This is a genomic window from Paenibacillus terrisolis (assembly GCF_056171975.1).
The window spans coordinates 57,672-154,620 of record NZ_JBKFGG010000002.1; the positions used below are offsets into that span (position 1 = coordinate 57,672).

Annotated in this window: 86 protein-coding genes and 2 pseudogenes (1 of these 88 running past the window's edge); 20 read left to right on the forward strand and 68 right to left on the reverse strand. The window is 50.4% G+C overall.

Annotation, left to right across the window (positions count from 1 at the left end):
* Together helD and ACI48K_RS02930 are read right to left on the reverse strand one after the other, a co-directional pair.
* Positions 1–537 carry the start of an RNA polymerase recycling motor HelD gene (helD, locus tag ACI48K_RS02925; protein ID WP_475026103.1) on the reverse strand. 1,812 nt of this gene lie to the left of the window's left edge, so the window shows 537 of its 2,349 coding nt (coding positions 1–537); it begins with the start codon at positions 535–537; the stop codon falls past the left edge of the window.
* Positions 538–618: 81 nt separating this feature from the next.
* Positions 619–1,641, reverse strand: a complete 1,023-nt coding sequence (locus ACI48K_RS02930; protein WP_475026104.1) for an FUSC family protein — start codon at positions 1,639–1,641, stop codon at positions 619–621.
* A gap of 161 nt (positions 1,642–1,802) precedes the next feature.
* Between ACI48K_RS02930 and ACI48K_RS02935 the strand changes: the two genes are divergently transcribed.
* Positions 1,803–2,327: a hypothetical protein gene (locus ACI48K_RS02935; RefSeq protein WP_475026105.1), complete on the forward strand. Its 525-nt coding sequence runs from the start codon at positions 1,803–1,805 to the stop codon at positions 2,325–2,327.
* A gap of 755 nt (positions 2,328–3,082) precedes the next feature.
* On the opposite strand, the gene ACI48K_RS02940 is transcribed toward ACI48K_RS02935, so the two are convergent.
* Entirely contained in the window at positions 3,083–4,159 is a 1,077-nt protein-coding gene (locus tag ACI48K_RS02940) for an AI-2E family transporter (RefSeq protein WP_475026106.1), read from the reverse strand.
* A 524-nt stretch (positions 4,160–4,683) separates the two neighbouring features.
* Between ACI48K_RS02940 and ACI48K_RS02945 the strand changes: the two genes are divergently transcribed.
* Positions 4,684–5,757, forward strand: a complete 1,074-nt coding sequence (locus tag ACI48K_RS02945) for a bifunctional 3-deoxy-7-phosphoheptulonate synthase/chorismate mutase (protein ID WP_475026107.1) — start codon at positions 4,684–4,686, stop codon at positions 5,755–5,757.
* Positions 5,758–5,831: 74 nt separating this feature from the next.
* Here ACI48K_RS02945 and ACI48K_RS02950 read toward each other — a convergent pair whose 3' ends face one another.
* On the reverse strand, positions 5,832–6,926 hold the full coding sequence (locus ACI48K_RS02950; RefSeq protein WP_475026108.1) for a lactonase family protein: 1,095 nt from the start codon (positions 6,924–6,926) through the stop codon (positions 5,832–5,834).
* 196 nt (positions 6,927–7,122) lie between these two features.
* Between ACI48K_RS02950 and ACI48K_RS02955 the strand changes: the two genes are divergently transcribed.
* Complete coding sequence (locus tag ACI48K_RS02955) at positions 7,123–7,482, forward strand: LytTR family transcriptional regulator DNA-binding domain-containing protein (RefSeq protein WP_475026109.1); 360 nt, start codon at positions 7,123–7,125, stop codon at positions 7,480–7,482.
* 95 nt (positions 7,483–7,577) lie between these two features.
* Here the strand turns inward: ACI48K_RS02955 and ACI48K_RS02960 are convergent, their stop codons facing one another.
* Positions 7,578–8,570 carry an aldose epimerase family protein gene (locus tag ACI48K_RS02960; protein WP_475026110.1) on the reverse strand — a complete coding sequence of 331 codons (993 nt, stop codon included), beginning with the start codon at positions 8,568–8,570 and terminating at the stop codon, positions 7,578–7,580.
* A gap of 241 nt (positions 8,571–8,811) precedes the next feature.
* The gene (locus ACI48K_RS02965) at positions 8,812–10,074 is read right to left on the reverse strand and encodes an MFS transporter (RefSeq protein ID WP_475026111.1); all 1,263 of its coding nucleotides are present in this window, start codon (positions 10,072–10,074) and stop codon (positions 8,812–8,814) included.
* A 200-nt stretch (positions 10,075–10,274) separates the two neighbouring features.
* Here ACI48K_RS02965 and ACI48K_RS02970 point away from each other — a divergent pair, with 200 nt between their 5' ends.
* The 4 genes from ACI48K_RS02970 to ACI48K_RS02985 all read left to right on the forward strand — a co-directional run bounded on the left by ACI48K_RS02970 (position 10,275) and on the right by ACI48K_RS02985 (position 15,970).
* Positions 10,275–11,186 carry a C40 family peptidase gene (locus tag ACI48K_RS02970; RefSeq protein ID WP_475026112.1) on the forward strand — a complete coding sequence of 304 codons (912 nt, stop codon included), beginning with the start codon at positions 10,275–10,277 and terminating at the stop codon, positions 11,184–11,186.
* Positions 11,187–11,357: 171 nt separating this feature from the next.
* Positions 11,358–12,269 carry a molecular chaperone DnaJ gene (locus ACI48K_RS02975; RefSeq protein ID WP_475026114.1) on the forward strand — a complete coding sequence of 304 codons (912 nt, stop codon included), beginning with the start codon at positions 11,358–11,360 and terminating at the stop codon, positions 12,267–12,269.
* Between the two features lie 115 nt (positions 12,270–12,384).
* On the forward strand, positions 12,385–13,434 hold the full coding sequence (locus tag ACI48K_RS02980; protein WP_475026115.1) for a LacI family DNA-binding transcriptional regulator: 1,050 nt from the start codon (positions 12,385–12,387) through the stop codon (positions 13,432–13,434).
* Positions 13,435–13,528: 94 nt separating this feature from the next.
* Positions 13,529–15,970: a glycoside hydrolase family 94 protein gene (locus tag ACI48K_RS02985; protein WP_475026116.1), complete on the forward strand. Its 2,442-nt coding sequence runs from the start codon at positions 13,529–13,531 to the stop codon at positions 15,968–15,970.
* Between the two features lie 103 nt (positions 15,971–16,073).
* Here ACI48K_RS02985 and ACI48K_RS02990 read toward each other — a convergent pair whose 3' ends face one another.
* Positions 16,074–16,526, reverse strand: a complete 453-nt coding sequence (locus ACI48K_RS02990; protein WP_475026117.1) for a MarR family winged helix-turn-helix transcriptional regulator — start codon at positions 16,524–16,526, stop codon at positions 16,074–16,076.
* A gap of 230 nt (positions 16,527–16,756) precedes the next feature.
* Here ACI48K_RS02990 and ACI48K_RS02995 point away from each other — a divergent pair, with 230 nt between their 5' ends.
* A complete protein-coding gene (locus ACI48K_RS02995; RefSeq protein WP_475026118.1) occupies positions 16,757–18,007 on the forward strand; it encodes a methyl-accepting chemotaxis protein in 1,251 nt (416 codons plus the stop codon).
* Positions 18,008–18,108: 101 nt separating this feature from the next.
* Here the strand turns inward: ACI48K_RS02995 and ACI48K_RS03000 are convergent, their stop codons facing one another.
* From ACI48K_RS03000 to fabF, 4 genes are all read right to left on the reverse strand, one after another.
* Positions 18,109–20,301: an alpha-galactosidase gene (locus tag ACI48K_RS03000; RefSeq protein ID WP_475026119.1), complete on the reverse strand. Its 2,193-nt coding sequence runs from the start codon at positions 20,299–20,301 to the stop codon at positions 18,109–18,111.
* A 101-nt stretch (positions 20,302–20,402) separates the two neighbouring features.
* Positions 20,403–21,545: a VanZ family protein gene (locus ACI48K_RS03005; RefSeq protein ID WP_475026120.1), complete on the reverse strand. Its 1,143-nt coding sequence runs from the start codon at positions 21,543–21,545 to the stop codon at positions 20,403–20,405.
* 217 nt (positions 21,546–21,762) lie between these two features.
* On the reverse strand, positions 21,763–22,908 hold the full coding sequence (locus ACI48K_RS03010; RefSeq protein ID WP_475026121.1) for a DUF4349 domain-containing protein: 1,146 nt from the start codon (positions 22,906–22,908) through the stop codon (positions 21,763–21,765).
* 420 nt (positions 22,909–23,328) lie between these two features.
* Positions 23,329–24,567, reverse strand: a complete 1,239-nt coding sequence (gene fabF, locus ACI48K_RS03015; protein ID WP_475026122.1) for a beta-ketoacyl-ACP synthase II — start codon at positions 24,565–24,567, stop codon at positions 23,329–23,331.
* A gap of 135 nt (positions 24,568–24,702) precedes the next feature.
* Between fabF and ACI48K_RS03020 the strand changes: the two genes are divergently transcribed.
* A complete protein-coding gene (locus tag ACI48K_RS03020; protein WP_475026123.1) occupies positions 24,703–25,539 on the forward strand; it encodes a helix-turn-helix transcriptional regulator in 837 nt (278 codons plus the stop codon).
* 68 nt (positions 25,540–25,607) lie between these two features.
* Here ACI48K_RS03020 and ACI48K_RS03025 read toward each other — a convergent pair whose 3' ends face one another.
* The 8 genes and pseudogenes from ACI48K_RS03025 to ACI48K_RS03060 all read right to left on the reverse strand — a co-directional run bounded on the left by ACI48K_RS03025 (position 25,608) and on the right by ACI48K_RS03060 (position 30,529).
* Positions 25,608–26,183 (reverse strand): hypothetical protein, encoded by a 576-nt coding sequence (locus ACI48K_RS03025; protein ID WP_475026124.1) that lies wholly within the window; start codon positions 26,181–26,183, stop codon positions 25,608–25,610.
* 23 nt (positions 26,184–26,206) lie between these two features.
* Positions 26,207–26,746: a GNAT family N-acetyltransferase gene (locus ACI48K_RS03030; RefSeq protein ID WP_475026125.1), complete on the reverse strand. Its 540-nt coding sequence runs from the start codon at positions 26,744–26,746 to the stop codon at positions 26,207–26,209.
* A 54-nt stretch (positions 26,747–26,800) separates the two neighbouring features.
* A complete protein-coding gene (locus tag ACI48K_RS03035) occupies positions 26,801–27,109 on the reverse strand; it encodes a hypothetical protein (protein WP_475026126.1) in 309 nt (102 codons plus the stop codon).
* 29 nt (positions 27,110–27,138) lie between these two features.
* Entirely contained in the window at positions 27,139–27,930 is a 792-nt protein-coding gene (locus ACI48K_RS03040; protein ID WP_475026189.1) for a lipid II flippase Amj family protein, read from the reverse strand.
* Positions 27,931–27,934: 4 nt separating this feature from the next.
* On the reverse strand, positions 27,935–28,744 hold the full coding sequence (locus tag ACI48K_RS03045) for a class I SAM-dependent methyltransferase (RefSeq protein WP_475026127.1): 810 nt from the start codon (positions 28,742–28,744) through the stop codon (positions 27,935–27,937).
* A gap of 53 nt (positions 28,745–28,797) precedes the next feature.
* Positions 28,798–29,175, reverse strand: a pseudogene (locus ACI48K_RS03050) (methyltransferase domain-containing protein); the annotation flags it as partial.
* 62 nt (positions 29,176–29,237) lie between these two features.
* The gene (locus tag ACI48K_RS03055; protein ID WP_475026128.1) at positions 29,238–29,753 is read right to left on the reverse strand and encodes an N-acetyltransferase family protein; all 516 of its coding nucleotides are present in this window, start codon (positions 29,751–29,753) and stop codon (positions 29,238–29,240) included.
* Between the two features lie 161 nt (positions 29,754–29,914).
* Entirely contained in the window at positions 29,915–30,529 is a 615-nt protein-coding gene (locus ACI48K_RS03060; protein ID WP_475026129.1) for a class I SAM-dependent methyltransferase, read from the reverse strand.
* Positions 30,530–30,655: 126 nt separating this feature from the next.
* Between ACI48K_RS03060 and ACI48K_RS03065 the strand changes: the two genes are divergently transcribed.
* Positions 30,656–31,369 carry a hypothetical protein gene (locus tag ACI48K_RS03065; protein WP_475026130.1) on the forward strand — a complete coding sequence of 238 codons (714 nt, stop codon included), beginning with the start codon at positions 30,656–30,658 and terminating at the stop codon, positions 31,367–31,369.
* A gap of 412 nt (positions 31,370–31,781) precedes the next feature.
* Here ACI48K_RS03065 and ACI48K_RS03070 read toward each other — a convergent pair whose 3' ends face one another.
* From ACI48K_RS03070 to ACI48K_RS03115, 10 genes and pseudogenes are all read right to left on the reverse strand, one after another.
* Positions 31,782–32,393, reverse strand: a complete 612-nt coding sequence (locus ACI48K_RS03070; protein WP_475026131.1) for a TetR/AcrR family transcriptional regulator — start codon at positions 32,391–32,393, stop codon at positions 31,782–31,784.
* Between the two features lie 765 nt (positions 32,394–33,158).
* Positions 33,159–33,758 carry an NADPH-dependent F420 reductase gene (locus ACI48K_RS03075; protein WP_475026132.1) on the reverse strand — a complete coding sequence of 200 codons (600 nt, stop codon included), beginning with the start codon at positions 33,756–33,758 and terminating at the stop codon, positions 33,159–33,161.
* 75 nt (positions 33,759–33,833) lie between these two features.
* Positions 33,834–34,568, reverse strand: coding sequence for an SDR family NAD(P)-dependent oxidoreductase (locus tag ACI48K_RS03080; RefSeq protein ID WP_475026133.1), 735 nt, complete (start codon positions 34,566–34,568; stop codon positions 33,834–33,836).
* Between the two features lie 434 nt (positions 34,569–35,002).
* Positions 35,003–35,182: pseudogene (locus tag ACI48K_RS03085) on the reverse strand (RHS repeat-associated core domain-containing protein); the annotation flags it as partial.
* A 668-nt stretch (positions 35,183–35,850) separates the two neighbouring features.
* Complete coding sequence (locus ACI48K_RS03090) at positions 35,851–36,186, reverse strand: hypothetical protein (RefSeq protein ID WP_475026134.1); 336 nt, start codon at positions 36,184–36,186, stop codon at positions 35,851–35,853.
* 734 nt (positions 36,187–36,920) lie between these two features.
* Positions 36,921–37,403 (reverse strand): hypothetical protein, encoded by a 483-nt coding sequence (locus ACI48K_RS03095; protein ID WP_475026135.1) that lies wholly within the window; start codon positions 37,401–37,403, stop codon positions 36,921–36,923.
* Between the two features lie 14 nt (positions 37,404–37,417).
* Positions 37,418–37,609 carry a colicin E5-related ribonuclease gene (locus ACI48K_RS03100; RefSeq protein ID WP_475026136.1) on the reverse strand — a complete coding sequence of 64 codons (192 nt, stop codon included), beginning with the start codon at positions 37,607–37,609 and terminating at the stop codon, positions 37,418–37,420.
* A gap of 730 nt (positions 37,610–38,339) precedes the next feature.
* Positions 38,340–38,666, reverse strand: a complete 327-nt coding sequence (locus ACI48K_RS03105; RefSeq protein WP_475026137.1) for a hypothetical protein — start codon at positions 38,664–38,666, stop codon at positions 38,340–38,342.
* 15 nt (positions 38,667–38,681) lie between these two features.
* Entirely contained in the window at positions 38,682–43,688 is a 5,007-nt protein-coding gene (locus tag ACI48K_RS03110; protein ID WP_475026138.1) for an RHS repeat-associated core domain-containing protein, read from the reverse strand.
* 42 nt (positions 43,689–43,730) lie between these two features.
* Positions 43,731–46,985 carry an RHS repeat domain-containing protein gene (locus ACI48K_RS03115; RefSeq protein WP_475026139.1) on the reverse strand — a complete coding sequence of 1,085 codons (3,255 nt, stop codon included), beginning with the start codon at positions 46,983–46,985 and terminating at the stop codon, positions 43,731–43,733.
* A 183-nt stretch (positions 46,986–47,168) separates the two neighbouring features.
* Between ACI48K_RS03115 and ACI48K_RS03120 the strand changes: the two genes are divergently transcribed.
* The 4 genes from ACI48K_RS03120 (at position 47,169) to ACI48K_RS03135 (ending at position 50,881) form a co-directional block, all read left to right on the forward strand.
* Positions 47,169–48,089 (forward strand): LacI family DNA-binding transcriptional regulator, encoded by a 921-nt coding sequence (locus ACI48K_RS03120; RefSeq protein WP_475026140.1) that lies wholly within the window; start codon positions 47,169–47,171, stop codon positions 48,087–48,089.
* A 51-nt stretch (positions 48,090–48,140) separates the two neighbouring features.
* The gene (locus tag ACI48K_RS03125; RefSeq protein WP_475026141.1) at positions 48,141–49,412 is read left to right on the forward strand and encodes an MFS transporter; all 1,272 of its coding nucleotides are present in this window, start codon (positions 48,141–48,143) and stop codon (positions 49,410–49,412) included.
* Positions 49,413–49,521: 109 nt separating this feature from the next.
* Positions 49,522–49,932: a MarR family winged helix-turn-helix transcriptional regulator gene (locus tag ACI48K_RS03130; RefSeq protein ID WP_475026142.1), complete on the forward strand. Its 411-nt coding sequence runs from the start codon at positions 49,522–49,524 to the stop codon at positions 49,930–49,932.
* A 103-nt stretch (positions 49,933–50,035) separates the two neighbouring features.
* Positions 50,036–50,881 (forward strand): SDR family oxidoreductase, encoded by an 846-nt coding sequence (locus ACI48K_RS03135; RefSeq protein WP_475026190.1) that lies wholly within the window; start codon positions 50,036–50,038, stop codon positions 50,879–50,881.
* A gap of 68 nt (positions 50,882–50,949) precedes the next feature.
* On the opposite strand, the gene ACI48K_RS03140 is transcribed toward ACI48K_RS03135, so the two are convergent.
* The 6 genes from ACI48K_RS03140 to ACI48K_RS03165 all read right to left on the reverse strand — a co-directional run bounded on the left by ACI48K_RS03140 (position 50,950) and on the right by ACI48K_RS03165 (position 57,956).
* Positions 50,950–51,372, reverse strand: coding sequence for a hypothetical protein (locus tag ACI48K_RS03140; RefSeq protein ID WP_475026143.1), 423 nt, complete (start codon positions 51,370–51,372; stop codon positions 50,950–50,952).
* Positions 51,373–51,464: 92 nt separating this feature from the next.
* On the reverse strand, positions 51,465–52,202 hold the full coding sequence (locus ACI48K_RS03145; protein WP_475026144.1) for a sulfite exporter TauE/SafE family protein: 738 nt from the start codon (positions 52,200–52,202) through the stop codon (positions 51,465–51,467).
* A gap of 163 nt (positions 52,203–52,365) precedes the next feature.
* Complete coding sequence (locus tag ACI48K_RS03150) at positions 52,366–53,286, reverse strand: 1-phosphofructokinase family hexose kinase (protein WP_475026145.1); 921 nt, start codon at positions 53,284–53,286, stop codon at positions 52,366–52,368.
* Between the two features lie 63 nt (positions 53,287–53,349).
* The gene (locus tag ACI48K_RS03155) at positions 53,350–55,341 is read right to left on the reverse strand and encodes an alpha/beta hydrolase family protein (protein ID WP_475026146.1); all 1,992 of its coding nucleotides are present in this window, start codon (positions 55,339–55,341) and stop codon (positions 53,350–53,352) included.
* An 87-nt stretch (positions 55,342–55,428) separates the two neighbouring features.
* The gene (locus ACI48K_RS03160; protein WP_475026147.1) at positions 55,429–56,556 is read right to left on the reverse strand and encodes a Ger(x)C family spore germination protein; all 1,128 of its coding nucleotides are present in this window, start codon (positions 56,554–56,556) and stop codon (positions 55,429–55,431) included.
* Complete coding sequence (locus ACI48K_RS03165) at positions 56,556–57,956, reverse strand: spore germination protein (RefSeq protein ID WP_475026148.1); 1,401 nt, start codon at positions 57,954–57,956, stop codon at positions 56,556–56,558. Before ACI48K_RS03165 ends, ACI48K_RS03160 begins: the two co-directional genes overlap by 1 nt.
* A 137-nt stretch (positions 57,957–58,093) precedes the next feature.
* On the opposite strand from ACI48K_RS03165, the gene ACI48K_RS03170 reads away from it, so the two are divergent.
* Complete coding sequence (locus ACI48K_RS03170) at positions 58,094–59,173, forward strand: GerAB/ArcD/ProY family transporter (protein ID WP_475026149.1); 1,080 nt, start codon at positions 58,094–58,096, stop codon at positions 59,171–59,173.
* Here ACI48K_RS03170 and ACI48K_RS03175 read toward each other — a convergent pair.
* From ACI48K_RS03175 to ACI48K_RS03210, 8 genes are all read right to left on the reverse strand, one after another.
* On the reverse strand, positions 59,170–60,351 hold the full coding sequence (locus ACI48K_RS03175) for a HupE/UreJ family protein (protein ID WP_475026150.1): 1,182 nt from the start codon (positions 60,349–60,351) through the stop codon (positions 59,170–59,172). The two genes, ACI48K_RS03170 and ACI48K_RS03175, sit on opposite strands and share 4 nt — an antisense overlap.
* A gap of 790 nt (positions 60,352–61,141) precedes the next feature.
* A complete protein-coding gene (locus ACI48K_RS03180) occupies positions 61,142–62,584 on the reverse strand; it encodes an aldehyde dehydrogenase family protein (protein WP_475026151.1) in 1,443 nt (480 codons plus the stop codon).
* 115 nt (positions 62,585–62,699) lie between these two features.
* Positions 62,700–63,293 (reverse strand): TetR/AcrR family transcriptional regulator, encoded by a 594-nt coding sequence (locus ACI48K_RS03185; RefSeq protein ID WP_475026152.1) that lies wholly within the window; start codon positions 63,291–63,293, stop codon positions 62,700–62,702.
* Between the two features lie 364 nt (positions 63,294–63,657).
* Complete coding sequence (locus tag ACI48K_RS03190; protein WP_475026153.1) at positions 63,658–65,247, reverse strand: amino acid permease; 1,590 nt, start codon at positions 65,245–65,247, stop codon at positions 63,658–63,660.
* Between the two features lie 85 nt (positions 65,248–65,332).
* A complete protein-coding gene (locus ACI48K_RS03195) occupies positions 65,333–65,866 on the reverse strand; it encodes a DUF2812 domain-containing protein (protein WP_475026191.1) in 534 nt (177 codons plus the stop codon).
* Positions 65,867–65,868: 2 nt separating this feature from the next.
* Positions 65,869–66,186, reverse strand: a complete 318-nt coding sequence (locus ACI48K_RS03200; RefSeq protein ID WP_475026154.1) for a PadR family transcriptional regulator — start codon at positions 66,184–66,186, stop codon at positions 65,869–65,871.
* A gap of 150 nt (positions 66,187–66,336) precedes the next feature.
* A complete protein-coding gene (locus ACI48K_RS03205) occupies positions 66,337–67,338 on the reverse strand; it encodes an aldo/keto reductase (protein ID WP_475026155.1) in 1,002 nt (333 codons plus the stop codon).
* Between the two features lie 35 nt (positions 67,339–67,373).
* Positions 67,374–68,285, reverse strand: a complete 912-nt coding sequence (locus ACI48K_RS03210) for a LysR family transcriptional regulator (RefSeq protein WP_475026156.1) — start codon at positions 68,283–68,285, stop codon at positions 67,374–67,376.
* Positions 68,286–68,400: 115 nt separating this feature from the next.
* Between ACI48K_RS03210 and ACI48K_RS03215 the strand changes: the two genes are divergently transcribed.
* On the forward strand, positions 68,401–69,717 hold the full coding sequence (locus tag ACI48K_RS03215; RefSeq protein WP_475026157.1) for an APC family permease: 1,317 nt from the start codon (positions 68,401–68,403) through the stop codon (positions 69,715–69,717).
* An 83-nt stretch (positions 69,718–69,800) separates the two neighbouring features.
* On the opposite strand, the gene ACI48K_RS03220 is transcribed toward ACI48K_RS03215, so the two are convergent.
* The 11 genes from ACI48K_RS03220 to ACI48K_RS03270 all read right to left on the reverse strand — a co-directional run bounded on the left by ACI48K_RS03220 (position 69,801) and on the right by ACI48K_RS03270 (position 76,892).
* Positions 69,801–70,352 carry a hypothetical protein gene (locus ACI48K_RS03220; protein ID WP_475026158.1) on the reverse strand — a complete coding sequence of 184 codons (552 nt, stop codon included), beginning with the start codon at positions 70,350–70,352 and terminating at the stop codon, positions 69,801–69,803.
* A gap of 4 nt (positions 70,353–70,356) precedes the next feature.
* The gene (locus ACI48K_RS03225) at positions 70,357–70,890 is read right to left on the reverse strand and encodes a hypothetical protein (protein ID WP_475026159.1); all 534 of its coding nucleotides are present in this window, start codon (positions 70,888–70,890) and stop codon (positions 70,357–70,359) included.
* A gap of 125 nt (positions 70,891–71,015) precedes the next feature.
* A complete protein-coding gene (locus ACI48K_RS03230) occupies positions 71,016–72,386 on the reverse strand; it encodes a sensor histidine kinase (protein ID WP_475026160.1) in 1,371 nt (456 codons plus the stop codon).
* 32 nt (positions 72,387–72,418) lie between these two features.
* Positions 72,419–73,105, reverse strand: coding sequence for a response regulator (locus tag ACI48K_RS03235; RefSeq protein ID WP_475026161.1), 687 nt, complete (start codon positions 73,103–73,105; stop codon positions 72,419–72,421).
* 147 nt (positions 73,106–73,252) lie between these two features.
* A complete protein-coding gene (locus ACI48K_RS03240; protein ID WP_475026162.1) occupies positions 73,253–74,287 on the reverse strand; it encodes an NAD-dependent epimerase/dehydratase family protein in 1,035 nt (344 codons plus the stop codon).
* 41 nt (positions 74,288–74,328) lie between these two features.
* Entirely contained in the window at positions 74,329–74,463 is a 135-nt protein-coding gene (locus ACI48K_RS03245) for a hypothetical protein (protein WP_475026163.1), read from the reverse strand.
* 25 nt (positions 74,464–74,488) lie between these two features.
* Positions 74,489–74,620: an NAD(P)H-binding protein gene (locus ACI48K_RS03250; protein WP_475026164.1), complete on the reverse strand. Its 132-nt coding sequence runs from the start codon at positions 74,618–74,620 to the stop codon at positions 74,489–74,491.
* Between the two features lie 136 nt (positions 74,621–74,756).
* Positions 74,757–75,335 carry a TetR/AcrR family transcriptional regulator gene (locus tag ACI48K_RS03255; RefSeq protein ID WP_475026165.1) on the reverse strand — a complete coding sequence of 193 codons (579 nt, stop codon included), beginning with the start codon at positions 75,333–75,335 and terminating at the stop codon, positions 74,757–74,759.
* 52 nt (positions 75,336–75,387) lie between these two features.
* Entirely contained in the window at positions 75,388–75,885 is a 498-nt protein-coding gene (locus tag ACI48K_RS03260) for an N-acetyltransferase family protein (protein ID WP_475026166.1), read from the reverse strand.
* 34 nt (positions 75,886–75,919) lie between these two features.
* On the reverse strand, positions 75,920–76,258 hold the full coding sequence (locus ACI48K_RS03265; protein WP_475026167.1) for a hypothetical protein: 339 nt from the start codon (positions 76,256–76,258) through the stop codon (positions 75,920–75,922).
* Between the two features lie 16 nt (positions 76,259–76,274).
* Positions 76,275–76,892 (reverse strand): HAD family hydrolase, encoded by a 618-nt coding sequence (locus ACI48K_RS03270; RefSeq protein WP_475026168.1) that lies wholly within the window; start codon positions 76,890–76,892, stop codon positions 76,275–76,277.
* 179 nt (positions 76,893–77,071) lie between these two features.
* Here ACI48K_RS03270 and ACI48K_RS03275 point away from each other — a divergent pair, with 179 nt between their 5' ends.
* The 4 genes from ACI48K_RS03275 (at position 77,072) to ACI48K_RS03290 (ending at position 82,842) form a co-directional block, all read left to right on the forward strand.
* The gene (locus tag ACI48K_RS03275) at positions 77,072–77,986 is read left to right on the forward strand and encodes a permease (RefSeq protein WP_475026169.1); all 915 of its coding nucleotides are present in this window, start codon (positions 77,072–77,074) and stop codon (positions 77,984–77,986) included.
* Complete coding sequence (locus ACI48K_RS03280) at positions 77,983–78,978, forward strand: TIGR03943 family putative permease subunit (protein ID WP_475026170.1); 996 nt, start codon at positions 77,983–77,985, stop codon at positions 78,976–78,978. Before ACI48K_RS03275 ends, ACI48K_RS03280 begins: the two co-directional genes overlap by 4 nt.
* Positions 78,979–79,135: 157 nt before the next feature.
* The gene (locus ACI48K_RS03285; protein WP_475026192.1) at positions 79,136–80,941 is read left to right on the forward strand and encodes an LTA synthase family protein; all 1,806 of its coding nucleotides are present in this window, start codon (positions 79,136–79,138) and stop codon (positions 80,939–80,941) included.
* 14 nt (positions 80,942–80,955) lie between these two features.
* Positions 80,956–82,842: an LTA synthase family protein gene (locus ACI48K_RS03290; RefSeq protein ID WP_475026171.1), complete on the forward strand. Its 1,887-nt coding sequence runs from the start codon at positions 80,956–80,958 to the stop codon at positions 82,840–82,842.
* A gap of 376 nt (positions 82,843–83,218) precedes the next feature.
* On the opposite strand, the gene ACI48K_RS03295 is transcribed toward ACI48K_RS03290, so the two are convergent.
* The 14 genes from ACI48K_RS03295 to ACI48K_RS03360 all read right to left on the reverse strand — a co-directional run.
* On the reverse strand, positions 83,219–83,437 hold the full coding sequence (locus ACI48K_RS03295; protein WP_475026172.1) for a hypothetical protein: 219 nt from the start codon (positions 83,435–83,437) through the stop codon (positions 83,219–83,221).
* A 378-nt stretch (positions 83,438–83,815) separates the two neighbouring features.
* Positions 83,816–84,451, reverse strand: a complete 636-nt coding sequence (locus tag ACI48K_RS03300; protein ID WP_475026173.1) for a class I SAM-dependent methyltransferase — start codon at positions 84,449–84,451, stop codon at positions 83,816–83,818.
* A gap of 11 nt (positions 84,452–84,462) precedes the next feature.
* Positions 84,463–85,077 (reverse strand): DUF4269 domain-containing protein, encoded by a 615-nt coding sequence (locus ACI48K_RS03305; RefSeq protein WP_475026174.1) that lies wholly within the window; start codon positions 85,075–85,077, stop codon positions 84,463–84,465.
* Between the two features lie 24 nt (positions 85,078–85,101).
* Positions 85,102–85,587: a GNAT family N-acetyltransferase gene (locus ACI48K_RS03310; protein ID WP_475026175.1), complete on the reverse strand. Its 486-nt coding sequence runs from the start codon at positions 85,585–85,587 to the stop codon at positions 85,102–85,104.
* A gap of 31 nt (positions 85,588–85,618) precedes the next feature.
* Entirely contained in the window at positions 85,619–86,140 is a 522-nt protein-coding gene (locus tag ACI48K_RS03315; RefSeq protein ID WP_475026176.1) for a DinB family protein, read from the reverse strand.
* Between the two features lie 118 nt (positions 86,141–86,258).
* Positions 86,259–88,115, reverse strand: coding sequence for an asparagine synthase (glutamine-hydrolyzing) (asnB, locus tag ACI48K_RS03320; RefSeq protein ID WP_475026177.1), 1,857 nt, complete (start codon positions 88,113–88,115; stop codon positions 86,259–86,261).
* 222 nt (positions 88,116–88,337) lie between these two features.
* Positions 88,338–90,191, reverse strand: coding sequence for a sensor histidine kinase (locus ACI48K_RS03325; protein ID WP_475026178.1), 1,854 nt, complete (start codon positions 90,189–90,191; stop codon positions 88,338–88,340).
* Entirely contained in the window at positions 90,182–90,880 is a 699-nt protein-coding gene (locus ACI48K_RS03330; RefSeq protein ID WP_475026179.1) for a response regulator transcription factor, read from the reverse strand. Before ACI48K_RS03330 ends, ACI48K_RS03325 begins: the two co-directional genes overlap by 10 nt.
* A gap of 190 nt (positions 90,881–91,070) precedes the next feature.
* Positions 91,071–91,427, reverse strand: coding sequence for a hypothetical protein (locus tag ACI48K_RS03335; RefSeq protein WP_475026180.1), 357 nt, complete (start codon positions 91,425–91,427; stop codon positions 91,071–91,073).
* A 9-nt stretch (positions 91,428–91,436) separates the two neighbouring features.
* Positions 91,437–91,628, reverse strand: a complete 192-nt coding sequence (locus ACI48K_RS03340; protein WP_475026182.1) for a hypothetical protein — start codon at positions 91,626–91,628, stop codon at positions 91,437–91,439.
* A 38-nt stretch (positions 91,629–91,666) separates the two neighbouring features.
* Positions 91,667–92,158, reverse strand: a complete 492-nt coding sequence (locus ACI48K_RS03345; RefSeq protein WP_475026184.1) for a GNAT family N-acetyltransferase — start codon at positions 92,156–92,158, stop codon at positions 91,667–91,669.
* Positions 92,159–92,337: 179 nt separating this feature from the next.
* Positions 92,338–93,504 carry a glycosyltransferase family 2 protein gene (locus ACI48K_RS03350; protein ID WP_475026185.1) on the reverse strand — a complete coding sequence of 389 codons (1,167 nt, stop codon included), beginning with the start codon at positions 93,502–93,504 and terminating at the stop codon, positions 92,338–92,340.
* A gap of 16 nt (positions 93,505–93,520) precedes the next feature.
* On the reverse strand, positions 93,521–94,630 hold the full coding sequence (locus ACI48K_RS03355) for a glycosyltransferase (RefSeq protein WP_475026186.1): 1,110 nt from the start codon (positions 94,628–94,630) through the stop codon (positions 93,521–93,523).
* Positions 94,631–94,798: 168 nt separating this feature from the next.
* Positions 94,799–96,949, reverse strand: a 2,151-nt coding sequence (locus ACI48K_RS03360) for an exosporium glycoprotein BclB-related protein (protein ID WP_475026187.1), incomplete at its 5' end; no start/stop codon positions are given.

Below are 96,949 nucleotides of genomic sequence, written 5' to 3' on the forward strand. Positions count from 1 at the left end.
TTTGATCTCCCGTCCCCGGATGACAAACTGGCGTTTCAACGTCATGGAACCCGATATGCTCCCCGAAGGGGTCTCGTAGGAAGCCGGACCCGGCACACTGTCATAATATAAGTTCGAAATCGGCGCCCGCCAGTCGTAAACGAGGAAAGATTCGTCACCTTCCTCCAAGAGCGAAGCAATACCCAAATAGATCGCCTCTTCGGGCCCGTCTTCTTCGGCGAAGTCGATTCTGCCGAAATACGGGGATTCCTTAAGCCGTTTCATTTTTCCGAGTGCGGCAAAAGCGTGCTGATGGCTTTTTTCCCGCTCCGAAAGCACCTGGGACTGCTGCCGAAGACTAGTCGATGTCTCGCCAACGTCGTCCGCTTCACTAAAGTTGACGGATACCTCATCCCAGAAATCCTTTCGCATTTCAACCACATCGCCCCGGACCGAACCTACCTCGCTCTCCAAACTGCGAATTCGGGAACCAACTTGATCTTCCACATATTCCACACGCCGCTGCTCTTCCTGCCAAGCCTGATCTGAAGTGTTCATCCTATCGCTCCCTTTGATTAACGATCTACGAAATCTATAGTTGTGAATGGAAAGTCCTGCCGAAGCGGCAGGACTAGTTGGCTATTCCGCAGGCAGCGACAGCGAATGATCCGTCAGCCTGTTCAGCCTTTCCAATTGATGGCCGTATTCATACATCTCCGCCGAAACGATCGACAGACGCAGTACGCCCGTACGTTCCGTCGCATACCAGTCAATCATCCGCCTTAAGAACTCGTCGTTTTCCTGTTCGAATTGCTCCGCCTCATCCACGTTTGGCTTCAGCTTGTCGTCAAACTTCAGCATGATGTGTTCATGAAATTTACTCAGCTTTTCCAAATGCCGGTCGAATTCCAAATTCAGCTCGGGAGGGCGGGTCGCCTGAAAAAAATGCTGCTCCACCGCATCCAGCACCTCATAACCTTTGCGCAGCGTTCTCAGCATCTGCTTGTAGACGACCAACTGTCGCTGGTCGCTAAGTTTGGCTGTCTTCAGCTTTTTGCTCTCTTCCTCCATCAGCTTGTATTTATCCGCGAGCGTATTGATCGTATCCTCCAGGCTCCGTTTCTCGCTGCGGAATACCGTTTCCTTCATCTCGTCCGAAATCGCCGTCCGAAGCAGCAGCGACAATTGATCGAAGGTGGTACGGATTTGCTTCTCGAATTGAATCTTGGGTTTGGGAGGAAAGACGGCGATATTGATCACGAATGCCGACAAAATACCGATGAGGCTGAGCGCAAACCGGTTGAGGGCGAAATCCCATTGCCCCGACGCCTCCATTACGGCGACTACGGTGACGAGCGTAATTCCGATCGAGTCGCTCATTTTCAGTTTCAAACAGATCATGATCACAAGAATACATACAAGTCCGACGGCAATCGGCTCGTTTGAGAGCAGCATCCCGCCCAGCATCGCCAAAACGGCGCCAAGCGTGTTTGTTTGAAGCTGTTCAATCAGATACCGCCACGAGCGGTAAATCGAAGGCTGCATGGCGAATATGGCGGCAACCGCCGCAATAACCGGAGAAGACAGGTTCAGCCAAACGCCGATGTACAGCGCCAGGGTGACGGCAAGCCCCGTTTTGAGCATTCTCGCGCCAAACGTCACGGTTTTTCCTCCTGCTCTTAAAATCCTATTTGAAGAATTTGCTTTATTTTAAGCGTAATTTTAAGAAATATTAAGCATTTTTTCAGATATCCTGCAAACTTTTGGTCAACACTGTTGAAGCAAGACCCAAATCATTCTAAACGAAGAGGTGAAAAAAGTCTATGTACGAGCTGAAATCCCTTGCTCTCAAAGGAACGCTGGCCTTTATGCTCGCCGGCGGCTCCTTGGCCGCTGCGGTGCCTGCCTTTGCCGAAACCGCAGCTCCCGAGCAAAAAACGCAGCAGGAAACTCCAGGCGGGATAAAGGATGAGTCGAAGACGCATCACCAACACCGCCATTTTCTGGGCGGACATATCGTCAAAGATACCGCGGATCTGCTTGGTGTCGAGCCAAAAACGCTGGTGGAGCAATTGAAGCAAGGCAAAACGCTGCTGCAAATCGCCCAGGCCAGCAAAGGCTGGAGCGAGGAAGAGTATTTGCAGAAACTGACGGCATCCGCCAACCGCAATATCGATCAAGCGGTGAAGGACGGCAAAATCGATCAGGAGAAAGCCGCCAAAATCAAATCCCGGCTGCCGGAAAAACTGAAGAAAGCCATTAACCGCTCCTGGAAGGACGAACGCCCGGGCCAACCTACGGTTGAATATCAAAACAATCAAGTAAACTGGAGCCATACACAGCATTAAACCAATGCGCTCAAACAAGAACCATTCAAGATTAAAGAGGCTGTCCCAAGCAAGCTGGCTCATTGGCCAAACCGCTTGCTTAACTGAAAAAGGAATCAAAAGTGAAAGAAACGGCGGTGCCCGGGAGCTATCCCTGCATCATCGTTTCTTTCTTTTGATTCAAATGCTACTTTCAAGTCTATGGTCGCTTCCTTAAGTCAATGACGGGCCGGCGCCGGGTAAGTGAAAGCGATCCGACTTTAAGGCTTGCTTTCGGCAAACCTCGAAGCGGAAAACACCGACCGGCAAACGGCTTTTTTGCAAATAGAGGCATCAAATGGCCTTATTTCGCTCCGAAACCGCGTTTTTCTGAAAATAGCGGCGCAAAATGGTCTTATTTTCGGTGAAACGGCTAAAACCGGGGAAAAAGAAGTCTTTCTGAAAAAATAAAGCCCAAAATGGCGCTATTTATGCAAAAAGGGGCCGTCCAGCGGAGATAGAGCCTTAAAGTACCGCTATTTTAGCGGCAAACTAGCGAGGGGAACGGGAACGGTTAAAAGCAGAGCGAGTTCCAAACGACCGTGGGCTGCCAGTGACCTGAAGTTGCCTGAAGCCCGGCTTTATCCCGTCTCCCCTAAGCTGAAGAACCGAAGGGGGCTGTCCCAAACGCGTACTCAAAGTTTTCGTATGGAATGAGGGTGTCCCCAAAATCATCCTAGATGACAGAGGAACACCCTCATCCTTATGGGCTTTAATTAAGAGAACCGATGAAAGGGTTAATCTCCCCCCGTATCCGGCGAACCTGCTCCCGAGCCTTGAGAACCTCGGCCATCGTGCCCAAAAGGTACTTCCAGAATATCCAGCAGGAACATGAAGACCGGCACCCCAACGATCAATCCCCAAACGCCCAAATAATGCTCGGAAATCAGCAAAATCAGAAACGTGTAAAAAATCGGCAGATGCGTTTTGTCGGACATGAATTTCGGATTCATAAAGTAGGTTTCCAGCGAGTGAACGACGGCTACCATGATCAGGATGTAAACGATTTTGATCAAACCGCCGATTTTGAAGGCGATGGCGCATAGCGGAATCAAAGAGATGATCACGCCCATAACCGGAATGAGACCAAGCAGAAAGATCATGATGCCCAGCGCGATCAAATTGGGAAACCCGAAAATCCACAAGAAAATCGTTGAAACAATGGCGTTAACGAAGGCGATCAGAAATTGAACTTCAATGACTTTACCGAAAGATTGAACGAATTTTTTGCCGAAATATTCGAGCTCTTTGAACAGCCCGCCAATCCGGCTCGCCCTAAATTTGACCGTAAAGTTTGTAACTTTTTCCTTCTCAAGCAGCAGGAACAAACTGAGCACAATGGCAATGAACAAGTTGAGGCTCCATTTGCCGATGTCGGTCAGCGTTTGCACCAGAAAATCGAATCCGTTGGCGAGATAGGAAGACAGATCAATATCTTTTAGCGATTCCATCAGAAAATTCAGAATGACATTATCCGGGAGGACCGGCGGATTCGAATAAAAGGATATTACCTGATTGACGAGATCGGTTACCTCCGTGATAAATACCGGTAAATAATAATAGATCGCCATAACCAGCAGCGTGATCATCACGACATAAATAAATAAAACCGTGACTCTTCGATTGATTTTGACAACCTTCCCCACATTCCGGCTGATAAAATTGTGCAGACGATTGATCAAGTAAGTGAGAATAAAGGTAATTAGCAGCATATTCAGCATGCTTCTGGAGAAATAAAGCACTAAAACGACAAACAGCAGAGCCATCACTCTGCGGAATCCTGCCATTTGAAAAAGTTCTCTAAAAAACGTCATTATCTCTAATCTGCTCCCTCATGTTTATACTCTCTTCTCTGCCAAAGCTATGCATTTATCTTACGCGAATCGGGCATATCAATGCAAATCAAAAACTCAAAAACTTATGCTTTATCACTGTGAAACGTTTTTGCTGTAATGTTGCTTCGCGGTCATGCATAGTATTGCCATTTTCATGCAACAGGCATATAATCTCGTATAAATTGCAATGACGATGACGGAGAAAAGTAAGAAGGATGCGGCCTGACAGGGACGGTGGTGCCGGAGATTGAGAGCACCCCGCGGGAAACGCGCCTTCCGAAGTTCGCTCCAGAGTTGATCCCTGAACTGCCGCTTTAGCGGACATGAGTAGGGAGGTCCGGCCGCACGCCGTTATCCGTGCCCGAAAGCTGAGAAACATTAGGTTGTCTAACGAGGGTGGTACCGCGGATTTTTTCCGTCCCTTGGGAGGCGCCTTTTTTGTTTTTTGAGCCATGTTCATATCCATTCAAACCCATTTTCCATCATGAAAAGGAGAGAGACAAATGAGTGATCAATTGACCCTGCTGCGGGAGCAGCTCGACGGAATCAATGAAGAGTTGCTGAAACTGCTGAATGAAAGAGCTACGGTCGTACGTGCCATCGGAGAAATCAAAGAAAAACAGGGCGTGCCAAAGTTCGATCCGGTCCGGGAAAGAGCGATGCTCGAGGATTTGACCCGCCGGAATCCGGGACCTTTCAAGAATGACGCGGTTAAACACATCTTCAAGGAGATTTTCAAGGCTTCCTTGAACCTGCAGGAAGAAGATCATAAGAGACAACTGCTCGTCAGCCGCAAAAATCAGCCTGAAGATACGCTCATCGATGTGCACGGCACGATCATTGGCGGACCATCCCAGGTTATGATCGCCGGCCCTTGCTCCGTGGAATCTTATGAGCAGCTTCGCACCGTTGCCGCGGCATTAAAGGACGCCGGAATCAAAGTCATGCGGGGCGGAGCGTTTAAACCGAGAACTTCCCCTTACGATTTCCAAGGGCTTGGCATCGAAGGTCTCAAAATGCTGAAGGAAGTGGCGTCGGAATTCGGACTCTCCACCATCAGCGAAATCGTCCATCCCGATCATATCGAATTGGCGGCCGATTACATCGATATCATTCAAATCGGCGCGAGAAACATGCAAAATTTCGAGCTTCTGAAAGCCGCCGGCGAAGCCTCGATCCCTGTGCTGCTGAAACGTGGCATCGCCGCCACGCTGGAGGAATTCGTGCATGCCGCCGAGTACATCGCCGTAAACGGAAATGCCCAAGTCATGCTGATCGAACGAGGTATCCGCACTTACGAGAAATGGACGCGAAACACACTGGACATTTCCGCCGTTCCTTTATTGAAACAGGAGACTCATCTACCGGTGCTTGTCGATGTCAGCCACTCCACCGGACGCAAGGACATCTTGCTTCCTTGCGCCAAAGCCGCGCTTGCGGCCGGCGCCGACGGCGTGATGGTCGAAGTGCATCCCGACCCGCAAACCGCATTGTCCGACGCTGCGCAGCAGCTTGATATTCCGCAGTTCCGGGAATTGTGGGACGGTATCCGCGGCTCTGGTTTGTTCAACGAATAATCATCGAAACGTCAATCGTCCCAAAACGGCCCTGCTCCACTGTATGGGCGGGCAGGGCCGTTTTGGAACTCATTTCAACATTTCAGATCGAACACGACCGGCTTTACACAAACCGGTTTTGATACATTGACCGTATGGCCGGTAAATTTCAGCCGTCCTGTGCCTGGATCTACACGGAAAAGAACGAGCGAATCCGAGTCCCGGTTCGCCGCGATCAAGTAGGCTCCATCCGGAGTGAGGGCAAAATGACGAGGATGTCCGCCTTCGGTTGAGACATGCTCAACATAAGTTAATGCCCCGCTATCCGGATCGACGGCAAATTGAACAAGACTGTCATGGCCTCGGTTCGAGCCGTATAGATAGCGGCCGTCCGCCGAAACGGCGATTTCCGCCGTTGTATTCTCCCCGTTATACTCGTCCGGTAATGTCGGTACCGTGTTCAAAAGTTCCAACCGTCCCGACTGCGTGTCATATGCATAGGCCGAGATTGACGAATTCACTTCATTGATCGAAAAAAGCAGCCGCCCGTTGGGATGAAAGGCCATATGGCGCGGCCCGGATCCCGGCGGAGCCTTTACATCGCCCGCATGAACAAGCTTGCCATTCGTTTTGTCCAGGCTGTACACGGAAATCCGGTCAAGTCCCAAGTCGGCGATCAGCACGAAACGGTTGTCCGGACTGAAGAGCGCCGAATGCGGATGAGGCCGATCCTGTCTTACCGGGTCTGCGCCATGGCCTTCATGCTGACGTTCATCCGTTAATCCGGCAAGTTCTCCGCCTTGACCCAGTTTGACAAGGCCTACGTTGCCGCCGTGATATCCTGAAACCGCGAGATAGCTGCTCTCCTCGTCTCTTTGAATATGCGAGGTGGACGGCTTTATGGTTGTCAATCGGCCCAGCTGGCGCAATTTGCCGCCTTCCGGATCAATCTCAAAGGAAACGACCTCGCCTACTCGTTCCCCATCGCTTGTTTTCGCTTCCGAAATCGCGTACAACCTCCGGCTCTTGCCATCGACATTCAGGAACGTCGGATTTTTCATGCCGGACGCGCCGTCAAGCCGAGTCATTTCCCCGCTTTGCGGGTCCAGCTCGTAAATATATATTCCGGAATCGGCCGGTTCGGCGTAAGAACCGATAAACAGCAATAATCGTTGCTTGGAATCTGCCAAAGCATATTCCTCCTTCCGCAATTTAACCTTGATCAGGAATGTTTCGTACCTCCTTATTTTTCCGTAATTTTAGACAAAAGTCCAGTCCCGGCATCTAAAGCTTCCTTAAAATTTAATACTATGCACCTACCCAAAACCTCCATAATATGATATACTGTAAGCGCTTCCGTAAGCATCATCTAAAGGGGGATTTGGAATGATGAATGTCGGATTTGAGGAAAAAGACGTCTATGCGGATCTCGATCCCCATGATACGTACTTTTTCAAGATTGGGAATCACGGACTGGTTTGCTTTCATGGCAGGAATTACGCTATTAAACAGAGATTATCCGCCGAACAGACCTCGAAACTGATCTCAGACTCTTCGTTCTACCGCGTCAGCACCAACTGCTACGTCAACCTGTTCAAAGTCTCCGACATTCGGGACAACGTCGTGTTGTTCCGGGACGAAAAACACGGAATCAAAACGATCAACGTCTCCAGAAGAAATCTGGGACAGATCAAACGTCTGATGCCGCAATCGGACAGCCGCAACGTTACGGCGGGAGTCAACTGACCTTCGCGCCATGAAGCTTTGCGGTGAAGAAAAAGCAGCCTTAAAGCGTCTCGGGACGCCGAACAGGCTGCTTTTTTCGTGCTAATTCTTCATTCTTATTTCATGTAAAACCGTCCGATCGCTTGCCAAATTTCGCCTGGGTTCAGGCTGAACAGGCCGATCTCCTCTGCAGGCAAATGGCTATTCGGCGCATTGACCAGGTTGATTTGCGGTTCCGGGCAGAAAAAGCCTTCCCGCCCTCCATTGTTCCAGATCATCCATTGCTTGTAGGAGGTTCCTACGTCATAGACCAGCGTAACGCCCAGCTTCGTATCGGTCAGTTCCATCCGGTTTCTGCCGTTTTGCGGCACCGCCGTATAATGGTTGTCCAGCGAAGTGAAAAACGGATTCACGCCTTCCCCTTTAAGCTGCTCCTCTTCCTTCGTTAAAGGCAGGAACGAACCGGTCGGAAGCATCCGTTCGCTCATTTCCCAGTGTTGTCCGATCGTCAGCTTCGCAAGGTAGTCCTTGGCCGCACTGCCCGGCGCAAACGGCGCGTTGATAGCCGTGTGGAACGCAAACAGGCAAGGCATCTCTTCCGTTCCCTCGTTGCGCACGAAGAATTCCTGAGCCAAACCGTTTTTGCTCAGAGTGTACTTCAGTTTAACGGTAAATTTAAAAGGCAGATAACGGTAGGCTTCATGGTTTTCATCAATGGTGACCTTAACCGTCACGAAGCTCTCAAACGGAGTCTGTCCGAAATCCTCCACGGTCCAGGGAGTCGTATGCAAGAACCCGTGCAGATGGTTGCCGGTTGCCGGTTCATTAATCGGAAGATGATATACTTTTCCTCTCCATGGGAACAGGCCGTCCTCATAACGGTTCGGCGGAAACAGCACCGGAATTCCATATACGCCCGGATTGCTCTTAAACGCTTCCATTTCTCCTTCGGCAGGACTGCGCAAAAAATCGTAACCGCTTACGACATCGCGAAAAGCAATCAGATTCCCGCCGATTTCCGGCAGCATAACCGCTTCGTAACGATCCGCTTTAAGCCAAACCGCCTTTTCCCCTTGATAGGATCCTTCATAAGCCGTATTTTGTGACATAATGACTTCTTCTCCCTTCACTGCTCAACTGACAATATAATTTGAACTAATACTTAGCGTATAAAGGCAGCCGTGGGAAATGTCCCTCCGCTCGCAAAGGCGACCACTGCCGTTTCTTCCGGCACATTTCCCACTCTTGCCAAAGCGCTTGTCATTGGTTCAACTTATATAACTCGATTGGATTATACAAAATGCATGCCAAAAAGTCATCCCGACTGCTCACATGTTTCATCGCAAGCGGTTAGTTGTCCCGCAGAATTCGCCGGCCCAACGTTGCCGCCATGACAATCATAACAACGCTGACAACGAGCTGCATGCCGTAAATCTGCATCCATTCCGGCGCCTGGTCGATCCACTCCAGTATTTTCCCACCCAAAAGCGGCCCGAAAAACGCGGAAACTCCCGTAATCGCCGAATACATCGCCATATACATCGGCCGTTCCGATTTCGGTGTGTCGCCGATGATAAAGTTAAACGCGAGCTGGTTGAAGCCGCCCACTCCTACGCCAAAAAACATATTGACGATAAACAGAATCGGCAATACCGGCAAAAATGCGATGCCGCCCCATGCCAACACCGACAGCGCGATAATCGGCAGCGTCCAAAGCAGCAGACGCCGGTTGCTGTACCGGGAATTAAGCGTGCCCCATGTATAAAAGCTCAGCATCATAAACACCGTCTGCGTTACACTAAGAAGCGAAATCGTCTGGTAGTTGATGTGCAGGAGCTGCAGCATAATGTACGAATACAGCGGCACGACCAGGTTTTGCAGAAAAAGAAAACTTCCCAAAAACAAAGTCGATTTGATAAAAGCCCCGTCAGCCAGCGGCTTTTTAACCATCGGCCAGAACTTGCTTTCCACGGACCGTTCAAATTTCATGTCAGGATAAATCATAAAGATGATGATATTTCCCGTAATTCCGAGCCAAACGACAATGTAAAGATACAGGAACCCCTGTCCTCCGGGAAAATGGTCAAGCAGCATGCCGCCCAAAAACATGGTTAAAGAGTTCAGCGCATTCAGCACGGTATTGCGGATGCCGAAATATTTGCCCCTCACCTTCGCAGGGACGATGTCGCTGATCATCGAGCTCCACAGCATCCCGCTGATCGCGTTAAAGATAAAGGCGACGATATAAACGCCGATAAAGGCTCCAACCCAAATCCGCTGCGGAAAAATAAACGGAATCAGGCCCGTGCTTCCCCACAGAATGCGGTTTATGGCAATCGTCAGCACCAGCGTGAATTTTCGGCTTTCCAGGCGCTGAATCAAAAAGGCAGTGAGAATCTGGAAAATGTTGACGAACGTCGAAACGGCCAGCACAAAACCGATCTGCCCCGAGCTCGCCCCCAAATAGAGCAGATACCCCGTCAGAAACTGCCCGCCGAGCAGGGTTTGAAAAATAGTGGAAGGAACCCCTTCCCAGGTGGCGATCGCCAAATCTTTCCGCTGCTGAGAAGCTTTGCGCTTTACCAGCCGTCTCCGCTGAAAAATGCTTATCATGATGACCAAAAAACTCCTTTTGCCTATGCCCGATTATGCCGCTTTTTCATTGGGAAGGTTTTCCGGGAATCCCGGAAAATTTGCTGTCCCCGTACATAAAACTCTTCAATTTATACATACTTCAAATGTCGCGATTCGTTTCTATCCAAACCAAAAATATTTTTAAACGAGTTAAATTAGAAGAATGGAGTGCAACAAGGATGCGCAGTTCAAATTTAAAAAAGATAGCCCTCACTCTTCTTGCGGGTTCAATGCTGCTCGTCGGCGTCTCCTGCAATGTCCGGCCAACGGGAAACAATGTACCAAACGCTCAATCCGCAACCCCGGTTAAGCCTATCCCGGTTCAAAAGGAATGGATCCAAGACCGCCAAGGAACCGCATGGATTCCTCTTCATCAGGCCGCCGATTCATTGGGGCTTCGCATGAGAGATGACGGAAGTTCCGCAAAAATCGGATATTCCGACGTTATATTCGAAGTTACGCCGGGCCAGCGGCACGCTCTTTCCTACGGGAGTAAAATCTCATTGCCTCAAGCTCCATTGCGCCAAAACGGAAAGGTTTATCTGACCGCCGACTCCCTTTCGTCCCTGCTGCAAGCCAAAGTTCTTCTTGATCATAAATACGGCTCCCTGCTGATCGACCACATTCCATCGGTTCAAAGCGAAAATGGCAGCGGTCCTATGCAGATCAAGGCGAACCGTTTCGGGATCTTCGGCATTGCCGGCAATCAAAGCGAGCTGATCGCATACGCCAAGAAATTTCTTGGCGTTCCATACGAATTTGGCGCGGCGCCTTATGAGCAGTCCAAAACTTTTGACTGCTCCTCTTTCACCCAGCACGTCTTCGAAAAATTCGGAAGAGATCTTCCGCGTTTAGCCAGGGATCAATCCAAAACAGGCATTCCCGTCACCCGCAGCAACCTACAGCCGGGGGATCTTGTCTTCTTTACCGTTCCCGGCCGGTTCAAAAGCGACGCGGTCGCCGGACATGTCGGCATCTACATCGGAGGCGGCCAGTTCATTCATACCTGGGGAGATCCGGGCGTTCAAATCAGTTCACTGGACTCCGGCCACTGGAAAGATGTACTGCTTTCGATGCGCCGGGTACGCTGAACCGTAACTTTCAAGACTTGGGCCAAGGGGGACATACCCTCCTTGGCTTATTTTACGAGCTCCCGCCCGGCAAAAATTCCATTCGATCCAAATACCAAGTATAATGAATGTAAGCGCATCTTTCTATAGTATTTATGTACATACCGTGCCAAGAAATCAGAGGAGAATACCATGGACAATTTAAAAGAAGCTTATGAACGACTTGGCCTTCCCGAAAACGCCGGCCGCGAGGAAGTAGAGAAGGTTTTTGAAATTTTACTGAGACAATCCCGCACCCGTCAGAACTCGGAAGTTTCCGCGGACGAAGTGAACGAATTTGAGGCAAAGATTACGGCCTGCAGGTTGATCATTCAGGCCGACGATCAGCGAAAAATCGAAGAAAAAAGCCGCAAGCGTTATGATAAATGGGGAAGATTTGCCGGGACCGCCGAAAAAACCGAAGATTTTTTCCGGCTTCACAGAACCCAGGTCATTATCGGCGTCATTGCTTTGATCGTGCTAATCGTGGGCACCAACATGTTCATCAACCACCGGCAGGAACAGAAAAGGCTGGCTGCCTTGCCGCCTGTCGATTTATCCATTCTGATGATCGGCAATTTCATGGCAACCGATCCCAGCGGAGATACCGCCGAGCTGGAAAAGGCCATGACAGAGCAGTTCCCGGAATTCAAGCGTTTCTCTCTGCAGGTTGTTTATTTGCCTGCGAGCGAAGATTCGTCGTCGGGCATGGGAAGCATCGACATGGCGTACCAGCAAAAGGCGTTGGCTATCCTTGCCACCACGCATCCGGATATCTATATCACGGACAAGGCTTCATTTGATTGGCTTGCAGGAGGCGGGGCGATGAAGAGTCTGGATGAGGAAGCCAACGGCGTCCTAAAGCCTCTTCTAAAGGAAGGGGCCGCGCTTAAGGGCAAGTCGGAAGATGATACCTCGGAGCACATTTACGGGATCGACGTTACTTCAAGTCCGCTTGTCGGCAAGCTGCCGCTGAACAAACAGGACATGATCGTATCGCTTCGTCTCGATACGAAAAATACCGATAAAGCTCTTCAGCTGATTGAAGGCTATTTAAGCAAGTAAAGAAGATCCGCCCCGTCCTTTCCGTCCCCCTTATGAATTTCCGGGATTGAATTTTTGGGGCGGATCTATTATTATGAAACCATAAACGCGCGTTTACAGAAAGTAGGGACCTTCAATGCGCAGCGAAGATATTGCCAAATTAGCCGGGGTGTCCCGCAGTACCGTCTCACGGGTCATCAACAATTATTCCAACGTGCCTGAGGCAACCCGGGCCAAAGTGCTCAAGGTGATCGAACAGCATCAATACGAGCCGAACAGCTTTGCGCGGGCGCTTGCCGGCAAACGGACCGACACCATCGGATTGTTTGCCGTGAGCATGAATGAGCAGGAAGATACAAGCCGTATTTACCAGAACAGCTACTTCGCTCCGATCGTCGATCTGGTGGTCGATACGGCGAACTCGCGCGGCTTTTACGTTCTCATTCATACGGTCTATTCGCCGGGCGATTTTCAAAAGATCAAGCAGGCCTTCCAGCAGAAGCGGATCGACGGAGGCATTCTCGTCGGCACGCAGAAGGATATCGATCTCGTCCGGGAACTCGTGAATCAGGAAGCGCCTTTGGTGCTGATCGATTACGATATCTCCGAAATTATGGCCGAACGCCTGAACAAGAGCCATCTGGCCGTCATCAACTCGATGGATTACGAAGGTACCGTGGAAGCCATCGAGTATTTGATCGGAATAGGACACCGTGAAATCGGGATTATCAAGGGCAGCATGAATACCTACTCGGGCCGCGAGCGTTACGTTGCTTACGAGCATACCCTACGCAAGCATGGCCTTCCGCTTCATGACGAATTTGTCCTGGAGGGCGAATTTTTGAAGGAACGCGCCTATCGCGAGGTGCACCGGCTGCTGGATCAAGGGGCATTGCCGACGGCTTTGTTCAGTTCCAACGACGACATGGCGATATCCGCGATGGAAGCGTTTGCGGAAAGAGGAATTATCGTTCCGGAACAGCTGTCAATCATTGGCTTCGACGATGTGCAGCTCGCTTCCCGGGTTACGCCGAAGCTAACCTCCGTCCGTCTGCCGGTTGACGAAATGGCCAAAGCGGCCGTCGTTAAGGTCATTGAGTTATGCGACACCGACGATCCGACCTTTAGCACCGTCAGCTTCCCCAGCCGTCTGGTGATCAGAGATTCCTGCAAACCGCTGTCTTAACGTTCTTCCTCCTTATACGTTTCTTTTAAGTATAATGGGGAAGCTTTTGCAGCAAAATAAACGCGCGTTCATAAATGAAGGGAGACAATAATCGATGAAATTCGGAGCTTTTGACGACACACGTAAAGAATATGTCATTACTACCCCGCAAACCCCTTATCCTTGGATCAACTACCTTGGAAACGAGCAATTCTTCGGGCTGATCTCCAACACGGCAGGCGGCTATACCTTTTACCGTGATGCCCGCTTGCGCAGATTGACCCGCTATCGCTACAACAATATTCCGCTGGATACCGGCGGCCGCTATTATTATCTCCACGATCATTCGAACGGCGATTTCTGGACGCCGGGCTGGATGCCTGTAAAACGCGACCTCGATTTCTATGAATGCCGTCATGGCCTGGGATATACGTCGATTACCGGCGAACGCGGCGGCGTTTCCGTCACGCAGCTCGCTTTCGTGCCGCTCGGATACAATGGCGAGGTTCACCGCCTTACGCTCAAGAACACCAGCAGTGTTGAAAAAACGGTCTCCCTTTTCTCCTTTGCCGAATTCTGTCTCTGGAACGCTCAGGACGACATGACCAACTTCCAACGCAACCTGAGCACCGGAGAGGTCGAAATCAAAGACTCCGTCATCTATCATAAAACGGAATACCGCGAACGCCGGAACCACTACGCATTCTATTCCGTCAACCGCGCGATTGACGGCTTCGACACGGACCGCGAATCGTTCGTCGGGCTGTACAACGGGCTGCATGAACCGCAAGTGGTCGTCGACGGAAAAGCTTCGAATTCGGTAGCCAGCGGCTGGTCCCCGATCGGTTCCCATGAAGTGAAGCTAACGCTCGCTCCCGGTGAGCAGCAAAGTCTCGTCTTCATCCTCGGATACGTGGAAGTTCCGGAAGAAGATAAATGGGAAGCCCCAAGCGTCATCAACAAGAAACCGGCCGAAGCGATGATCGCACAATTTGCGACCGATGCCGACGTTGACCGCGCACTCGACAAACTTGCCGCTTATTGGGACGGTCTGCTCTCCAAATATCAAATCCAAAGCGGAGACGACAAATTGAACCGCATGGTCAATATTTGGAACCCGTATCAATGTATGGTGACGTTCAACATGTCCCGCTCCGCCTCCTATTTCGAATCGGGGATCGGCCGCGGCATGGGCTTCCGCGATTCCAACCAGGATTTACTCGGCTTTGTCCATCAAATTCCGGAAAGAGCGAAGGAACGGATTCTCGATATTGCCGCCACCCAGTTTGAAGACGGCAGCGCCTACCATCAATATCAGCCGCTCACCAAAAAAGGCAACAACGAAGTGGGAACGGGCTTTAACGACGACCCGCTTTGGCTGATTCTCGGAACCGCGGCCTATATTAAGGAAACCGGGGATACCAGTATCCTGGATGAGCAAGTGGCTTTCGACAGCAACCCGGACAATACCGCAACCTTGTTCGAGCACTTGAAACGTTCCTTCTACCATGTCGTGAATAACCTCGGACCTCACGGCTTGCCTTTAATCGGCCGCGCCGACTGGAACGACTGCCTCAACCTGAACTGCTTCTCCAAGGAGCCGGGGGAATCGTTCCAAACGACGGAAAATATTGAAGGCCGCAACGCCGAATCCGTATTTATCGCCGGCCTGTTCGTCTTCGTCGGCCCGGACTACGCGGAAATTTGCCGTATGCGCGGTCTGCATTCCGAAGCGGCCGATGCGATCTCCCAAATCGACAAGATGCGGGCGACGACGCTGGAGCACGGCTTTGACGGAGACTGGTTCCTGCGCGCCTATGATCACTTCGGCGATAAGGTAGGCAGCAAAGAAAATGAAGAAGGCCAAATTTTCATCGAGCCGCAAGGCATGTGCGTCATGGCCGGAATCGGCGTCGAAGAAGGCCTCGCGGACAAAGCCATGACTTCGGTAGCGGAACGTCTCGATACCAAATACGGGATCGTCCTGCAGCAGCCGCCGTATTCCAAGTACTATCTGAACCTTGGAGAAATCTCGACGTATCCGCCGGGCTACAAGGAAAACGCCGGGATCTTCTGCCACAACAACCCATGGATCATGATCGGGGAAACCGTACTCGGCCATGGCGATCGCGCATTTGAAATTTACTCCAAAATCGCGCCGGCTTATCTTGAGGAGATCAGCGAAGTTCACCGCATGGAGCCTTACGTCTATTCCCAAATGATCGCGGGCAAAGACGCCGTCCGTCATGGCGAAGCCAAAAACTCCTGGCTAACCGGTACGGCTGCATGGAACTACGTTGCGATTACGCAAGCCATCCTCGGCATTCAAGCCGATTTTACGGGCCTCAAGGTTGATCCTTGCATCCCGACCGCTTGGGACGGCTTCAAAGTATCGCGCGTCTTCCGCGGCGACACGTACCTGATTCAAATCAACAATCCGGATCATGTGTCCAAAGGCGTAAAGAGCCTGACTTTGGACGGCAAACCGGTGCAAGGCAACGTGATTCCGCCTGTCCTCGACGGAGGCGTTCACGAAGTCGTCGTCGTTCTCGGTTAATTTCGAACCACCACCCACCCATACTTTTAAAGCCTGCACCTAAGTGCAGGCTTCTTTTTATTTTCAGGACCGCTTAATAGCGGCATCAGGTGCGAAGGCATTTTTATTCATTCAGGCTTCCTTCTCTCACATTCTCTAATAATTGAATGATTTTCCGATGAGTCTGAAGCATATGTTCGATATCTTCCTCAGGCACTTTCAATACGGTCGAAATCGCCCCGGTATATAAAACATCGGTTTGACGGTGCACTTCCTCCCCCTGCTCCGTGATTTGCAGAACGACGGATCTCCGGTCCTCTTCAGACCGCTCGCGCCCGACCAGCCCGGCCTTCACTAAACGATCGATCACCCCGCTCACGGTGCTGTTTCCCATCCGCATCTCCTCCGCAAGCTCGGTGATGCCGATACCCGGATGTTTCAAAATAATCTTGAGCGCTAGAAATTGAATTCCCGTGATGCCGTAATTATCGGCCTGTTCGGTCAGCAGTTGGAAAAACGCCTTCATTACCTCCCGAAATGATTCCACAATGTCGTGCATTTTTTGGTTTTGATCCAAAGCTCCCATCCTTTAAATATTTATTTTTATAGTCTTTAATATTCCGTATACGAAATATTATTTATTATCGTTAATCAAACAACTTTTCGATTCGATTGTCAAGATTGAAATTTGCACTATTACAGGGTTTAAGCATTGATTTTCAGAAGAATTCGTTCTATCGCCTTTGCTCGCTAAATGATATAATCATGGTAGAAATATCCTATATATTCGAGGAGGGCTTGATTCCTATGTCTTGGTTCAACCGACTTCCCTTGTCTAGCAAAATTTCCGCTGCCTGTTATCTGGTTGCCGCTCTATTCGCCATCCCCGCACTGGTCGTTTTCGTGGTGCTTGGCCATGTATTACCGGGAATATTGCTGATCGTTATTTTGATTGCGCTTACATTTCCATTGTCACGCTATCTTCGGAAAGCGCTTACCGATTCCTTCAGCGACATATCCAACGCCTCCGCGAAAATTGCCAAGGGTGATTTTACCGGCCGGATCATGGAATCCGGAGGCATGGACGATCTCAACCGTTCCTTTAACGGCATGGTGGACAAGCTGCGGAAGATTCTGCAGGAAACATCCGATATTACCCGCAAGGTCATGGATTCAAGCCGGGGCATCTCCGACCGGAACCAGGAACTCATCGAAGTTATGACTCAAGTGACTCACTCCTCCAGCGAACTAGCGCTCGGAGCCAATTCGATTTCCGAAGACGTCGGCGGAATGAAGGATTCGATCGGGGAAATCGAAGAAAAAGTAAGCAATTACACCGATTCAACCCGCGAGATGAACCGCCGTTCCATCGAAACGCTAAAGCTGGTCGAACGAGGCCGGGAGTCCGTATCCAACCAGGCGAAAGGCATGCGGAGAAACATCGAAGCCACGGAAAAAGTCGCGGGCTCGATTGAAGCGTTGGCCCATAATGCCCAAGGCATTACCAAAATCACAGCCACGATTTCGGAAATTGCCGAGCAGACCAACCTTTTGTCGCTGAACGCCTCCATTGAAGCGGCACGCGCGGGAGAACACGGAGCGGGTTTTGCCGTCGTTGCCCATGAGGTTCGCAAGCTTGCGGAAGAATCAACCTCATCCACCAAGGAAGTATTCGGCTTGGTTCGCAGTATCGAGCAGGATGTTAAACAAGCCGCTCAAAACATTAAAATAAATGAAGAAGTCGTTCGCGAGCAAAGCGCTATGATTCGCGAAGCCGAGCAAGTTTTCCAAGAAATCGTGCAAAGCGTACAGTATATCAGCGAGCAAATTGCCGCATTCTCCAAAGAAAGCGAATCCATGCTGGAAAGCGCGCAAAGCATCTCCATGTCGATCCAGAACATTTCGGCCATTACCGAGCAGTCGGCTGCAGGTACTGAGCAGGTGTCCGCATCCATGAATGAACAGATTACCTCCATCCGGTCCATGGCGGAAGAAATCGAAGCGATGAAAAATGCCGTCTTCCAGCTGCAAAAAACGATACATATTTTCAAATTTTAACTTATTCAAAACCAGGAATGTGAAGAACCCCGTTTCCATGTATCACGGAAACGGGGTTCTTCATGTTTTTGCGTTAGAATTGCATTGTCTCCGGTTCAGGCTTATTTTACAGCCTTCAGCCTTACGGCCATGCTGCTGAAATCGCCGCGCACCCCATCGACGGACAGCCCCGCCGCCATCAGGCGGTCGCCGCCGTAGACTTCGCCCGTTCCTACCAGTTCGTAGTCCTTGGCGGGATCAAGCCCTTCCAGCTTGACGGAGCGAAGAGGACCGTTCGGCTCGGCAAGCACGCGGAAGTAAAACAGCAGCGCTTCGTTTTGATCCGGGCTAACAAACATCCAAGACGTGTCATTGCCCTCGAACGGGCTCTTCAGCCGGTACATATCCCCCTGCTGAACAAGTCCGCGAATTTCTTTATACAGGGCGATTTGACCCTTCGCCGTCTCTTTCTCTTCCTCCGTAAACCGCGTCAAATCCAGCTCGTAGCCAAAGTTGCCGGACATTGCGACATCCCCGCGGAATTTGAGCGGAGTCGTCCGCTCCACCTGATGGTTAGGCACCGCGGATACATGCGCTCCCATCGTCGAAACCGGGTAAACGATACTTGTACCGTACTGGATTTTCAGCCGTTCCACCGCGTCGGTATCGTCGCTTGTCCAGGTCTGCGGCATATAATACAGCATTCCCGGGTCGAAACGTCCGCCGCCGCCGGAGCAGCTTTCGAACAGAATATGCGGGAACTCGCTTGTCAAACGTTCCAGCAGCTCATACAAGCCCAGCATATAACGATGGGCGGTTTCCGACTGCTGCTCGGCAGGCAGAAGCGCCGAACCGATTTCGGTCATGTTCCGGTTCATGTCCCATTTGACGTAGGATACCGGTACCGACGAGAAAATACCGCTCAGCCGTTCATACAGATACTCGCGTACGTCCGATCTCGACATATCAAGGACAAGCTGGCTGCGGCCTTCAGTGCGGCGACGGCCTTCCACATGCAAGCACCAGTCCGGATGGCTGCGGTACAAGTCGCTGTCCGGTGACACCATTTCCGGCTCAAACCAGAGGCCAAACTGCAAGCCTGTTCCTTCAACCCGCTCGGCCAAATCCTTAAGACCCGCCGGAAGCTTGCGGCGATCCTCGAACCAGTCCCCAAGCGAGCTGTTGTCCGAATCGCGGCGCCCAAACCAGCCGTCATCCAGCACGAACAATTCGATGCCGAGCTCCCCGCCCGCTTTGGCGATAGCTTCGATTTTGTCGGCATTGAAGTTGAAATAAGTCGCTTCCCAGTTGTTGACGAGAATTGGCCGTTCCTTGTCGCGATGTTCGCCCCGGCACAATCTTGTACGGTAGAGCCGGTGGAACGTGCGGGACATCCCGCCAAGCCCTTCGGCGGAATAAACCATGATCGCTTCCGGCGTTTGGAACGTTTCGCCCGGAGCCAGTTTCCAGGAGAAATCGAACGGATTGATCCCGAGCGAAACGCGGGTAGTTCCGAACTGCTCCACTTCCGCCTCCGCAATAAAGCTTCCGCTATAAATCAAACTGAAACCGTACACCTCGCCCTGCCGTTCCGTAGCATCCGGACGAAGCAGCGCCAGAAATGGATTCAGCTGATGCGAGCTTGAGCCTCTCCGGCTGCCGATTCCGGTGACGCCCGGAGCCAAACGTCTGCGCTGAACATGGCGTTCTCTCGCCCAGGCCCCCGACAAATAAAGCGCGTCATAAGCGTCGTCCGCAAAATCGATCGAAGCGCTAAGCGCCCGTTCCAATTGTACCGGCTCGCCGCTTTCGTTGATGATCTTGGCCGATCTGGCAATCGCGTCAAAATCGGCAAATACGGTATAGCTGAGCAGAACCGTCAGCCCGGACACCGCGTCATGCAGCTCCAGTTCCAGCGTTTCGGCTTCTGTGTCCTGCTGGGCGTATACGGCTGGAAGCCCTTCCAATTCCGGTTTTCCGGAGAAAATCCGATGGGAACGATATACGAGTTCGGTAGCGCGTGTTCCGTTCGCGAGCCGCACTTGATAGGCCGGACTCCGAAAATCGCTGGTTCCGTATTGCGGATATTCCTGCGGCAGCGAATCCAGCGAAATCGACCAGTCTTCCTTTACCGGATTGGGGCTGAAGGAAGAACGCTCCTGAAGCTTCAGCATTCCGGCAAGATTTCCGTCGTGACGGAGTTTGGCGCCGAAATACACGTGTGCGGCATAGCCGCGGACAAGTCGTATGATATAGCTGGTATGACGGGATTGCAGATGAAAAAGCCCATTTGCTTCATCGAAAATAATCGGCATGTTGTGATCCTCCTGAAAGGTTCTAATCTGTCTTTTTGTGAATGTTTCTTCTCCCATTCTACTATGATAACCGGGAGGAGTAACGGCAATAAAGTGATCTTCTACATGGATTTTTGTGCCTTCCATGCGATTTCATGCCGAGTCCTGCTAATTTTTTCATAGAAGAGCATCGAGTCCTTTTGAACCATACGCTTGACGACATGAATGAAAAACCAAAGGTCCATCAGAAGCACGACGACTCCCAGCATCAACCTAGACAAACCGTCAATAGGATCGGGGGTGAAAACCACCAGACGGTTCAGACCAAGCAGTACCCAGTATAAGATTCCGTAGCGAACGATCAGCGCGGGAAGTCCGATTTTCTCTTTTCTTGACATTCCCGACAAAAGCCGGCTCTTGGATCCCTCCGGCCCGATGCCTGTCAACCTGATGCGAACCAGCCATTTGCCGAAGCTGCACCCGCCCGTAATAAACGGAACCAGCATAAAATAGAAGCCCGTCGTAACAAAGTAGCTCCCCGGCACCCGCATCCGGTAACAAACGATCATAATCGCCATCCAGATCACGAAATCGAACATCCAAGCCAGCCCGCGGCGGGTGTAAGAGACCCTTTGGGTTGACGGATCCACTCCATGGTCAAGCCGCTCAATCCGGGGCAGCAGACCGGACAGCCACTCGGCAGTCAGAAAACCGATCATCCCGCCTAGTGTATTCGTCATGAGGTCATCGATGTCAAATATCCGGTAGGCATGCTCGAATAGGCCATAAATCCCTGTAATTTGTGTCATCTCAAAGAAAAGAGACAGCAAAAACGACAGGATCAGCGTGCGAACCGGCCCAAAGCGAAAATAATAGCGAATCAGCATGCCGAACGGAACGGTTAAGATGATGTTAAACAAAACCTGCAAAAATGCGCGTTCTTGGAGCAGATGCCAGTAAGTCGAAGGCTCCCCTTTGACGACAGCCGTTTCTTTTAAAAAATCCTGAATGAAGTTGAAAGGAATCATCTGAACCGCTCCTCCCGGGAGAGGCGGATTGCTTCGGCTCGAAGGCAGAGGCAGCATAACCAGAAATACGGCGTTCATCAGATAAAGCAAAAACAGATAAAGCACCAAAGCCCTGACTTTATTGATATAGCCGTGCCGGCGGTATTGGACGACGAGAAAAGGCATCGTGAACAGTAAGGCCGCGACAGGAAAAGCCATAAACGCGTAGGAAATCGGAAACAGGTACGTTTCAATCAAAAAAATACACCCTCTATCTATAATCTGAACCAATCATGCCGCGCATAATCAGCCATGTGAAAATTGGTTTTCATTATCTTATCATAGGACGTATTAAGTCTCGTTTAAGTTTAGTTTAAATATACGCAGCGCTCCGTTTACGCAAAAGAACCGGAAACCGCCCGCGGGCAATTTCCGGTTCTTCTTTCGTTCGGTTTATTATTATGTTTCGGATTTGTTAGGATCTGTCCTCAGAATCTGGCTCACCGATTTCTGCATCCGCTTCCGGAGTTGTCGCCGGAGCCTCCGGCGATTGCAGCCGGTGCTCCCTCAGCCCTTGATCTCCACGGGGTCGAACATCGGCGTTCAGGTTCGAGTCCGTCCACCGCACCGCCCGTTTGGCTCTCGCTCCGGGAAATTTTCGCCGCAGCAGCCATACGATTACCAAGATGATAGCCGCAATCACAAACACCGGCAGGGCTGCCGCCAAGACGACGATCAGCCACTGAAGCAGCGTGGAGAGGACTTCGATACTTCCGGTCAACGCATTTTGAACTCTTTTATACAGTGGAGCGTCTTCATCGTTTTTGACGAGCGCGGCTTCCACCGGCTGATAGATTCGAATCTCGATGGTCGAAAACGCTACGTTGCTGTCAATATAACGCATCCGGCCTTTGATCTGTTCGATCTCCGTCTGAATCCGCTCCAACTCCTTCGAAAAAGCCACCAGATCGCTCGTTTTCGTCGCTTCGTTCACGAACTCAAGATATCTGGCTTCCATCGCCTGCTTCACCTTGAGCCGGGAATCCAGATCGACGTATTCCTCGGAAACGTCCTGTCCCTGAATGCTGCGCTGCATCGACTCGGATTTCAGTTTCTCCAACTGATCGAGGAATGAGGAAAATCCGGAGGCCGGCACCTTGAGGATAAAACTTCCTCCCTGCTCATGCTGTGACTCGCTTTCGTTAAACTCCACGATATAACCGCCGGTTAACGTCACCAGATTGCGGATCTCGGTTTGGGCCTTTCCGTAATCTTTAACTTCCATGGTCACATTGGCGCGGTAAATCAATTTTTTGTTCAATCCGGCGGACGTATCCGAGGCTTGAAATCCCGGAACGGACTGATTTGCGGGCGTAACCGCCGTATCGGAAGTCTTGTCTGGCGCTTGGACGCCGCCGTTACTTGTAGATTGCGCGCTTTTCTCGTTGGTTCCGCCGTCCGCTGCAGGTTTTTCCGCGGCGGTATTGGCAACCGCCGAAGCATTCTCCGAAAAGCTTTGGGAAGTAGCGGCGTTGTTCCTATTGCCCGCATCGCTGCAGGCGCCTAGAAGTAAAGATAATACCGTTCCCACAATTGCTGCCTTCATTCCCCATTTCTTCATTTTGAATGACCCCCTGAATCGACATTTGGAGTTGGCCGTAACCCGTTTTCTCTTTTTTCCGGGTAAAATGTCTTAGCGATCCCTGTAATTCCCGGTTTTTGTGTTTGATTCCAGTTACAAAAGCCGTCTCTTATATATACTAACGCATCCAGGGTTTGGAAAGTTGCTGCTTCCGCTCCCCTATAATATAAGGGAACAAAAGGACGCTATTGGAACGATATCGCTCGTTTAGCGTGAAATAGAGGCCAGAAAGGGCGCTATCTTCCCGAAATACGGGAGAATGGCCGATTTTTGCACCGTTTGGCGGAAAATAAGGCCCATTCATTCCCCTATTGATGCACAGCACGCCGGGATCCGGGAAATAAGATCAGAACGTGCCGCTATTTTATGGTGCAGCGGTTTACTTCTGGTTCGACTCGTCTAATGCTTGTATTTTCGCAGCACGATCACCGCGTTATGTCCCCCAAACCCGAAGGAATTCGACAGACCGATTTCCAGCTCCGCGGTCCGGGCCTGATTAGGCACATAATCAAGGTCGCATTCCGGATCGGGATGCTCCAGGTTGATCGTCGGAGGAATAATCCCCTCGTTTAACGTCTGCACAAGCGCAATCGCCTCCGCTCCTCCCGCCGCCCCGAACATATGGCCGATCATCGATTTATTGGCGGTAACCGGGATTCGGCCCGCCTGCTCGCCGAACATTTTCTTGATCGCTTTGGTTTCCCCGAGGTCTCCGACATAGGTGCTTGTTGCGTGTGCGCTGATGACGTCGACATCCTCCGGTGACAATCCCGCCGATTTTAGCGCTTTACGCATCGCCTGATAGGCCCCTTCACCTTCCGGATGGGAAGCCACAACATGATAGGCATCCGAACTGGCGCCGTATCCTATAACTTCCCCGTAAATCCGCGCTTCTCGGCGAAGCGCATGCTCCAGCGATTCCAGCACGAGAATGCCCGCGCCTTCGCCCATGACGAACCCGTCCCGGTTCGCATCAAACGGACGGCTGGCTTTTTGCGGCTCGTCGTTTCGCTTCGACAGCGCCGTCGCGTTTCCGAAGCTAGCCAGCGCCAAAGGATGCACTGCCGCTTCCGAGCCGCCGGCGATCATGACATCGGCCTCGCCGCTGCGGATCAGCCGGGAGGCTTCGCCGATCGACGTATTCCCGATGGAGCAAGCGGTTACCGGAGACAACGTAGGTCCAAGCGCGCCGAAACGAATGCTGATCTGCGCAGCCGCCATATTGGAGATCATCATCGGAACCAGGCTGGGACTGACTCTGCCCGGCCCGCGCTCTTCGAGCAGCTTCACATTGTCGGCCAGCGTTTCGATCCCTCCGATGCCCGATCCCACATATACCCCAAACCGTTCCCGGTCAAGCCGTTCCGGCTCGATCCCGGCGTCGCCCAGCGCCTGCTCGGCGGCATACAGGGCAAACTGACAAAACCGGTCCATTTTTCTGGCTTCTTTCCGGCCAAACAGCGCCTCGGGATCAAATCCCCGAACCTGTCCGGCAATTTTCGTTCCGAAATTGGTTATATCAAATGCATCAATCGGCGTGATCCCCGATTGGCCCGCTTTCAAACGGCTCCAAAATGTCTCAACATCGTTACCTAACGGGGAAATGATCCCCATTCCGGTGATGACGACTCTTTCCATGCTTATTCCTCCTTCATACTGCCGCCTTTGCAGCAGCCGATGTCCCTAATTGTATCCTTTCTTTATCCTATTACAAGTTTTTAGTTATCCTAGTATAATAGGTAATACAATAAACGCATCGAAAGGTGGCATCCCATGGGTACCGAACCGAGACTCGAGGCCCTGTCCGAGTTTTTGAAAAGCCAACGTTCCAAACTGTCGCCCCAAGCGGCCGGCTTGCCGGTCGGCTCGCGCCGCAGAACTCCCGGTCTAAGACGCGAGGAGGTCGCCCAACTGGCCGGAGTCAGCACAACCTGGTATACCTGGCTGGAGCAGGGCCGCGATATCAAAGTGTCCTCAGCGGTTTTGGACTCCATCGCCGGAGCCTTGAGACTGAACGCCGACGAACGTAAATATCTATTTGATCTCGCGCTCGACAACGGCTTCCACCCCGAGCTTGTCCAAGAGAAAAAAGCCGTGATCACACCGTCCCTAAACAAAATTTTACAGGAACTGAAATACTGCCCGACAATCATTTCGGATCGGCACTGCCATATCGTAGGCTGGAATCCGGCCGCCTGCCAGGTCTTTCTTGATTTTCAGCGGATTCCCGAGGAAGAACGGAACCTCATTTCCCTGCTGTTCGCCAAAAAAGAGCTGCGCAGCCTTGCGGTTAACTGGCAGCATTTTGCCAGAGGGTTCATGGCTATCTTCCGGGCCTACTACGGCCAGTATGTCGCCGATCCATGGTATTCACGGTTTATTGAGCAAATGACGCAAAGCTATCCGGAGTTTCACGAATTGTGGATGCAAAGCGAAGTCAGCGCCGCGCCCGAGGTCATGATCGAATTCCGCCACGCCAGAGGCGGCAAAATGCTGTTTAACCTGACCTCCCTGCAGGTTCAGGGAGATGCCGACCTTCGGTGCAGTATCTATACGCCAATCGAAGGCACCTCTACGGAAACCAAGCTGAGAAAACTGCTGGAGGGATAATGAAACGAGGGGCTCGACAAACGCCAAAAAGCCGCAGGGCTCTGCGGCTTTTATCGCGGTTTTCGCCGCTATTCAAAATTCAAGCGGGACAATGGCGAATACGTGTATGCGTCAGCCTTGGCTTTGCGCATCGCCGACTGCATTTTTTTCGCAATGGACTTGGCTTCTTCGACCCTTGCAGCCGGGGAGGCGATCACTAAATCCGTCAGAGTGGTGATCGAATCGCCAGGTCCGACAGGATCATAAGGGTAGAAGGCAATCTGTTTAAAATTGTCGGCTTCCCATAAATATCCGAAAGTGACGAGCTCTACTTTCCCATCCGCAAAATCGGTATAAGTCAGCAAGGCTGCATTTTTGCCAAACCGCTTGTCAAAGGTAACGTCGGAGCGATCGTAGGATTGCGTAAATTCATATTTGCCGATCGAAACTCGGCCTCTGAAATAAGGCTTGCGGAGAATCGGCCGGTACAAGGTTCCCTGGACGGAGACGGTTGTTTTTTCGAACTGCGAAGCCGCTTCGGCGCGGAATTGAACGGCGGGATCCTCTCGATTGATTTTCTCCGGAAAAGGATAAAACCATAAAAAAGCGGCCGCGAGGATGATTCCCAAAATCGCATAGGGACGGACTTTAGTCAGAACAGCCAAGGTACGCTTGCACCCGCTCGGGTTTAAAACCGGCATTCTTCCGCGAGGATGCTCATCAGGATTACATCGCGGTACTTGCCGTTTTTAAATATTTTCTGGCGGAGCCGGCCCTCTTCCTTGAAGCCGCAGCTTAAGTAACAGCGGTATGCGCGTTCGTTGAAATCGTAAACCTCCAGTTCGAGGCGATTCAAGTTCAGTTCCCGGAACACGAATTTTTTCGTCAGTTCGATCGCTTCCCGCCCGTAACCCTGCCCAAGCAGGTCTTTACGGCCGATGACGATTCCTAAAATCGCGGATCGGTTCAGCCAGTCGATTCTCTGCAAATCAACTTGTCCGATGTAACCCAGCGTATCCTTCTCCGCGATCACAAAACCGCGGCTTTCCGATTTTTTCTCGACCATCATTCGGAGAAATGACTCGCTTTCATGGTAGGTGTGCGGAAACGTAAACAACGTGCTTAAAGCGCCCGTTATTTCGTCATCGTTCGCCCACTGCCTGATGTGAGGCAGGTCTTCCATCCGGTATTCTCTAAGTGTAATGCGGTTCCCATGCAAGTAAGGCATAGCAGTTTCCTTCCTTCCTTCTTTCTTTTTATAGAAGCGATCCCTTGATCCCGATTATGAAAAAGCAAGGAACAAAATCGCAATATACGGAACAACCCATAACAAAGGAATGAGGTTCCAGATTACGGCCGGCTTCCACCGCTGTTTGGCGAAGGAATACCAGCTTAAAATGAGCGCCAGCAGAAGAAAAGCCGGGTAGACCTGAAGGTACCGGAAAAGGATGACGATCCCGATTTGATTGTCCGAGCCGGGCGAATCAAACAGTAAGGCGGAGATGCCTAACACAATCAGCCAGACAAACGTAAACGCCAGATAGGCGATTTGGGTAAGAATCAAAAAAAGCAGCGTTCTTTGCTTGACCATGTTCCTTTTCCTCCTTCACGGATTAGCGGTTAGATCCATTGTACCAGAATGCCGATCAGGTATGCCGCAGGAATAAGAACGGCCTGGGCGAGCAGCGTGCCAAACATCCGGGACACCATCAGCAGCGTATAGATTTTCCCAAGTTTCTGCTTGGTTTCTTCGTGATGTAACGCTCGTTCGGTGATGAGCCCGAGCTGCGGGTCGATGAAGATCGTCAGCAAAATCGTCGCCATCCCGTTAATGATCCCGGAAGCCTGGGAGGCCGTTGTGCTCAGCTCAGGGAGCAGATAAGCGGCATACAGGGAAGCCAGCACGCCCACGGTATAAAAAGCCGTCACCAGAATATTCAGCAAAATAAACCGTTTGGGGATTCCCAAGTATCTGAATTGGCGCCATTTGAAGTTTGGCTTTTTGACATAATGCCGGGCATTTTTAAGTTGTCCGACCGTAACGCTGGTCACCAACTTGGGGATGGAACCCGCCACCTCCAGCTTGGAGATGACCCGGCCAAACAGGTTGACGCAGGTCGGAAACAGCAGAATCGCGCATACTGTCCCGGCAGTGCCTGCCAGCAAGACCATTCTTAACGGTCCCAGCACCTCAAATTCCGGGTGATGTTTTGCATAATCGATGAATTTTGCCGTGAGCGGGGCCTGAATTAAATTGGCCGTTCTGGAGACGAGAACAATGATTCCCGTCAGGGAAAGCGCCACGGCAATTTTGTTCAGTTTCACCCCGGCATAGCGAACCGAATAGGACAACGTCTCCGCCGTATGAATGATCATGGTCAGCACAAATACGACGATCAGATTTGCCGTCAAGAGCTCATCCCCGTTTTCTGGCGACAATAAGCATGTGCTCCGTTGCGTCGCGATATTGCGGCTGTTCGCAGGTTTCAGCGGCAACCTCGATCAAATGATCGTAAACGATCCGGTCCTCACGGTAAAGGCGGGCCACTTGCGGCTCCAGGCCGGCCAAAAAGCTCTCTACCCCGGCGTAAGAAACGATTTCAAATCCGCCTTGCTCCACTTCTTGAAGCGCTTGAGGCGGCGTCGTAAAATAAGCCTTCGTGAATCCTTGATCCTCGTCCAGCTTTTGCTCCTGCAAATATTGGCGCAGCCGGCCGATGTCCCGATATTCATCGGCGAATTCCGTCACTCCGACCTTTAAGGCCCCCCAGGAATTGATATAGGCAAAAATAGCGGTTCCTCCGGGTTTCAACGATCTTAAAGTTTCCCGGATGACGGTTAAGCGGTCCTTCTGCTCATGCACATGATACAACGGACCCATCACCAGCACGGCATCGTATTTTTCCGATTCCAGCACGTGCATATTGAGCGCATTACCGCAAATATACGCTTCGGCGCGAAGACCGAGCTCTCCGATCTTGCTCTCCGCCAGCTTAAGCTCCTCGGAAGAAAGCTCAAACAAGGTAACTTCGTATCCCTTTCGCAGCAATTCGATCGAGTATCTTCCCGGTCCCGAGCCGACATCGCAAATGGCTCCGGATTTCGGCAGGTACTTGTCGATCAGCCTTAAAGTGCTGTTGAATTCCACCTGCCTGTACGGACTGCTTAACCGATCCCATTCCTGCTCCGCGTTGTCATTATAGTAATTCTCCACAACGTTTTCCATCTTCTCCAGCTCCCTCTCCAAGGTATATTTAAAAGTGAAAACATAACCGCGCATCAAGCCTTAGCAACAAAGGTAACGCAGTCGGAAGCCAGCTTGACCGGATGGCCGTTACGGTCGATCTCAAATTCCAGGAATTTAACCTTCCTTTGTTGAATATGCCATCCCCGAAACGACAGCTTGAGGAGTTCAAGCAACTCATCCGGTGCCAGATTCACTTCAAACATCGGCTCCAATAGGGAATCCGAACCGATCAAGGTTTCCGTTATATGGGAATTGATGACAATACAGACGGTTCCGGAGGATTTTGTCCCCTGAGCCATTTCACGGAGCTTCTTTTCAAGCACGGTTTTGGAACGAAGATGCTCCAACGCCGAAACCGCAATAATCAGATCATAGCTTCCCTCGGCGATCGGGAAATGCTCGATACTTTTTCTCTTCCATTCGGATTTGCATGATCCGGTCCATAAGTGGTGTCATCCACCTTTCCCAACAGTCAGCCCTCTATCGTTTTCACGTACTTGGCAAGCAAAGTCCGCTCCCCAAACAGCATTTCTTCATTTTCCTCAGTAAAAATAAAGCCGTTGGTTTCGTAGAACTTGGAGCCGATCTTATTCTCGGGCTCCACCCAGGCGAACACTTCCCGAATCGACGGATCCAGCTTTACAAGCTCATTCAACATGGCCCTGCCGATCCCCTGTCTCTGATGCTCCTGCAGGATATATACCCGGGTCAACTCCGTTTTGCCTTCTTGAACCTCCGATAGCTGGCCGTAACCGATGATTCTCCCGCCGAATTCGGCAACCAAAAATCTGCGGATCGGCCTCACTTCATCCATAAGAATGCTGCGCTCCAAATTGGGGAGGGAATAAACCTGGTTCAAAAAATTCGCGATGTACTCCTCGGAATAGATCGTTTCATAAGTGCTGTTCCACGTCTCTATCGCCACTTCCCGGATGTCTTCCATATCGTCCAGCTTCGCCGGACGGATGACGACCTGATTCATCAGCATGCTCAAGCATCCCTTCTATATGGATTGGACGGATATAAAAAAACACGATCCGGCGGTAGACAATAACTTCTGCAGTCGGATCGTGTGTCGGCTAAATATATTCCACAATTATACAACCAGCCTTTAAGGAAAGTCACCCCCCCAAATGGCAAATGGAAGAGTTAAGAGCGTTTTTTAAGAATATAATCGACGAACCCCTGTCTGATTCTCTCCCCTTCAAAAATTCTTTCAAGCACTCTGTCTTCTTTGTAAAGCAATTCCATATCACCTAACATGGCGTCAGGCTCCTGCGGCCCGTAATAGGAATGGATGACGGGCGCGCCATCCTCCATTTGCTCATACTGATGATTACCCAAATCCGTCTCCATTCCGCAGCGAAAATCGTTGGTTGTCAAAAAATTGACGAACATCAATCCGCCTGGCTTAAGTACGCGCTTAAGTTCCGCAACCGATTGCTCGACTTCCGCCTTGCGCATATGAAATATCGAGTTATAGGAATAGACGAACCCGAAAGATTCATTGTCAAAGGATAACTGTCTCATGTCGCCCTGCCGAATGTGAAGCTGCTGAGCTTTTTTCTCCGCGTATGTATTGGCCAGATTCAACTGCTCCGCGCTGAACTCAATGCCGGCCGTCGTATATCCATGTTCCTGGAACAGGCTCAACGGCGGAGTGTCTCCGCCCGCGCCGCAATCCAGGACCGTTCGTTCCATATCCGTTTCATTGCAGTACATAAGAAACCGGTACAACGGAATATGTTTGAAAATTTCCTTCATATGATCAGCTCCCTGTCGAAGTCTATTTTTTTTGATTATATTCAATCGGCTAGACAGAATCTATCGCCAATTTCATATCCCACGAAGAAATCTCTGGTATGCTTAAGAAAAAGGAGGCAGATCAACATGCAGCAAAAAGAAGACTGGCGCGATCTGGCCGTCCGCCATATCCCGCGGATGCTTATCGACAAGAATGAACCGTTCCGCCCCATTAGGATCGGCGTTTCCGTCTTGAAGGAAACCGGACCGTCCCCTTCGTTTAACCGCACCATTCAAGTAGACGGGGAGAAGGTCGCCATCGTCGTGGAATACGCCATTTATTGGGACTATGATATTGAACATCTTTACGATTTGGAGCATATTTGGGTTTATCTATCGCCGGAAGGAAGCGTGGTGGACTGTGAAGCCAGCTTTCACGGCTGGTATCTCAAAGGCATCGCGCCGGGCAAAATAAATGTCGGCCAGGATGACCGCATTACCCTATACTCACAGCCGGGAAAACATGCATTCTCGCCGATGCCAGAAATTTTTGAGCTGATACCTACTTATCGCGAAGCGGTTGGTATTCATGCCGGGAAGGACGGGGTTCTGGAACCGGACATGCTAAAAGGCACCTACAAGACCGCTCCAGACGCGGATGAGCTTGCCGCTTGGCAGCTGCAAACCTTCCGCTTTGAAATTGCGGGTACATATATGCCCTGTGATTGGGATGACTCGATGTTCGTGACCTGGGAAGAACTGAAGGCCGAAATTCCCGGGCGGATGACCGCTTTGCTGGATTCGATTCGGGAGGCTAAGCGGGCGGGCCTAAAAACGCGCTCTAGTGCCGTAATACTGTAACCATTCCCTAAAGAGCTCCATCTGCTCGATAATGGATGTAGAACAACATCCTTGTGCTAAAAACGATAGAAACGACAAAAGCGCGTTGTTGTTAAAAAGCAGGTCGATTATGGTGGTATCTGACCATAATTGACCTGCTCTTTGTAATGGAAAAGAGTAATTTGGAGTACATGCTTTTTATTCATTCGGCAATTCTTCATAAAATACAAAGAGTGATTTAATTTTAAAATTCAAATCAAATTTATGTTTTTAGTCAACTTTCTTTTCCGCTAGATACTTTATCAATTCTTTCTCTATCGAAGTCTAGTATCCATTTTGCTTTCTACCTATCCATGAGATCCTGCGAATAAGCCAACAATCGAATTACATGAACGCTGTCAACATCGTTTTATTCAGCCTTTCCCATGACTTTTCACCTTTTCGTTGTGTTAGGCAGCGTCTCTGGCCCATTTGCACAGATTGTTGTATCTTGCGGATCACCGATCCAGATGGCGCTCGTGATAACATTGAAGAGATGGTCGGTCCGTGGCGCGAATGAAGGCTGGCCGACAAGCCAGCCGAGCGCCGATATCAGGGCGAACAAGTCGTCCCCATTCATATCGGCGCGCGCCGTTCCCTCGGTCTGAGCTCGGAGCAATAGTCGCTCGCCCGCTGAGTGCACCGCTGCGCATGTAGCGTAAAGCGCAGAGTCCGGGTCCGCGTGGGCGCTCGCCATCAAGGAGACAACGCCGCTATAGCTTTGGACAAAAGCCACTTGTTCGCGAACCCAGGACACGAGCGCTTCGTCAGGTGGTTTCGACGTTTCGAGTTCGCCTGCCTTCTGCGTCAGTGCCTCCAGATTCGTACGCAGCAACGCTTCGAACAAGGCTTCCCGCGTCGGGAAATGACGAAGCAATGTGGCCAACCCAACGTCGGCCCGGCGGGCGATATCTCGCATGGACGCATCGACACCATGCTCGGCGACGACGTCACGCGCAATTGCAAGTAGATGACTGTAATTTTTTCTGGCGTCGGCTCGCATCATGTTTTCACCTGCCTAGTTATAACTTGATTTGTAAAAACCACAAAAGGGTAGTGTAGGAAAAATTGAATCGCACAATTTATCGTTTTCAGCCTCACGCCGGATGCGACCTCTCATTTCTTCCCATCGAAGCGAAATTGAAACATTAGTATTGCTTACGTAACATTATCCCTTAAAAATACCGAAGGCTAGCATGTGATAAACCACAAGCCAGGCTTTTATTATGAATCGAGGGAAGGCCGAATCCCTAAGGACCCAGCCATGATCCAATATCAACTCCAATGTGCTGCATTATTATTATATCAAATTCAATCTTCCTCGTCAGTATCTCCATCATTTCTTCCTTGGTCGTCATAGCCTTTCAACTTTTGTCCAATTACATCATTTCGCACCGAATTCTTTGATTTCACACCATCGGGCCAGCCGCAAGTGCGACGGTGCAGGCCACGACCGAAGCTTCATAGTCTCGGCGTTCAAACCGTCCATGCGCGAGCTCCGCAGCGCCTTCTCCTTCGCACAGCGGCAAACGCTGGCGAAGGAGGCGAGGGCCGAGCGCCTTAGCCCGACCCTCACGCCCGACTAGGTGCGCAATCAGGAGTGCCTAGCCGTCAGCTCCCCTAGCTGGAAGACGTCAGAAAGACCCACAAGCGCGCACACGCCAGATGATTGGCAAGCGTCTGTCTACCGGCGTCGCCCTCGCTTCATTCAAACTGTGGCTGCCCTTTGTCCACGAGGCAGGATCGCATCGAAATGTGCGATCACGATTCATCAGTCGGGCTTGACCAAATCCTTAAAGATCAGTTGACCCCAGCTATTTCCGCGCGCCTGCACAAGCAGTCCGCCTTCCGAAAGCCCGCCAAGTTTGATCGGCGCGAAACCGAGATTTTCCGCAAGCGCAGCAATCTCCGCTGCTGCGCCGTCATCGTCGCTCGCCAGGAACACGACTCTCCTGCCACCATGAACGGCCGGATCTTGGTCAAGGACGGCAGCCACCAAATGGTTGAAGCCCTTGACCAATCGTCCACCAGTGAAGGCCTGCGCGACGAACTTGGAAGAAGGCTGTCCGCCCAGTTCCTCAGGGGGCACACCGTAGGCATTGGTCACATCGACGATGGTCTTCCCCTGCCAGGTGGGGAGCGCCTTCGCGACATCCGGGTGCGACTCGAAACGGACAGCTAAAAAGATGATGTCCGCCTTGACGGCGTCCGCCAATTTTTTGGGAATGATCTCTGGTCCGATCGCGGCCGCAGCGGATGCAAAGCTTTCTGGGTCGCGAGTGGTTGCAACGGATACTTCGATGCCGCTTCGGGCAAACGCGTTAGCAAGAGCCTGGCCGATCTTGCCGAAGCCAATAATTGCGTAGCTCATATATTCTTCTCCTTCGGTTTACCACGCCCTACGGGCTCCGAGTATCGAATGGAGTGACCGGCCGGGCGTAGCGTGTCAAATTTGCGCTAGACCGCCGTCGACGGCGACCTCGCTGGCGGTCATGAAGCTGCTGTCCGATGATGCGAGAAAGGCGGCCACAGCCCCAATCTCCGCCGGATCTGCCATGCGCTGGAGCGGAGTCATCGAGGCGAAGACTTTTTGGCCCTCCTCGCCTAGCGATTCCTTCGCGAGCTCGGTTGCCGTCGCTCCGGGCGACAGCACGTTTACCCGGATGCCGGTGCCCTTCAGGTCCTCCGCCCAGGTTCGCGCGAGGTTGCGCACTGCCGCCTTACTCGCGCTGTAGGCGCTCATTGCCGGGGCGCCCGTGGTGCCAGCGCTCGATCCCGTTAGGATGATCGAACCGCCCTGGCCCATCAGCGGTAGCGCCTTCTGGACCGTGAGGATCGAACCCTTCACATTGGTGTCGAAGATTTCGTCAATGTGTTCAGCAGTGATCTCGCCGAGCGGAAGCTGGCTTCCCGCCCCGGCATTGGCGAAGACGATGTCGAGAGTTCCGCGCTCGGACTTCACCGCCGCGTAGAGTCGGTCGAGGTCGGCCAGATCGGAAACCGAACCCTTCACCGCGCGGGCATTGGGCCCAAGGTCGGCCACAGCGGCGTCGAGCGCTTCCTGCCTGCGGCCGAAGATAAAGACTAGGGCGCCCTCCTCGATGAAGCGCTTTGCTGCGGCGCGGCCGATGCCGGTAGCGCCCCCCGTGATGACTGCAACCTTACCTTCAAGCTTTCCCATGAATTTTCACCCTTTCGTTGTTTGGACAGCATCTCTGGCCGATTTGCACAGATTGCTGTATCTTATGGATTTCACTGATCCAGTTACCAATTATCAAAAACGGATCAGTGAACCAATTATAACGGATCACTGATCCGATTGTCAAGACACCATGCGAGCCAATGCCAGAAAAAATTACAGTCATCTATTTGCAGTCGCGCGTGACGTCGTCGCCGAACATGGTGTCGATGCGTCCATGCGAAATATCGACGATGAGAATGACCGCGACTTTTCAACCCAACGGGCCAACGACACCGCCAAGCTGGAAAGAGCTGAACCGCCTAAAATCCAATATGAAAAGCCACCTTCGATTTTAATTTCAAAGGTGGCTTTTCATGCCGATTTGTTACTGCTTTCCATGTTTTTATGTTTATCTAGTAAAAAACAGAATACCGATTGCCCTCCACATACGTATACCGGTTCAAACTCAGCGGATTGTCGAGGCTGCCTTCATACGGATCCTTCGATACGAATCTTCCCGCGTTCGGGTCGTACCAGCGGGCACGCAGGTATTGCAAGTCCGTCGTGTTGTCCCAATATTCGCCGGAATAGCGGAACACGTTCGGAACCATTTCAAATTATGAGAATAACTTTTTCCGTCATTTAAAGTATCTACTTCAAATTCAATAGTATGGTTATACAAGTCAACTATGTTTTTTTATTGTTCCTGACCATAATTGGTTTAAACTTTCTTGTAATTGATTCAATCTTATACCCTCCTTATTTACCTCCGGTTTTTAAATAATTATTTATAATTTGATCCACTAGTTCAAGATAATTATATTAATCACAAGAGCACTTGGAGTTTTAATCCGGTTACATATCACTTTGAAAACTCACTTATCACGAAGTAAGGATTCAATCGACATTGGACATCTCTAATAAAAAAGAAACCTTGAAAGGTATGAAACCAATCAAGGTCGATTTTATACAACTAAATTTTCAGCTACGGTGACTGTAAGTAGCTTCCTGGGGTAATAGAATATTTTTCTGATTAACCTTACTACGATAACACTTTAAATAACTGCATAAAGCTAACTAACACTGTTTGGTCAGCACTATATTTAAACTTTACACTATGCTCTTCATGGCTTCCTCCAATTAAGCCGTAAATAAAAATATGACCTAATTTATCCATTTCAATCATAATATATGCGTCTGAATCAAAATCTTTTATTTCACAATGTACCTCCTTCAAAAAAGAAAGCCCTAAAGAATTTGACTTTAGGGTAATAGACTCATGCTATTTAGATTGAGGGTACAATTCCATATATGTTTCGTACCAATCAGGGCGTTGCGCTTTAATAAGAGAAATAACTTCTGCTAAAGCAACGCCTTTTAGATGAGTTAGCTTGTCATAGTTTATCTGTTGCATTGCTATCCATATTTGACCTATAGACTCACCACAGCTTGCCGCAATCATCTCGTCACAGTTACTTTCATTAGACACTTTTATTAAAATATCTACTGTATCATCGTCTTGGAAATTATTTCCCAAATCAATTACAGCGTCATCTTTTTCTGCATCTGATGCCGATGGGTCTGCTAGTATCTCCAACAGTTTGTTCTTTTTCATCATTATCACTTCCCTAATGGAATATGCGTTCCAACATTCTTGCCACCCGTTTGCCCTGTAAATGGATTAATGTAAGTTCCTGTATCATTTAATCGGGCATCGAAGCGAGGTTGGTTGCTTCCTGTTTCCAGTCCTTCCCTTGTACTTGCCTCAGGTTTAATCTTCAATCTCCAACTAAACGTTCCATTTGCATTCTTTACCCCCCATTGCTCAACGCCTCCTGAACTATTTTGTTGTACCCATCCTTTTGATTTTGCCTAAGCTCTCAAGTTAGCGGTGTTCTTGGAAATGCTACCCGTATCTTTGACTAAACCCTTAGCAGCACTATAAGAACCAGAAACAGAGCCATACAAGCTAAATGCTCCCAGAGCGGCTGTGTCCCCCTTAAACCACAAGCTCGCATTATCAAAAGACATCTGGTCCATTTCGGCAACGGTTAGTTTGGATAAATCTTTGCCCTTCTTCCGTAATGAATCCAACTTGAATATAAGATACGAATTACTTCCTAATGCCCCCTCGTCCAATCGCTCCTAGGGCTTAGTACTATAATATCAGACAAGATAATATTGCTGCGCCTGGTAATAACCTTTGGTCGTTCGATCAAACTTCCATCCTCCTTTATATTTTCCGATGACTTGGCCCAATGTTAGCCTGGTTCGTGAGGGTTCATTCGTCACTGGCTAGCTCCACCATAGAAAAACCTTGAAAGGCACGAAGCCCATCAAGGTTAGTCGAGTCTAAATCAATTCAAAAAATATCCCAATCTCTTGTTCATTATTGGAATTTACTTCATCTCTCACCGTAAGTAATATACTTCTTTCTCTTTGATTCATAAAACTAACATATTTCTCCAAGCCTTTGAGAAATGTCTGGATGTCCTCTTTTAAAACTTCGTAGTATGTGTTGTCCAATTTCTCAATTACTGACAAGTCAATCTCATCTACACTGGTTTTCCCTGTCTCCTCCAATAAAAATTGTTCTCTTGATTGCAAAGAATCAACTACTCTAATAGAAAGAGTATAGTCATACAACTCAAGTATCTGTTCTCCGAAAAAATAATATGGTGTAACTACTATTTCTGAGATAGTACCAATGTTATCTACTATTTTCGATAGTGATTTTAAACATTCTAACGAAAAATATGTTTTCCCTCCATACTCGTGAATTATTCCGTTCTCATTCCTGCTTAATTCTTCTAAACATAATGACAAAAATTCCACTCACTGCACCTCCATTACTTTGGAATATATGGGTTTTTGACTGATGAGTCCGGTTTCCAATTCGGATTATTCCTGTCACTTACTTGGATTACTTTCCCTGTACCATCATCCACAATTACATGTGAGCCATCTTTGTTGTAGTGAACTGTAGTTGAATTTCCTGTGGTTCTATTTGTCCCCTGTCTAATTGTATAAGAATTATTCATAGTGTCTCAATTGAAAGACCTTGAAGATAGTCCTTCAAGGTCGAATCAAGCTTTTCATTTGAAATTCCCGCTCGGATCCGCATACTTCAGCGGAGTAATCTATTTTTAACGAGGTAAAAATACGCAGAGATCATCCCCTGCTGTTCCATCTTCCCTTTCAATATCTACTATTTGACAGAGAACAAATACTTTGTGCATAAATGAGGTGTCATCAGAAATTGATGCTTCATCGAATCACTATCTAGTAATCTCTATTACCTATTCTATTTTGAATTGCTGTTTCCATTTGATTTTTAGTCACTATAAGCAAATTAGAAGTATCAAATGTATTCTTTCTTTCATAGCGCAAATAGTGAAGGTATCTAACAAAGCGTACAAATGATCTTAGTTTCTCTTGAGACCATGGCATAATCACGGGCCTCTCCTTTAGTAGGGCTCACTCAGCTGTGAAATCTCGTGACAGCGCCACGTACTGCTCATTCGTAAATTCGTCCCAATGCATTGTCCTCATAAAGCTTGCGCTGAATGGTTTGTAGTTCGCTTTCCCACTTGGTCAGTTTGTCACGCTCTTTGATTTGTTTTTATGTTGGCAATAAATTCCAGCTATCCGGTAGATGTAAAGATGTGGAACTACTCCATTTAACTTGTATTGCTGATAAACTCTTGACCAAACTAATTGATGTTAAAGGCCGATCTGACTTGAAATCGGCCTTTTGAACGAGATAGATTTTTACTTTTCAAAACTTAATACATCATCCATTACTTCCCCGTCAAGAGTCTGAAGATAATGATATTGTGCCACTAGTACCCCATTACTTATGACATTTAACGTTGTCTGCACATATTCAAGCGGTTTATCAAATCTATAATTAATTATTAGTGATACCTTCTCCTTTTCTAATCTGTAATTTGATATATCCCATGAATTGAATGAATCAAAAAACTCAGCGGGATCTTCCAATTTCCAAGTATTAACGTACTGCCAAAAACCAGTCTCAGCTTTTTCAAAAACTTTTTCTTTCAACTCAAAATCTTTTAAAGCTCTTGTATCTATCATTGTTACCTCCCTTTATTAATGCAATGCCTTACCAAAATAATCAAAAATGTAATTACCAGTTTCGTCTTTGTAGCCATATACTCTGTAATCCCCAAATTGCTTATTTTTTACTTTTATTTCAACAGAGTAATACTTACCATTTTTAGAAAACCCGGTTATCTGTTTCAATCCATTGGCCCCTTCTTTGCTAACAAAACCCTTGGTTGCCGATTTTGTAAATGCTTCCAAAGCCTTTTTGCCATTAGTCTTACCCCAATGTTTTATTATTGCTTCTGTAGCCTCTGTTGTAATAGAATAAGCTATTTTTATCTCTCCGGGACCAACAATAAACCCCATAGCATTAAGTATTGGATCATCTAGCAACCCAATTTCTTTAGCATTTCCGTACATCAATTCGTTATACATGTCCCGGCTATACGATCCCGTAGCTCTTGTTCTGGAAGGTTTACCTGAATAGTAATCAACATATGAAGTCCTATTGACTCTATCTTCATACTTAAGTCTAATTAAATTGGCATTATCATGTGCTGCTTGCATAAGATAAACATTGTTTTGCAATTGTCCAAATTTAAATAATTGTTGATATCCTTTCAAACTAGCCCTATCAGAATCAGAATAATAAATCCCAATCTCAGTATACATATTCCCGCTCGGATCCGTATACCTCAGCGGATTGCCCTCCACATACATATACCGGTTCAAACTCAGCGGATTGTCGAGGTTGCCCTCATACGGATCCTTCGATACGAATCTTCCCGCGTTCGGGTCGTACCAGCGGGCACGCAGGTATTGCAAGTCCGTCGTGTTGTCCCAATATTCGCCGGAATAGCGGAACACGTTCGGAACCGTTTCTTGTTCCGTTTCCGGGTTGCCCCAGATGTCGTAGGTGTAGGTGTTGAGCTGGTTGCCCTGACTGTCGGTCAGGCCAACAACGTCACCATGTCCGTTAAGCTCGTAATACTGCACCTCGCCCGTTTTCTGATCCACGCGGGACCACAGGCGTCCGTTCAGGTCGTAGATGTAGGTATACGTTACGGTTGGTGTGCCTCCGCTGACACTTGCTTCCGCGATCAGTTTGGCTTCCTCATCATAATAATACCGGGTCCGGCTCGTTCCTTCCACCCGTTCGTACAGCAGGCCATCGCCGTTATAAATATAGCTGACCTCTTTGCCGCTTTCGGTTTTGACCTTCGTCAGCCGGTTTAAACTGTCAAAGGTAAAGTCCGCGTTCGTTAAGCCTCGTAGCTTCCGGCCTTCCACGTTCTGCAGGTTGCCGCGCGCGTCGTAGGTATATTTCTTGCTGCCTCCCTGGCCGCTTTCCTGCTGAATGCGGTTGAGCGGATCGTATGTGAACGCGTCGGCGGCACCGTTTTGCGTGCGGGTGACGATATTTTTGTTCGGATCATACTGATACGTAAACGTATGTCCGGCGGCAGCGTTCAGCTTGGCAAGTCCGGAGGATGCCTCGGCCTCAGCCTCGGCCCCGTCAGCCCCGAGCCCGGCGCTCTCTTCCGCACTGACGGAGTTCAAACCTTCCGTTGCTGTTTCCTCGTCATCGGAACCTTCGATTGCCTGCATCGATGCCGCTCTTTTCGCATTGGCCGCGGCTCCGGCATCCACCGTTACTCCCGTCAGATCATAACCTTCATAGCTGTAGGCTGTGCCCGGTCCTTTACCGGATACCCCTTGCTCCAGCAAGCCGTTGGCCTTGTAATCAAAGGTAATCCGGTCGATCGCCGCGAGTGCGGTTGGCGCGGCCGCCAAAGATGCTCTGGCTCCGGGCGCGCTGCCCCGCACCACATCCAAAGCGCTGACGCGGTTCATTTCATTCACCGTGTAGCTTGCGCCCGCGGCTTTGCCGGAGGCATCCGTCAACGTATACCCCGTACGCATTTGCTTGTTGTACGTATATTCGATGCGCGTTCCGTCCGGATAACGGATCCCGGATAACGATCCGTCCGTCGGATCGTAGGCATACGTGGTGCTGCCCGTAGCATCGGTCATGCCCGTACGGCGTCCCATCGTATCATAAGTGTACTGGATCTGCTCCCCCGGAGCCAGAATCTTCGTGAGCAGGTTGTCGCTGTTGTACTGATATTGCGTAAATTGACTCGCATGATCCAGCGATTGGGTCAGGTTCCCGCGGGAATCGTAATAGAACGCCTCCACCAAATGTTCCTCATTCATTTGACGAGTCAGGCTCCCGGCTTCGTTGTACTCTTTTTCCACATAAGTGCCATCCGGGTATTCGGTTTTGACCAAATCGCCCGCCAGGCTGTACGAATATTTGGTCACGCGCTGCTCCGGATCGGTGATGGCCACCGGACGGCCCAAAGCGTCATATTGATAGAAGGTCTGCTGACCCTTGCCGTCGGATGCGGAGACCGTATTTCCCGCCAGATCGTAAACGGTTTGCTCCAGAGCCGCAAAAGCCCCGTCTTTCCATTCCTCCACCGCCAGCGTATTTCCGAGCAAATCCAATCTTTCCCGCAGCTTCACCCCAGCCGGATCCGTGTAGGTCACGGTGCGGTTGACCATATCATACCCGGTTTCGTCCAGGGTGCCGTCGGCATAAAGAGTTTTCAGCAAGCGGCCGAAGCCGTCATACGAGAATTTCGTGATGTTTTGCTCTGCGTCGATTTGCTGTGCCAAATTCCCGGCCTCGTCGTAGACATATTCAAAAATGGCGTCGTCCACCACTTCTTTGACCAAAAGACCCAGCGGATCGTATTTCTCCAGGGTCGTGATGCTTTCCGGCCCGACCGCGGTGACGGTGTTATGGTCATCGTCATATTGAACCGACGTTTTGCTCTGGTCGCTGTACAAGGTTTGGATCGTTCGTCCAAGCGCATCGTACGTATACGTGGTGATGGCTCCCGCTCCATCTTTCGCCGTGAAAAGCTCGCCCGCCGCCGTATAGGAAAAGTTCTGCTGCGACTCTGCGGAGGTTCCGTCAACGGAATGGATAATCATCGATTGCTTGGTGAGCAAATGCTTGCCATAAGGAGAAGCATAGGTATAGCTGACCGTATTCGTCCGCTTATCGTCCTTCACGTTCACCGCGGACGGATTGCCGTAAGCGTCATACGTCCAGTCGGTTTGCGCCAGCAGCTTGCCGCTTGCGCTGTTCTCTCTTGCCGCAGATTGCGATACGCTTCCTTGGGCATTGTACGCGTAACGCTCGATCCGTTTCTGCCCTTCGCTGATTTTGGTCTGCACCTGTTCAGGCAAAGACCAGAAATACGGGGCTGAAGATACGGCATATGAGTAAACCATTTCCTGACCCGTGCTCCAATTCTCCGACAGCTTCTGACCCTGTTCATTGTAGCTGTAAGTTGCCGACAGGGGCTGCGATTCGGTTCCTCCCTGCGAATAGGATTCCGTAACCCGGATCGGCACGTTGCGGCCTGTCGCCTCGTCATAACCGAATTGCCGCTTGAACCCGGCGATCGCTTCTTCACTTAGCTGCTCATCCAGATACACAGTATCCGGACGGCCCTCGCCTTGAAAAGCCTTCCGAAACTTCAACGTATCCGTGAAGCGGGATTCCTCAACGGTTGCGGTCCACGAAGCGGCTTGCCCGAAGCTGTTCAGGTCTTCACCCGAATAACTGAACTCCGCAGGCTGCAGGACAACGTCTCCAAGCGGTGTCGAGTAGACATTTTTGCGCTCGGCAACCTTAAAGACAAAGTCGGAAGCGTAATCGCCGATTTGTTTACGGGCCGGAACGTAATCAAATTCCGCCGTCCCCGAGGCGGGATAGATAATCCGCTGCAGCAGCGCGGAATGCTTCAGCGGTTGCAATCCCTCCTGATCTTTCAACGACGCCAGGAAATTGTACCGGGACACCGGATAGTCATAAAAATATTTGGTGCTCCGCCCCGCCGCGTCTTTGACCTCGTTTAAAACCGGTTGATTGTCATTGACTGCGGTGTCATATTCCATCTTGTGGTTCGTGCCCGTCTGGGCGACTGTGATCCGGCCCCCCGCGTATGCAAATATCAGCTCATTGCCGTCGCTGTTTTTGATTCGGGACAGCAGGGTCGCGTTATTTTGAGCGTCCACGGTATAGTACAATTCAACCCGGTTGCCGTAGTTATCGGTAATGAGAATAAGATCGCCGGATGCGCTGAAATAGTATTGATATCCGTTCAGCACCGACAGCTTCGTCTTGCTGGCCGTTCCGCCGACGGTCCTGGTCGCATCCGCGGTCAGCACAAGATCGTTCCAAAGATAACCTTGCAGCTTCAAATCCCCGGAGAGCTTGTACCGCCCAATACCGGGAAAGTCCAAAATCCGCATATCTTCCCTTTCCTCGATAAAAGGAAGCTCCCATCTCCAGCCTCGGCCCAGGGCGGAGTCCTTCTCCTCCCTGCGGACTCCCGTCTGATTCACATACGCTCCATTCTCCAAAGCGACGCCGATGTCCTCGCTTGCCCGCGCACTGTCGTAAATACGGGCCAAGGTGAAGGGAAGAACTCCCGGCAAGGTGAGATCGGCAATACGAAGCTTCACGTCCCCGGTAGCCAGGTCAACGGAATCTTCACCATAGCTCGTCTCGTACAGAGAGGATTCATCCTGCAGAGAGAGCTGCCCGATGGCCGCCTGATCATAGTCGGCAGCCGCAGCCGATATGCTCAAACCACTGTCCCTCGCTTCAAGCTGCTGTTCCTTCGCCGGATTGAGCGGCGCCGAGGCCTGATCAATCCGCCGTACCGGCTTGTACGGGGAGATAGCCGCTTCATAGCCGTCTTTCCCACCCAGCAGCGCTTGATAAATCCGAAAAAGCGTGTACCCTTCGGACAACTGCTCTTCCATCCATGTCTCGCTCACGTCAAATTGGCTCATGATACCGGAAACGGTTAGAAATTGATCCGAACCCGAAGCTGCGGACAACACGGAAGCTCCGGTCCCATTCTCTGTTTTCCCGCTATCCGCGCCGGCTCCGAAAGACACGCTTTCCAACAGGCCCGTACTGACCAGGGATAGGCTTAATACCAAACCGATCACTTTCTTGAACATTTCTATCACCCCGAAAGTTTTAATGGTTAATCCGCCTGTCCTTTACTGGAAGGGAAACACTTTCTTCGTTCGATATTTCAGATTTCCATTAGAGTCATAGTTGTAAATCAGCTTGTCACCGGTAGGAAACACGATCTCATTGAGACGTCCGTCCGGTCTGTAATCGAATGTCGCCTCCGGAACCACCGTCATGACGGAAACCATCAGCTGCAGTTCAAGCGGAAGGGAATTTTTCTCCGCAAGCTTTAAATAGTACGTCTTTCCGCCTACCAAATCCATTTCCAGCACTGTGTAATCGACGCCGAATTCCTGCTCGTCATCTTCGCTTGAGACAAGCGGCACAAGCAAATCCGGCTGGTCGTACAGCGTCATGACCGGCTGCAAAGCGAAATTCTGCAGTTCTTTCGTTGCGAAGCGGTAATGACCCGAATCTGGAGCCGTAAAACGATAATATCCGTTTTGTCCGGCTTCTTTGTAAACATACAAAACCTGACGGTGGAGCAAATCCTCAAATACGTAGTCCTGCACATCCACAAGCTCAAAGCTGCGGTAAGGCGCCGTGAACAGGACCGCGTTGGCCGAACTCGTCTTCAGTTGAATGGTCCCCCCTGCTGGAATATCATACGAAATCGCCGTATGTTCTCCCTGCCGAACAACACCCCCGCCGGCATCCAGAATCTTGTAGTCGAAATACCGGTTTCCCGAGGTGCTGGCGTTGGTCATCAGCTTCGCTCCAAATCTGCCGGTGTTTTTAAATCCGATCCGTTGTCCCGGTTCGAGCATTCGCTTCAACAGCGCCGGTTCCGTGCTTGGGCTTGCCTGAAAAGCTTGTCCGTACGTGAAAGTAACAGGGCTGTCCGTCGTTACGGTGACGACGACCTGAGTATCTGCAGGAACAGACAGGTTCCCGTCATAGTCAAATTCGGCTTCCTCGATTTCTCCGTCCAGGTTGTACATGGAGTAATCAAACATCGTGAGCGCCGTCGCTTCAGCATTGCTTGTCAGGGTTTGACTGGAGGGCAGCAGGTTGGTGAACAAGTAGCTTTCGTTTTTGCCCAAGGTTACTTGCTTCACCCCGGGGTTCTCGCCTGGCGTACCGGTAAATGAAGTATAAACTCCTCCGAAATGAATCACGCCCGTCAACGGAGTAACGGTAATGGTGTACCCTGCCGAAACCTGCACAGAGGTATACTGGCTCGGGTTCTCATGAGAAATCGTTCCGTCCGGACGGCGTATGACGTAGGAATATTCATTCGTTCCTGCGGCAGCATCGTTGTACAAGGACTCCATTTCACCGCTTATGTTCTCAAAAGTGTGCGAACTGCCCGGAGATACGGCGGCCCGAAGCAATGCGGGGTGCACCGCTGTCTCAACCGCAATCGTATCCGTGTAGGAAATGGTCACCGGGCTAGCGGATTGACCGGTTATGATCGCATATCCACCGGCGGGGATGGCCGCGTTCCCCGTTTCATTAAACGCGACTCTATAGACGCTTCCATCGCCGCTATAGACAGCGACATCGTATTGCCCGCCGACTTCGCCGGTGTTGCTGGTGATCGTAATCACCTTGGATCCGGCGTTCGTAAACAAATAGGATTCTCCTAATCGGACCGTCTGCTTCGAAATCGCTTCGCCCGGCTTATCCTTCCAGGAGAACAGGCGATAATTGGCGCCAAAGGTTACGGGAGCCGATACGGCGGTTACTACAATCGAATTCCCGGCAGACACCTGAGGATCCGTATACGTACTTTCATTTCTCCCTTGCTGTGTCCCGTCCGGATAATATTCCACCCAGTCGAACCGGTTGGAAGAAGCCGCATCCGTCCGTAATGTGCGCAAATGGGAGGAGATATTCTTAAATTCATAGCTCTCTCCTCCCGCAAGAGTCACCCGGAAATGAGAGGGCTCGTCACTGGGCTCGGCGGTAAAATCATCCGTATAGTCAAAGGTCACAGGGGCCGTTCCTTGCACGGTGATGATCGCAATGGCTCCGGCGGGCAATTGAGGGGTGCTGATGGCGTCAAAGCCTTGGGAATAGTAGCTGCCATCCGCTTCATAAACGGTATAATCGTACAGGCCGTCTACCTGTCTCGCATCGTTGTTCACGGGATTGGTAAGCGTACCGTTGTTCGTGAACCTGTAGGATTCTCCGGGAGACACCGTGACCCGGCTGATCGCGTCATCCTCCCGGGTTCCTCCCATAAATGTTCGGTATGGCGCACCTACCCTGACCGGATTTGCAGTCAACAGAGTCAGCACGACATATCTGCCCACGGCAACCTGCGGAAGGGTGGATGTGTTCGTTCCCCGGGAGGTTTCCGTTCCGTCCGGGTTGTATACCGCGTAATCGAATTTGTCTTTGGTTGTCCCCGCATGTTCGACCCGATCCGATTTCGTGCCCACATTCGTAAATGTATAGCTCTCCCCCGGATACAGCAGGACACTGTCGTAGGCAGGTTCATCGGTTGGATATCCGAAGAACCCTTCATACGGCACGGCGACGATCACCGGCTCATCCGAAGTCCCCGTCAGCACAATTTCATCGCCAACGCTGAACGAAGGCTTCGTGGAAACCTCAAGACCGGATGTTTCCAGAGAACCGTCGCTTTGATATATCGCATAATCATAACGCTTTTCGTTTGACGTTGCCGCGTCGCTCATGATGCTTCGGGAGGTTTCGCTTTGATTGGAAAATAAAAAGCTCTCCCCCCGAACCAATGTTTTCTTCAACAAGGCGGGAACCGGAGAGTAAGCAAAGGACAGCTCCGAAGCGAAGCTGACGGTTACCGGATAAGCGGCGGCATCCACGGTAATCACGACGGAACCGCCGTTGGAATATACCGTCAAGCTCCCGGTATGGTCCATATCATCCCCATTGACGTTTCCTTCCTGATTGAAGGAAACATAATCATATCGAATGTTGTTCGTAGACTTTGCATCCGTCGAAAGAGAGATTGATTTAGTGGTATCGTTCGTAAAACGAACGCTTTCCCCCAGATAAATCACCAGCTCCGTCTTGTCGACCGCCATGATCTCGTTGTATGTGCTGTCCGTCACGCTCGGCTCCTCCGGCAAAGCGGGGGTTGCATTTTCATCGGGATCCTCCGCCGGTATCTCGGGCAGATCCGGGGCAGGCATATCCACAGAAGGCATATTCGTGCTATCGCTTACTCCCGCATTGTCGGTTGCTACCGGCTCGGAACTCTCGCTCCCTTCGGCAGAAAGCGAAGCGGGTCCCACACTTCCGATCAATAGAAAAAGAGTCAGCATAGCAAGAAACAATTTCCTGGTTACCATTAAAACTCCTCCATTTCCATTTTAAGTATTTTGATGACACTTCTTATATCGGTTCAGCATAATCAGTCCTAAATAGGAGTTAGTCGATTCCCATGAAACTTAATCGCTTAAGTTTTTTGTTGACGCAGTCCCCGGCTTAGTGTTAATCTTTAGAAAAATTCACGGGGCAAGGAGGCGGAAAACTTGAAGAAAACGACAATGAAAGACATTGCGCTCAAGGCCAACGTCTCCGTGGCGACGGTAAGCTACGTCCTAAACCGTGTCGGCAACCAGACCATACCGGAAAAAACACGCCGGCATATTTTGCAGCTTGCGGAGGAGCTTCATTACATTCCCAACTTGGCCGCGCGCTCGCTGGCTAACCAAAAGACGGGACTGATCGGAATCCTCGTCCATTCATCCGTACGGATGCCTTATTGGCGGCTTCACGCCCAATTTTCTTTTATCCGCGCCTTGGAGCAGAAATTAACAAATGCCGGTTACCATACCCTGTTGTACACGCTCGACGCGGATGCGGTACAGCCTTCCCTGGACGTTATCGTCGAAAGAAAGCTTGAAGCCGTATTTCTGATTGACGTCCGCGAAGAATCGTTTTATTCCATCTCAAAGCATTTTGTGGAGGGGATTCCCCTGGTTCTAATCGACGGTATGATCGAGGATCCCTTGTTCAAACAGGTGGTATACGATTACCGTTCCGCTCTGCAAAAGGCCCTGCCCCAAGACCTTTCGCAGGTCTGCTTCATCACGGAAAGCTTTAACAATACCTTGCTGAACCGCTATATCCGGGAGAGCCTCCCGCTGCCGGACGAAGCGATCTACGAGATTCAAGATTCGGAGAGCTTGCAGGCGGCTTTGCAAGGAAACGGCTTCAAGGAAGCCGTCGTCCTGAACGAGCTGATCGGAAGTATGGCAGAAAAATCCGGGGTATTTGAGCGGCTGACCGTCGTCTGCACCTGCGATTGTCAGGAAGCACTGGGAGAAAACGTGCGAAAAATCGGCTTTCAGGAGGATAAAGCCGCGGCGGCTTTTGAGCTGATGCTTGGCCTGTTGCAGCGCCGGGAACCTTTCGAAGACGATCAAAAAAACCGTTTTTTTATCAAGTAATTTTTTTACGCGCTAACTTAAACGTTTAAGTTAAAAGGAGTGACAGCCATTATGCAAGATCCTGCCTTGGCGGAACCGTTTGTAAAATCAGCTCACAAAGCAAATCCGTCCCTTTGGAGAAACCGTAAATTTCTGCTGTTATTCAGTTCATCTTCTATTTCTCTCTTCGGAAATGCGTTTCACGGCATCGCTCTGAATCTATGGGTGCTCCAAACGACGGGCAGCGCCAAAATGATGGCGGTTCTGACGATCACCAATTTGCTGATCGGGTCTTTGCTCGGATCGGTCGGAGGCACGTATGCGGACAGGATTCATCGCCGAACCCTGATGCTGGCCGCGGATCTTGTCAGTTGCCTGATCGTGTTGACGCTGGCTGCGGTCATTTCTCTGCCGTCCGCTCCGTTTGGCGCCGTATTGGCACTGACCGGACTTGCAACAGTCTCCGCGTTGTTTCAGTCCCCCGCCTACCAAGCCTCCGTCGTTAACGTGGTCGGCAAGGAACAGATTCAGAAGGCGGTCGGATTCCTGAACCTTTCCGAAAATATTTGCCGGACCGTTGGATTTTCCGCAGGAGGCATTTTTGTCGCCGGCTTTGGAGCGACCAAGGCGATTGTGTTCGACGGAGCTACATTTTTCGTTTCTTTTTTGCTCGTTCTCGCTTTACGCTCCCTTCCCGCCTTGGCTCATTCCGGCATGGTCTCTCCCGGCGAAAAAAGAAGCTTTTTCCGGGATTTGGCAGAAGGGATTCGTTATATAGGAAAATTTCCTTTTGCCCGGGCGGTCGTTATCCTGCTGCCTGCCCTTACTTTACTCTTTATGCCTTCCATGATGCTGACGCAGGTAATGGCGGTGAAGGTGTGGAAAGCCGGCCCTTTTCAATTCGGGTTAATGGAAGCGTGCATTCCGCTTGGCTATATGCTCGGCTCCGGCCTGATCATGCTGCTCGATTCCAAATTAAAGAGACGCGGGGCTCTGATCATGACCGGTCTGTTCAGCCTTGGACCGATGTATGTCCTGCTGTCTTTTGCAACCTCCGCCGCCCTGGGCATTCCCGTTATTCTGCTGATTGGCTTCATGTTTTCGTTCTGCACGATGCTCATCAACGTCATCCTCCGGCTGGAAGTCTCGGAAGAGCTGCAGGGCCGGGTCTTCGGCGTGCTTAGCTCCTTGATGAGCGTTGCGCCTTCGCTGGGTCTGCTCGCGGTCTCCGCCCTTTCCGATCTCGTAAGCCCCGGGCCGGTAATGCGCTCCATCGGGATTATGTTCATCTTGTTTGCCTCGTGGTCATACGCAAAATTAAGAGCCATTCGGAAATACCGGTAGATTAAATGCGGTCCCATCTCATAGCCCTCTCTTTAATGGTACCTATGTGCGGATAACTGCTTGCTGGAGTATAATATGGAGAAAAGCGATCAAGCCAGAGGAGTTTTTCATGGAAGACTATCAAGCGTTATCCTATCAATTTCACGATATCAAAAACACGCTTAGCAACATCTTAAATAAGGTGCTGCATCAATATCAGCTTTCCCCGGTAATGATGTACACGCTGGAACTGCTGCTGAAGAAACCGGATTCGATCGCCGTAGATATCGCCGAGGAAGTCGGGCTGACCCGCGGAGCCGTTACGCAGTTGTTGGACAAACTCGAAGGGCAGGAACTGCTGACCCGAAAGCCCCATCCTACCAGCCGAAGAAGTCTGCGCATCGAGGTTACGGAAAAAGGCCAAGCGCTGACGAAGGCCATTTTAACCACCTATCATGATGAAGTCGGAAAATTGTTCGCTGGCTATAGTGCCGACGAGCTGTCCAGCTTAAGACAACTGCTGCAAAAGCTTCCCTTATGATCCTCTCCGCTCCGGAGAGGATTTTTTGTGAGGTGTTGACAAAAGAATCTCACTCTATTATTGTTTAGTTATTAAACAATATATAAAATAAACAATAATGGGAGTGATTCGCTTGAGTAAAGTCATCTGCATTACCGGAGCGTCTTCCGGAATCGGCCTGGCCACGGCGCTAGCCTTCGCGAAGCAGGAGTGGACCGTATACGCGGGAACCCGAAATCCGGAACGGGACCGGCAGAAATACGCCGGCTATCGCAACCTTTATTTTATCGAGATCGACGTCACCCGGGAGAGTACGCTTGAGCAAGCCATGAAGGAAATTGATGAGCGGCATCAACGGATTGACCTGCTGTTTTGCAACGCCGGCTTCGGGCTCCTGAAATCCCTGGAGCATGCGGAGATCGCAGAGGTTCAGAACATGTTCGATACGAACGTATTCGGCGTGATGCGTACGATCAAAGCGGCGTTTCCGCTTCTGCGCAAGGCGGAGAATGGACATATCGTCATTACGTCGAGCATCTCCGGCGTTGTGGGGCAGGCGCTGAACGAGGTATATTGCGCCAGCAAATTTGCCGTTGAGGGACTCGCGGAAAGCTTGGCCGTCTACTATAAGCCGTTTTTTAATATCGATGTGACGCTGCTCGAACCGGGAGCGATTGAAACGAATTTCAGCCATGTGGTGATGTCCCAAATCGCCGCGGACGGAGGGCTGCCAAGCGATGAGTATAAGCCGGTATTCGACGCGTTTCTCTCGACCTTCGGTCCGAAGGCGGTCCCGCAATCCGCCGATTCCGTTGCCGAGGTCATGCTTCGGCTCGCCGGGATGGAGACGAAGCCGCTGAGAATCCGCACTTCCGAGGCAGCGGAAGCGTTCGTCGCGCCCAAGGTTCAAAACGATCCCGACGGCATATCCTGTTTGCTTGAAACGCGCAGCTTCCAACTGGGCGTATAACGGCAAAAAATCACCGGTACGGGTCAGGGGGCAAAATGCCTGAACTCGTACCGGTGTTTAATAACTTGCTACAGTTTCTGAACCTTATATACAAACTTCCAAGTTGCCGTCTCCCCGGAGTATCTTCCCCGATTTTCGGTCACCGTGACAAGCAAGGATTTGGTCATGGTCTTCGTGATGGAGGAAACCTTGACGGTTGCCTTTTTACTTCCGATGTCCGGCACGCTGTCGTCTTCTTCCGCAATCGCCTCAAGCGTCAGACTGGCCGATGCTTTCAAGGTGAACGTTTTGGACGATCCCTCCGCGATTTCCTTGTCGTTTGCCTGGAACCCGGTGGACCATTCATTGCCGACATGGTTGTTTTCCTGTAATTCCGCGCTGACGAAAGTGACCTTGATTTTGGCCGTTTTTTCGGCGGCGGACAGCGGCTGAACGGACAACAGAAAAATGAGTCCCAAGCTTACAAGAACCTTAGTTGCCTTCCATTTCATGAGAGTGCCTCCCTCATATATAGAATTTAACTTTCTTGTATACATTTCGGGGTCCTTGCCTCTTTCCCTGCCCTAAAAACAGAAATTCCGGCTTATCCGATCAGCGTTCCGGTAATGGTCCATAAGCCCGAAATCAGGATAACCCACAAAGCCAGCTTTTTAAACAGGTGTTCATTCAGCTTTCGAATCGCCAGGTTTCCGATCACGACGCCGATGATCAAGCTTGGCAAAAACCAGGAAGTATATGTATAAATGGGCTTTGTCAGTAAGCCGCTGTAAAGATAAGTGACGATCGTCGCCATATTTAAAAGGATTCCGTATAACGTGATATTCGCCCGGAAGGTCTCCTTGTTCACGCCTTGGTTGGACAGGAACAACGCGACGGGCGGCCCGCTCATGGAGATGCTGCCGTTAAGCAAACCGCTCATGATCCCGACCGGAACAAATGCCGCTCTGTCATGATGAACGGGGAACGACCTGCCCGACAGCAACAGCAGCGCGAACAGGATGATTAAAATCCCGGTTCCAACCTTTAGGATGTCGGCACCCACAAAAAGCAGCAGATACGTTCCTAGTGGAGCGGCAAGCAGACTGGAGCCGACAAGAATCCATATTTTCCGCAGCTCGATAAATTTTCGGGAGCCCAGCAGAATCAAGAGATTGGTACATAGGCTCAGGATCACCACGATCGGAACGGCCTGCTGCAAAGGCATGATTTTTGAAAGAATCGGCATGGACACGAGAGCGAATCCAAAGCTGGTTAGGCCTTGGATAAAACCTGCCGCTAAAATGACGATAATGCCCAATACCATATACGTATTTGCTTCCATGTGACGACTTCCCCCTGATGTCCGTATGTAGCTGTTGTTCGTTAACATACCTTGAATACCTTATCACAGGAAAAGAATTCCTTCCATAAAGAAGTTTCTTATCCGCTCTAAGCAGAAAAAAAGACGCCTGAAATCCCAGGCGCCATCCTCATTCATTTCATAATTAATCCATGCCTTTATACAATCTTACGGTATCCTCGCGGCGGCATAGCTCCCTTTCCGGGTTCATTACCGCGGAAGCCCCGGCGGCGATGCCGAACTTCACCGCGTCCCGCAGCGGCTTGCCTTGCTCCAGGCCGTAAACGGTACCGGCAACCAGGCTGTCTCCCGCGCCCACTACGCTGACAACCGAAACCTCGAGCGCCCGAAGGTGCTCGGAGCCGTCTTTGGTAACCAGCATAGCGCCCTGGGGTCCTAATGAAACGACGACAACCTCGGTGCGGCCTTCATGTATAAGCTGGAGCGCTGCCGCTTTGAGATCCTCGTCGGCAGAGATCGTTCTTCCGCTCAACTCCTCCAATTCCCGCTGGTTGGGCTTGAGCAAATAGACCCCGGCATCGGCGGCGAACTGAAGAGCTTGGCCCGAAGTGTCCACGATCACGCGGGCGCCCCATTTTTGGGCAGCCGTGACCACTTTCCCGTAAAAATCGGGCGGACAACCCGGAGGCAAGCTCCCGCTCGCTACAATATAAGTTGGCTCAAAACGAAGCGACTCCAATTCTTCCAAGCACCTTTTCCAGTCTTCCTCGCTAAATTGCGGACCCGGCATATCAAACCTGAACTGCTGGCCTGTCGATTCCTCCACGACAATCAAATTTTCCCGCGTTTGTCCGCCAATCGGGATAGACTGATGGCCTACGCCTTCCGCTTCTAACATATGGCCAAGAAGCTGTCCGTGCAGCCCTCCTGCCGCAAATAGGGCAAGCGACTCTCCCCCCAAACGATGGATCGCCCGGGCGACATTCACCCCGCCGCCCCCAGGTTTATACGAGGCTTCCCGGCAGCGCAGCTTATGATCCGGAACAACCTGATGAATGCTCGTACTGGCGTCGACGCTTGGATTCACCGTCAAAGTAACGATCATTTTCAACTCTCCTCGCTTCAAGTCTATAAGGACATTTCAACGATAGTATTCACCATATGCCGATTATTTTACCAAATACTTCTCGAACCAGTCTGAGATTTCCGTCAGTCGGCGAATGCGGTGTTTCGGTTTCCCGGAACGGGAGAGCTCATGATTCTCGCCTTTGAACAGGCAGAGCCGCGTGTCCACGCCGTGCATTTTCAGGGCCGTAAACATTTGCAGCGCCTCGACCTGCCAGCAGCGGAAATCCTCGTCCGAATGAAGGAACAGTGTAGGCGTTTTGCAGCGGTCGGCGTACTTCAGCGGAGATTGCCCCCACATTTTTTCATAATCCTCCCAAGGAGTGGTCGCCGTTTGGTCCGTCGCGAAAAAGTAGCCGATGTCGGTCGTCGTACACATCGAAATCCAATTGGAGATGGAACGCTGAGACACCGCCGCCGTAAAGCGGTCGGTATGCCCGATAATCCAATTGGTCATAAAACCGCCGTAGCTGCCGCCCGTGACGCCAAGCCGCGTCGTATCGATCGCCGGATAAGCCTGCAGCACATGATCGGTAAACTCCATGAGATCGGAATAATCGATTCCGCCGTATTGACCGCGAATATCGGCAAAATCATCGCCTCGTCCGTCCCCGCCCCGCGGATTGCTGAACATCACGAAATATCCGTCATTGGCCCACAGCTGCATTTCATGATAAAACACGGTGCCGTAGACCGTTTTGGGCCCGCCGTGAATGTCCAAAATAGCCGGATACGTTTTGCTCTCGTCGTAATCTTTCGGCAGCAGCACCCATCCGTCAATCTCCGTTCCGGCGCCGTTGATAAAGGAATGGCGCTGAGGAACGGCCACATACTTATCTTGAAGGACTTCATCATTAAAATGAGTCATTTGCTTCGCTTCCGCCGAGCTCAAGTTCAGCCTGTACAGCTCTTGAAGCCGTTGTTCGCGGAGTCCGATGAACAAACACTGCTCACCCTTTAAAGCAAAGCAATCCACCGTACCTTCGCGGACGCTCTTATACTCGATTTCGCCGTTATAGGAGACTTTGCATAACCGGGAACAGAAACGGTCCGTCACAACGACGAAAACGCCCTCCGGAGTTACGGAAAGTCCGTTGCCGCCCCCGAGACGGCAGTCCGAGCCGACCGAATTTCCAACCGACAGGTCCGGGTCCGCGAACCGGGTCACCTGGCCGCCTTCGTCAACGATCGAAAAGGTTGGATTTTCGTTGATCGAATATTTCCGGCTTTCGGAGGCAATGAATACAATCTTGTCCCCGAGGAATTTTGCGCCCGCGAACTGGTATTTCCCCTGGGGAACCAGTTGTTTCGATTGATTTTCGGCCGGATCAAACGTCCACAGCGAATCCGTAAGCTCCATCTTGGAGGTAAACAGCGAGCCGGTATATAACAGCTTGTCTTTTTCTTCGCTTACTTCGAAAAACGCAACATGATACCATTCCTCCGTAATCGGACTTACCGAGTTGTCGGCGGAGTCGAATATATACAAACGGCTGCGTTTTTTGTTGGTAAGGCCTTCGCCGTTGCTCCAGAACGGAATTTCGTCCAGGACGGTGTAGTCCTTGTCCTCCTCGTAAGCTTTCAGCGCTTTTTCCTTCTCTTCTCCTTGGAATCCCGAAAGCGCAGCCAGCCGGAAATCGTAAGCCGCCTTCACCACCCAGCGGGTTCCGCCGAGCGATTGGATTTCGGACACCTGCAGCGGAATGCTGAATGCCTTAATCGCTTCGCCGCCGCCAATCCGGATTTTGTAAAAATGGGTTTCCGGTTCATGATCCTTGGCTTCTTTTTGCTCGCGGTTCGCCGAAAACAGCAATGTATCGTTATCCACCCAAATAAAAGAACCCGCATCTCCCATTCCAGTGAGCTGTCGGGTTTCACCTGTTGTCTGATCGTAGATCCAAAGGTCCGAGTAATAACTGTTTTTCTCAAGATTGCTTTTCTTCACGCCGAATGCCGCGTGACTGCCGTTTGGAGATAGCTGTATGTTTGAAAGAAAACGGTAATTCGTAAAGTCTTCGAGTGCAAGCTTTGCCATTCGCCACTACTCCTTTAATGGTTTTTTTATCCATTCTACTACGCTAGGATCAATAACAGAAGGACAAATAATGGTTATATCCCGCATTTATTTTGCCCTTCTGCTTGTCGTGGTTCCGACTACTTTCACGTCGACATCCAGTTCGAGATCCGATTTCCCGATGATGTCGCTTTGCGGCTTGTTAGGATATTTCCGGTCATACTTCTCCTGAAAGTCAAAAATGTCGGTTTTTTTGTCCTTCCACTCCCGGAACAGCGCCATGCAGTTGAGTTCGATTTTCTCCGCCATGGAGTTTTCCAGACTCTCGAGGTTCTCCTGCGTAAGATCCAGAGCTCCCTGGATCGACGATACATCCGTGAGCAGCTTTAGCTTGATTTTGAATTTCACATGATCTCCTTCAAGCTTAACGTCCGACTTGAATTTATAATCCTGCAGCAGCAGGGATACCGTCTTGGAATCATCTTCCGGATTGACGGTATCAATATTTCCCGATACGTCGTTATGCAGCAGCAAATTGAAGAAAAAGGTCTGTTTTCGGTCCAGCCGGCCAATCAATTTGTACCCTTTGACCAAGGCTACGCCGTCGAGATAATATTGGCCTTTCGTATCCTCGTCCTCCGAAATGTTAATAACGGGAACGGAGCTCGTCCGGTCTCCGATATATTTCTGGTTCATAAATTCCTTGATATCGATCTTGACCCCAAACGAAGTGATAAAACTTTTGCTCAGCATATTAAAAAGATACAGCCCCGTAATAGATTCCTCCGGATGGTTCGGCTTGATGAAATCCTTCGGGTCTCCCCACAAAATCGCCAGCAAAGTGCGGGTAATCGATTCCTGCCAGCGGTCGAACAAATCAAAAACCCGCTCAAGCCCATTTTGGGTGAACTTTGGCGTAAACAGCAAAATCTTGTTATGCGATAAAGTGACGGGCGCACTGGTATGCGTCTCGAGCATATTGATTGCGTCTCCGGGGTTCCGGGTCGTTATTTTGTAAACGATTCTTTCCTCTTTATTTTCTTCTTTCGACGAGCTGCGAATCGAGTTCAAGGTTTCAAAATAAAAATCAATATTTCCATCCTCGCCTTGATCGATCAGGACAGAAGTGACAAATACGATATGGTCCAAGTCCCTGTAGTTTTGGCAGGAAGTGGATAAAAACAGGAACGGAATAAGACTTGCGACGATAAGTGCGCTTCTTCTAATGGAAACCATTATTTCTTACCCCGCAACATGAAAGGTCTTGAAATTTTTCGCAGCGGCCCTCTTATGAAAATGTCCTGATTGGCGGAACGGAAGGATTTCTCCGTGCCAAGCGGGAAAAAATAAGGGTAATCGCAGGTTCTGAGTGCGGCCAGATGGGAGGCCAGAAGGATAAAGCCTAAATAAAAGCCGTGCAGCCCGAAGCAGGCCGACATGATGATCGAAAAAACCGACCACACCGAGATTGCCGGCGTGAACCTGGGATTGATAAAAGAAGTGATGGCGTAGATGCCGATAACCACCACCGTGATTTCCGAAGCAAGCCCCGCCCCTACGGCGGCATCCCCCAAAATCAAAGCGCCGACGATGCTCAGCGCTTGTCCGATTTGATGCGGCAGACGTCTGCCTGCCTCTCTGGCAAGCTCGAAAAACAGAAACAGGAGCAGCACCTCAACTACAGTCGGAAATGGAACTCCCGAACGGGAAACCGACAGCTTAAAAACAAACGCCGACGGAATCAGCGAAAGATGATGCGTTGCCAGCGCCACATAAAAGCCCGGAAGCAGCAGCGAGATCATGACGGACGCAAATCGGAGCAGACGCAAAAGGTTGACAAAGAGCATATTCGCCGAATAATCGTCAGCGGCTTGCAGGCTCTCGAAAAAAAAGTAAGGCGCAGTGAGCGCAAAAGGACTGCCATTGATAATCACCGTGATTCTTCCCTCAAAAAGCCGCGCCACCACCGCATCCGGCTTTTCCGTAAACCCGGTCGTATCGAAAAAACTATTCGCCGGGCTTAAAATCTCCGCAACATACTGAATGCCAAGCACGAATTCATTGTCCATCTCCGCCAATTTCTTTCGCACCGTCCGCACTAGGTCCTCCGGAGCGATTCCTTCCATATAAAGCAACGCTGTCTGCGTTTTCGATTCCTTGCCTAATAAAAAGCTTTCCACTCGCAGTTTCTCGGTGGACATTCTTTTGCGAATCAAGCTAATATTGGTCGTCAGCAGCTCGTTAAAGCTTTCGTTCGACCCGGTCAGAGAGGAGTCGTATTGCGATTTCTCCACGGCTCTCGTTTCCATTTTTCGAGCCACAACATAAACGGCATACTCGAAGGATTCAAAGATCAAGACGGGATCGCCTTTCAGAATATTCGATATGGCCTGATCCGCATCCGAAACCTCACCGATTTTAGCGGCATAAATAGCTCTTGCCACATCTTCCGGACCGGAAATTTGCTGTCCGGCCGCGGACAAAGGTTCGATAATATAATGGCTGATATAATTCAGATCGCAGATGGTGTCAATATAAAATAGAGTCGCAGTCCCCGAGTCCAAAGGAATCTCCCTCCGGACAAAATCGGAGCTGCCCCTCAGCTTCGTATAAATATCATTCTCCCGGATGGCCATGTTCTTTCCCCCGCTTCTTGCTGCGAAAAGTCATTTGCCGTATGTAGTATGCCAAGTTTTCCGCATAACATTCGGGTATTTTGCCAATAATGGTGAATCCCGGGCCTAACAGCAACTTTGGAAAGCAGGCGATCGACTTGGGTATCATCAATACCAAGCATCTATTTTTCATATACAGCAGCCTTGCAATCGTTACCCTCAAAACATTTCCAACGGCTTTTATCAAACTCGGAGGCAGAGATACCTGGATCGCCATGACCGTCGCGTCCGTCCTGATCCTTGTGTATTTGTGGATCATTTTAGCTATCTTCAGAAAAACGAACAGCTACAGTTTGACCGATATATATAGCAAAACGCTGGGAAAATGGGTCGGCGCTTTTTTTTCGTTCATGTTTGCGGTCACCGTCCTGCTCACCATGTTTGAAAGCGCCGGGGCGGAAGCCAGCGTCATCCATACCGGCTTCCATCTGCTGACTCCGGTATGGGTGTTTATTTCTGTAACGGCGATTTCCACCGTGTATGTCGTAAAAAGAGGGATCGCTTCGGTGGTCATCACCTCGATTATCGTAATTTTTTTCATCAGTCTTTCGGGCATGCTGCTGGCTTTCTTAACGCACCGGTATAAAGAAATCAAGTATATTTTCCCTATCATGGAGCATGGGGTTACGCTCGATTTAACCATGGCCACCCTCAAAATTTTGGGAGCGCTCAGTTGCGTGACGATTGTCATGCCCTATTTTGACAGTGTCCGCGACAAGTCCAAGCTCATCAAGCACAGCACCATAGCCTTAATATTCATCATCCAGATGCTGATTTTCTCCATGCTTGGCGTTATAACAACCTTCGGGCCCGAGCGGGCCGAGGACCTGCTGTTTCCCAAGCTTAAGCAGACGCAAATTATTAGCGCCTTCGGCTTTCTGGAAGCCGGAGAACTGTTTGTCATGCTGCAGGTCGTGGCCGGCTGGTTCATCCGCTATATTGTTTGTTTTTTTGCGCTTATGGAGCTGATCCGGTTGTCCGGACTTACCATCAAGTACAGGGAGTATTACGCTTGTGTCTTGACGATCGTGTTTTCCTATCTCTTTTCACGGAACTTGTTTGACATGTTTAACATACTGGACTACTTGCTGTATATTCAATTGATCAATTTTCTGGTGATTCCGTTGATCCTGTTTACCGCCTACTATTTCAGGCGTCGGCTCGGACGGCAATCTTAGTAGGCTACCCTCTCGATCACCCATACGAACGCAACGGCCGCAGCGCAAATATTGAGCAGCTTGAAGCCGGAAATATACCATCGGGATCTGTGCCAGTACCAGAGCAGCGGAAAAACGAGAGCGACAAGCGTTAATTGGGTGATTTCAATGCCGAGATTAAAGCTAAGCAGGGCCTGAACCACCTGGTTTTTGGGCAAGCGCATTTGCGTGAGCAGGTCGGCAAACCCCATGCCGTGGATAAGCCCGAACAAAAACGTAAGCCACCAGCGATGGCGGGCATTTTTCGAAAAAAACAAATTCTCGATCGCCACATAGACGATGCTGACGGCAATCATGGACTCGACAAATTTGGAGGGAACCGTCACGATTCCAAGTACGGACATAGCGAGAGTCAAGCTATGGGCTACCGTAAACGAAGTAATAATTTTGAGGTATTCCCTGATCCGCATCCGAAGCAAAATCAGAGTGAACAGAAACAAGAGATGATCGATGCCCGTTAAAATATGCAGAGAACCTAAACGTAAAAATCTTGCCCAATCAATGGCTGAATTTGCGTGAGAAGACGATTGCTTGGAATCCTCGGAGAGTTGGGGCTTGGCCCGATAGGTATAGCTCCACAATTGATCGAACAGGACCGAGGTTTGCATCAAGTTCCCGTGTTCCGTCACATTGATAAAATTGATGTACTCGCCTGAAATTGTCGAATGAAAACCGTCTCTGACCACTAGCGTTTCTCCCGGCTGCACGGCGTCAAGCGTAATCGTGGCCGTGACAATTTTGGCGTCGGAAAGTATGTAATCGTCGTACACGAAATTTTTTTCGAACGTAAAATCATCTTTGAAAGGCAGCTCCGCGCTTATGCCAAGCTTGATATCCTTTGGACTCGTTTTCTGCCCCTTGATTTCGATAACAAGGTTGTGCTCCACCCATTCTTTCAATCGGGGTTCGGCCTGGGCCACCTCATTCGCGTCCAGATAATAATCACCGTCCGCGTCGATTCCTTCAACGGACTCGAGCACCGACAGATCATCGATCGCAAACCGAATCACCGTTTGGTTCCGGAACAAATCCATCTTCGTAAACGCTACGCTGTAAGCATGGGCGGAAACATCGGACACAAAGTAAGGACAAAGCATAAAAAGAGCTAAAAAGAACAGGATGAGTCGACTTTTTTTCATATCTCCCGCAGCCTCCGAATTTAAGAACTCCCGTGAAGTAAAATGGGATGCAATCATTTAATCGTAATAATTACGATTATTACACACGGATACGGAGGGTGTCAAAACATTCCTTAGGGGTTTTCTTGATTGCAAAAAAGGGCTGTTCCCCGAAGTCGTCTATGATGGCTTTTGGGGAACGCCTCTAAAACAAAGGAGCGGAAAAACCCTGCCGGATCGCTGCCAGGTACCGGATCGACTTCGAGGATTTGCGTTAGAACAAATGGTCTGGTCTAGTCTACTTAACCCTGGTCAACGACGTCCCCAAACACGGCATCCCTCCGACAATACTTAAAATAGCGGACTTATATGGCCATATTTCCACTGGAGAGGCCTCATTCTGAACGAATAGCGCCGTTTTATGGCCTTATTTCTTCAGAAGAGCTCCTTTTCCCCTCAGTTTTGGACGGTTTGCCAAAATTAGGGCCATTTTGCACCGCTATTTTCAGGAAAATGCGGTTTCGGAGTGAAATAAGGCCATTTTATGCCGCTATTCGAGAAATCAACGTCATGCGGACCTGCGCACCGTGCATCAAGGACCAACCGAGGCTTACGGCGTTTTCGGCTTCGAAACTTGCCGAAATCAAGCCCGGTGACCGGGCGGCTTTCACTTGCTCGGTAAATACCGTCGATTAGCGGCATTAAGCCCCTAGAAAAAAAGATGGTGCAGAGTTTGGCCCCTGGCATCATCTTTTCTTTTACTTTTGGGACAGCCTCTTCATGGGGAATATATGATGGATTGCGGCAAGGACTACTCGGTTTTGATCCCAACCATCCGACGCATCATGCTTCGGGAACGTTCGGAGTCAAAGGGAACGAGAAAAGACGCGGTAAACCGTCCCATTAAGCCCTGCTCGTAGACGGCTTTCTCGTTGCTAAACGATTTGTAGCCGATCAATCCGCCTTTATACCGCCCCATTCCGCTGTATCCGACGCCGCCGAACCCCATGGTGTTGGAGCCTGCGTGCAAACCGAGATCATTGACGGTTACGCCTCCGCTGGAGGTTTGCGTCACTACTTTGCGTATATCTCCTTTGTTTTTTCCGAAAACATAGAGCCCCAGCGGCTTTTCACGTTTATTGATCCGGTTGATGGCCTCGTCCAGCTTCCTGTACGTATATATCGTCAAGACCGGTCCGAAGATTTCATGCCTCGAAACCGAGAGCTCCTCGCCGGGGTTGACGATAATCGTAAGCGGAATTTTACGGGTTTCAGGATCGGGAAGCTTCTCCGAGCTTGGGTTTACTTCGATCACTCGGCAGCCTGCCGCTTTGGCTTCCTCTACATAGCTGACAATCCGGTTATATCCGGCTTGATTGATGATGGAAGAGACCCGCGGATTACGGATCATCGTCGGGAAAGCCTCCTCATCGGTTTTAACGATTTGAACGATTATGGGCTCAAGAAGTGATTCGGGCACAAATGCATAATCGACGGCGAGGCAGACTTGGCCTGCGTTCCCGGTTCGGCCCTTGGAAATTCTTATGCCCGCAAGCTTTACATCGGCATCGGAGAGCACCACGGCCGGGCATTTTCCGCCTAGCTCCAGTGTCACCGGGGTCAGATTCGGGGCGGCGGCGGCAAGGATTCTCTTGCCGATTTCGGAACCGCCGGTGAACAGGAGCTTATCCCAAGGAAGCGCGGCAAAATAGGCGGAAATCTCCGCTTCGCCGGTCACCACTGCCATCTCTTCCTCCTTAAAATACTTCGCCACCAGCCTTTGCAACAATTCCGCTGTTCTCGGCGTGCTTTCCGACACTTTAATCATAACCGAATTGCCTGCGGCCAATGCTTCAATCGCAGGATCAAACGCCAAACTTACAGGTGCGTTAAAAGGCGACACAATACCGACAACCCCCAGCGGCTCATTAAGAATATATGTCTTTTGCCCGGTGAGTCTCAGCAAGCCGGTTGATTTGCGTTCCGGCTTCATCCATTTTGCTAAATGATCGCGGACATGTTTGCCGTGAAACAGCGGTGACACCACATCCGCTCCGAAAATCTGATCGGGATCACGGCTTCCGAAATCGGCCTGAAGCGTGTCGACGAGCTCTTTCCAGTGGGTACGGATCAATTGATCAACCCGTTGGAGGCGGTCCATCCTCTCCGCATAGCCCGGCGGATTGACGCGGGAATATTTCGCTTTTTGCAGATCGAAAATGCGTTGAACTTCCTGGGTTTCGGTTGTTTTCATAGAAAAGTCGTCCTTTCCCTGAGTTGACGTTGAATGATGTTCATCATGAATGAAAGTCGATAATTAATTGATCATTCGTTTAATAAATATTATGAAAAAGGGATACCGCCTTCGCTTAAGCTTTGATGGCATCCCAGCTCATTTTAATGATTTGCTGCAGATTCTCTTCGTTTGCTTCATATTGCCCTTTGAAATGGGCTCTGGCCAGCTGAGTTACCGGGAAATAGCAATACGTGAGCAAAAAGGTCGTTTCGAGGGGCTTTAAAACCCCGGCTTTTTTGCCTTTTTCGATAAACTCGTGCAAGAATACGAACATCGTCGTCGTATCTTCCAAAGACAGCTTATCCAGCAGCGGCGAGGTCGAGAACTGCTCCAGAAACATGAAGTCGTCCTTATTGTCCAAGATGAACCGGAGGGAATTTCGCATGAATCTTTCGCAGGCCGTTTGTATGGTCATCGTCGGTTCGATGCCTTGGATCATGTAACGGCTCATTTTCTCTTTGGCTTTGACATACAGCTTGCCCAGCATATCCTCCTTGTTCTCAAAATATACGTAAATCGTCGCCGAAGAAACGTTCGCCCGCTTGGCGATTTTGGACATCGAAATGTCGGAAAATCCGATCTCGTTTAACAGCTGAATGGTGGCTTCAAAAATAGCTTCGCTTTTATTCTCATCTTTATGTCTCATGGCTATATAATAAATGATCATTCGGTTAATGTCAATCAGCCATGCCGGGATGGATTGTGCGCTAACGGACTCAGATGACTCTATTCAGCTAAAAATGCGGCTTTTTTTATTCTAACGGACTCCACAGTCGCTATTTGCAAAAATAAGCAGTGTTCATTAGACTTTTTCGTTCAATAACGCTTCTGGAGTCCGTTAGGGGATCGCAAAGCCGGCTTTTCCCTAAATAACGACGGTGGAGTCCGTTAGAAATCACATAGACTGCTGCGCCAGATAATTGTGAAATTCGTTAAGCCGAAACTCGTATCTGCAAGCATTCATGGAATCCATTCAAAGCTAAGTTGCGTTCATGCCAGTCGGTCCGGCATGATTTCTGCAATTGCAGCTGTTATAGCCTGTCAGAGCCTTGATGCTCAGGATCGGTATCGTGATCATGCTGAGGTTTAAGTGTCGCGGCTTTAGTCATGCTTTGATCGGCCCCAGTTGATTGATGGTTCGCGTATAGCGCCTTGTGACCGGATTTGGGCGTTCCTTCCTCTCCGGCAAACTCCTCCCCGGCTTCCATTTGCGCCACCGGGAAACGCCCCCGTCCAATACGGGTTCTCCCGGACGCCGGCTCTCCAACCCGCGCTCCGGACGGCTGCCGGAGGAATCTTTTCTGCACCCAATATATGCCCCAAAGCAAAACCACCAGGCTAAGCCCCACAATAAGTCCCGCCGCCTGACCGGCGATAAACGGCATGCTGACGATAATTCCGATCATCCCGATCAGCCCCAGCCAGGAGGTATACGGGAAACCGGGCAGCTGGCAGGCCGCCTCCGGAGAACAAGGCGTATGTCTGCGCCATCTGTAATGAGAAGCCAAAATTACGAAATACGAAAACAGGAGTGAAAATCCTCCGCAGCTGACCAAAAACAAATACACCTGTTTGGGCAGGATAAAACCCATTGCAAGCCCCAGCAACATCGCCGCTCCGGAGAAAAGAATCCCCTTATACGGGAGATTGTTCTTGTCCTTTAACCAGGAGGGGGCATGCCCTTCCGAAGCCAGCGACCGAAGCATGCGGGCCAGCCCAAAGGTCGACGCCAGCATCGTGGACAAAATCGCCGTGATCATCACGATATTGATCAGCGTTCCCGCCCAGTTGATCCCCCAGCGGGTTAACGCGAGCACGAGCGGGCTTTGATCCTGGACGATGCCTCCGGTCGGGAACAGCAGCAAAATGACGGAAATGGCAACGCAATAAAGTGCCACCAGGCTGATCAGGGTGTAGTTGATGGCGCGGGGGATCGTCTTCTTCGGATTGGGCACTTCGGATGCGGCCAGTCCAATGACTTCAAAGCCGGCGTACGTAAAAATAACGATCAGCATGCTCCCGGCAATCCCCGCCAATCCTCCGGGAAACCAGGGCTCACGCCGCAGCTCGCTGACTCCGGCAGCCGGAGCGCCGGGCATGAGGCCGGAGACGATCGCGAGTCCGATCGCGATAAAGCCTACAATCGCTAGCAGCTTTATGGCCGCGAGCCCGCTTTCGAGCTTGCTTAGGTAATTGGCCCCAAGCAGGTTTAGCAGTGTAACTCCGACTATGATGATCATCCCCATCAAAATCGCCGGAACGTTCGGGAACCACTCCCGAAGAAATGTCGAAGCCGCAATCGATTCGCTGGACATCGCCAGAACGAGCCCGATCCAATACACCCAGCCCGTGATGAATCCTACCGCAGGTCCGAAGCTTCTCTCCGCGTAGGTGCGGAAAGAGCCCGGAACCGGGTCCGCCGCCGTCATTTCCGAAAGCGCATAGAGAATGATGTAAACCAACACGCCGCCTAAGATATATGACAGGATGATGCTGGGTCCAGCCGCTTTGATCGCCACGCCCGAACCGAGGAAAAACGATCCCCCCACCACCGTGCCAAGCGCAAGCATCGTAAGATGAAACGTAGAAATTCCTTTGTCTTTCGCCCGCATGTCCGCCATAATAAATCAGCCTCCCGAAAGCCTAGATGTTTACAGGAAGTATTGGCAGAAGAAAGTTAAATTATGTTGACCTCCCGCGGGCGGATTATCTTTCCAAGCTTCTCTTGATTTTTCTCATCGTACTCCCCAAATAAGCAGCCGCGCCAAAAGCGAGCAGCAGACTCAAGACAAATTGGATATATTGTCCCGCCGACAACCCCTTATAATTGAAGATCAAGCTAATCAACGTGGTTACCCCCGCCACCAGGAAGATCGCAAACGAAAAGGAAACGGCCCATACGAAGCGTTTGTTTCTCTCCGCTAATTGCTCGGCATCGGTAAAAGATTCCGGCCGCTCGTGCGTGTATTTTTTACGCCAAACATAGGAACTGGCCATTTGACCGACAAGTTCCCAGCCAAATTCCTCATAGGTCGTTTTGTATTCCTTTTTGGGTTTTGCCTGCATATCAACAATATAACGGTATTTTTCCGGCTTTCCCTTTGCCAATCTCATGAGGATCGAGCTCCATTGCCCGATATGCTCGGGATGCCAGCCCTCGGCGGCCATTTTCTCAAACCAAACTTCGTAATCCGCCGGAACGACATATCTGAAAACCGAGAATAAAACGATTTTCTTCATACTCACAATAATCCCTCCACATTGCGGTAAAGTTCCTTGATCCGGTTGGCCTCTTCCTTTAAAATCCGCAACCCCAGTTCGCTTGCAACGTAAAATTTCTTTCGTTCCTCTTCCCTTGTCGGCGAAATAAGGCCATCCTTTTCAAGTTTTCCAAGCGTCTGATAAATGGTCCCGGCCCCAAGCGTAATGCGCTCTTCGGTAATTTCCTTGACATGCTGCATAATCCCGTAACCATGCCGCTCCTCTTGCAGGGACAGCAAAATGTACATCATCGTTTCGCTCATGGGTATAAATCGTTTCTTCACTTTTTCAAAATTCACATTCACCCCTCCAAACATCACGAAGATCTATATCACATCGTGATATAGATATCATGCATCACGTCGTGATATATGTCAATAGGCGGCAACCCAAAAAAAGAACAGCCCGAAGGCTGCTCCTGGTTCTTTTTCCGCTATCCAATTATTTCGTCACCGCGATTTCAGCACCCGATCGGAAATCGCTCCGATCTCTTCGATCTCGGCGGCCGTCAGGCGAAACTTCATCGACTTGACGTTTTCCACGGCATGATGAACCTTCGAGGCTCCGGGAATCGCAAACACGATGTCCCCATGAGCATGAATGAGCCAATTCAGCGCGATTTGCGTAGGTGAAACTCCGTATCGCCCGGCGGTTTGCTCCAAGGCGTCGATCAAAGGTTTTGACCGCTTGAGTCCGGAATCCCGGAATGAGGACGTCCATTTGCGCGGCCCTGTAATGGATTTGATAAGTTCCGGGTTTTTGTGGAATTTGCCGCTTAAAATCCCCTGCTCAAGCGGTGAATACGCAATAATGGCAACACCCAGTTCCTTGGCCGTTTCCATGACGCCGTTTTGCTCGATCCGGCGGTCCAACAGGCTGTATTTGACCTGGTTTGAAACCAGCCGCAGTCCGTGCTCGCGAAGCACGCGGTCCGCTTCGCGCATCTGCCGGGCGGAAAAATTGCTGACCCCGACGTTTTGGATCTTCCCTTGCTTGGCAAGCTCCGCCATCGCGTGCATCTCGGCAGATACCGAAGAAAAGGAAAATGGGTTGTGCACCTGATACAAATGAATCGTACGGTGATCCAGCATGTTAAGCCGATCGTCGATCGTTGCCGAGATGCTCCCCGACGTGCGGAAAGCCGGCCACCATTTGGTCGCGATATAAGCCCCGTCCGCTTCAGGGGTGCCAATTGCCTTTAAAGCGCTGGCCAGCAAAAGCTCCGATTGTCCGCGTCCATAGATTTCGGCGGTGTCAAACCAATTGATTCCGCCCTCCAGGCTGGTTTGGACGATGGTCTGCACATCCTCCCGCTGCAGCGCCGGCCAAAATTTGCCGACCATCCCTCTTCCGTTGCTGAACTGCCAGCATCCGAGACCCAACGGCGACAGCATCAAATCCGAATTGCCCAACTTGCGTAAACTCAGTGAAATTTCCGTAGCCTCTGCCATCATTTTTCACCCGTTCCGTTTTATTTTTTATCCAGTCAGGCTTCTTTCTCCAACTCCCGCCAATGGGCGGCAAACGAATGGACGACATTCAAAAATTCGACGAGCGCCGGGGAACGCCATTTTTTCTTGTGGTAAGCAATCTGCGTTGCGACGCGCTGCGATTCATCGTCCCAGTTAAGCTTGATCATTTTGCCCTCTTTCAGTTCGCCCCTTACGGTAACCAGCGGGACAAACGAAACGCCGAGACCCGACATGACGCACTGCTTAATCGCCTCGATACTCCAAAATTCCAGATTGGGATCGGGAAAAACGCCGTGGCTGTTCAGATACTGCTCGAACAAAGTTCGATAGGAGCAGCCGCTCTCCGTATGCAGAATCGTTTCCTCCTTAAGATCGCCGGGCAACACGCGCGGTTTGTCCCGCAAAGGATGGTCCACGGGAGCGATCAGAGCCATCGGCTCATGGATCAGCGTATCAATATGTAAGTCTTTGTCCTCAAGCTCCGGCTGCAGCAAAAAAGCCATGTCCAGCTCTCCCGACCGGATCAGCTCCCTCAGCTCCCAGCAGGTGCCCGGCTTCAGCGTAATCCGCACCTGACCATGACGCCGCCGGAAATCCCGGATAATTTCGGGCAGTCGAAACGCGGCTAGGGATTCAGGCGCGCCGATCGTTAACGCCCCGGCAATTTTCTCGTCCGATTTCAGCGCGGCTTTGGCCAAGGAATGAATTTTGGAGATTTCCTGGGCGTAAGGAATCAAACGTCTTCCGGCATCCGTCAAAATAATCTTTTTGGCGATTCGGTCGAACAGCGGCTGTCCCAACTCGTTTTCAAGCGTCTGAATCTGTGCCGTAATGCTGGACTGCGCATAATCGAGCTTTTGCGCCGCACGCGTAAAGCTGCCGGTCTCCACCACCACCAGAAACGTAAATAAATGCCGGGATTCCACAAGAACCTCCTTCTATCGAATTTTCGAATGGATAGTATTAAATATTTCTGTTTTTCCTATGGATCTATTATCTGATACGCTGAAGTAAAATACAAGAATGAAAGCGGGATTCCTCATGACGAAGCAAAATAAAAATACATCGCAGCTGCGCAGCAGCATCGGCCTGCCGCAGGCCGTCGCTCTCTATATCGGAGCCGTATTGGGCTCGGGCGTGCTGATCGTCCCGGGCATTGCCGCCGAAATGGCCGGGCCCGCCTCCCTGCTGGCTTGGGGATTCATGACGCTGCTTATACTTCCTATGGCGTTATCTATGGGACTTCTGTCGGCCAAATACCCGAACGCGGGCGGTGTCTCTCATTTTGTCACGCTGGCTTACGGGGAACGGGCCGGCACTATGGTAGGCTGGTTTTTTCTGATGTCCGTCCCGATCGGCGCGCCCGTGGCCGCTTTGACCGGCGCCGGTTACATGACGGCCGCCATTGGCTGGGGAGAAGGAGCTAAAGTCGCCATAGCAGCCGCTTTGCTCGCCATGGGCCTGATCACGAACTGGATCGGCATGCAGGTCGCGGGCAAAGTACAAATCGCGGTGGTCATCGCCATCGTTGCGGTGCTGATATTTGCCTTCATCGCGGCGGTTCCCCGGATGAATGCCGTTCATTTCACGCCTTTTATGCCGCATGGCTGGACCAGTGTGGGACAATCGGCGGCGCTGCTCTTCTGGTGCTTTATCGGCTGGGAGGCGGTTTCCCATATGTCCGAGGAATTCAAAGATCCGCAAAAAGCGGCGATCCAAGGGGTGACCATGGCGGCAATACTGGTCGGGGTCCTTTATTTTCTGTCCGCACTCGCGACGGTTGGAACCCAAAGCTACCTCAAAGCCGGCTCAGGCGCGTCGCTTGTCTGGATCATCAGCCGGCCGCTTGGTTCCTGGGGAGCCGTGATTGCCGGGTTTTCCGGCCTCTTTATCTGCAGCGCGGGCATCATTGCCTATATCGGCGCAGCGTCAAGGGTGGCATTCGCTTTGGCTCGTCAAGGCAATGCGCCGAACTGGATGGGCGGCCTGTCAGCCCGTTTCCAAACGCCCGGCCCTGCGCTGCTTTTCCTGCTCGCCTGTTTTCTGATCGTCATGGCGCTATACGGCAGTGGATCGATCTCCCTCACCACGTTGATCCAATTTCCGAACGCAACGTTTATCCTGACTTATATCGGCGGCTGCGCCGCGGGGATCCGTCTGCTGAAGGGGAACCGCCTCGGCGTGGCGATAAGCTGGATTTCTTTTATCGCCACTGCCATCGTGTTCCCTTTTACCGGCTGGGCGATGGTCTATCCTTTGCTGGTAGGCATTCTTGCTCTCATATATACGCGCGTTCTTCATCGTTCAAAACAAAAACAGTCCCCTAAAGAACTGTCGCCTAAGTCGATGCAGCACTGATCGTACGAACGCAAAAAGCATCTTCCTGCAATCGGCGGGAAGATGCTTTTTCCAAAAAATTCGGTGTTCATGCTCTCATAAAATCAAGCGTTTTTTAGATCGGCCACCAGTTGGTTTAAGTGATCGATCAACACCTGCAGATTGCCGATTCTTTGCTCCTGAACCTGAAGCATCTGATTCAGGGACGCTTTCATCGCTTCAATGTCCTGATCCGATTTCGCACCACGCAGTTTATGGGTCTCCTTCATCATTTCGCCGATCTGAACGTCGATGGCGGAAGAAGCTTCCTTTAACATCGGCAAAGCGTCTTTGGCAATTTGCAGTTGAGCATCATTTAAGCCGCCCTCCTGCTTGCTCAGCGTCTCGATTTCATTTTTCACGGATTTGACGGCCGTTTTCGCCTCCGCGCGGAGTTTAAGAATTTGCGTCTTATTGTCGTTAACCTGTTTGGTCAGCGGTTTAAGTTCGGCATATTTGTTTTTTGCCTCGGTTACCCGGGTTTCGACTTTAGCCTTTATTTTGTCTTTCGCGGTGTTTCCCTCCGTGTTAACGTGGGAGGATTCGGCATATGCCGCAGTGCTAAGTCCGGCAAACAAACAGCCAGTCACCGTAATTGCGATCCATTTTTTCATCATTCATTCACTCCTGTCCTAAAATGTTCAAATCGGCATCGGACAGACCGTCTTCTTGCTCCAAGCCTTTCAGAAGCCGGTCCAGCTCCGTTCCTAGTTCGTTAATAATCGCTTCGCTTTCTTTGCTGGTGACGGGGTTATCCGATTTCGCAATGACTTCAATTTGCGAGGAAGTGCCTGCAGAACCCGCATTTCCGCCGCTCGCAGCTCCGTCATTTCCTTTCGAGCCTTCCTGCCCTCTGGCTGACGAATCTGCCGTTCCCTGCGATTCGCCTGAAGTTGGCGTATCATCATCGGTATTCGCGGTCTCCCCAGATCGGTTCTCCTCACCGGAAGAGCTTCCGTTCGCCGTAGAATTTGCCGGAGCATTCGCCGCCTTGGCATCAGCGTTACCGGAATTTGCCGGGCCCGCTAGCTCCGTACCGCTTGACGAGTTCCCCGCCACGCCGGAGGTTTGATTTCCTTTGCCGCCGCAGCCGGCAGCCAGAAGCATGACAGCGAGGAGGATCGCCAAAGTGATGAACCGCTTCCTGCTTGGCATGTACGTTTCACTCCTTGTTCATTAGGTTCAGGCCGGCCGGTCATGAACCTTCGCATTTATCGTAGCAAGGATTTGTAACAAAATTTTTCGATCAAATGTAAACAAAGTGTAACTTGGAAAAATACTCATTTGGGCAGCCGCAAAATAAATTCCGTCCCTTGGCCCGGCGTGCTCGAAACCGAGACCTGCCCATGATGCAGCTCCGCCAGCCGTTTGACGATGCTAAGCCCGAGACCTGTGCCGGGAATATGCGGCGTACGGGAAGGATCGGCACGGTAGAACGGCTCGAACAAGTGTGCAAGATGTTCCTCTTCGATCCCGATTCCGGTGTCTTTTAGCAGAAAGGCTACATCAACCTTATCTTCCTCCACCTTCAGACAAATCTTCCCGCCTTCCGGCGTGTATTTGCAGGCATTGGACAGCAGATTGGAGAGAATTTGCTTCAATCGGTCTTCATCCGCGTAGACCATAAGGCCCTTCGGACAATCGATGCGAAAATCAATGTTTTTCTCGCGTAGGGCCAAATTAAAATTAAGCGCCGTTTCATCGGCGATTTCTTTGGCTTCGCAGTAGGTTCGAACCAGCGTAATCCCTTCCGAATCCAGCTTCATCAGCTCCAGCAGATCCCCGGTCATCCGAATCAGCCGCGTCGTTTCCTTAAGAACGGTTTCCAAGTAAACATCCTGCTGTCCGGATGGTACCTTCCCTTCCGCCATCGCCTGGATATAGCCGTGGATATAGGTCAGTGGGGAACGCAAATCGTGCGAGACGTTCGCGATAAATTGACGTCTGGCAATTTCGTTTTCCAGTAAAATATGTTTCATCCGGTTAAAAGACAAAGCCAAGCTTTCGAGCTCATCACCCGTTTTCACTTGCAAATCCTCCGGCTGCTCGCCTGCCGCCAGCATCAGGGCCGATTTCTCCAACTCGCGGATCGGCTGTACGATCTTGCGGGATCTGAGCAAAATCAACACTGTACTTGCCAACGTAAGGATTACCGTAATGCCGATGAGCACCAAGCGAAGCCGCATCAGCTGCTCGCTGATTTGCTCCACCGGCGACAGGATCAGCACCGCTCCCTTGACCGCGGCGTTTTCTTCAAAGGGCTGGCCCAAAAAAGCGACATGGACGTCCATCACGCGGTTAAAATCCGTTTTGCGGAATACGGTTTGGCCTTCCATGATCAGTTTCAGATCGTCCACAAAAACATTTTCCTCAAGGCCTTCGCTCTTGGCGAAGTCGATGACTCCTTGCGCGTTGCCTTTGAGTGTTAGTATATAAATTCGGGCATTAGTTACCGATCCGATGAGCGTCAGAGATCGATTCAGCTCGTCCTGGCCGATCGTTTGCATGCGATACTTCCTGACCAGCCCCTTTGCCTGATCGGAGATTTTAACCATTTCGGTTCGTTTTTCGCGATAAATGCTTTGCTCGTACGCAATTGAAGCAAAAGAAGAAAAGGCCAAGATCGTGATGAACACGATAACCAGGTACATGATCATCATCCGAGAAAAAATCGATTTTCTCCTCATAGCGCTTCCAATTTGTAGCCGACGCCCCAGATGGTGGATATTTTCACCGGGGCGCTCGCCGCATTCAGTTTTTCCCGTACGCGCTTCACATGCATATCCACGGTGCGCGTATCCCCGGAATATGTGTATTCCCAGACTTTATCGAGGAGCTGTTCTCGTGTGAACACGCGGGTTTTATTCAGCAGCAGAAAATAAAGCAGTTGAATCTCTTTAGGCTTCATTTCCAGCGTTACTCCGGAAACCGATACTTCAAATCGATCCATATCGATGGTTAGTGAACCATGATGAATCGTTTTGTCCTTTTTGCGGACCGCCCCTTCCGTCTCCCGCAGCCGTGCCTTTAAGCGGGCCACCAGCTCGCGGGGTTCAAACGGCTTGACGATGTAATCATGCGCGCCAAGCTCAAAACCTAGCAGCTTATCGTCCAGCAGGTCCCGCGCGGTCAGCATAATGACGGGAACTCCGGATTGCTCCCGGATGAGCCTTAGCGTGTCCCAGCCGTTCATGACCGGCAACATGACGTCAAGCAGCACCAGATCCACCGGCTCCGACCTTAACGCATCCAGCGCCGAACTGCCGTCATGGCGAAAAAACAGCGTGAACCCTTCCGGCTCCAGATATAGTTCAAGCAACCGGCAAATGTTCGGATCGTCGTCGACGACCAGAATCTTTCTTTCATCCATCTGCTCACAACCTTTTCAGCCAAATTCGAGTCAATCAGGTATCGCCTTGAATCATAAAGCATTCCCGGCAGCGTTGTAAATAAAAAGCCGCAGCATCGGCTTAGGATGCGCGGCTATGGAGTTGATCCTGTGGTTTGGGGTAGCGGATTATTTAGCTTTAGGCGCCAGCAGCTTATTCGCAATCATGCTGTCTATCGTATCGCGGACCATTTGATTCAGATCCGCATACCGGTATTGATACACGTTAGGATATTTCGTTTGATACTTAGGCGTTGTTCCGACTTTGGAATAAAGCGTGTCCACATCGCTGTTGAACCATCTCATGATTCGCAGCACAAATTTAGGGATAATCACCGGAGAGGGACGGAACCCGAGATGTCCGTAATTTTCCCGAATGATGCCGGGCATTTCATTAAGTCTTCCTTTCGCGCTGAAGCTTAAATGACGATGTCCGTCGGTCTCCGGATTATTCATGATCGCAATATGCATGCGGGCGCAGTCCCGGACATCCACGTAATGGGTGGCCATATCAATCAAGACCTTCGTTTTGCCTTCGGCCAAATCCTTCAGCGTCGCGCTGCTGTACCGTGCCCACGGGATCAGGGTTGGCCCCAGAATTCCGCTCGGACAAACCGTCGAAAGCGGTATCTTTCGCGGGTTCAGCTTGACGTCGCCGGCAATATCCCATGCGAGCTTCTCGGCCAGCGTTTTGCTGCGCATATAATCTTCCGAAGCTACTTTTACGTTCGTCCAATCGTCTTCGTTAAAATGAAGCTTCGATGCGGGATGACCGTAAGCGATCGCCGCTTCCGAGCTTGTCACGACGATCTTGTGCACCGATTCCGAGCCAAGCGCTGCCTTCATCAAAAATTCGGTTCCTTGGGTGGCGCCCCCGGTCCGATCGGTTTCCGTGCTCACAGCCTGCGGGCTTGCCACATGGAAGACCCACTTCACGCCTTCTACAGCCTGCGGCCATCCGTCTTCCTTGCGCAGATCCGCTTCGACGAATTCGATGCCCGGCAAAATCTCCTTCATTTTGGTGAGCTGCTCCGTATTTTTCAAGCTCCGCACCGTTCCCCGGACCCGGTACCCCTCTTCAAGCAAATACTTGCCAACCCAAGATGCCAAATACCCGCTAATCCCCGTTACTAAGCAAAGATCTCCTTTTAGCATTTGATTCATTTTTTCTGTCTCCTCCCGAATTTTAGTTTTTTGATCACGTGTCAGACTGAATAAATAACCGTCGATTTACCGCTGAATGCTCCGCTTTCCATATGATTCAGCATAAATTCCGCCACATCCGCGCGGGATACCTTGCGCAGCAGAGACGCCCTGCGATTATCGAGTTCGTAACTCATGAAGCACATCTCCGACCACGATTTTTCAAACGAGGAGTCGAATCGGGATCCTGCCGGGATTTCGCGCAAAAGCCGTAACTTCATGCTCATTGCGCAAAGCCTGATCGATGAGCTGCAGTCCCGAGGACCCGCTGGCACCAAAAATAGTAATTTTCATTAGCTCTACACCTCCTGATCGATTTATTAATGAACGCCTATTTATTAATAAATGAAAATATAGGTTTTCTCTATCCATTGCTCCAGCAAAATTACCATTAATTAATGAACGAACATTTAGTTAATTCCAAAAAAAATTAAGGCTTCAATGCAATGGCGTCCCATGCCATTTGGATCGCCGCTTCCATCTTTGGTTCGTCAAACGCGAAATTCCCCTTAAGCTGCTCCTTCGTCAACTGGGCGACAGGAACGATGGAAAACATCACGAGCAAATTCAAATCCTCATGCTTGAACAACTTCTCTTTCTTTCCCTGTTCAAACAGATCAAACACCGGCTGATACATCGGAGTAGTGTCTTCCAGGCACCAATTTCGCAGCAGCGGCGAATTCGAAGCCTGCTCCATAAACAGATATTCGGCTTCGTGATCCAAAATGAAATTCACGAAGTTTTTGGTAAAAAGCACAAACCGCTCTCTTACCGAAGCCGATGGGTCAGCGCCTTGAAACACCTTGTCGCTCATCATCTTTTTGCCTCTCAAGTAGATCTTGCTCAGCATATCCTCCTTATTCTCAAAATAAATGTAGATGGTGGCGGCAGAAACACCGGCTTGCTTGGCGATTTTGGAAATCGAAGTTTCGGCAAACCCGATTTCATTGACCAGTTCAATGGTCGCCTTAATGATCGCTTCAACTTTGTTATCATCTCTTGGTCTCATGGTCCAATAGTAAATGATCGTTTATTTATTGTCAACTAAAAAAGACCATTTCTCAAGAAATGATCTTCTGAAACGTATAGATATCCAGTTTTCTGCCGAACTTCATTCCGATTTCTTTATAATGCGCGCATTGCTCAAACCCGTTTTTGATAAACAAATGCCGGCTTGCTTCGTTCTCGCCGCAAATCGTGGCGACCAAGCTATGGAATCCGTTCTCCGCCGCAATGCCTTCGATAAAGCGGACGGCCTTTCCACCGATTCCTCTTCCGACATAATCCGGATGAAGATAAATCGTAACTTCTCCGCTGATGTCGTAAGCCTGTTTTTTCTTGTGCTGAGTGATCAAAACATAACCCGCAAGCGAGCCGTCTACTTCGATCACGTAGGTTTTGAAACGGGGATCCGGGTTTATAACGTTGTTTTTGATTTCCTGCAGGGAGAGCGGCTCGGTGTGAAAAGAAACCGTGGTGCGGGTTACGAAATGATTATATATTTCTTGTACGGCAGGCAAATGCTCTTCAGCAATTTCCGTAAACTTCGGTTCGACCATAAAAAATCCTCCGCTATGCAGTTGGATTCATCGCCTAAATAATTCCGATTCTTTCAATGGCGATCCATATCAGAAAAATCGCCGCCAAGACGATGGCAAAAGATTTGACGAAACCTTTAATGAAGACTTTTGAAGTGGTTTCATGCTCCGATCTATAAAAATATTCCTTGACCCAGACGGTCTGAATGGTTAGCAGCGAGATGATAGCTGAAAATCTAAGCAGCTTAAGCAAATATACCCTGATCGGATCATAGGCGGTCTGTCTGACCCCTGAACCAATGTGCACAACCGCATAATCCGGAAATATGAGAATCCCGAGCAAAAGCCCGAGCAAAAATCCATAGATTCCGCCCTTAACCAATTTCCGTTCCATACTGCCCCGCCCTTCGTTAGAATATCTTTAAAATATCCTCCGGGCCTTCAAACTTAAATGTGGCGTCAATGATCTCCGGATGTTTGCAGCCCCAAAGCGCCAGACCAAAATCGACGCCGGCCCCCTTCGCGCATTCAAAATCGTAAACCGTATCTCCAATATATATGGCGCGTTTCGGATCGGCTCCGGAAATCTCCAGAAATTTCAGCAGCGGCTCCGGGTTTGGCTTATGCTTCTCGGTGTCTTCCGCACACACAAAATGGGTCAAATATTTCATCAAACCGAACGGGACAAAATCGTGAGTTAGTTCCTCCCTCGTCTTGGAGGTAACGATTCCTTGCGTCAGCCCCGTCTTTTGAAGGGTATCCATCAACGGATCTATCCCGCGAAACACTTCAATAGTATGGAAAAAGTCTTTCAAAAAGAAATTCCAGCGGTCTCCGGCCTGTTGGGCGTTCTCGATTCCGAGCTGCTTCAGGGAAACCGCTCCCGGAATGCCAAGCACGAAGGTCAAGCTATCCTTCTCTATGTGTTTGTCATAGTCGGTTTGCAGCATTTTCTGAAGCGAGCCGATTACGGCTTGTTCCGTATCGATTAAGGTCCCATCCACATCAAAAATAATCGTATCGTACATTCTTAAAAGCACTCCTTATGTTCCGTCTCTCATTCCATGTGATTCCATAATACCATGATTGTTCCACTTCATCCTCCGCAAATCTGAAGAAATTAGATTTTTTGATTTGAATGTAGGATAATGATTGAGGACCAAAAGCGTTAATTCACGGTTAACGTTTTAACAATGGAGGCGCCCATGTGAAAACCTTTTTGCAGCTCAACACTATCTTTCTAAGCATGATCATGGAAGCCATTCCTTTCGTTCTGCTTGGAGTCATTATATCCGGTCTCATTCAGACATTCCTGACGGAGAGGACCATTGCCAGGATCATGCCGAAAAACCGGCTGCTCGCCACACTGCTGGGTTGCGGAATCGGCGTCTTTTTCCCGGCGTGCGAATGCGGTATCGTTCCGATAACGAGGCGTCTGCTTCGAAAAGGAGTGCCGCTGAACGCAGGTATCGCCTTCATGCTGACGGGACCGATCATCAATCCGATCGTGCTGTTCGCCACTTTTATCGCTTTCGGCAATAACTGGAGGATGGCCGCGATTCGCGCGGGAGGCGCGGTGGCCGTAGCTTTCGTCGTCTCGATTATAATCTCGTTTATCTTTCCAAAGACGCCTTTTCGCGAAGGTCTGCCGGATGAAGTCATGCCGCTGGTCGCTGCTACCGTGGAAGCCCCGGTTTCGGCGCGTCCGCCGGTGCGCGTACTGCTGCTGGACGTCATGCTCCACGCGGTGGAAGAGTTTTTCTCCGTCGGCAAATTTCTCGTTCTCGGCGCATTCATCGCGGCAAGCATGCAGACGTTTATACCGACTTCGACGCTCCTCCACTTGGGCAGCAGTCCGTTAATGTCTTCGCTGATCATGATTGGACTTGCGTTTGTGATGTCGCTTTGCTCCGAAGCCGATGCGTTTATCGCCTCTTCGTTCCGCAGCACGTTTTCCGTCGGGGCGGTGTCCGCTTTTCTCATCTTTGGTCCGATGATCGACATTAAAAATACATTGATGCTTCTCAGCGCTTTTAAAGGAAAATTTGTCGCCACGCTGATCGCGCTTGTCGCGGCAAGCACTTTGCTTGTATCCCTGGTCATCGGGAGGGTGTTCGGATGATAAGACTTTATATTCTGGCCGGCTTCGCCTTTATGTTCATTCAGCTGCATCTGAACGGCAATTTGAACAAATATATCAATACCCGTTATTCCTATCTTTCGGTTAGCGCCATCATATTGTTATCGGTGTTGTTCGTTTTCGAGTTTATACGCTTATATATGAAAGAAAGGGCCGAAAAAAAGGCGCAAGCGACAGGCGCAAGCGGCATGATCAAGCCCGATGCGAAGCATGCGCACCAGCATGAGCATCATGGCGATGAATCGCTGCATGATCATGCGCACGACGGCCATACACATCACGACCATGAGCGGCACGGCCATGAACATCATGACCATGAACATCATGATCATTTCGGACATTCCCACGGCGAGCCCTCTTCCAAACTCAGGCGAACGTTGGGATATCTCGTGCTTGTTTTTCCGATTGCGACCGGAATCTTTCTTCCGGTACAAACGCTGGACTCCAGCTTCGTCAAAGCCAAAGGCTTTTCGTTTCCGAGCCTGAACGTATCTGCCGACAATCCGGGGTACCATCAGTTTTTAAAACCGGATACGAGTGTCTTTTACGGAAAAGCCGGTTATCAAAAGGTTTCGAAGCAGGAGCTCAGTAAATTTACCGGGCAACAGGATATGATTCTTAATGATCAGAACTTTCTGATGGGTCTCGAGGCGCTTTATAATTACCCAAGTGATTTTATGGGCAAAACGATCGGATACGACGGTTTTGTATATAAAGGAGAGCAAGTCGACGACAATCATTATTTCGTGTTCCGCTTTGGGTTTATCCACTGCGTTGCGGACTCCGGCGTTTTTGGCATGCTGGTCGAATTTCCAAAAGGAACCCAGCTTAAAAACGATGAGTGGATTCACGTAACCGGGACGCTGTCATCCGAGCTGTACCAACCGTTTAAACAGACCGTTCCCATGCTTAAGGTGAAGTCCTGGAAAGACATTACGGCTCCGTCCGACCCTTATGTCTACCGAACCTTTTAAAAAGCTAGTCATATATTAACCTGTACATTTTACGCCGGAAGGCTTCGCGCTGGCTTGCCTTTCGGAAAGGGAGAGAACATCGTTGGAATTTTCATCGAACCACCGCATTCAACTAAGCAGCATACTGCGCAAACCGTTTGTTTTCTTTTCCATCCTGATGGTATTGAAAATGCTGCTCGTCTGGGCCGTCGTTTTCCGGGATAACGGGGGCAGCTTCGGCATGACGATTTTGACGGGTCTTCCGTCGGTCTGGTTCTTGTTCTGCCTGATCGAAAGCTTTGGCCACCGCCGGAAGCTGGGCATCTATCTGCTTCTTGACCTCATCGTCACCGCCGTTTATTTTGCCGTTATTATGTATTACAAATATTTCGGCGTCATCGTTACCTACCATGAGCTTCGCCAGGTAAACCAGGTGTCGGAGGTCAACAGCAGCGTCGTTTCGCTCATGGACCCTTATTATTTGTTCATTTTCAGCGATGTCGTGCTTATGTTCATCCTGATGTTAAGCAGCCGCCGTTTTCGCGCCTGGGGCCGGAGCCTTGCCGTTCGGGAGTACCGCAGCTGGTTTGCGGCCGGACAAGTGCTGGCGCTGGTGGCATGCGCGTTGATCATTTTGCCGTACCGTAACGGAATGAACGAATTCAAGCAAGCGCAGGCTATGGGAATCATCAACTATGAAGCTTATGCGGCGTTCGCCCCTTCCAAAAATGTAAAAATCGATGCCGAATCCATTACGCCCGCGATGGTGGCCGACGCGAAAGGCAGCCAGACGCCGGCGCAGCCTGCTTATTGGGAAGCCGCTAAAGGCAAGAATCTGATCATCATCCAGCTCGAAGCCTTTCAGAACTTCCTGATCAATCTGAAAATCGACGGTAAAGAAATTACGCCGAACATGAACGCGTTGGTTCGAGATCATTTCTATTTCCCGCACTTTTTTCAACAGGTCGGCCAGGGCAATACGGCCGATGCCGAATTCGTCGTAAATACATCCCTTTACGTCCCGTCCAACGGCGCCGCTTCCGAGGTGTATGCGGACAAGGATGTGCCCAGCATGCCGAAAATCTTGGCGGCAAACGGCTATAACACGGCGACGTTCCATACGAACAGTGTGATTTTCTGGAACCGGGATCAGCTGTATAAAGCGCTGGGCTGGGCCAAGTATTACGACGATCAATTTTTCGGCAAAAGCGACCAGGTCGCCTTCGGCTCCTCGGACGAAGTGCTGTACGCCAAAACGGCCGCAGAACTCCAGCGTTTCCAGCAAACCGGCCAGCCGTTTTACGCACAGATCATTTCCATGTCCGGCCATCACCCTTTCCGCATTCCGGAACGGAAGTTCAAAATGGAGCTGCCTGCACGGTATAAAGGAACGCTGGTCGGCGATTATATCCAGTCGCAAAATTACGCGGACTACGCGCTGGGACAGTTTATCAGCGAGTTGAAGCAAAACGGCGTATGGGATAACAGTGTCGTAGTCCTCTATGGCGACCATCAAGGACTGCCGATTTATTCTCTGGACAATGACGAGAAAAAGCTGATGAAAGAAATATACGGGCGCGATTACGCGCTGCCCGATATGATGAACATTCCGCTCGTCATTTCCGTTCCGAATCAAAAAGCGCAAGTCTTCCCGCAGGTGGGCGGACAATCCGACATTTTTCCGACGATGGCGAATCTGCTTGGCGTATCCCTGCGGGATCAGGTGCATTTCGGCGAGGACCTGCTCAATAACACCGTCAATGTCCTGCCGGAACGCTATTACTTGCCGTCAGGCTCCTTTATAACGGAGAAAGGCGCTTTTGTCCCGGGAACGGGTTACGGGGACGGCGTCACTTATCCGCTGGACGGCGGTAAAGTCGGGAAACCTTTGGCGGGCAAAGACGAATACGACCGTGCGCATACGCTGGTCAGCATGTCCGATGAGTTCGTCGCTTCCCTGCCGGAGTGGAACAAAGATAAGTAAAAGAAGGGAAAGCCATGATGAAACGTACTTGGGGGCTGCTCAAAACGCCCCCGATTTTTTATACTTTACTGTTGCTGCTGCTTAAAATGATGCTGCTTCGCCATTTTTTGTTTCATGAGTTATTGTGGGGGCGGCTAGCGGCCGATGCGCTCGCTTTGCTCGCCTTGCTCGGTTTGTTTGAACTGATTTCGCCGGCGAAATGGAAAGGGGCCGTATTTTGGATTTTGAATTTCGTTCTGTCCCTGATCCTGTTTTCTTCCACTGTGTATTACGCGCATTTCGGCTCCGTGCCAACCTATACCGCGCTGCGGGAGCTTCACCAGGTGATGCAGATTCGCTCCAGCGTACAGTCGACTATCGAACCGGATCATTTTCTGTTCTTCGCGGATTTGGTCCTGCTAGGCGTCGTCTGGCTTTTTAGCCGTAAGAAACGAGTTCCTCGCCCGAAAACCGGCATCGTCTGGAAAACCGGCATCGTGATGGTGGCGCTTCTTGGCCTGGTACTGTCCGAGCATTATATCAAGGCAGCCAAAACGATTCCGAACGAAATCGTTCAGGCCGAAAATTTGGGATTTCTCGACTATCAGGTCGCCGCGGCGATGAAAAGCAGCGAAGAAGAGCGCAAAATCAAAAACGGAAATATCCAGGATACGATTGCAAAAATCGACCAGCTGCAAAGCAGCTACGTTTATCAGGACAAAAAGCCTGCTGATGGTGCTCCGGCTTATTTTGGAACCGCTAAGGGGAAAAATCTGATTGTCGTGCAGATGGAAGCTTTTCAGAACTTCCCGCTTCATTTGTCGGTAGGAGGTCAGGAACTGACTCCGGTACTGAACAAGCTCGCCGGCGAAAGTCTGTATTTCCCGCATATTTATCAGCAAATCGGACAAGGCAATACATCGGACGCCGAGTTTATGTCCAATACGTCGGTCTATCCCACCGGAACCATTCCGATGTCCACCGGCTTCGGGGACCGGGCCCTGCCGAGTTTGCCAAGGCTGCTGGAGAAAAACGGATACGAGGCCGACACGTTCCACGTTAACGACGTGACGTTCTGGGATCGGATCAAGCTGTACCCGGCGCTCAACTTTACGCATTATTATGACAAGCCCTTTTACAAAAACGATCATTTCAACGATTTCGGCGCATCCGACGAGGAACTGTACCGCGTCGGCGTTTCCAAAGTTTCGGAGCTCGCCAATCAGGACAAGCCATTCTACGCCCAATTCATCACGGTATCAAGCCACTTTCCGTTCAAGGTGCCAGAAGACCGCAAGCGGATTGAGCTGCCCGCCAATCTGGACGGAAGCCAGCTCGGCGACTATCTGACGGCGCTGAATTACACCGACTATGCAATCGGTTCGCTGATTAACCGGTTAAAGCAACAAGGGCTTTGGGACAATACCGTGCTTGTCCTGTACGGGGACCATTTCGGTCTCCAGCCGGACGACAACGATCCGGATTGGGTCGAATCGCAGCTGGGCATTCCTTATGAACCGCATGTGTCTAGGTTCAACATTCCGCTGATTATCCATCTTCCGGGGAGCGATGAGGGTAAAATCGTCAACCAAGTTGGGGGCCAGCTTGATATCATGCCAACCGTTGCCAATTTGCTTGGCGTTTCTTTAAAGGACGAGAAGTTCACCGCCTTTGGCCATGACCTGCTGAACATCGATCATAATGTGTTCGGTATTCGTTATTACCTGCCGACAGGCTCGTTCTTCAATGACGAGGTACTGTTTATTCCAGGCAAAGGGTTTGACGACGGCACCGCCGTATCGCTCAAAACGCTGAAACCCATTGCCGATATTTCCCCTTACCGCAAGGATTACGACTACGTGCTGAAGCTGATGGGGTTATCCGATGAATACGTACAGCTTCTGCCGAAGCGCGCCCCGTAAAAAGCAAGCAGACTCAACAATACAAGAAGAGCCGCCTCCGTTTACACGGGACTGCTCTTTTTTTTCATTTTCAGTTTACAGCGGGTTAAAACTGTAGAGAATATTCTTCTGTTGATACAGGCTCTTTTTTGCCCTTGTATAATACAAACCCCAGGAATCCAATATGGATAGCGCTTATAACTATATTGAACAAAACAATGTTACGGAATTTTCATCAATGATCCAGTTCCATCTGGATGATGTAACGCCATTCACCGTAAACACTTGTTTGACGGCTAAGGGATCCAGCGTCAAATCCTGCTGCTTTAATAGGCAGCGTTTCGCAAGTAATCACCACATGAATTCAAGGTGGTATGAAAGAGTCTTATTATGAAATCTATGTCGTCATGAGACGTTTGAGCTTTTTAGAGTTGTTTGAATAACGCCCGGTCAAGCTGCTTGTTCGGCAAGCATCGAAGCTGAAAACGCCGCCGTCATGCAGCGCAACGGGCAGCGGTTCGGGCAACCACGGCGGGAGCTTGTGCTTTTGCCGCGCGGGGAGCAGCGAGCGCTGAGCGGAGTCGCCCTCATCCTCTTCCGGGCCCGGCCTCAGCACTAACCGATGGCAACCATCACGAGCGCGATGTCCCGAATGATTTTCTCGAATAGCGCCATAAAAGGGCCTTATTTCACTCCAAACCCGCATTTTCCAGAAAATAGCGACGCAAAAGGGCCCTATTTTCGGCGAAACGTCTAAAACCGGAAAAAAAGGAGCTGCTTTGAAGAAATAAGGCCATAAAACGGCGCTATTCCTTCAGAATGAGGCCTTCCCGTGGAAATAAGGTCCTAAAAGGTCGCTATTTCAAGAAAAAGCGTTTCATCGCAAGTATTGCAAGGCCGGGGCTAAACTGGCTGGCCGGTTGGCTGACGAAAGAAACATTGAAAACCCCGAGGCGTAAAACACCCCGGGGTTCTAGACAGCCTGAACCTCCGCTTACCTGAAGGCTGCTCTTTGTTGAACAATGATGTATCTTAACGTGTACTCCTTCTCCCGCTGATCGGCATAAGTCAACTTTTCCCGAACCGTTCCGGTTTCGAGTACCCGCATTCCGGCAAAACAGCGGATTAACTCTTCCTCCCCAAAAAAATGAGCGAATTTTCCCTCTTGATATTCGAAGGTTCCTTCTTCGAGTTTTTGGCCAAAGCCGTTATGGGAATCCTGATCGGAAAAGCAAGTAAAGTACATCCAGCCTTGCTCTCGCAAGTGACGGGTGCAGTTTTGAATCAACCTTATGCGCTCATGGAGTAAAAAAAGATGCAACAAATCATAGCAATAGATTGCATCATATTTCCGGTTAATGGTGATATCCAAGGCAGAACCTTCGATAAACCGCGACTTTGGATCCCATTGCCTTGCAATTACAATCGCCTCCGGCGATATCTCTATGCCGTCAACCTTAAAAAAAGAGGAGAACGCTTTTGTGTTTCGCCCATATCCCGATCCCGGCACCAAAACGGTTCGAACCGAACGGTTCAAAAAGCAATCAATAGCCCGCTTTACCGTCAGACTGGGTTCTTTTCCCCATATCATGCCTTCATTCGAAAACCTCAAATCCCAATAGTTTTCCATTAATGTCATCCTTAGTGGCTCTGATTTTCCTGAATAAATTCTTTCGTATGATTTTCCAGAAACTTCTCCAGCTGTTCCTCAGGCCACTCATACATCTTCAACAGATAAGAATACGGATCGATTTCGGGTTCGAGCTGCAGGAGCCTTCCAAAAGAAGGTTCGGTTTTAAGGCCTTCGCTTTTCAGCCCAAGAATATAGGCTCTTGCCCTTTCTCCCAGCAAATGCAAAACCCGGTGTTCTACGATCATATGCCTATAGGCGTTTTGCCGCATGGCAGGCAGAGGTTGTCCGAAGACCTGAAATATCCAGCCCTCGAAGATAAATCCGCAAACGATCCGTGTCACACCGTCTACCGTTTTGATTTGACACTCAAAATTCTCCGCGCTCCCGAACTTTTGAACCAGCAGCTCGCGAAAGCCTGCAAAGTCATGCACTTCACAAATCACATCCAGATCGCTTCCCTCTATGTCGATACCGATCGGAACCGTCCCGGCCAAGATGGGATCATAGGGTTTAAGCGTTTCAAGAATTTGCAACCGCAATATCGCATGGTAGGCTGAACGCTGTTTGGAAGTTCCCTGCAGCAAATATTCGATATTCAAATAATCCTCGAAAAATAGCGGCATGCTGACTCCTTCCATGATTTTGAATTACAGCTTATAGTGATAAAAATACTGCAATCCGATCGGCCCGCTTCTGGTGAGCCCGCGGTCTTCAAAACCGGCTTTGGCGTACATTTGCTGAGCGGGAACGTTACGTCGATTAACGAGCAGGACGATTTCATCGGCATCCGGAAAATGGGTTTTAACGAAGTCCGGCAGCCGTTCCATCGCTTTTCTACCGTAACCTTTCCTTTGGGATCGAAAATCGATAGATAACGCCCGCAGCAAAATGGCCCACGGGTTGCTGACCGCCTCGGTCAAATCCGAATGCAGATGCAGCACGAAAAATCCAACCGCGTTCCCTTCAGCTGCGTCCAGAATAACAACGGGATGCCGGTCGGCATCCCGGATGGATAATTCCAGCACTTCCGAAGGCAAGGCGGTAAAACCCATTTGATCCACAGGAAGCTCGAAACGGTGCAGATCATCAAAAAATTCATCCTGATAAAAGCTCAACCGAATTCCCGAATTCAAATGGATCGGCACCCCTTTCACAATGAAGACTTTATGATTCCCCGGACTCGATTTCTTTTCGCAAATAGGCTTCATTCAGCCCTTTTTTGAAAAATCCCAGCTTCTCTTCTTTCAACCCTTGAACCCGGTCGATGATTTGCCCCAGATGATATCCCGTATGTTCGACCAAATGATACAACTCGTGAACTTGTTCTTCGTTTAAGTCACGCTCATGGTTAATGTATCGATGCATAATTTCTTTCCATTCCGTCAACTGCCGATCAAATAGATCAATTACTTCGTTTGGGGACAGATTGTGACTGTCGGGAAAATAATTCTCGAATCCCTGCTTCAATTGATCGCTTTGCCCCGTCAACCTTAAGCAGTTTCTCGCGATATGCTCGCATACGTGAAGCGCAATTCCGCCCACGGTATTTCCTTTGGAATAGGGCTCCCTCCACAACTCTTCCTTGGACAGTTTTCCGAGCGAATCCTTCAGTTTTACAAAATAGAGGTCGTACATCCGATGCAAAGAAATTTTCAGGAAAATATCCGTAAATTCCCGATTGTTCATAGATTCCGCATCCTTTTCTATCTCGCTTCTTTCAGAAGCAAAATGTTAATTTCTCCCGGCTCGGGATATTTTATCAACATCTAACTCCATAAACGAATGGATGTCAAGAAAAGTTTCCTCACGGTTTTCCAATAAGATGAATCCGATGCCACAGCATAAACGTTAATAGGGTCCACAATTTGCGGCTCACATCGTGTTTGCCCTGTTTATGCAATTCTAAAAGCCGTAAAACCTGCGCTTTATTCAACCACTGATCGGTCTCTGCAGTAAGTATCTCCTGCTTTGCCCATTCGTACCATTCATTTCTCAGCCACACTCGAATCGGAACCGGGAAACCCAATTTTTTTCTGCCTTGCACATCGTCCGGCACAATGTCTCTCAGAGCTTCCCGGAGGAGCACTTTTGTCGCTTTTGGGGTTACTTTGTAAATATCCGGGATTTGCGCGGCGAAATTAAACACTTCCAAATCGACGAACGGAACGCGCAGTTCCAGCGAATGGGCCATGGACATTTTATCCGCTTTGGCAAGGATGTTTCCGCGCAGCCAGGTGTGGATGTCGATATATTGCATTTGCGTTACCGGATCGTAGCTTCCGATTCTTTCGTAGAGCGGAGCAGTGACGAAATTCGTCGGGGAAAAGTTTCCGGTACTCAGGTATTCCGGGGACAATAAGCCCTGTTTCTCTGAATCCACAAAAATTTTGGCATTCCCGAAATAACGCTCCTCCAGCGGCTGCGAGCCGCGTTCCAAAAAGCTCTTTCCCCGCATGCCATCCGGCAGCAGATGTGCGCCATACCCGATCATTTGCTTCAGCCTCTTGGGCATACCGTTGAAAGAACGAAGGGAATGTGGTTCATGATAAATGTTGTATCCGCCAAAAAACTCATCCGCGCCTTCTCCGGAAAACACCATCTTCACATGTTGGCTGGCAAGCTCCGAAACAAAATAAAGCCCCACGGCCGATGGATCCGCGACCGGTTCGTCCATGTGCCAAATGATCCTCGGCAGAGCATCCATATACTTTTTTCCGTCAACCAGCACTTCATAATGCTCTGTTCCCAAAAAGCGGGCGGTTTTACGGGCATTTTCCGTTTCGCTGTATCCGGGAACGTCAAACCCTACGGAAAAGGTTTTCGTCGGCTCCAAATGATGCAGCAACGCGGCTAGACCGCTGGAATCAAGACCTCCGGATAAAAAAGCCCCCCGTTCCGTATCCGAATTGCGATGAAGGCGAACGGAATTCTCGATAGTCGCACGCGCTTGCTCAACCAAATCGGAGAATGATTTACGCCCATCCGGATTAAATCGGATTTCATGATACGGAGAGATTTTTATACCGTTTAAGGTTATCGTCATGGAACATCCGGCTGAAAGCTTTTGTATCCCTTTGAACATTGAGTCCGGCTCAGGCACGTATTGAAACGTCAGATAATGATATAACGCCCGTTCATTCACTTCCCTGCCGATCCGGCCCGAAGCGAGAAGCGCTTTGATTTCCGAGGCGAGCATGATTCCTTCCCCGGTTTCGCAATAATATAAGGGCTTGATGCCAAAATGGTCCCGGGCCGCAAACAGCATTTGTTTCTTTCGGTCCCAGATCGCGAAGGCGAACATTCCCCGCAAAAATTCCGGGCAAGCCGTACCCGTCTCTTCATATAAACGCAGCAGCACTTCGGTATCCGATCGGGTATGAAACTTATGGCCTTTTCCGGTTAGCCATGATTTAAGCTCTTCGTAGTTATAGATTTCGCCGTTAAACACCAGCCAGATATCCTCTTCCTCATTCCCGAACGGCTGAGCGCCTTTCTCGATATCCAGCATGCTCAGACGCCGGAAACCAAGGCCAATATGTCCATTCACATAATATTTTTCATCGTCGGGCCCGCGGTGTGCTATGGTTTCGGTCATTCTGGCCAGCATGGCCGTATCCTCGGGAGATTGATTTTTATTTAATAGAGCTACGAATCCGCACATATGATTTACCTCCGAAAGCCTGTCGTAAGTTGATTTGTAGTTGTCCCGTTTTTTGAGAATTCTATTCAGGTCACTCACTAATTAACTTACTAAGACCCCATCAAGATGAAATGGAGGTGATGTCAAGAAAAAATAAAGATTTCCGCATCAAAAAGCCGTTTTCATCGTACGGACATATTCCGGGATGAAGACGGCTGTTGATTGAGCGATTTGAAAAGTTTTTCAGAGGCCGGATGACGCCTCCAGCAGAAAATAAAATACGACGCCGTCTTCCGTATTGGCTGCGCCAAATTCCGCTCCGTGAAGCTCAAGAATTTTTTTGGATATGGCCAGACCCAGACCGGTACCTCCCCGGGCCCGTTCACGGGATTTATCTCCGCGGTAAAAGCGGTCCCACACTTTTTCGAGCTGCTCGGTCGGAATATAGGCCCCCTTGTTCTCGACGCTGACCAGTATCCGCTCTCCCATCAACATCGTAGATACGATAATTTCTCCTCCAAGCGGCGTGTAACGAATAGCGTTGGTCAAGAAATTGGTAACCACCTGCTCAATCCGATTGGGATTCGCTTTAACCTGGGCCTGGATCAACTGTAAACGGAGATTCAATCTCTTTTGGGTTATATCCGCCGCCAAAATCCCGCATACCTCTTCAATCACCTTACCGATGCATACGTTCTCCAAGGCTAAATCATAGGTACCCGATTCGTATTTCGCCAGTTCAAGCATATCTACGATCAGCAGATCCATTTTGTTCACTTCGTTATCGAGTGCTTCAAAATAATGATCCCTTTTCTGAACGGCTACTCCGTCTCTGAGAATCGCAATACAGCTCTTCATCACGCTAAGCGGCGTTTTCAGTTCGTGCGACACGCCCGAAATAAATTCTTTCCGCGTTCGCTCAAGCTGCTTTTCCTTTTCGATGTCTTGTTCAAGCTTCGTAATATGTTGGTGCAGCGTTATGGACAGCGAATTGATGCTTCGTGACAAATCACCGATTTCATCCTTCTTCGTGACCGGAAGAACCGCGGAGAAATCCATGCCGGACAGCTTCCGGGCCGCCTGATTGATCCGAAGCAGCGGCCGGGCGATGGAGATGGAATAGTAAAACGACGCAAGTAAAATGAGCGCCATAACCAATGCTACAATATATCCGTAATAATTTTTGATGACCTGAACGGCTTCGTCTACAGGCTGTAGGGAGGTCATCGCAAAAAGGTAATTTACGGCTCCATTTTCGCCGACGGTCGGTTCAATAAATATTTTGTAGCGGATATTGTTCTCGATATAATCTTCCGACTGCGCACCGATTTTCGCGGGCTGGTCCGCGTTCAGCAGTTGACTTTGGAAGGTGTTGATCTGCTTCAGGAATAAGCCATTTGAAAAAATGCCGGCACTGATATCACTGTCCGAAGGAATATGAACTTTGGTGATGAGACCTTCGACAAACTTCCCCGACTTCGCGTTGTTTAAATCCACTTTAGTCTTCGGATTTCTCGTAAATGCACTTTTCGTATCCTCCGTAAAATTCCCTGCCCCTAAGTTATTTGAACCTGCTGTACTTTTAGAGATCCCCTTCGTACTTTGCAGCAATTTATCGTTTGCAAACTGGAGGGTACCGTCCATCGGAGATATGAAAAAAAGAGGAATAAAGAAGGTTCCTTTGTCGAACCCCCGAAAAATAACGAATTTTTGTTGTTGGAGGACTTGCACATTGGCCGGAGCTTCTTCCAAGCTCATCAAATTATATAAAGGCACGACATAGGTTTTCTTTTGCTCCTTCACCTCAACGCTGAAATCTTTGGCGTTCAACAGATTGCCGGACGCATCCAGCGCCGTAACCCAGGAGCCGTGATTTTGGAAAAAATCCTGTTCCATCTTCTGCAGGGTCTCCCCGCTGCCGCCGCTTTGGCGGTATTCTTTCTCGTAAGACACCAACACTGTTTTGATGTCATTGACCTTCTGGTTCATGTAGAACTCTTTAAAGAAAAATGTCTGCCCAACATAAATCAAAGCCAGGATAAGCGTGCATAACAGCGTCGTGAAGAAAAACAATTTCAGCACGATTCTCATGGACAAGCCTCAAATTTGTATCCTACCCGGAATATGGTTACAATCAAGCCTGCTTTGCCGCCCAACTTGGTGCGCAAATTGCGGATATGGGTATTGATGGTACGGTCATCCCCTTCGTATTCATAGCCCCAAATTTTCCGAATCATTTGCTCTCTGGAAATGACGATTCCTTGATTTTGCATCAAATAGGCGAGAATTTCGAACTCGGTGCGGGTTAAGACAACAAGCGATCCGCCAACCGAAACCGAACGAGACGGAAAATCGATTCGGATGCCTTGAAATTCCAAGGTCTGGCCGGGCTCGTTAAATTTGCTCGCATGCTGCACATGAGCATGGCTATCCAGCAAGCGTTTGACTCTGGCCATCAAAATCGGCGGACTGTACGGTTTGGTCACATAATCATCGGCGCCCAACTCGAAGCCAAGGAGCGTATCGTCCTCATCAACACGAGCTGTCAGCATGATAATGGGAACGTCGGAGTTTTTTCGAATCCTTTTGCACACCGACCAACCGTCAAGCTGCGGCAGCATAATATCAAGGACAATCAGGTCGATTTCTTGTTCAATGAATATTTCCAGCGCTTCAACTCCATTTTGGGCCTCCTGTACGCGATACCCCTCATTTTGAAAATAGTCCTTGACGATCTCCCTAAGAATAGGCTCATCTTCAACGACCAGAATATTCTTATTCTTCATCTTCAGCCTACTCCCTAATGAATTAGTCGTCCCCGATAAATCAGCTTGTCCGGTTCTTTCATTAGGAGCAACGAATTTCGCTACTGGCCGCAATATCTCCGTCAGGCTTAACCGAATAGGCCTTTAATCGGGGAATACATAAAATAAACGATACTGACAGCCCTATTGACTACAACTAAAAAAATGGATTTCATTCCTTCATTTTCATTTTTTGCAAGATATCCAAAAAACGCTCTTTGGTTTTCACGTCCTTGTCATTGTTGGAGAAATCAAAGATATAAATGACCTTCTTCTCTTCTGCCGGAATCACGGCGTAGTATACATGATGCGTTCCCGTTAACCCCGATGCGGCAGAGCCGTTATCGGCATCAAGCGTAATCAGCCTGCCGTTACCTATCGGAAGATCGATTTCTTCCTCTTGCAGGATCGAACTATGGTTCGGCTTGATTTGAGCAAATTCAAAGTCACTTGCAAAAGGGTACGAAGTCACTCCTCCTTTTACCGCGCCTTGGTCATCGACAAACCCGAAATTTACCGGATCCGCCATGCTTAACTTCTATCCCTCCGGCAATTCAATGTCTACCGAAGTTAATCCGACATCGGGATATTCGTCAGGTTTGACTGAAGAAGCTGCATTTTTATAGCTTGCGATGGTATTCGAATCCGTTTCGATCAAGTCTCCCGCCTGATTCGCAAACTGACAAATAACCAGAAATAAAGCGCAGATAACGGAATAGATAACCTTCACCGTTTACACCTTCTATCCTTGAGTGTGGGACCTTCGATTCAAACTCTATTTTTCTCTAAAACATAATACTCTTTCCGGATATCATGGGATTCTCGAATTTCGATAATTTGAAATCCGCATTTATGCACGTAGAAATAATGGTTTCTCTTGGAGTAGCCGGGTGTCGTGGTTGCCCATTTGCGGGTGTCGGGGTACTTATTTTCGATAAATTTCCAGATTTCGATACCGATTCCCTGATGATGCAGTTCAGGATCCACAAACAAAATTTCGAGAAAATTCTCATGATGATCCTGGAAGGAGACGATGGCGGCACCAACCGTTTTTTCATGAAGCCGCACTTTAAAAGAATGACACGACGGAGAAAAGGCCCATTTTCTTATGTATTCACCCGTATCGTAACCGTCCGGCCCCCCCTTTTCGTCCCCGAGAAAATCTCTCGTATCCTGATCAAACGCTCTGGTCATAATCTCCGTAAGAGGTTCAACGTCTTCTTCCCTGATTGGCATAAATTCCAACTGCCCCTGCGACATAACATTGTCTCCTTTATGTATCAGTTCTTTCACCTAAATATAGGGATTAACGCAAAAAAAAGCTCTACAAAATTGTAATCTGCTTGGCGGAATTCAACCGATCGAAAATCCCGGTCTTGGATCATTTGCGATCAAAGACCGGGCCCCTAACGGATCCTGATCCATTCCTGCAAGATTCATTAAACGTCTGCGGGTTTACTGCTGCGGGATAAACGGTATCCACCCGCTTTTCGGATGAGCTCGCGTTGTTTTTCGCCTATGCTTACTTGGACTGATCGAGCATGTTCCTCGATGGAGAGCTTTAGTCCGGCAATTTGTCTTCGTTCCGAGCCGCCGAGGACCATGTCTCCGCTTATCCCAAGCACAAGCTCCTTCGTTGCGATATCGAAAGCGAACCGGGAAGCGGCATCTCCGGCAGGTCCGTTATAACTGTATATGACATCCGCATCCGCGAAATCCGACGTATTTGCGGCTAATTCGGAGTCCGCCTTTACAAGCAAAATGACCTCATCGGCAGCCGCTTTTACGGACTTTAGACATCTTTTTAGCGTTTCTGCATCGGTTTCTTCCCGGGCGTTCACACATATGCTGATTGTGGCCGCAGGCCGATAAATCAGCCGATGAATATCGTCCTTCCATTTGCCGACCGCCTTTTGGCGGTTTTTGTGCAGCAGACTGGCTAAACTGGCGGATTCCAGTTGGTTCATGGTCGCATGACCGATATGATGAACAAAGGAATCCTGCGCGATAAACAGCTTATATCCTTTTCGAATCACGCGCAGACAAAGATCGTCGTCCTCGTAGTTTCCGAGCCCATACACTTCGTCAAAATATCCCGCTTCTTCAAGAACGAAGCGCTTTGCCAGCAAACAAAACCCAACCAGCCGCCGAACCTCGGTCACTTTGCCGGCATGACGCCGTTTGTGCTCCGCCGCAAAAACCTCCATTCCTGCCATTTCGGTATAAGTTACGGGAATTTGCTGGTGACCGCTGGAATAATTGGTCAAGGGACCGGTCATTCCAATATCCTCGTTGCTGTAGAGCGCCCTAAGCATTGGGCCAAGCCATCCTTCGGGCACAACCGTATCATTGTTGAGAAAAAGAATATTTTCCCCCGAGGACAGTTCAATCCCCTGATTGCAGCCTTTGGCAAAACCTAAGTTTTGCCCGTTTTCAAGGAGAACAATATCATGCTGCGAACGAAGGTAAGCAAGCGTCTCTTCGGAAGAACCGTTATCGATAATGATGAGTTCATAATCTTCCGGCGTGTGAAGCCGGATACTTTCCAGACAGTCTCTGGTCATCTCGAGCTGATTTCGCGTCAAAATAACGATACTTGTTTTCATCTGCACCCGCCTCCCTTCATTGACCGTTATGAATTGGGTTGAATTCGACGTATTGAGGCCCAAGCAGGCCTTTGAAATAACTGCGGTTATACAGCATGCTGGGATGAGTGGCGTTATAGTGGAGGGCCAGTTCGTTATGGTAGTTTGCCCTTTGGGGTTCACCCTTCCGGTCATAACAGAGCGCGAGCTGCAGATGAGGCATCCAGGTTGAAGCAGCCGTATTGCGGATTCCCATGGAATCAGCGGGGACCGGCAGTAGAATCGCTTGCTCATACCAGTAGATAGCCAGGTCATGCTGGTTCTTTTTGAAGAAGAAAAGACCCATGCGGTAGCAAAATTCGGCTCTCGGTTTGTCGTACTTTAAGGTCCTGCACATGGATTCCAGCACTTCTTCCTCCATGCCCATCTGGTCGTAGCAATCCGCTAGCTTCAAGCAGGCTTGAAAGTTGTCTTCGATCCAGCCCTGTCCCGTAGCCAAAAACTTGTCGTAATACTTGACGGATTCCTCGAAGAAACCGTGATCTTTCAATTCGTTAGCATAGTAGTAGAGATCCCGCGGGGTAAATTCCTCCCCCTGTTCGGCCCGCTTGCGGTAAATCCGCAGATTTCGGTCGGTGTACACTTTATTTTTTCGATGCGTGATACAAACATCGCCGGTATATGCCTGGCCCCATACAGCCAGATATTCATGTACGGGACCGATCCACCGGAAATGGCAGTCCCTCCGTACAAGACGGTTGCGCCGCAACGTAAAAATTGCGTTGCCTTCGTTGTCGAAAGCCAGATTATAAGGCATAGTTACCGTGAGGTAATGAGCCGGCAGAATCGTTTTGAGCTGCTTAAATCTCGCCTGGTCTTCTTCAAGAAGGATGTCATCCGCATCCATCCAAAAAATATAATCTTTCGTAGCCTTGCTAAAAGAGTAATTCCGGGCGGCGGAAAAATCGTCAATCCATTCGAAGTCATAAACGACGGCTCCCATGGATTCGGCAATTTCTTTCGTCCGGTCGGTTGACCCCGTGTCCACGATGACCATCTCGTCCGCAATATCCTTCACTGAAGAAAGACACCGCTCCAGGCTTTCTTCCTCATTTCGTACGATCATGCATAAGCTGATTGTAATCATGTCGGCCTCCTATTCTCTCGTCTTCTTGATAGAGTATGCGAGATGCTTTCGGACGGCATACGCGATCGCGCAAAGCTTCCAAGATCTCGCAAATAAAAGACTGCCGGCGGAAAGCTAGGCCGGCAGTCAAGTGAGAATATTTCAGCAACTGCATCAATCACTAATAGGTTAGGAAATGCTGACTCCGGCACTTGCATAACCGGAAACCGTATTGATTAAGGACACTCCGGTAGCCGTTATCGAGTAAACCATCAAGAGCCGGGTTTCGGCTGTTACAGGGATCGACAAACCCGTCGTAATGCCGCTGCTGAACGTACCAATGGCCAACACACCCGTTAACGCCGGTGCCAAAGTTACCAAAGTTCCGGCAACCGGAGTAAACGTATTATCCGGTGTGGTCGACGAATACAATTGAGCCGTAATCGTGACCGTTGTTCCGGCAAGAGCCAACGCAACCGTTGTGCTGAAATATGCAGCTACCGATGTAATCGTCCCGTCGCGGGATACCGAAAACGCTTCGTTGATTCCAATGCCGGGACCGCCGGTCAGGTCAATCGTTGCCCCAAGAATCGTAGTGCCTGCCGCACTGGTACCAAATCCGACAAAGGCCGGAAGACCCGCTAATCCCCCCGCGATCGAGGTCATATCTACCGGCGTACCGGATGCAAAAGGAATAATGGCACCGGCACCGGGCGCTCCGGTATCGCCTGTTGCACCTGTGGCTCCCGTGTCACCTGTCGCTCCCGTAGCTCCCGTGTCACCTGTGGCTCCTGTTGCTCCCGTTGCGCCTGTGGCGCCCGTTGCGCCTGTGGCTCCGGTGTCGCCCGTCACGCCCGTCGCGCCCGTGGCCCCAGTGTCACCCGTCGCTCCTGTTGCGCCTGTAGCGCCCGTGGCACCTGTCGCTCCCGTAGCTCCCGTAGCTCCCGTAGCTCCCGTGTCGCCTGTGGCTCCTGTTGCGCCTGTGGCTCCGGTGTCGCCCGTCACGCCCGTCGCGCCCGTGGCCCCAGTGTCACCCGTCGCTCCTGTTGCGCCTGTGGCTCCGGTGTCACCTGTTGCTCCTGTTGCGCCTGTAGCTCCCGTGTCACCTGTCGCTCCCGTGTCACCTGTCGCTCCCGTCGCTCCCGTTGCGCCCGTGGCCCCGGTGTCACCCGTCGCTCCTGTGGCTCCCGTGGCCCCGGTGTCACCTGTGGCTCCCGTAGCTCCCGTAGCTCCCGTGTCACCTGTTGCTCCCGTTGCGCCTGTGGCTCCGGTGTCGCCCGTCACGCCCGTCGCGCCCGTGGCCCCAGTGTCACCCGTCGCTCCTGTTGCGCCTGTGGCTCCGGTGTCACCTGTTGCTCCCGTTGCTCCCGTGGCCCCGGTGTCACCTGTGGCTCCCGTAGCTCCCGTAGCTCCCGTGTCACCTGTTGCTCCCGTTGCGCCTGTGGCTCCGGTGTCGCCCGTCACGCCCGTCGCGCCCGTGGCCCCAGTGTCACCCGTCGCTCCTGTTGCGCCTGTGGCTCCGGTGTCACCCGTTGCTCCCGTTGCTCCCGTGGCCCCGGTGTCACCTGTGGCTCCCGTGTCACCTGTCGCTCCCGTAGCTCCCGTGTCACCTGTTGCTCCTGTTGCTCCCGTTGCTCCTGTTGCTCCCGTTGCGCCTGTGGCTCCGGTGTCGCCCGTCACGCCCGTTGCGCCTGTGGCCCCGGTGTCACCTGTCGCTCCTGTTGCGCCTGTAGCTCCCGTGTCACCTGTGGCCCCGGTGTCACCCGTCGCTCCTGTTGCGCCTGTGGCTCCGGTGTCACCCGTCGCTCCTGTGGCTCCCGTGGCTCCAGTGTCACCCGTCGCTCCTGTGGCTCCCGTGGCTCCAGTGTCACCCGTCGCTCCTGTGGCTCCCGTCACGCCCGTTGCGCCCGTGGCCCCGGTGTCACCTGTCGCTCCTGTTGCGCCCGTGGCCCCGGTGTCACCTGTCGCTCCTGTTGCACCTGTGTCACCTGTGGCTCCTGTCGCTCCCGTTGCGCCCGTTGCTCCGGTGTCGCCCGTCACGCCCGTTGCGCCCGTGGCCCCGGTGTCGCCCGTCACGCCCGTCGCGCCCGTGACCCCGGTGTCACCCGTCGCTCCTGTGGCTCCCGTGACTCCGGTGTCACCCGTCGCTCCTGTTGCGCCCGTGGCCCCGGTGTCACCCGTCGCGCCCGTAGTACCTGTCGCACCTGTCGTGCCTGTTGCTCCGGTAGGACCGGTGGCTCCTCCGCCACCAGATAACGTCAGCGATACGTCATCCACCAAAAGATCCGTCGTTCCGGCTTGCGGAAGATTATTGATCAAAAGAAACGCTTGCGTCGTTCC

Excerpts from the sequence above, each read along its gene's own strand:
- ACI48K_RS02935 (WP_475026105.1), top strand. The coding sequence starts at position 1,803 with ATGTACGAGCTGAAATCCCTTGCTCTCAAAGGAACGCTGGCCTTTATG.
- ACI48K_RS02940 (WP_475026106.1), bottom strand. The coding sequence starts at position 4,159 with ATGACGTTTTTTAGAGAACTTTTTCAAATGGCAGGATTCCGCAGAGTG.
- ACI48K_RS02945 (WP_475026107.1), top strand. The coding sequence starts at position 4,684 with ATGAGTGATCAATTGACCCTGCTGCGGGAGCAGCTCGACGGAATCAAT.
- ACI48K_RS02955 (WP_475026109.1), top strand. The coding sequence starts at position 7,123 with ATGATGAATGTCGGATTTGAGGAAAAAGACGTCTATGCGGATCTCGAT.
- ACI48K_RS02960 (WP_475026110.1), bottom strand. The coding sequence starts at position 8,570 with ATGTCACAAAATACGGCTTATGAAGGATCCTATCAAGGGGAAAAGGCG.
- ACI48K_RS02965 (WP_475026111.1), bottom strand. The coding sequence starts at position 10,074 with ATGATAAGCATTTTTCAGCGGAGACGGCTGGTAAAGCGCAAAGCTTCT.
- ACI48K_RS02970 (WP_475026112.1), top strand. The coding sequence starts at position 10,275 with ATGCGCAGTTCAAATTTAAAAAAGATAGCCCTCACTCTTCTTGCGGGT.
- ACI48K_RS02975 (WP_475026114.1), top strand. The coding sequence starts at position 11,358 with ATGGACAATTTAAAAGAAGCTTATGAACGACTTGGCCTTCCCGAAAAC.
- ACI48K_RS02980 (WP_475026115.1), top strand. The coding sequence starts at position 12,385 with ATGCGCAGCGAAGATATTGCCAAATTAGCCGGGGTGTCCCGCAGTACC.
- ACI48K_RS02985 (WP_475026116.1), top strand. The coding sequence starts at position 13,529 with ATGAAATTCGGAGCTTTTGACGACACACGTAAAGAATATGTCATTACT.
- ACI48K_RS02995 (WP_475026118.1), top strand. The coding sequence starts at position 16,757 with ATGTCTTGGTTCAACCGACTTCCCTTGTCTAGCAAAATTTCCGCTGCC.
- ACI48K_RS03000 (WP_475026119.1), bottom strand. The coding sequence starts at position 20,301 with ATGCCGATTATTTTCGATGAAGCAAATGGGCTTTTTCATCTGCAATCC.
- ACI48K_RS03010 (WP_475026121.1), bottom strand. The coding sequence starts at position 22,908 with ATGAAGAAATGGGGAATGAAGGCAGCAATTGTGGGAACGGTATTATCT.
- fabF (WP_475026122.1), bottom strand. The coding sequence starts at position 24,567 with ATGGAAAGAGTCGTCATCACCGGAATGGGGATCATTTCCCCGTTAGGT.
- ACI48K_RS03020 (WP_475026123.1), top strand. The coding sequence starts at position 24,703 with ATGGGTACCGAACCGAGACTCGAGGCCCTGTCCGAGTTTTTGAAAAGC.
- ACI48K_RS03030 (WP_475026125.1), bottom strand. The coding sequence starts at position 26,746 with ATGCCTTACTTGCATGGGAACCGCATTACACTTAGAGAATACCGGATG.
- ACI48K_RS03035 (WP_475026126.1), bottom strand. The coding sequence starts at position 27,109 with ATGGTCAAGCAAAGAACGCTGCTTTTTTTGATTCTTACCCAAATCGCC.
- ACI48K_RS03045 (WP_475026127.1), bottom strand. The coding sequence starts at position 28,744 with ATGGAAAACGTTGTGGAGAATTACTATAATGACAACGCGGAGCAGGAA.
- ACI48K_RS03055 (WP_475026128.1), bottom strand. The coding sequence starts at position 29,753 with ATGCTGATGAATCAGGTCGTCATCCGTCCGGCGAAGCTGGACGATATG.
- ACI48K_RS03060 (WP_475026129.1), bottom strand. The coding sequence starts at position 30,529 with ATGAAGGAAATTTTCAAACATATTCCGTTGTACCGGTTTCTTATGTAC.
- ACI48K_RS03065 (WP_475026130.1), top strand. The coding sequence starts at position 30,656 with ATGCAGCAAAAAGAAGACTGGCGCGATCTGGCCGTCCGCCATATCCCG.
- ACI48K_RS03070 (WP_475026131.1), bottom strand. The coding sequence starts at position 32,393 with ATGATGCGAGCCGACGCCAGAAAAAATTACAGTCATCTACTTGCAATT.
- ACI48K_RS03075 (WP_475026132.1), bottom strand. The coding sequence starts at position 33,758 with ATGAGCTACGCAATTATTGGCTTCGGCAAGATCGGCCAGGCTCTTGCT.
- ACI48K_RS03080 (WP_475026133.1), bottom strand. The coding sequence starts at position 34,568 with ATGGGAAAGCTTGAAGGTAAGGTTGCAGTCATCACGGGGGGCGCTACC.
- ACI48K_RS03090 (WP_475026134.1), bottom strand. The coding sequence starts at position 36,186 with ATGATGAAAAAGAACAAACTGTTGGAGATACTAGCAGACCCATCGGCA.
- ACI48K_RS03100 (WP_475026136.1), bottom strand. The coding sequence starts at position 37,609 with ATGAATAATTCTTATACAATTAGACAGGGGACAAATAGAACCACAGGA.
- ACI48K_RS03105 (WP_475026137.1), bottom strand. The coding sequence starts at position 38,666 with ATGATAGATACAAGAGCTTTAAAAGATTTTGAGTTGAAAGAAAAAGTT.
- ACI48K_RS03110 (WP_475026138.1), bottom strand. The coding sequence starts at position 43,688 with ATGTTCAAGAAAGTGATCGGTTTGGTATTAAGCCTATCCCTGGTCAGT.
- ACI48K_RS03115 (WP_475026139.1), bottom strand. The coding sequence starts at position 46,985 with ATGGTAACCAGGAAATTGTTTCTTGCTATGCTGACTCTTTTTCTATTG.
- ACI48K_RS03125 (WP_475026141.1), top strand. The coding sequence starts at position 48,141 with ATGCAAGATCCTGCCTTGGCGGAACCGTTTGTAAAATCAGCTCACAAA.
- ACI48K_RS03130 (WP_475026142.1), top strand. The coding sequence starts at position 49,522 with ATGGAAGACTATCAAGCGTTATCCTATCAATTTCACGATATCAAAAAC.
- ACI48K_RS03140 (WP_475026143.1), bottom strand. The coding sequence starts at position 51,372 with ATGAAATGGAAGGCAACTAAGGTTCTTGTAAGCTTGGGACTCATTTTT.
- ACI48K_RS03145 (WP_475026144.1), bottom strand. The coding sequence starts at position 52,202 with ATGGAAGCAAATACGTATATGGTATTGGGCATTATCGTCATTTTAGCG.
- ACI48K_RS03150 (WP_475026145.1), bottom strand. The coding sequence starts at position 53,286 with ATGATCGTTACTTTGACGGTGAATCCAAGCGTCGACGCCAGTACGAGC.
- ACI48K_RS03155 (WP_475026146.1), bottom strand. The coding sequence starts at position 55,341 with ATGGCAAAGCTTGCACTCGAAGACTTTACGAATTACCGTTTTCTTTCA.
- ACI48K_RS03160 (WP_475026147.1), bottom strand. The coding sequence starts at position 56,556 with ATGGTTTCCATTAGAAGAAGCGCACTTATCGTCGCAAGTCTTATTCCG.
- ACI48K_RS03165 (WP_475026148.1), bottom strand. The coding sequence starts at position 57,956 with ATGGCCATCCGGGAGAATGATATTTATACGAAGCTGAGGGGCAGCTCC.
- ACI48K_RS03175 (WP_475026150.1), bottom strand. The coding sequence starts at position 60,351 with ATGAAAAAAAGTCGACTCATCCTGTTCTTTTTAGCTCTTTTTATGCTT.
- ACI48K_RS03180 (WP_475026151.1), bottom strand. The coding sequence starts at position 62,584 with ATGAAAACAACCGAAACCCAGGAAGTTCAACGCATTTTCGATCTGCAA.
- ACI48K_RS03185 (WP_475026152.1), bottom strand. The coding sequence starts at position 63,293 with ATGATCATTTATTATATAGCCATGAGACATAAAGATGAGAATAAAAGC.
- ACI48K_RS03190 (WP_475026153.1), bottom strand. The coding sequence starts at position 65,247 with ATGGCGGACATGCGGGCGAAAGACAAAGGAATTTCTACGTTTCATCTT.
- ACI48K_RS03195 (WP_475026191.1), bottom strand. The coding sequence starts at position 65,866 with ATGAAGAAAATCGTTTTATTCTCGGTTTTCAGATATGTCGTTCCGGCG.
- ACI48K_RS03205 (WP_475026155.1), bottom strand. The coding sequence starts at position 67,338 with ATGGCAGAGGCTACGGAAATTTCACTGAGTTTACGCAAGTTGGGCAAT.
- ACI48K_RS03215 (WP_475026157.1), top strand. The coding sequence starts at position 68,401 with ATGACGAAGCAAAATAAAAATACATCGCAGCTGCGCAGCAGCATCGGC.
- ACI48K_RS03220 (WP_475026158.1), bottom strand. The coding sequence starts at position 70,352 with ATGATGAAAAAATGGATCGCAATTACGGTGACTGGCTGTTTGTTTGCC.
- ACI48K_RS03225 (WP_475026159.1), bottom strand. The coding sequence starts at position 70,890 with ATGCCAAGCAGGAAGCGGTTCATCACTTTGGCGATCCTCCTCGCTGTC.
- ACI48K_RS03230 (WP_475026160.1), bottom strand. The coding sequence starts at position 72,386 with ATGTACCTGGTTATCGTGTTCATCACGATCTTGGCCTTTTCTTCTTTT.
- ACI48K_RS03235 (WP_475026161.1), bottom strand. The coding sequence starts at position 73,105 with ATGGATGAAAGAAAGATTCTGGTCGTCGACGACGATCCGAACATTTGC.
- ACI48K_RS03240 (WP_475026162.1), bottom strand. The coding sequence starts at position 74,287 with ATGAATCAAATGCTAAAAGGAGATCTTTGCTTAGTAACGGGGATTAGC.
- ACI48K_RS03245 (WP_475026163.1), bottom strand. The coding sequence starts at position 74,463 with ATGAGTTACGAACTCGATAATCGCAGGGCGTCTCTGCTGCGCAAGGTA.
- ACI48K_RS03250 (WP_475026164.1), bottom strand. The coding sequence starts at position 74,620 with ATGAAAATTACTATTTTTGGTGCCAGCGGGTCCTCGGGACTGCAGCTC.
- ACI48K_RS03255 (WP_475026165.1), bottom strand. The coding sequence starts at position 75,335 with ATGAGACCAAGAGATGATAACAAAGTTGAAGCGATCATTAAGGCGACC.
- ACI48K_RS03260 (WP_475026166.1), bottom strand. The coding sequence starts at position 75,885 with ATGGTCGAACCGAAGTTTACGGAAATTGCTGAAGAGCATTTGCCTGCC.
- ACI48K_RS03265 (WP_475026167.1), bottom strand. The coding sequence starts at position 76,258 with ATGGAACGGAAATTGGTTAAGGGCGGAATCTATGGATTTTTGCTCGGG.
- ACI48K_RS03270 (WP_475026168.1), bottom strand. The coding sequence starts at position 76,892 with ATGTACGATACGATTATTTTTGATGTGGATGGGACCTTAATCGATACG.
- ACI48K_RS03280 (WP_475026170.1), top strand. The coding sequence starts at position 77,983 with ATGATAAGACTTTATATTCTGGCCGGCTTCGCCTTTATGTTCATTCAG.
- ACI48K_RS03285 (WP_475026192.1), top strand. The coding sequence starts at position 79,136 with ATGGTATTGAAAATGCTGCTCGTCTGGGCCGTCGTTTTCCGGGATAAC.
- ACI48K_RS03290 (WP_475026171.1), top strand. The coding sequence starts at position 80,956 with ATGATGAAACGTACTTGGGGGCTGCTCAAAACGCCCCCGATTTTTTAT.
- ACI48K_RS03300 (WP_475026173.1), bottom strand. The coding sequence starts at position 84,451 with ATGGAAAACTATTGGGATTTGAGGTTTTCGAATGAAGGCATGATATGG.
- ACI48K_RS03305 (WP_475026174.1), bottom strand. The coding sequence starts at position 85,077 with ATGCCGCTATTTTTCGAGGATTATTTGAATATCGAATATTTGCTGCAG.
- ACI48K_RS03315 (WP_475026176.1), bottom strand. The coding sequence starts at position 86,140 with ATGAACAATCGGGAATTTACGGATATTTTCCTGAAAATTTCTTTGCAT.
- asnB (WP_475026177.1), bottom strand. The coding sequence starts at position 88,115 with ATGTGCGGATTCGTAGCTCTATTAAATAAAAATCAATCTCCCGAGGAT.
- ACI48K_RS03330 (WP_475026179.1), bottom strand. The coding sequence starts at position 90,880 with ATGAAGAATAAGAATATTCTGGTCGTTGAAGATGAGCCTATTCTTAGG.
- ACI48K_RS03335 (WP_475026180.1), bottom strand. The coding sequence starts at position 91,427 with ATGGCGGATCCGGTAAATTTCGGGTTTGTCGATGACCAAGGCGCGGTA.
- ACI48K_RS03345 (WP_475026184.1), bottom strand. The coding sequence starts at position 92,158 with ATGTCGCAGGGGCAGTTGGAATTTATGCCAATCAGGGAAGAAGACGTT.
- ACI48K_RS03350 (WP_475026185.1), bottom strand. The coding sequence starts at position 93,504 with ATGAAAACAAGTATCGTTATTTTGACGCGAAATCAGCTCGAGATGACC.
- ACI48K_RS03355 (WP_475026186.1), bottom strand. The coding sequence starts at position 94,630 with ATGATTACAATCAGCTTATGCATGATCGTACGAAATGAGGAAGAAAGC.